Below are 115,343 nucleotides of genomic sequence, written 5' to 3'. Positions count from 1 at the left end.
TTGGCGGATTCATAAAGCTACGAGTAGCTCTTGGATCCTTACGCGCAATCATTTTATCTGCGATACTCTTACTTGCTGCAAGACCATCTCTAGACCACTGAAAATCAAATAAAGGATTCAGATTTGAAGCATCATAAATTTTAAACTTCGCTTCTTCTGCAGCGTTTTTAAACGACTTATCGACATCTGCAACGATCCCATTCAATACCTCTGCAGTAGCTCCTGTTTTATTTAACAGACGCATCGAATATCTGGCTTTCAATCCATAGGCAAACTTAGTCCAACTACCAATGTTACCCCCGAACAACAAATCCTGCGTTCCTACTGGACCTGATCCGTGGGTATCCCCTTTCGGTAGATTAACTACAGCTGCATCTAAATAGGCAAAGATCTGCTTATATAGTTCTTCTTGTTTATCCAATTTAGGAGCACGGACTTGCAAAGGATTAAATCCTTCAGAATATGGGACATCACCAAACAAGTCGGTCAATAGCGCTAAATTGTAAGCAGCCATCACCTGTCCTATACCTAAAGTAGTGTAGTTACCAGATTGAGATCCGCCTTCAGAACATTTTTCGATCACCAAACGGGAATCTCTCAAAGCTGTATAAACAGAACCCCACACGTTATTAAATGTAGAAGCTGCTGATACTGAGTTAAGTCTTTGTTCGGCATTCCAAAGTTGATTGTGCGTACCTGCTTCATGCTCTACATAGGCTGACAAGTACGTATTAAAATCCCCCCCTACGTTGTAAAATGCTGTACGCGTAATAATATCAGTAAGAATAAATTTTGCTTGTACATCTTTCGGCTTATCGATATTCTCATTGATCCCGTCCATAACATCCTCTGAACAAGAAGTGAAAAGTACTGGAGTCGCTAAAATTCCTATAGCGAGTAAGCCTACTATATTTAGTTTTAATTTCATTGTCGTAATTATTAGAATTTAATATTAACACCTAACCCATAACTCGACGTGCCTGGAAGTGAAAACCGTTCGAATGCGCCAGACATATTGGTATTACCTTGTGAAACCTCAGGATCAAATCCTTTAAGTTCCGACCAAAGAATGAGGTTACGTGCAAATGCATTAACGTCTACCTTTAGTTTAGATGTTTGATAAACTGGATAACCTAAGGCTACTTCCCGAAGTTTCACAAATGAAGTCCCGCGAATTGATGACTCGGAGATATCATTCATATTCGTAAAATATTCGAAAGCCCTAGATGGATCTATGACGATATCATTTTTCTCGTATTGTCCCGGAGCGACCTCTTTAACAGCATCTTGTTCAAACATAAATCCTGTTCCACTGCGGAAATCTGCTGACTTTTGAGTCACACCATAATAATCCAAAACACCTGCTGTACCGTGAAACATCTGACCGCCCTGCTTCCAATCAAAAACTGCAGACAAGCGAATTTTTTTGTATTCAAAATTCGTATTAAAGCCTAAATTAAAGTCTGGAGAAACAGAACCGATAACTTGCTCTGGACCTGCCTGTGGCATACCATCTGCATCTACGACAATCTGTCCTGCGTCATTTCTCAAGTAAGAAACACCGTAAATGACCGGAAACTTCTCACCGATACCTGCACGCACCTGAGGCTCGGTAAATCCTCCCATAAAAATGCTATTAACACCCTCCTTTAGCTCGTCAACATAGTTGTCAATCTTTGTAAAATTGAAGGCAAAATCCCATTTGAAATCTCCATCTCTGTAAGGTGCTACAGCCAGTGTCAACTCATGTGTATTGGTATGAATCTTACCTCCGTTGGTGACCAAGCTAGAATAACCTGTTGAGGCCGCTAAAGGAACCTGAAAGATCTGATCCTTTACATTCTGACGTGAGAAGGTATAGTTCAAATTCACCAAACCATTCCAGAATGTCAAATCTGTACCCACTTCGATCGCCTGCGTATTTTGAGGCCTTAGACTTGGATCGTAAATGATTGAATACGGTGTATATGAAGTAGTACCATTGATTGGATACAGAATAGGCGTACCCGAAGAAAATCCTCCTCCATAAACAGGCTTATCGTAGTAGCTCAAATAATAATCACCCGCTTGTCCCACTTCTGCATAAGACGCTCTTATCTTACCCATTGTTAAGATCGAGTTTCTCACAGACTCTAATTCTGTAAACACAAATGCCGTAGATACCGAAGGGTAAAAGAATGAACGATTGTTACGTGGCATAGAAGAAACAATATCGTTACGCCCTGTAGCATTCAAAAACAACATATTTTTGTAAGCTAACGCTAAACTCCCGAACGTACCAAACGTACGGCTATTACGCAAATTTTGTTCTGTGATTACAGTTGCCGCGTTATTAATGTTATTCCATTCCGGAAAGTTGAAATTCATACCGTAAGCATAATCTCTTCTACGCGTACGATTAACAATCTCATTACCGATCATCGCATCAAACACAAGATCCTCATTGATCTTCCAGTTGTAAGAAGCTGTCCCTAAAGAGTTCCATTCCGTAACAGAGATATGATAGTTTTCGACTTCACCGTTAGCATTGGCATGTCCGTATCCCCAAAGATCCGTATAATTAGTTGTGTAAGAATCAACACCTGCTTGATACTTAAGGATCAACTTTTGATTATCACCTAGATCTGTAGCATACTGCCCGAATCCGTTCCCAAAGAAACGCTGCGTGTTCTCAGAAAACTTGTTGTTATCTACGGCCCAATAAACACCATCGAAACCACCTGTACTACGGTATGTATTTTGTTGCGTAGGATTATTCAGGTAATAAGAAGGAATACCTTTAAGATCATAAGATGCCGGTGCTCCGTACAAGGTTGCTATAATACCGTTATTGGCTCCTGTCTGTTTTGTGATTTTAGAATTCACGTAGTTACCACTAAAACCTGTAGTCCATTTATCTGATAATTTTGCCTCGCCAGCTAGCTTTGCAGTATAGCGATCCATACCTGTTGAAGGCACAATACCATCAGCATTGGTAGCTCCTAATGACATCGCGTAGCTTCCTTTGTCAAAACCTTGAACAATATTAAACGAGTTATTATATGTGTTCCCGATCTCAAAGAATTCCTTTGCATTATTATAGGACTGTGGAGTCGCCCATGGATCTAATCCCGCATTAGCACGTTGCTGTACAAAGTATTTCCCCTCTTGTCTTCCGTATTTCTGCGTATAGGCATTATCCACACTTCCTCCATATACTGGATCTAAATGCAACTGATCTATACGTTGTCCCCAAGAAGTCGAGGACATTGGTGAATATTTACCTCCGATCCCTTGGGCATAAGTATCCTGAAAATCAGGCAACACAGACACTTTATCAAACGAAACATTAGAATTGTAAGAAATCTGAGGTTTCCCTTGCTTGCCTTTACCGCTTTTCGTAGTAATAATAATTACGCCATTAGAAGCACGCATACCGTACAACGCCGAAGCAGCCTGTCCTTTTAGGATATTAATACTCTCTATATCATTTGGGTCAATATCCAATCCTCTCGATGCATAGTCGGCACCGGAAACACTATTTCCAGTCGAAACGTCATTTCCGGAAGAAATCGGCATTCCGTCCACTACATACAAAGGAGAGTTATTACCTGTAAACGAACGTGCGCCACGGATGGTAATATTGGCAGAAGCTCCTGGCATACCCGACGAAGGCGTAACTTGTACCCCCGACACTTTACCTTGGATCGCCGTCGCTAAATTACTATTGGCAGCTTCCGTCAATTTATCGCCTTTCACTTCTTGTGTTGCATAACTTAAAGCTCTTTTTTGACGAGACTGTCCCATTGCCGTAACGACCACTTCCTCCAAAGCGTTCTCTTCGGATTCTAACACAATGTTAAGGGTGTTTTGTGTACCTACCGTAATACGTTGTGCAAGATAACCGATGTAAGAGACGTTCAAAGTCGACCCCTCGGCAACATTAATCTTAAAGACACCTGCATTGTCAGTCTGCGTAGCAGTGCTGGTACCTACTACAGAAATGGATGCACCTGCTACCGGAGCACCATCTACTGAAGAAGTAACCTTACCACTCACCTGACGATTTTGTGCAAACGAAACCCCGACAAGGAATGTAAACACAAAAATAAAACTGAGTAATTTTTGTTTCATGTTAAAGTATATGTGTATAAAAAATAATTTTCATGTCTAAACTTTGGTATATAACACAACCAATAGTTTAATGCAGACTTTAGACAGCAAATAGCAGGCTATAGAAAGCATTATAGTGCTTTCCATAATTAAAGAGAAGTACAAATAGTTAGTATGCCATCATCTAAAAGAATCAGGGTGACAAATATAAGGGACACAAGTTGTCATTGCAAGTTTTTTAAATCAAAACGTTTTTCATTAAAATAAACATAATCAAAATATTCTAGCAATGAAAATCAAGCAACCCCACTATTCGATTTAACATATTTTAAGAAAAATAAAATAATCAAAATATAATTTCAATCTATTCGATAAATCAAAATAAAATTTTAAGACAAACCGTTAAACTACTTAGATTTAATCCTATTATCATTTCGATATTATTTGTTCAAACATTAATATATAGTGTTAATTATTGTAACAATTTAATCCGTCAACCGCTCCCTAGCCGGATATATCACAAAGCCGCGCACCGTAAAAATTCGCGAATACAAAGCATTTTACTTATTTTTGCAGGATGAGATTTGACATCATTACCGTATTACCCTCCTTGCTGGATAGTCCATTTGCACATTCAATCTTACAGCGCGCACAAAAAAAAGGCTTGACGGAAATTCATGTTCACAACCTTAGAGACTACAGTACCCACAAACAAAAGTCTGTAGACGATTATCCTTATGGAGGAGGATCCGGTATGGTGATGCAAATCGAACCATTCGCTCGATGTATCGAGAAACTCCAGAACGAAAGAGAGTATGATGAAATCATATATATGACTCCGGACGGTACTACGCTTAACCAAGCTATCGCTAATGATCTCTCCACACGGGGCAATATCATTGTATTGTGTGGGCACTATAAAGGAATAGATCAACGCATACGCGATGTATTCGTGACACGCGAAATATCGATAGGTGACTATGTCCTTTCAGGAGGCGAACTTCCGGCAGCTATCCTCGTCGATGCTATAGTACGACTAATACCCGGTGTTCTATCCGATGAAACTTCCGCTTTATCCGATTCCTTCCAAGATGGTCTACTCGATGCTCCTATATATACAAGACCTGCTGAATGGCGTGGGCATAAGGTTCCTGATATCCTATTAAGTGGCAACGAAGCCAAAATCAATGCGTGGAGGGATGAACAACAACTCCAACGAACACAGGAAAGAAGGCCAGATTTATTGAAAGAAGAGTAGCAGTTGCTAAATAAGTAAGCATTTGCAACTTTATTTTTCTGAAAGAATCTATCTTCAAAGGGTATCAAGAACTTTCATGATTCTATTGATAATTCAATAAAATCATGAAAGTTTTATTTTTTTAACAAAAAGAGTTTGATTATTTAAAAATTATTCTAAATTTGCAGTGTAATGATGACACAAAGTACATATCAATTTTGGTGGTGGCCTGGAGCAAATAGCGTCGGGAGGCACCTCTATTGGTTTTCAGAATAAGGATTTTTTTAATCAACCAAAACCATAAATCAAAAGCCCGACGTATTTCGTCGGGCTTTTTTTGTTTAATATAGTTACAAAACCAGAACCTTCGAAAAAAAAGCGCTTTAAAAACTGAAAAAAAATAAATAAAGACTTACCAACAATTAAACATATATGACATACGCATTCAAAACAAACCACAAAAAAATACTAGCTGACACCACCACACCAGTTAGTATCTATCTTCGTATGCGGGATATCTTTCCAAACACTATTCTACTCGAAAGTTCGGAGTATCACAGCCGGGACAACAACATCAGCTATATCTGCTGCCAACCGATTGCCGGATTAGCACTCAATGAAAATGACTTAACGATTAGCTATCCAAACCAAGAAAAGATTGTCAAACCAGCCTCATCCATCGACTTACGAACTGAAGTATCCGCTTTTAGGCAATCGTTTCAGGAAGAATACCTAGCTGACACAAACGTCATTTCCAACGGATTATTTGGCTATTTCACCTTCGACACTGTAGCACATTTTGAGGATATAACCCTCACCGCCAAATTAGAAGACGCACGAAAAATTCCCTTTTTACAATACCATGTATACAAATATGTCATTGCTATCGATCATTTTCGCAATCAGCTTTACATCTTCGAGCATCTACTTGACGAGAAAGAAAGCGACCTGGAACGTATCGAATACTTGATTCAAAACAAAAATTTCCCAGAGTATTCTTTCTATACAACAGGAGAAGAGAAATCAAACATGACCGATGAATCGTTCAAAGCACTTGTTGACAAAATGAAAGCTCATATACGTAGAGGTGACGTCTTCCAAATCGTACCTTCTCGAGGGTTTTCAACATCATTTGCAGGCGATGAATTCAATGTATATCGAGCCCTGCGTGCCATCAACCCTTCCCCTTACCTATTCTACTTTGATTACGGAGACTTCAAGCTTTTTGGTTCTTCACCGGAAGCACAGCTCACCATCAAAAAGGGAGAGGCAACCATATACCCGATAGCGGGAACCTTCAAACGTACGGGCGACATGGAACAAGATGAAAAAATAGCCGAAGAACTAAAAAATGATCCAAAGGAATCGGCAGAACACGTCATGCTGGTTGATTTGGCCCGCAATGACCTTAGTCGTCACTGTACGAACGTTCAAGTCAAATCATACAAAGAAGCACAGTACTATTCCCATATCATCCATTTAGTCTCCAAGGTATCGGGAAAACTAACGCCTAGTGCCAATCCATTTGACGTCGTCGGCGACACCTATCCCGCTGGCACACTATCGGGTGCCCCAAAACATATGGCCATCACGTTGATAGATCGCTATGAAGGAATGCAACGTTCTTTCTACGCAGGGGCAATCGGCTTTATGGGCTTCAACGGAGATTTTAACCATGCCATCATGATACGTTCCTTCTTGAGTAAGAAGAATGTATTACACTACCAAGCTGGAGCAGGTATAGTATTGGATTCGGATCCAGAAAAAGAACTACAAGAAGTAAACAACAAAATAGCTGCACTGCGCAGAGCCCTTGAAATAGCACAAACCCTATGATACGTCCTCTTGAATACTGTGAGAATACGACACATCTCACATCAAGCATCGAAACTATTGATACCAGAATTTTGGAATTACTCCATTTACGCAAACAGTATATGGCAGAAAAACAAAAGAGAGGAAATACAAACGACACAGAGTTCGTAGATTTGATAGCGACGAATAAAGAAATACAGCAACTAGTGGAAACCAGTCAATTGTTACAAGATGAACAAAGATAAAATTTTAGTCATAGACAACTATGATTCTTTCACCTACAACCTAGTCCATTTGTTACAGGAATTAGGAGTAGACTACGAAGTCGTACGTAACGACAAATTCAATCTGGACTATATCGATCAATTTGAGAACATATTGCTATCTCCGGGCCCTGGTATACCCGAAGAAGCCGGACTACTGATGGACGTAATCCGAACCTACGCATCCAAAAAGCGTATCTTGGGGATATGTCTCGGCCAACAGGCGATTGCGGAAGTATTTGGCGGCAAACTTTTCAACATGTCAAGACCCCTACACGGTATAGCTTCATCCATCATTATAACCGACAAAGACGAAAAGCTTTTTCAAGGCTTTCCCGAAGAATCGAAAATAGGACGATACCACTCTTGGGCTGTCGATGAGAAAAGTTTACCGGACGTTCTAAAAATCACTGCTATCGATGAAAATGGAATTATCATGGCCATAGCACATAAACAGTACGATGTGCGCGGAATGCAATTCCACCCGGAGTCGATATTGACCGATAATGGAAAGAAATTAATTGAAAATTGGTTGAAATGAAGTTAAAAAGGTTATGAAGGTTACGGGGTAACAAGTGAACATGTTATCAAGTTAACTAGATAACTCGATAACAGCATAACAAGACAACTCAATAACAACATAACTTGATAACAATATAACTTCAGAACTTGATAACAACAAATATGACTATACTGGATAAAATCATCGAAAGAAAAAAAACAGAAGTTGCCGAAGCAAAGTCCAAAACATCCTTGCAACAGCTTGAAAAGTTCCCTTTATTTCCTAGATCCTGCTATTCCTTAAAAGAATCGGTAGAAAATCCACTCCGAACAGGCATCATTGCCGAATATAAACGCGCGTCGCCTTCTAAAGGGGTTATAAATAATAGTTCGACCGTCCAAGAAGTCGTACAAGGCTACCAGACAGCCGGAGCTTCCGCCATTTCTGTACTTACCGACAGGGACTTCTTTCAAGGTAGTCTTGCCGACCTTAGCAGTGCTAGGGAAGTACTACAGATCCCACTACTCCGCAAGGAATTTATCGTTGATAGCTATCAAATAACAGAAGCAAAAGCATATGGAGCAGACATTATCCTCCTAATTGCCGCATGCCTTACCTCAGAAGCCGTCCAATCCTTGTCCCTACACGCTAAATCACTAGGTCTTAACGTGTTATTGGAAGTACATAATGAAGAAGAACTTCAACATAACATTTTCGATAGCATCGATGCTATCGGTGTAAATAACCGGAATTTAAAGGATTTCAACGTTTCATTGAACCATTCCTACGACCTTGTCAACAAAATACCAGATCAGTATATCAAAGTTTCGGAAAGTGGAATCTCTGCCCCAAAAACCATCTTAGATTTAAGAAAACGCGGATTTCAGTCCTTCCTAATTGGTGAAAACTTTATGAAAACCACCAATCCAGGAGAAGCGATGCAAGACTTTGTTAAACAGTTAACTATTTAAATGAAGATTTGACCATTTGCAAATCCGCGCATTTGCAAATTCGCATATTTACGCAAAAAGCTTTAATTTTGCACCATGTCTGTAAAAATTGGTAACAACATTGATCTAGGTGAATTCCCATTACTTCTGGCTCCTATGGAGGATGTCAGCGACCCGCCATTTCGTTACGTTTGTAAGCAGAATGGCGTAGATATGATGTATACCGAATTTATATCTTCAGAGGGACTCATCCGCGACGCAGCAAAATCCGTTCAAAAATTGGACATCTTCGAATACGAGCGACCTATCGGTATCCAAATTTTTGGTGGTGACATCGATTCTATGCGGCAATCTGCCGAGATATGCACCAAAGCAAACCCCAATCTTATAGACATCAACTATGGCTGCCCTGTCAAGAAAGTGGTCTGCAAAGGTGCAGGTTCCTCCTTGTTGCAAGACATAGATAAAATGGTAGCGATGACCAAAGCTGTCGTAGAGGCAACACATCTCCCTGTCACCGTAAAAACGAGATTAGGATGGGATGATAATACCAAAAATGTCTACGAAGTGGCCGAACGCCTACAGGATGTAGGCATACAAGCGCTAGCCATACACGGAAGAACACGTGCGCAGCTGTACAAAGGGCAGGCAGACTGGTCTATGATACGAGATATCAAGCGAAATCCACGGATAAAGATTCCAATATTCGGTAATGGTGATGTCGATTCTGTCGAAAAAGCAGCCGCCTGGAGGCAGGAATATGAAGTAGACGGTATCATGATAGGTAGAGCCTCTATCGGTTATCCTTGGATCTTTAGAGAGATCAAACATTTTTTTCAAACAGGAGAACGTTTGGAAGGTCCGACCATAGCAGAACGCGTGGAAGTGTGTCGTAGCCACCTCACCAAATCCATTGAGTGGAAAGGTGATAAACTTGGGATATTCGAAATGCGCAGGCACTACGCAAACTATTTCAAAGGCATACCCAATTTTAAAGAATACCGTATGAAACTTGTAGGACTGAATCTCTATGACGAAATCATCGAGGTTTTAGATGAAATAAAAGATAGTTTTGTTGGTGAGCCGGTATAACCTTCCTTAACACTTTAATTTCTAAACTTTATCTTCTCCCTAACAACTTCAAAACAGCATTCTTTTCTAAGAAGAAAGTGCAAACGCTAAAAACAATTAATAATAAATTCCCTACCCATACATTACTGTCAAATACAAAACAACTTGCTAGAGAAATCACCAGTCCAATAAGCAGATAAAGGCTAATGCTACCAAAAGCGTAAGGTATAGAATAATATTTTTGCCCCCAAAACAGGGACAGTCCGATCATAACCAAATATACAAGACTGGTTGATAAAACGGCTCCCACATAAGAATACAAGGGAATTAACAGTACATTTAAAGCTATCGTAACCAAAGCACCTACACCCGATATATATATCGCATATTTGGTTTGATCAGTCAATTTATACCACACAGAAAGGTTCATATATACACCCAAAAGCACATAATTAAACAATAATACCGGCAATATCTTCAATCCAGACCAATACTCTTCAGGATTTTTCGCGTTTCCTTCTATAAATTCCTTTATCCAGCTGATATTTGCATTTAACCCGATCATTACCAACACCATCAGAATGACGAAATACTTCATGACAGCGGCATAGGTACGTGGTGCATTCGCATTGTTCGCATGCGAAAAGAAAAAAGGTTCGGCTCCCAATCGAAACGCTGTAACAAATAGATTTAAAAAAATAGCTATTTTAGCTACAGCACCATATACCCCTAATTCAGTGACCCCTAATTCTCCGGGTAAAAGCTTTCTAAAAAACATTTTATCCAAGTTCTCGTTGATGATAAAAGAAATATTTGCAATCAAAATAGGAAAGCTATACCTCAGCATATTTTTCAAAAGCACTTTATCAACTTTTAAACGTACTTTCAACAATTCGGGAGCTAACAAAACCAGCGTTAATACAGAAGCTACCAAATTAGAGATAAACACATACCCGAGCCACCCTTCTTGAAACCAACCCAACGAAAACGATGCCCAAAATGAAGATTCAACCCTCCACCTCGGTAGGAAAACGATAAAAAACAAATTCAGACCGACGGTAACGAAGATGTTGATAAATTTCAGATAGCTGTATCGAACAGGGCGTCCCTGGGCTCTTATTTTAGCAAAAGGAACAACTGCTAATGCATCCGCGACCAAAATAAAGGCAAAAAACTTTACATATTGAACATATAAGTCTATATCTCCTCCTTCGGAAAAAAATGAAGCTATCGGCCTTGTAAAAATAAAAACACTCCCTAGCAACAGGACCGACATAAACAAGGTCACAAAGAAACTGTTATTATAAACTTTGTCTTTGTCCGCAATCTCTTGCTTTTGCAGGTACCTAAAAAAAGTAGTCTCCATCCCAAATGCCAAAATAGCATTCAACATGGAGACCCAAGCGTAAAAACTAGTATATATACCATATGTGCCTGCATTCTGAAATTTCCGCAGGTAAATAGGCGTCATCAAAAAACTGATCATCCGTGATACAATGGTGGTCATACCATAAATCACCGTGTCGCTTAAGAACTTTTTAATAGAAGACACAACAGCTTATTTTCGTCTTTTCAATACAACAAAATCCGTAAAGCCCTGAAGCTCCAAACGCTCTTTATACACAACAGATTCTACCTCTGCCCTGTCCGGTCCCTCTTCACAATACTCAACCAACGAAGTTAAAGCAAAATCATCACCCTCTGCCTCGATATATACAGAACCATCTGCTTCATTCAGTACAAACCCCTTAACACCAAGCTGATCAGCGACCGCTTTTGCTGTAAGCCTAAAATATACGCCTTGAACTTTTCCTTTAACGGTAATATCCCAATGTTTCATATATAAATAATTATCTTAGATGAGCTCACAAGCTCGATCTGACTTTTAATGGTCATATGGAATATCCAAAGTATATTATGCACGAATTGTTGTAATTGCTGTGCATGCTGCTTCGCGGTCATTCGTGTTTTCGCGGCCTGCGCTACATGAATATTTCATCTGTAATATATAGTCATATACGGAACATCGGCGTATTCTCCTGCCTTACTCAGGTGAAGTATACGCCGACGCTTCTTAACTACAAAAGTAATAATTTTATTTAAGCAATACGTTCTATTTGAACTTTGTCCGTCATTTTGAAATGATTCATATTTTTAACAAGTAACAGACCGGGAGTCTTGCCCACTTCTAATGAGCCTAAACTCTCTTCCAAGGACAATGCCTTTGCTCCATTGATGGTCGCCCACTGTATCGTTTTGATAAAATCCAGGTCAGCAAAATGCTTGTGCAATGTTTTGAGCTCGTCCAATATATCTAGGGTATCATTAGACGCCAAACTATCCGTACCTATAGCAATCTCACATCCATTTTGTTCAAGAATACTTACTTTAGGAAGGGTGCCCTCAATATATAGATTAGCCTTTGGACAGAGACACATCACCACATCCCTTCCCATTCTGCGGATAAAGTCTAAATCTTTTAATGAAGTAAAAGTATTGTGTACGAGGATAATTTTATTGCCCGTCGGGAGATAAGACATGTAGGTCTGTACCGAATTTCTTGCCTGCGCTTTAAAATCATCTGCAGAAAAACCGATTTGCTTATAGAACTCTAAAAAATCCCCAGTTTTGTAACGGAAAAGCTTATTTTCCTCTTCACTCTCCTGATTGTGGATTGAAATGATATTGTCATCGGAAACTGACTTCTTAAAAGCTTTAAAAAGTGCCTTAGAACAAGAATAGGGAGAATGAAGTGTTATAGAAGCATGACTAGAATCAAAATGAAACTCAAGCTCCCGCGCTTCGTCAATCTTACGATTCACTTCTTCATCATTCAATCCCAATATTTCAACAAAAGTATGATAAGCAATCTTACTTGCTTCTTTCACGCTAGCGGAAATAGCCGAATTTACATGATCGCCCACCGCTTGTATACCGCTATCGTACATCGCTCGATCTGCAGCTATCATAGCCTCACGGACAACGTCATCGTCTGCACCCCGATTTGACATCACTTCGGTGATAAATTTAACCAAACCCTGCTCTTGAGAAATTTTGCCTATCAAATGAGACAACTCCAAATGACAATGTGCGTTAATAAAACCAGGAATCAAAACGCCCTTCAAGCGTTCTATTTCTACATTATTCGGCACCGAATCATTATCATATATTCCCAAAACCGTACCATTTTCGTCCATTGCAATCACCCCATTTTTGATAGGGCTGGACGTGACTGGCATCACATAATCAGCTGAATAATAATGAACCATTTATATACCAATAGTTAGTGTGTGTGTATTTTCTAAGGGGTAAAGAGCAACCCTGTTTAGAAAATGTAAATTTAACACAAAATATTGCTTTAAACCAATACTCTTGACAAATTAAGTAATTTATTTTACACAAAAAAAATGAACTTTTGTTTTGTAAAAAAAATATTCTATGTTTGCGCCATCGAAAAGGGGTGCCTCGTTCATCAGAACATAAAGTAAGGCTGAGATTATACCCGTCTCGAGTATTCTCGGGAGCACCTGATCTGGATAATGCCAGCGTAGGGAAAGGGCGGTTAAATGTATCGCTATTGTAACCCCTTGCAATAGTTTGGTTTAACTCAAATTATTTTACATTTATGATTAAGCATCTTATTGCTACTGGTTTGCTAGGATTACTTACCATTATCGTTGTGATAGCACAGGAAAATGTTAAGGTAACAGTGACAAACAGTCAAGCACAATTGTTACATGGCGCAACCGTGACTATGGACAACACCACCAAACAAACCGACAAATCCGGAATAGCTATATTCACGATAGGTCCGAAAAGCAATCGAACAATCAAAGTCCATTATTTGGGATACAAGTCTTTTACTGGCCCATTAACCACTGGGCAACGAAGCATCAATATCATGCTTCAAGCCGCTGTTATACAAGCTGATGAAGCCTTGGTCTATGCTACCCGTGCCAAGGAAAATTCGGCGACAACCTTCAAAAATCTAACAAAAGAAGACATTAAGAAGAAAAATCTAGGTCAGGACATTCCTTACCTACTCGATCAGACTCCTGGGGTAGTTATCGGATCTGATGCTGGCGCAGGGATTGGTTATACTAATATGACGATCCGAGGCTCTGACAACCAACGCATTAACGTGACTTTAAATGGTATCCCGCTAAATGATGCCGAAAGTATGGGCTCATTTTTTGTCAACTTACCTGACTTTGCCTCCAGTACAGAAAGCATACAGATACAACGGGGTATAGGTACTTCCACAAATGGCGCCGGTGCCTTCGGTGCCTCTTTAAACATCCAGACTGATGTACTAGAAGAAAAACCCTACGCCGAATTAAACAATTCCTTCGGCTCATACAATTCTTGGAAAAACACCATTAAAGGTGGAACTGGTCTGATGAGCAACAAGTTCGCTATAAACACCCGCTTATCACGGATCGTATCCGATGGATACGTTGATCGCGCATCGTCAAATCTAAGATCGCTCTATGTGGACGCGGGACTATACACCAACAAACATACCTTGAAGGCCACAGTCTTCACGGGTAAAGAGAAAACCTATCAGGCATGGTACGGAACCCCCGAACCCCTCCTGACTGGCGATAAAGATCTTCTTATCAAATATGCAAATGAAGCTTTTGGATTATATGATGGTCCAGAATACGACCGTCTGCTAAATGCAGATAGAAAGTACAACTACTACACATACGACAATCAAACCGACAACTACACGCAGACGCATAGCCATCTGCAGTACACCAACGTTATTAGTGAAAAGTTGAAATTCAACTCCGCTTTACACTACACCCGTGGTGCAGGCTATTACGAAGAGTATCGCACAAAAGATAAACTCATAAAATATGGGATACCTGATGTTACCGTCGGACAGGAAATCATCAAGAAATCAGACCTTATCCGTCAGCGTTGGCTGGACAACCATTTTTATGGACTCATTTACTCCTTTGACTATAGAGCTTCCGATAAATGGAACTTCATTTTTGGTGGGGGGTACAATCAGTACAAAGGAGATCATTACGGCAAGGTCATTTGGGACGAATTCAATGCCAATCCTAACCCCGGCAGCAAATACTACCTGAATGATGCACAAAAGTACGATTTTAATATGTACGTTAAAGCCGACTATAAAATAGACAAATGGCTTTTCAATTTTGATGTACAGTACCGCAACGTAAATTATACCGTAAAAGGCGATGACGACAAAATCAAAGATCTGGATTTCAACGACAAATTAAACTTTGTAAACCCTAAAGTAGGCGCCACCTATTTCCTTAACGGCAACTCAAACATTTATGCATCTTACGCATATGCAAGCAAGGAACCTGTACGTAAAGATTATGTAGAAAATCCTAGAAACGAGTTCCCGAAGCCGGAACGCATGCAAGATATCGAGCTAGGCTATCGCTTCCGTAGCGAAGGGTTTAACATAGGGACAAATGTGTATGCAATGCTGTACAAAGATCAGCTGATCCCAACCGGAACATTGAATGATACAGGAGCTGAGTTACGTATGAACATCCCTGAAAGTCACCGTATCGGATTAGAGCTTGATGCTTCATGGAGGGTCAGTAGCACACTCACCTGGTCAGCAACAGCTGCGCTGAGCGACAATAAAATATACGACTTTGTCGAATATTATCAGGTATATGATAACGACACCCACTGGAACTACCTAAGAGAAGACTCGCGCAATTTAGGAAGCACGAAAATTGCGAAATCTGCGTCGACTATTCTTTCTAATAGTTTTACGTACACTCCGGTTGACAGGCTTTCTTTCAGTTTATTGTCTAAATATGTATCACGTCTATACCTAGACAATACTTCAGCAGAGGAAAGATCCATTGACCCTTCTTTTGTAAACAATTTCTTGGCAAACTATACATTCTCGGCCTTAGGACTTAAAGAAATCGGATGCAACCTCATGATTAATAACATCTTCAACGCGAAGTATACAACAAATGGCTACACTTGGGGACAGAAATTTGAAAACAGAGCCGAAAGGGATTACTACAATTTCTACTACCCACAGGCAACCACTAATTTTATGCTAGGCTTAAACATTCGTTTTTAGAAAAACAGGTTTACTAACCTTCAACAAATTATATCCCGCTGTACACAGAATGATGTGCTACAGTGGGATCTTCTTTTCCAACAAGAATAATTTCCACTTTTCACTTTTTAATTTTTACTTTGAACCATGCGAGCAGTAATACAACGGGTGACACAAGCCTCGTGCACCGTAGACGAACAAGTGACCGGAGTGATAGGTAATGGCTTATTGGTATTGATAGGTATTGAAGATGAAGATAGTCAACAGGATATGGAATGGCTTTCGCAAAAATTGGTTAACCTACGTATATTCGGTGACGAGCAGGGACTGATGAATAAATCCATACAAGATATCGAAGGAAATATTCTTCTTGTATCTCAATTCACGCTATTTGCACAGACTAAGAAAGGAAACCGCCCGTCTTTTATACGGGCAGCAAAACCCGACAAAGCCAAACCGATGTACATCCAAATGGCTCAACATCTGTCCGTACTCCTAGGAAAAGAAGTCCAAGTGGGTATCTTTGGTGCTGATATGAAGATCGATCTTAGAAACGACGGTCCTGTCACCATTATGATGAACACTAAGGATAAAGATAATTATTAATGGTTAGTTTAATGACATTAACCATTTATCATTAACACTCAACAATTAAAAAAAATGACAATCAAAGAAGCACAAGAAATCGTCGACAAATGGATTACAACAACCGGGATCCGTTATTTCAATGAATTGACCAACACAGCAATGCTGATGGAAGAAGTCGGAGAGGTCGCACGTATTATGGCGCGTCAATATGGCGAACAATCTTTTAAAAAATCAGATAAAGAAGTTGATTTGTCGGACGAAATGGCGGATGTGCTTTTTGTACTCATTTGTTTAGCAAACCAAACCGGCATAGATTTAACACAGGCTTTGGAAAAAAATCTGAATAAAAAGAGTATTCGTGATGCCGAACGCCACCAGAACAATGAGAAACTCAAATAGAGTATACTATTTCAAAACGATTTCTGCCAACAAAGGCAAATGATCAGAAGGATAAGAAGCATCTATGACCTTATATTTCTTCCATTCAAACTTAGTGGGCTTTGAAACTAAAATATAATCTATTTCTTCTTTCGTGTTGATGTTAGGAAAAGTTGGTGCATTATCTTTTTTATTGCGTACAAACTTCTGTTCAAATAGCTGAATAGGCTCCGAAGCTGGAGCAGCGTTAAGATCGCCAACCAGAATCAAAGGATGCTTATACTCAGCAGCCAACTCATTAACAAATTTTGCCTGGGCGATTTTATTTTCTTCCTTAAGATCCAGATGCGTATTCGCTAGGGAGATTGTCTTTCCATTCGACAATGCAACATCAATAACTGCTAAAGAACGATTTTCACTCTTTACCGGCATAGGTAGATCATATCGTCTCTGCCCAAGAATCTTATGCTTGCTCAAGATCAGGATTCCATACTCCCCTTTTTCAAGATCGATACCTTTAGAGAAGTAATAGTTGGTATTCGTAAGTTCTGCAAGTCGCTTAGCCTGATCCATATGTGCCGAACGAGATACATTAACATCGACTTCTTGTATACCGATGACATCCGCATCGACCTTATTAATTACATCTGCTATTGCTTCTATGTCAATTACTCCCGGCTTGGAAGGTGGATTTGCATGATGGATATTATAAGTCAATACGCGAACAGTCTGTGCTGATACAGCAAAATTCGCAAAAAGGAATAGGATAAAAACAAAATAGCGCATATTCGATAATTTAGCTGAAGATAAGTATCTTTAACAAAAAAGACTAAACTAATTTCAAATTGAGTGGCGTATTGACGCTTATATCGCTCCGACATAACCACTCCCAATAAAAAAAAACGATGAAACACTTTTGGTTATTTATAGCCTTTTGTTATATCACGACAAGCTGTACTACGCAACAGCGGGCCAACAATCAAGATACCCATACCTACAAAAACGGCGCTGTAGTTACCGCTCATCCAATAGCTTCTGCCATCGGTATCGATATCTTGAAAAAAGGAGGAAACGCCATTGACGCTGCCATCGCTGTCAAATTCGCTCTTGCCGTAGTATATCCTAATGCTGGCAACATCGGGGGAGGAGGATTTATGGTCTATCGTAGCAAAGATGGAAAAGTTGTCGCTTTGGATTTTCGCGAAAAAGCACCTTCTACAGCTTCTCGCGACATGTATTTGGATAAAAAAGGAGATCCTATAACTGACCTTAGTCTATATGGACAGCTCGCGGCCGGTGTACCAGGATCTGTCGCAGGAATGGATGAGGCGTACAAAAAATACAGCAGTCTTCCTTGGAAAGAATTATTGGCCCCAGCTATTCAGTTAGCAGAGGAAGGTTTCCCTATTACGGCCCAACAAGCCCAAGAGTTTAATCACTACAAAAAAAGATTTCAAGCATATAATCTACAAGGCGCAGCTATTATCAAAGAGGATCTATGGCGCAAAAACGATCTTTTCCGACAAGCAGAATTAGCTGAAACGCTAGAACGGATTGCGCAAAAAGGACGTGATGGTTTTTACAAAGGAAAGACTGCCGATTATATCGTAGAGGAAATGAAACGAGGAAATGGAATTATTTCGCATCAAGACTTAGCAGATTATAACGCACAATGGCGCGCACCTATCATAGGCTACTATAAAGGGTATAAAATCATTTCAATGCCACCACCTTCCAGTGGAGGTATAGCATTGTTAGCTTTGCTACAATCAATTGAAAGATATCCTTTAAAACAATGGGGATTCCAGGCAGACAGCACAGTTCGTGCGATTGTTGAAGCCGAACGTAGAGTTTACGCAGATCGAGCTACATACCTTGGAGACCCAGACTTCTACAATGTGCCCGTGCCGCAGCTTACGGACTCCTCCTTTAATAACCTCCGTATGTCCAAGGTGTCCTTGGCAAAAGCGACCAATAGCGAAAGTATCAAAGCCAGCAAATTCCCCGGCTACGAATCCGAAGAGACAACTCACTTCAGTATCGTGGACAAGGAAGGCAATGCTGTCTCTCTTACGACAACCATAAATGGATCCTACGGTTCTTGTGTCTGGGTGGATGGCGCAGGCTTTCTGCTCAACAACGAAATGGACGACTTCTCTGTTAAACCGGGATCTCCCAATATGTATGGACTGCTAGGAGGGAAAGCCAATGCAATACAGCCAGGAAAACGGATGCTTTCGGCAATGACTCCGACTATTATCGAGAAGGAGGGAAAACTGAGCATGGTAGTGGGGACTCCCGGTGGATCGACAATAATCACCTCTGTCCTACAGACGATACTAAACGTGCTAGAATTCGACATGACTGCACAGGAATCGGTAACGGCCTCACGTTTTCACCATCAATGGAAACCCGATTATATTGATGTAGAGGAAAAAGCTATCGACCTAGAAACCCGAAAGAGTCTAGAAAAAGACGGGTACAAAATCAATAAGAGAGGACCTATAGGGCGGGTTGAAAATATCGTAATCCTTCCTGATGGCAGATTACAGACAGGTGCGGATCCCAGAGGAGATGACAAGGCAATGGGGTATTAAATTACCCCTCTAAAAAGCGGTCATCGATCTGCTTATTCGCTTTAGCCCCCAAAACCTTTAGGTTTTCGACCTTACGTACAATATTGCCAGCACCAGAAGTGAGCTTACGCATCGCCTCACCATGCTTTTCAGAAGCTTTGTCCAGATGACTTTGTATATGTTCCATATCGGTAAGGAAGCCTACAAATTTATCGTATAGCAGACCTGCTTCGCGTGCGATATCCAATACATTTCTATTTTGACGTTCCTGCTTCCAAACTGCCGCTATAGTACGCAGCGTAGCTAATAGTGTAGAAGGACTTACGATGACTACCTTTCGATCCCAAGCATCTGAAAAGAGTTCAGGCTTGTGCATTACAGCCACACTTAGAGCCGATTCAACCGGCATAAATAGCAAGACAAAGTCGGGCGAATGTATTCCATATAGACTATGGTAGTTCTTGACAGAAAGTTCCCTTACGTGGTTCTCCACAGACAGCACATGCTGTTTTAGGTGTATCGCTCTTTCTTCGTCCGTCACGGCATTCACAAACTTCTCATACGACACGAGTGAAACTTTGGAGTCGACAACCAACTGTTTATTATCGGGTAGATCTATGACAGCATCCGGTTGAAATCGACGCCCCTGATCATCAGCCAACGAAACCTGCATACGATATTCCTGATCCCGATTTAATCCAGACCGTTCCAGAACACGCTCCAATACAACCTCTCCCCAGTTACCTTGCTTTTTGGTATCCCCTTTCAAAGCACGCGCTAAATTGCCTGCCTCGTTTTTTATTTCCAGACTCTGCTGCATGAGCTGCTCCACTACACCTTTCAACACATTACGTTCGGCCGCCTCTTGATTATAGGTCTTTTCTACTCGCTCTTCAAAACTCTTTATCTTATCTTTCAATGGATCCAACAACTTACCCATTTGTTCCTGATTGTAGGCGGTAAATTTTTGTGTTTTCTCTTCAAGAATTCTATTGGCTAGCACCTGAAAATCTGCATTAAATTTCTCCTTTATATGGGATATTTCTTCCTTCTGCTCTACATACTTTTCCTGCTGCGCTTGCAAATAGGCATTAGTCCCTTCTAAAGTACGTTCTACCGCTTGTCTCTCCTGCCTTTCTCTTTCCAACACATCTTTGAGCGATTGTAGCTCTTCGGCCAACAGCTCAACATGATGATTTGACTTGGAAGCCGAAATTTCCAACTGCTGCTTTTCTGCCAGCGCAGCCGCATAGGCTTCTCTAGAAACAGAGCGCCCATTGCGCCAAAGCAAATAAGCACAGGCAACTATCAGAACAAAAAGTAAGGCTATATATATATATTCCATTGTTATCAGAGGCAATTATTGTAATTTTTGGTGTGTACGCCACCATAAATCAGGCATTTCGCCAGCTACAGCTAGCTGATAATCCTCGTATCGGCAAGGAACCAGATAAAATCTTTCGTTGACGGACTTTGTACCAAAATAAGGCACCTGCATCCACCAGCGATCCGACTTTTTGCTTTTTACGAAAACCAACTCGTGCGCTTCGTTTTCTAACGGTGTCCGATATATAATATAAGCTGATTTAGGAACCAACGGCGCATCGTTTTTACGGTTATAATAACCATCCACAAAACACCAGATCATCTGCGAGACCAACATCGCGGTCTGTTCCATCGGATCGTAAGTCGGATTAAATTCATAGAAGCCTATTGAGCTACATTTATCCGACATCCCCGCGTAGCGCGCCAGCTGGCAGGCCTCGTCACCGAACAAACCGTTAGGTACAGCGTTGGCATTCCCAGGGGCCTCAGATGCTCGGATAGCACCAATGTCAAAACTTACCATATCCGCAGCCCGAATAATCGGTTCAGCTTGATCCAACTTGCCCGCGATCATTCCTACACGCTGCGCATTAAAAAAAAGCTTATCGTACATATTTATCGACTCTTTACTTACGAGGTAGGTCTGATAAGCGACATTATTCAGATTAAACAGATAATCTGGCTGATGTAAGATAATGTGATTAAGGTAAGTATTTGAATTTAAAGGTGTATCTTGAGTGCTGGCTTGATCCAGATCAAACTTGGCATCCACAATAGCCACTTCGACACGTTGCTCCAAGTCTTCGTAACCCCGATATTGTGCATAAGTCAGGTCGTGTCCGCCTCCAATAATTATCGGAAGTATGTCGTATTTCACCAGCTCTTCAACGACCAAACGTAAAGCAGCATAAGTATCCTCTATCCGATTTCCAGGTTTAATATTACCGAGATCCACAAGGGAAACATTATAATCTCCTTGATACAACTCGTACAGATGTTTACGCACGGCATTAGGAGCCTTTGCCGCTCCTTTGTTGCCAATAGCACCACGATCTTCCTCTACACCGACAATCGCTAATTGAGGCTTATTATCTGGATCATTCAGAACCGGAAACTCATCGATGTAGGCCTCAACGATGTGACCAAACTGTGAGTTGAAGTAACCTTCTTTGGAGGAAAAATCTGTAATAACGATAGGTGAAAAAAAATCTGCTAATGACATAGACCGAAGTAAAAAGTATAAGAATCAAAAATATCCACAAATATTGAGAAAGCAAAGTAACCAATAAATTTATTGTATTGGAAGTGATGTTTACATTGTTTAATATAAAAGAAGGTTTTCTTTTTGTGCCTCTATGCCAGCTCAGGCATGTTACTTTTGGATCAAAAGTAACCAAAACTCCTCGCTCGAACATTTTGGCTGTAAGGGAAGGACCTCCTCTTGCTAATGCCACAATCTTCACAGGCGAGATTTAGCTAAAACGCACGGTCCATTAGCCACATCTACCTCATTAATACCAAATTGAAGAGTTTACAAGAGGATTTATTTCGTACACTTTAGATCATGCCACTTTAGCGGATCGGCAATAGCAGAAATAATGAACCATTGTGCCGATACGGTACAGCGACACGCTTTTGTATACTTTTAGTAAGACAAAAGTAGGAGCCCTCCCGCAGCTAGAGCGACAATAAATGTGTTCAACAAAAACCACCTTTCAATTTTCCTCTTCTAGCCCCACTATAATTTGCATTGCAAACAGCAATGGGTTATCTTTGAGTACATCAAGTATTTCAATAATAAGATAACAGTGATATTAGTAACAGGAGGAACAGGTTTTTTAGGCTCAACTGTAATTAAACGCCTCATCGAAAAAGGGAATGCGGTAATCGCCTTAAAAAGGACAACTTCCTGCATACCGGAAAGTCTAAAAGCATCTTCACTAATCGAATGGGTAGACGCTGATATTACAGATTACTTCGCTCTTTCGGATATTTTCGAACGGGTAACACAGGTATACCATTGTGCAGCCAAGATCTCTTACCAAAAAGACGATGCTGAGCAGATGCTACATGTCAATGTTGAAGGCACCCGTCATATTGTCAACCTTTCACTAGAACACGGTGCACGGCTAGTACATGTCAGTTCCATAGCTGCATTAGGCAGCAATAAACTAGGAAGACCTGTCGACGAAAAAGATAAATGGGAGTACGACATTCACATGTCCAATTATTCCTTATCAAAGTATAAAAGTGAACTTGAAGTGTGGCGCGGTATCACGGAAGGACTTGACGCAGTGATTATCAACCCATCGGTCATCATGGGAGCCAGTAATACCAAATCGGGATCGGCTGTTATTTTTGACCTCGTACAGAAGGGTATCAAAATCTATCCTCCCGGATCGATAGGCATTGTCGATGTAGATGATGTTGCAGAAATTATGCTACAGTTGATGGAAAAGAAAGAGATTACTGCTGAGCGTTATGTGCTCAATAGTGAGAACATTTCGAATAAAAAACTCTTAGAACAAATTGCCTCTCTCCTGGGTAAGAAAGCTCCAACAATTGCTGCGAGACCCTTTATGCTTCAAATTGCTTGGCGAGCTGCTAGACTCATAGCCTTGGTGAAAGGGGGACGCCCGGCATTAACAGAGGAATCGGCACGTGCTTCTGCAGAAAAACTTATGTATTCGAATGTCAAGATCAAAAAAGAATTGAACTATTCTTTCAAACCACTCAACAAAACACTTCAAGAAATAGCAGAAACATATTTATAAAAAGTGAAACACGAACTATTAACCTTTAGAACTTGTTCCACCCTCATAATACAAAACACACAACAACAATCTAAATACTATGCGTCTGATATGCACTTAGCATTTATATCTGGCTCATAACCTAAAACCATTTACAGCAATGAAACATTATTACATCATTGATTTTGACAGCACCTTCACCCAGGTAGAAGCGCTTGACGAACTCGCCCGGATATCACTTGAAGGCGACCCTGACCAAGAAAAAGTATATCAGGAGATAGAACGTTACACCAATCTGGCTATGGAAGGAAAGATTTCTTTCCGCGAGAGCCTAGCTGGCCGAGTAGCCTTATTGAAAGCGAACCGAGATCACTTAAAAAAACTTATATCACAACTCAAAAAAAAGGTTTCAAAATCATTTGATCGCAATAGAGAGTTTTTCAAAAACAATACCGATACCGCTTGGATTGTATCTGGTGGCTTCAAAGAATTTATCACTCCAGTAGTTTCTCCGTACGGCATAAAGACAGAAAACATCTACGCCAATACTTTTATTTTTGATGAAAACGATAATATCATTGGCTATGATGACACCAATCCGCTATCGGATGAAGGCGGTAAGGTCAAGCTTTTAAAAGAATTAAATATCCAAGGTCGTATTTTCGGCATAGGGGATGGTTATTCGGATTTTCAACTTAAGGAATCTGGTCTTATTGAGAAATTCTTTGCCTTCACAGAGAACATCTCTCGGCAGAGTGTTACTGAAAAAGCCGACCATGTGACACCAAGCTTTGATGAATTTCTATATGTAAATGACTTGCCACGTGCGATATCCTATCCCAAAAACAGGATTTTGTGCCTCATCGTAGGGGATGTACCGAAGATTTCCAGTCACATTCTAAAGAGAGATGGCTTTTCCATAAGAATTAAAGATACGTTTGAAGATAAATATACGAAAGACGTAGGCATGCTCTTACTCGGACCAGGCGTTTCAGTGTCCGATGAACAGCTCGAGAATGCATCCAAACTTAAAACTATCGGGTATCTAGGGGACATTAAAGGACGGATCAGTAAATCAATATGTAGTCAAAAAGGAATCGTTGTGTTTGATGATAAGAAGAATAAAAGCCATAATGCCGAATTTATTCCAAGACGTATGGCCGAGTTTATTAATAACGGTGATACCGATCAAAGTCGAAATTTCCCGAATCTACTTCTTCCTAAAAAAATAAAAGGACACAGGCTGCTCCACATCCATAAAAATACGCCGGGGATCATGGCTCAATTGAACAATGTATACGCAGCGAATGAAATTAATATTTTAGCCCAGTTCTTGATGACCCGTGGAGACATTGGCTATGCGGTGACGGATATTGATACCGACTATGACAGGAGCTTACTGAAGCAACTAAAACAGATCGACCATACGATAAAATTCCGTATATTATACAAATAAATAGTACTGCCTCATAGGTATTTGATGCTGAACTGCCATTCGCCAAGCGGCGGATCCAAAGCGAGTGTAACGAGATTACGAAGTAATTACATTCATTGGCGTTTGTACAGTGCCGCAACATGGATATTTCATTGGTCAAGTTCAGGGTGAGCCTATAAACAGGCTCACCCTGAACCTTTAAAAATCTCCTATATTCCTAAGTTTTTTTTCGTAAATTCACCTCAACAAAAAAACAAACAATATAGAAATGGAATGCTACTATTATACAAATTACAAACAAGTAAGAGTATTCCATATAACCATAAAAAACAAACCGATCCGCAGGCTAGCGGATCATAAAATAATTATACACATATGAACAAGATAATTCTTTCGATAGCGACAGCTACAGCATTTTTTCTCGGAACTGAGATCAGTAATGCCCAAATTAAATTGCCAGCGGCTAGTAGTACACAGAACATCACACAAGGACTAGGCATCAAAAACATAACTCTAAACTATCAACGTCCAAACATGAATAACCGTGTCATATTCGGACAACTTGTCCCTTACGGAGAGGTATGGCGTACAGGAGCAAATAATATCCCAAGCATTACATTTGAGGAAGAGGTAACCATCGAGGGCAACAAAGTACCTGCAGGAACCTATGGGCTATTTACTATTCCTAACAAGAATGAATGGACTATCATTCTAAGCAAAAATGTAAAGCAATGGGGCGCTTATCAATACAACAAAGCAGAGGATTTACTACGCTTTACTGTGAAACCCCAAATGTTAAATAGTAATGTGGAGACATTTACCATTGCTTTTGAGGATGTAAACACTAAATCTGCAAAAGTTACATTAGCCTGGGAGAAGACAAAAGTAGGATTTACGATTACAACAGATCAATCAAAAGAAATCTTAGCTGGTATAGAAAAAGCGATGGAGGGTGATAAAAAACCTTATTTCCAAGCAGCTCAATATTACTTCAACAACAACCTGGACATCAAAAAAGCAGCAGACTGGGTTAAGAAAGCGGATGAAGGCAACACTACAGCTCCGCACATCAAATACTGGAAAGCAAGAATCTTAACTAAGGCCGGGGATAAGGCAGCTGCTAAACAAGCAGCACAAGAAGGTATCGATATGGCTACAAAAGGAAACAATCCAGAGTATATAAAATTGAATACAGAAGCATTAAAGGCTATTAAATAGAAACTTCTATTATACGTCATTTTCGACCGAAACGCAGAAATTTAAAAACTAAAATTATTGCTGTATAGTTTATAGATTTCTCCACAAGGTCGAAATGACGTTATCGGTTATCTCCTTTAATATGCTTTCTAGATTCAATCGTTCTGCTGGCTAACATTCTACACAAAAAAAACTGGAAAACAGCGTTTATAGACTAAATCAACGATTCATACAGTACCTGAACAGGATGTATGGCCTTTACTCCTGTGCCGTCCTTTATTTGATGGCGACAACTTGTACCTGGAGCAACTACAATCTCTTCCGTGACCTTTTCCTTAACAGCAGGGAATAGAACCAGATTACCGATTTGCATAGACAATTGGTAATGTTCTTGTTCATAACCAAATGAACCAGCCATCCCACAGCACCCCGAAGGTATCACTTTTACCACAGCTCCTTTCATTATTTTTAACGCACTTTCTGTATAACCTTGTAGCTTCCAAGCTTTCTGTTGACAATGCGTATGCAACAAAAGTCGCCTTTCTGCCGAATCGAATAGATCGGAGGATATATTTCCCTTTTCAAACTCACGTACCAAAAACTCTTCCATAAGCATGGCATACGGAGCTATTCTTCTTGCTTCAGGTTCCAGTTCCACATCGACTAAGTCAACATATTCATCGCGAAATGTTAATATCGCAGAAGGCTCTACAGATATTAGTGGTGTCTCAGCTGTCAAACGGGAAGCAAACAATTTCACGTTTTTATTAGCTAGCTTTTTCGCATCCCGCAACAATCCTTTAGAAAGCAAGGCTCTTCCACTGGACATATGCGAAATCATCAAAACCTCGTAACCTAATCGCTCTAACAATAGAATGGATTGCTGCCCTATTTCTAAATCATTGTAGTTGGTAAACTCATCACAGAAGAAATACACAGTCCCTTTGATCTGTTCTCGTTTTCGAATTGGTTTATCTCTATTTGAGAACCATTTTTTCAAGGGGATATCCCCCAACAAAGGTAGACTCCGATGCGTAGCAAATCCTATCATACGCTTAGCTAACCTTCCTACAATCGGATTTTGCACGAACCAATTGTAGAAACTCGGTATATAAGACATCCAATACATAAGACGATCCACGTTTCCAATCAAACGGCTACGTAACGGTACGCCATGTGCATCGTAATATCCCTGTAAAAAATCAGCTTTCATTTTTGCCATATCAACACTAGAAGGACATTCTATTTTGCATCCCTTGCAGCTCAGGCAAAGCTCCATCACCTCCTTTATCTCGGGATGGTCAAAAGGATTCTCTCGGGGCGAGTGCGTCAAAAACTCCCGCAATATATTGGCTCTTGCACGTGTGGTATCCTTTTCATCACGGCTGGCCATATAGGAAGGACACATTGTCCCGCCAGAAAGGGATGACTTTCGACAATCTCCCGAACCATTACATTGTTCCGCATGTCCTAATATATCTTGGCCAGGATATCTAAAAACTGTTTCTATTTTCTTCTTCGTTCCTCCAGGGGCATAACGTAAAAATGTATTCATCGCTGGTGTGTCAACGATCTTCCCAGGATTGAAAATACAGTTAGGATCCCACTTTTTCTTGATATCTTTCAACAGCTGATAATTACGTTCGCCAATCATATAGGGTATAAACTCCCCACGTAGTCGCCCGTCGCCATGCTCCCCACTTAAAGAGCCTTGGTATTTCTTCACCAACTTTGCAATTTCGAAAGCTATCTTCCGAAAAAGAAGATTCCCTTCTTTTGTTTTGAGATTCAGAATAGGGCGTAGATGCAACTCACCTGTAGCAGCATGCGCGTAATGCACGGAATACAAACCATATTTATCAAGAATGGTATTAAAATCCGCGATATAATCAGGCAGATCCTCTACAGCCACAGCCGTATCTTCAATCACTGCAACGGGTTTTTCATCACCATGCATATTACTTAGCAGTCCTAACCCAGCTTTGCGTAAATCCCAGACCTTCTTTCTATCCTTCCCGAAAACTATAGGGAAATAATAACCTAGACCTTCTTTTCGCATTGCAGATTCCACTTTTGCAATCCTCTCTCGTATTGCAGCCTCGTCGGGACCATCATATTCGATAATTAAAATAGCTTCTGGCACTCCTTCTACAAAAAATCTGTTTTGGCGCTGCTCGAGATTACCAACCGTACATTCCAAAATATAGTGATCCATCAACTCGCTGACTAAGGGCTGATATGCCAAGGCAATAAGATTAGCACGGAGTGCATCGTCTAACCTGTGAAAATGTACGCAGAGCAAACCTGTTGGATTTTGCGGCAACTTGTCCACATGTAGCTTGATCTCGGTCATAAAGAATAGTGTTCCCTCTGATCCACAGATCAACTTACAGAAGTTAAACGGATCTCCTCCCGCCGTAAACGGATCTGCTGCTAACAACAGATCAATCGCATAACCTGTGTTACGTCGATGGATACTGCGTTTGGGAAACTGGGTACGGATTTCTTCCTGATTATGGTAATCGCCTAAAATAGTCCGAATCTGTCTATACACCTCCCCTTCCAAAGAAGGCAGGTCACATTTTGCGATAAAATCATCAAAAGATAATGCCTTAAAAGATGCTTTAGTACCATCAGAAAGAAATCCAGTGACCTCTAGTGTGTGCTCTCGAGTACTGCCATAAATCAATGAATTGGATCCACAGGAATTATTTCCAACCATGCCCCCTATCATCGCTCTGTTTGCTGTGGATGTCTCTGGCCCAAAATATAACCCCAAGGGCTTTAGAAACATGTTCAACTCGTCGCGAATAACACCAGGCTGCACCTTCACCCATTGCTGATCCGTATTGACTTCCAAAATTTGGGTAAAATACTTAGAAACATCTACTACAATACCTGCACCTACAACTTGACCCGCCAACGAAGTACCTGCAGTCCTAGGGATGAGCGATGTACTATTGGCTATTGCAAATTGAATCAGTTTCTCAATATCAGATTCCTGCTGGGGGAATGCTACCGCCAACGGCAATTCCCTATAAACCGAAGCATCTGTCGCATAGAGTGTACGCATCAGGTGATCGCTATACAACTCTCCTTCCATAGCGCGCGCTAATTCCTGTAACCTCTCTTCCACTGCCAATTTTTATTATGTGTATAATCTTATTTTTATCTGTCCTAAGGAGCATCCAAACTAAACTCATTCGTAATTGTGAAGCCATTGCTACATGGATCTTTCTTACGAACCTTTAATTTGCGCAGTATACGTACTTTCAAAAATTTTATCTGCATTATTGGCTTCAAAACCGTCCCTACGATGCTTGACACCAACTTCAGATTTATCTAAATGACTAAACTGGGGCAATACACTGCGCTCGGCAAACTCTACATAACTACCTGCTATCTCTAATACTTGACCATCTGCGAAAAGTGCTTTATACAATGCAGATACAGTACTACTCTGTCGTAACAAACCGTCATCACTGGTTTTGATCACCCCACCAGAATTATTAAGCTTCACTCCGATACTTTTTAAAAAGGAATTAAACTCTTCTAATGTATTAAAACCATCTTTCAATTCATGAATACTGATGGTATAGTGGTTTAAGTAGTATCGGTTGTAAATCACCCAGGCTGCATACTCGCTTTCTGCCAGTAACGATTTATAATCCGATGAAGTGGGCAGACCCCATAGTGGCTTTTGAAGGAAATCGGCAACTTCCTGACCATTTTTCAAATCAATAGAATCGACTGGATCGGCTACAATGGCAGAAGTATATTTGCGTATTATCTCTTGCACATTCGCACTTAGATCCTGTACGCGAAGTTCAGAAACGAATATACGTGGGTATCCTTCTTGAGGAGAAGAGAACCAGTATGCGTCCAATTTCTTACCTTCAAAATGATAATAATCCCGCTTTTCATAACCCAATGCTAGGAATATCTTCTCAAAAGATTTAATTCCTAGATGGGGAACTCCTAGTGTCCGAAATGCGATATGATCATTGACAATATCTTCTTGTGATCCAATCACCCCTTTTGCCAATAAAGCATCTGTAATCTTATTAACGTCCGAAACATTAGACCTGTAATGATCAAATAAATCATTCAAAACAATATCAAGTGGCTCATTTTCATCAAAATGCATACGATCAAATTTAAAGTTTATACTTCAGTAAATTTAAGAAATAGATTTTAATAAAACATGACAACAAAGGTTTTGCCGAATAAAAATCAGAATAATAAAGAGGTTAACGAAAAATATTCTAACAACACATAAAAGAACCGAACACTACAGCTCTTCTTTCAAGAGATCCTCCAGTTCTTCCGGACTAAGATTCATATTTACATTACCATCTTTGGCAAAGGAAATTTCACCTGTCTCTTCAGAAACAATAACGGCGACAGCCTCCGAGACCTCCGTGACACCTATAGCAGCGCGGTGTCTTAATCCAAACTGTGGCGGAAGATCTTCACTATCGGACAATGGCAACACCGAACTCGCTGTCATCACACGAAAATCCACAATGACGACAGCTCCGTCATGCAAGGGGCTATTTTTAAAGAAAATACTCTCCAGTAATCGCTTAGATACAGGAGCATCTATATACTCGCCACTGGATTGGTAATATTCTTCATCAAAATACTTAGAAAACACCAGTAAGGCTCCGGTACGTGACCTGGACATACTCCTACAAGCATCTATAATAGGTTTTATCTTTTCGGAATGATCCTGTTGTGCCGTCTTCTTAGCCCCCAAAAAAGTCCAAAAAAACTTCTTACGGCGCATGGAGATATTCTTACCGATATGCAACAAAAAACGCCTTATCTCTTGTTGGAAGACGACAATTAATGCTATTGAGCCTACAGAAATAAACACACCGAATATTTCCGTCAATAGGCGCATTTCCAGTTGCTTCACTACCAGATAAATTCCGTAAAATAATGCTACCCCCAACAGGATATTAACAGCAATAGTACCTTTTATTAAACTGTACACATAATACACGATGACAGCAACTAAAAAGATATCTATAATATCCAGTAACCGGAATCCTTCGAGTAGATTAAAGCTTAGTCCTTCCATTTGTAATGCAATTTAAAAAATTAATACCAAGATTTCTTCCTGTTCAATAGTTTTATAAAGATAATACCTCTCTTTGCGTCGTATGATCTTGGTATCGTGTAAATGTTAGGGAGTTTCTTAAAAAAAGAAACGATCTGTCGATATTAAAGGAAGGTTTTTATGTCGTCACTCAGGCCGTGACTGTCCCATATTTTTTTCCCGCAAAAAAGTATGCAAAAAACTCGTCACTGTGCCGGATTGCCACAAAGCCTTCCCATTCCTGCTATTGGCAATCCGCCAAGGTGACATAATTTAAAGTGTACGAAGTAGTACTTACGGCGATTCTTCAATTCTCGATGTATGGCACCAATACTGTCGATATAAAACGTACATTTTAGCTAAATCTCGCCTGTGAAGATTTTGGCATTAGTAGGAGAAAGCCCTACCCTTACAGCCAAAATGTTCGAGCGAGAAGTTTTGGTTACTTTTGCTCCAAAAGTAACATGCCCTGCGCCGGCAGAGAGGCGCATAAAAAACCTTCCATTTTAATAAAAACAATCTCCATAATTACGTCTAAAAGGTATTAACTTGATTTTAACTATCTTTACGTAATAATATGCTAAACATGACAAAACTATCTGTAAACATCAATAAAGTGGCTACCCTTCGTAATTCTCGCGGAGGCAACACCCCCAACGTTCTTGCTGCGGCACTTGCCGCCGAGCGATTCGGAGCTGAAGGCATCACGGTACATCCTCGTCCAGACGAAAGACATATACGCTATCAAGATGTATACGACCTTAAAGCTGAAATCCAAACTGAATTTAATATTGAAGGTAATTGTCAGGAACAGAAATTTATAGACTTGGTATTAGCCAACAATCCCACACAGGTCACCTTGGTACCTGATGCGCTTGAACAAATAACATCTAACCATGGCTGGGATACGATCAAGCATAGAGATTATCTTAAAAAGATGGTCAGCCTATTTCAAAAAGAGGGAATCCGTGTATCTATTTTTGTAGATCCGGTCGTCGAAATGATTGAAGGAGCTGCAGAAACCGGAACCGATCGCGTCGAGTTGTACACGGAAGCTTATGCCGCTGAATTTGGGTTTGACAGGGAAAAAGCGATCAAACCGTATTATCAAGCTGCGTTAAAAGCACGCGAACTCGGCTTGGGGTTAAATGCAGGTCATGATCTAGACTTAAATAACCTAGCTTACTTTAACCAACATATTCCTGATTTATTAGAGGTCAGCATCGGACACGCATTGATTGCAGATGCCCTTTATCTTGGTCTCGAAGAAACCATAAAACGTTATTTAGCTGCTTTAAAAGCCTAAATGATTATTTTAATCTTATAAAAAGCCCTAAGTAAATTGTTTTACTTAGGGCTTTTTATTGCACTTCGTTGGTTATTTTTATTTTATTCCTCTAAATATCCTGTTCCAACGAATCTTCGAGAAGAAAGTTCCATCTTTATCCCAGCTCAACCAAGTAAACAAGGCTTTCCCTACCACATGGTCCTCTGGAACGAATCCAAAATCACGAGAATCCAAAGAGTTATCACGGTTATCTCCCATCATCCAATAGTAATTCATTTTAATAGTATAAGTAGCCTGTTTGACTCCATTAACATAAAAACCATCAGCTCGCTTTTCAAGTGTATTTCCCTCATAAACTGTAATCAAGCGTTGATAAATCGGATAGGTACGATCATTTATCTGAACAACATCCCCTTTCTTGGGCACAGTTAATGGCCCAAAATTATGAAAGTTCCAGTTATACTGATTGTCTTTTGGAAAGGCTGCGCTGTCATTATTATACGGCATTACCTCTGTCACATTAGACCAACCTCTGACTTGCTGTATCTCTTCTTTGGTAACGTGTAGCAGGTAGGCAACAATACGTCCATTCTCATCAGGTAATTCCATGTATTCGAAACGTTTGTCCACTAAAATATCTGGATCAAGTCCACGCTCGTCGGTATACACAATATAGGCAGATTGTACATCATTAGAATCAAAGCCTGTATTACCATTAACAATCAAATTCCCTCCTTTCATCTCCACGACATCACCAGGCACCCCTACAGCACGTTTGATATAATTCTCCCGTTTGTCCACAGGCCTATTGTAAGGAGCATCTGCTTCCATAGGAAAATTGAAAACAACAACATCATTACGTTCGATATTCTCAAAGCCTGGCAACCTCTTATAAGGAATTTTAACTAATTCGGAATAAGCTTTACCTCCTGTAATAGGCATGGTATGATGGGCAAATGGAAATGCCAATGGCGTGTTAGGAATACGTGGCCCATAATTCAACTTGCTCACAAACAAAAAGTCACCCACTAAAAGGCTGCGCTCCATAGAACCTGTAGGAATCATGTAAGCTTCAATAAGAAAACCTCTAATTAAGGATGCTGCCACAGTCGCAAAAATGATTGCATCGGCCCATTCGCGGGCTACAGATTTCTTGTAAGGATATTTCTTCTTAAACTCCTCGGTATTAGGCTGTCCCAAATATTTGACAGCAGGATCCTTACCCCACATCGGAAGAACTATAAAAGGAACAAGAACTGCTGCCGCATTCTCCCAAAAACGACGCTTGCCAAAAGCTTTAATCAGATCCAGGTAAAAACCATAAAATATAAAAATATTTACGATAGGCACGAAAAGCCAAACGATCCACCATGTCGGTCTACCAACCAGCTGGGCCATGACATATTCTCTATAAAAAGGAATCACTGCTTCCCAACCTTGTTTACCAGCTTTTTTAAACAATAGCCAAAGCCCGTAGAGCGAGATAACAGTCAGTATTCCAAAAACGATATACCACATAATAGTAAAATTTAAAAGTCAGAAATTAAAAACACGACTAAAGTCAAAAGTTTTAATGATGACTTCTTATACGTCGACTGTTCAATTCAAATGTTACAGTACTTATTATTATTTATTAAAATCAAAAATCTCAGTAACCTGAAAAAAACCTGTACGTCCCTTTAACCACTCTGCTGCCACAACGGCACCTAAAGCAAAACCATCTCTGTTATGGGCTGTATGTTTAAATTCGATCTGATCTACTTCAGAGCTATACAGTACCGTATGCGTACCGGGAACCTCTTCGATGCGAAGGCTTTCGATCAATAACTCGTCCGGCTTATTAATCACATCGTTTTCCGCACCGACGACTTCATTCACCCACGAAGATTTTGACTCATAATTATCAAGAATTCCTTCAGCTATTGTAATGGCAGTCCCGCTAGGTGCATCTAATTTGTGAATATGATGAATTTCTTCAACCTGTACATCGTATTGTTTATAGGGATTCATAGCATGAGCCAGAAGTCTGTTGATATGGAAGAAAACATTTACACCTATACTAAAATTGGATCCATATAAAAGAGCTTGCTCAGCCTCAAGACAAGTTTCCTTAACCTCTTGCATATGCTCGTACCATCCGGTGGTACCCACTACGATAGGTAGGTTTGCTTCAAAACACAAACTTATATTGGACAATGCAGCCTCTGGTGTACTGAAATCGATAGCAACATCTGCTCCTTCAAGATCTTCGGCACCGATACTATCTCTATTACTGGCATCTACGATAAGTACGACTTCATGACCTCTCTTGAGTGCAAACTTCTCAATAAGTTGCCCCATTTTTCCATAACCAAGTAAAACGATTTTCATATCTTATAGTTTAATAATTGCCAAATTAACATTTATTATTTAATCGCAAATGTCAATTTGATGCCTGGGGTAAAATAATTTGCAAAATTACGTTGATAAGCCAATGTCGGGGTAGGCATAAATGTCGGATTGATTTTAACCGTTAGATCATCACCTATATTATACCGGTTGCGCAGCATGGAATCGGTATATGCTTCTATTACATTCCCCGCCCACCATACCGCGGTAATTAGGATCGTCATATCACGATTTCGCCTAAAGTTGTCTTTTTGCTGGATAATTCCTGTTGTACTAAGGTATTGGAGATCCAAATTTTGCTTATCTTCACCATTATCGATCCGATAAGCGGCCTCTTTGGCAAACATCTTATAATAATAATTCCAGTAATCAAACACGAAATAGGCTGTTATAAAACCACCATAAATAATAGGCAACTTGACCCACACCCAGCGACCACCATTCGTTATTTGCCCCCAACCAGGTGCTATAGCCGATCTCCGCCATGCCACTCGGGAGATCTCTTCGATGGCCAATCGTGTCGAATCTTTAAGAATATCCTTATAATAATATTTGGCGCGTTCCTTTTCAGCTTTTTCTCGCTCTTTACGCTCCTTCCGTGTTTCTTTTTTTACAGAAGTCTGTGGAGCAACGCTGTCTAAAGCTAGCTTTATCGAATCCTTAAGCACACGGGTAGAATCTACCTGGGCATAGGTGCCCTGTGCCAATAGTAAGAAAAATATAACTACGAATATCTTCGACATTACCAGTCAAGCAGTTCTAAGATACGACTCAAATCATCTTCAGAATCAAATGGTATTTCGATTGCTCCTTTGCCACGGCTATTTTTCAGGTTTAAACGAACCCGGGTAGAAAATCTAGATGCCAAATCATCTTCAATCTTCTGATATTGGAAATCCAATTGTTTGCCGACGTTTTGGTTTTTCTTTGGCTTTGATTGCTCTTGGATATTACGAACAAGAATTTCTGTCATACGCACAGAAAGCCCCTTCTCGATAATCTCCTGAAAGACGAACAACTGTTTATCAATTTCTCCAACGTTAATCAAGGCACGTGCATGTCCCATAGAAATCTGTCCGTCCCGGATACCAGCTTGTATAGCTGGGGGAAGCTTCAGTAATCTCAGGTAATTTGTCACGGTAGAACGGTTTTTAGAAACACGGTCTCCCAGTTCCTCCTGCTTTAAATTACATTCTTCGATCATCCGTTGAAAACTCAATGCGACTTCAATTGCATTTAGATTCTCCCGTTGAATATTTTCAATCAACGCCATTTCCAACATCTGTTGGTCATTGGCTGTACGCACATAGGCTGGAATATCAGTAATACCCGCTAGTTTGGAAGCACGTAAACGACGTTCTCCACTGATCAGCTGATACTGATTTTTGCTGACCTGACGTACCGTAATGGGCTGTATTAATCCCTGAAGTTGAATAGACTCCGATAACTCCTTTAATGCTTCCTCATCAAAATCAGTACGGGGCTGAAAAGGATTGACCGTAATTTGCTCGACCTTAATAAAATTGATACTTCCCGCCGCAGACCCCGACACTTCGCCGCTCTCTTTTGGGGGAGCAGCCGGTGAATCTTTCAAATCATCCTGCAACAAAGCACCTAAGCCTTTACCTAACCCTGTTTTACGTTGTAATGCTGCCATTCTTATACGATCGCTTTTTCTTTATTATGTTCAACCAAACCATTTTTCTGCAAGATCTCACGTGCTAGATTCAAGTAATTCACAGCTCCTTTACACGAAGCATCATGCATGATCACAGAAATCCCAAAACTAGGGGCTTCACTTAATCGTGTATTACGTTGTATAATAGTCTCGAAAACCAGATCCGTAAAATGTGTACGTACCTCTTCGACTACCTGATTGGATAGGCGTAAACGCACATCATACATCGTCAATAGGATTCCCTCGATTTCTAAGTCGGTATTTAATCTATTTTGAACAATTTTTATAGTATTTAATAATTTGCCAAGTCCTTCAAGCGCAAAATATTCACACTGTACCGGAATAATCACCGAATCAGATCCTGTCAATGCATTGATCGTAATCAAACCCAGGGACGGCGAACAATCTATGATGATAAAATCATAATCATCTTTGATTTCACCCAGCATTTTCTTCATTTTGTACTCACGCTCATGAAGATTAATCATCTCAATTTCCGCCCCTACTAAATCAATATGTGCTGGCAAAAGATCTAAATAGGGTGTATCTGTAGCCTGTATAGCCTCACGAGGATCCAGATCATTAACCAAACATTCGTAGACGCTAGCTTTGATATTTCGGGGATCAAAACCTATCCCTGAAGTAGAGTTTGCCTGTGGATCAGCATCCACTAAAAGCGTCTTGTACTCCAAAACAGCTAAACTCGCTGCCAAATTTATCGAAGTTGTTGTCTTCCCTACGCCACCTTTTTGATTTGCTATTGCAATTATTTTTCCCATGAGATACCGAACCTTTTACAATTTTTGTTTTCAAGAATTGTTCTCCATTCAAAAATACATTCCTATTACTAAAGAAATGTTTAAATGATGTTAAAATTACTAAATTTGAGAACTTCCTGGTACTATTACTCAGGATGCTAAGATACAAAAAATTGATTTACGATTTGAAAAACTCGTTGATTGATTATTATAAGTAGCAACATTACAATGAATTTAATTATTTCGGGAACAAATCGACTGGGTAGTAACTCGTTAAAAGTCGCAGAATATTACAAAAAAGAGTTGGGTAAGAAAGGAGAAGATTGGCAAATTCTATCATTAATAGATCTTCCACACGACATATTGTTTACAGATCTATACGGCAAACGTTCCACAGCTTTCGCTCCAATTCAAGAATTGGTATCGAAGGCACAGAAATTTGTCTTTATTATTCCAGAATACAACGGTAGCTACCCCGGAGTATTAAAAACTTTCATTGATGCCTGTGCTTACCCTGTTTCCTTCTACCACAAAAAAGCCGCTCTTGTAGGAGTATCAACCGGAAAATACGGAAATATCCGAGGTGTAGATCACTTTACCGGCGTTTGTAATTATATGCGGATGCATGTCATGCCCCTTAAGATCCATATCCCGAGCATCCAAAGCGAGCTAAGTCAAGGAGGAGACTTTGCTGAAGATAGTACCTATCAATTCGTACAGGAGCAGATTGAGGAGATTATTCGATTCTAGCAAATTAGAGCCCGACCTTTATCCTATCCAAAAGACCATCTAAAGTGTAGGATAAAGGAGACTCGTGCAGCGGGTACTTGCCCAAGGTATCTTTTTGCTCCTCATAGTGAAACATGGTCCATTCGTGGTTATTATATTCCAATGCAGAGAGATTTTCAATCCAATCACCGGAATTCATATAGACACATTTTCCCTTTTTTGTTTCGACGGTACGGATCTGTGGTTGGTGGATATGACCGCAGATTACATAATCATAGTGACCCTCTATAGCAAGCTCCGACGCTGTATGTTCAAAATCTCCAATAAATTTGACCGCTTTTTTTACAGAGTTTTTAATCCTTTTTGATAATGAATACTTCTCACGCCCCAGTCTATTCAAGCACCAATTAATAAGATTATTCAATCGAATAAGCATATCATAGCCCCACCCGCCCAATTTGGCTAGCCATTTGGAATGCTGTACAGACGCATCAAATACATCCCCATGAAATACCCAGGCTTTCTTATCTCCCAAATGCAACACCAGCTTGTCCACCAACTTGATATTCCCAAAACTGATATCCGAAAACTTACGAAGCATCTCATCATGATTACCCGTAACATAGATCAACTCTGTCCCTTGATAGGCCATATCAAAGAGATATTTAATGACACGAAGGTGCTGATCCGGAAAATAGCTTTTCTTAAACTGCCAAATATCTATTATATCGCCATTCAAGATCAGTTTGGATGGTTTTATGGAGTACAGATAATGCAGTACTTCCTTGGCTCTACAGCCATAGGTCCCTAAATGCAGGTCGGACAAAACGACCAAGTCTACTTCTCTCTTCATAGTTGATTAATACAAATAAAGAAAAGAAAGATTAACTTATCATTTTCAGATAGTTAAGAAAATTTTAATTCTTCATCTTCAAATTTTAATTCTTCATCTTCAAATTTTAATTCTTCATCTTCAAAAAAAACAAATAGGCTATTTTGTTGAAATAACACGAACTTCATGGTCATAAAAAAGGAGAAGGAACAGCACCACGCATGAAGAAGAGGAGAAGTATTCAAAAAAAAAGCATCAGATGACTGATGCTTTTGAATTTTGTGGGGATTACTGGGCTCGAACCAGTGACCCCTACCTTGTCGAGGTAGTGCTCTAAACCAACTGAGCTAAACCCCCAAAATTATTTTCTATTTAAAAAAAAAAGCACCAATTACTTGATGCTCAATATGTGGAGGATACTGGGTTCGAACCAGTGACCCCCTGCTTGTAAGGCAGGTGCTCTGAACCAGCTGAGCTAATCCTCCGAGACTCTATGTGGAGAATACTGGGTTCGAACCAGTGACCCCCTGCTTGTAAGGCAGGTGCTCTGAACCAGCTGAGCTAATTCTCCATATTTTTTATCTTTAAGAACTCACAATCTGTTTCCCTGATTGCGTGTGCAAATATAGGCCTAAATTTCTATTTTCAAAACATTTCATAAACATTTTTCACCATTAATATCACAAGATACTAAAAAACAATCAGATAATTTTAATCGTAAAACTTCCACGAAACCCCAAATCTAAAATTAGCGGGGTTCATTGGGTATCTCCTAACTGTATAATATCCTTTAGGCGCTATATATTGATTGGTAAAATTGTTGCTCACAAACAGATTAACACGTTGAATGTTTGCTGTAATCCAAAAGTCTACTATTGGATAAGTGGAAAACTCTATCCCAGTATTATCGTAATAAAACTGACCCGCATTAATAGCATAAGAAGGGCTTCTAAACGGTGTATTAAAGCGCACATCGGTACCGATTCTAAAATCTAGAACATTATACCAAAACCCGCTATAATAGAAGCTATGCCACGTATATAACTCTGGCGTCATCAACACATCCATCGCATCAGACTTCTGATAGACCACCTTATTGTCGAGACTCCAGGCGCCCAATTTGAAATTTTGAGCAACGGTAACTTTCAATAGGTTCAGATTGCCTGTTTGTGCAGGTGTGATAACCCGGTCTAAGCGCTCATCGTTATCAGGATTATCAACTTCTTTAAAGTAAAGGTATTTATTCATCAGAAAATATTCTGCTTTTCCACTAAAACCTAAAAGCTTGTTGCTATACATAAAGGAAACATTCTGTGTCTTGGTCTTGTCAAATTCATTCGACCATTGATGATACGTATAGTTCATTCGATCAAACACCATTTCAGGAGACTTATTCTGACTATAAGCACCAAGTGATACTTTACCTATTTTATCGCCTATTTCTATATCTGCGTTGGCCTCATAGAGAAAGTCTCCAAAGTTCTTTCCTACAACAATTTGGTCCCCTGCTATCCGTACATTCACACGGTCACTAAATTTATAAGTCAGTTCCCCTTTCACCGTACTATTCTGAAAAAAATCACTCGTGAGACTATCTTTATACCATATGAGATCATTTTGAAAACCGAGATTTAACTTAGCTTCATTTTTCAACAACGATTTATTGCGGAGATAGAAAGAGTATGTAAATTCATTGCTGATCGTAGTTATGCTGGTTGTGTCCCGCACCAATTCTGCTGTTCCAAAAGGGAACGCTCCCTCTCTATCCGATTCATTTTTGAAGAAGATATACTTTCGCTGACGGAATGAAGTATTATGTGCGATTGCATTAGTAGGATGGATCTCCATCTCCGGCTGTCCATTATGCAAGGTGTCTAACCGCCCCAAGTAATAAGACTGTCTTAAAAAAACACCATAATCATTCCACTTGTTATAGGGCCTATTGGCTTGTTGTCCCTTTAACCGAACTGGCACACTGTATAATGCTCCCACTTTAGGGTCCCTAAATACAGTATCATTAACAATAGATCCATTTTCTGTCGCATCCAACTTGTTGAATGTAAAATTTGTAATCATATTATAACGCCTACTGGGCGATTCGTACCAAGAAAAAACTGCCCCTTTACGATCTGAATACTTCTGATTCAAATAATAACCATCTGTATTTGTCGCATGGTATTCGGCTCCTATATTCCAGAGTGGATTTATATTTTGGGCCAACTTTGCTCTAAAAACCTGATCGTCAAAAAAGAATCCAACAGCATAAAGCTCCGAAAATCTTGCCCGAGCACGGTAGTAGGTTACAGAATCCGAGGTGAACAAATACCGCTCTAAAGCGTGAAACCCGGGCTGAAAGCCTATATTTTTATCGGGTGTAAACAGTAAATCACGAGTTGCTAAACCATATGAACCTAAGTTTATACTGGGATCCCATGGCAAGTTTTGTTTGTTAAAATATTGAAAATTATGATGCGTAGTATCGATTTGCTTGGTAGATGTGGCATACTTTAACATATTAAGCGTAGCATACCTGATATATCTTGCCGAAAACACCACAGAGTCCTTTTTATTATCTTCCAATGCACGGGCAGAATCCAAGGCACTACTAAAACCTTCATCTTCCTGCGCCCCCCCTTTAAAGAAAGACACCAAAAGTATTAAGATAACAAAGGCATTACGTAAGCAACTATTCATGAATCTGTTTTAAATATACCTGCAAAAATAAAGGATAAATTAGATTTTACTGCATGGCAATTAATTCTTTTAAAATAGCCGTCATTTTCGGCTCAGCCTCTGCAGCAACGCGTACAATCTCCTGAAGAGAAACAGGTTTTAGATCTGCATGAAATCCCTCATCTGTAATTACTGAGATAGCAAATACAGGCAATCGCATGTGATTAGCGACAATCACTTCGGGAACCGTACTCATGCCTACAATATCACCACCTATAGTACGCATATAGCGATACTCAGCTCGTGTTTCCAAGTTTGGACCTGGTGTCGAAACATACACCGCACGGTGTGCTTTTATATTTAGACGATCGGCAATAGCAAGCCCTTGCGCCGTCATTAATCGATCATAAGGTGCGCTCATATCCGGAAATCTAGGTCCAAAGCTATGATCATTCGCCCCTCTTAATGGGTTATCCGGCAATAGGTTAATATGGTCTTCAATTATACCGACATCTCCTTTTCTAATCTCTGGATTCAAGGAACCGGAGGCATTTGAAACAAACAGCTTCTGAATTCCAAGCACCTTCATCACACGCACAGGAAAAGTAACCTCCTGCATATTATACCCCTCATAAAAGTGTAACCTTCCCTGCATAGCGACGACATTTCGACCATTCAGGGTACCGAAAATAAGTTTACCCGAGTGGAATTCTACTGTCGAAATCGGAAAATTAGGGATATTTGCATACATGATCTGGTGGACTATTTCGATCTCATCAACAAGTTTTCCTAATCCCGTACCTAATATAATCCCAAATTCAGGCACAAAATCGCCTATTTTACGGCGAATTGCAGCGATAGTGTCTTCAACTAGATGATACATATTCTAATAATATTCAAAAAAACTGTACTCTGAGGGACTCATCCTTATAACGTCCACGATAAAGATACTGATAATATCAATTCTATGTGGGGAATCGCTGTTATTAAAGGTTAAAAAAGAAGAACTCCAAAACCTTTATAATACAAAAGACCTTCAAAACAGTTAAAAACCTGCTTTGAAGGTCTTCCTTCGTATCAACAAAAAAGTAGAACTACTTGTGCGATAGCGCCTTTTCTGTCGCCCTTCCTGGTGATGTTATAAGCAATAGCAAGAATGTGATCAATCCGTTATGGATTATCAAATCTAATCCTATTATATAGGGTGTGTAGACTGATATCACATAGGTATTAAGCAAAAATAAAATCAATGGCGACAATATACATATATAAGGAACAAGCTTATCATTAACTGCACGTTTGGTTAACATCCCAAAAGTAAACAATCCCAACAAAGGACCATAAGTATAACTCGCTGCCGTAAAAATAGCATTTACTACGGAATCATTATTGATCAGTCTGAATACTAAAATAACGATAAGCATCAATACCGAAAATCCAAAATGGACAAGATTTCTCCTTTTCACCAAGACTGGATCATTCGGATTTTCCTTTTTATTAAAATTCAAAAAGTCTACACAATAAGAAGTCGTTAATGCTGTCAACGCCGAATCTGTCGTTGCAAAGGTAGCCGCAGTCAATCCCATCATAAAGATGATCGCCGGTAAAATCGCCAAATGATTCAGCGCAATTTCGGGATACAGGTAATCTCTAGTAGCTAATGTGGATATATCAATTCCGTTTTTCTCTGCGTAGATATACAATAAAGCGCCTACTGCAAGAAAAAAAATGTTGATGACGACAAATACACTGGTGAAGGTGATCATGTTTTTTTGCGCCTCTTTTATCGTACCCATAGATAGGTTCTTCTGCATTAAATCTTGATCAAGTCCCGTCATAGCTATCGTAACAAATACCCCCCCCAAGAACTGCTTCCAAAAGTTAGCTTTACTTCCCACAAAATCATCCCAAAAGAAAATTTTGGAATAGGAGCTTTCTTTAACAGCCTCAAATGTATCCACCACACCAAAATCAAGGCCTTTGGCCATAAAATAGATCGAGAGGATTACTGCTGTAATCAAAAACGTCGTCTGCAACGTATCTGTAACAATAATGGTTTTCAAACCACCCTTATTCGTATACAACCAAATAAGGAGCAAACAAATAACAACTGTTATCGCAAAAGGAATATTCCAGGCATCGAAAATAAAATGCTGAAGCACAATCGCTACCAGATACAACCTAAAAGCCGACCCAATCGTACGTGACACTAAAAAAATAGCTGCTCCTGTCTTGTACGTCATATGTCCAAATCGTTCTTCGAGATAAGTATAGATGGAAGTCAGATTCATCCTGTAATAAAGCGGCAATAAGACATACGCAATAATGACGAAGCCGACAGCATTCCCCAGGACAAACTGAAAATAACTAAAATTGGATGCGCCTACTGCGCCCGGTACGGAAATAAAAGTCACTCCGGACAGCGCTGTACCGATCATACCGAAAGCCACCATGTACCATTTTGAGTTACGATTTGCAACAAAAAAAGTGGAATTGTCGGCCGATCCCCTTGAGGTAAAATGCGACACTGCCAGAAGTACGCCGAAATAGACAACTAAAAAAGACAATAAGATGATAGGTGACATATGTTTAGGTATTTGTTATAGCTGTTTTTCCGATCTAAAAGCTTCAATCGCTTTACGCACATTTCCAAACTCTTCCAATAGCGCTGTAGCAGTATCTTCATCAGCCCCGGTCTCTGCCATAACCATACGCACTCCTCTAGCAACGAGTTTATGATTTGACAACTGCATGTCAACCATTTTATTTCCTTTGACCCTACCTAGCTGTATCATCACCGAGGTACTTATCATATTAAGCACCAGTTTTTGTGCTGTTCCAGCCTTCATTCGGGTAGATCCTGTAACAAATTCTGGCCCTACAATAACCTCGACCGGATATTGAGCGCGAGCTGCTATCGGCGAATTGCCATTACACACAATACAGCCAGTGGCTATACCTTTTTCATTGGCTTTCTCTAAGCCACCGATTACATAAGGTGTCCCTCCAGACGCTGCAATTCCGATCACTACGTCATTAGAATTGACGGCATATTCTTCCAGATCTATCCAAGCCTGCTCCATGTCATCTTCCGCAAATTCTACAGCCTTGCGGATAGCAGTGTCGCCTCCAGCAATAAGACCAATAACCCAATCAAAAGGAACCCCGTAGGTTGGAGGACATTCCGAAGCATCTAATATACCTAGGCGTCCACTCGTACCCGCACCAATATAAAATAACCTTCCTCCATTTTTCATGCGTTCCACAGCCACCTTTACAAGCGATTCGATCTGTGGTATGGACTTCTCTACTGCCAAAGGAACAGTTTTATCTTCCTTATTTATATTATTAAGCAATTCAAGAACCGACATTTTGTCGAGATCTTGGTAATTAGAATCTTTCTCTGTTGTATTTATCATCGGTTCCGAAAATATAGTCATACCTGGTAACATTTCGTAAATATGCTACTTTTTTAAAAAACATGCAAAAAAACGCAGTTATAATTTTTACAGTGCCACGAATTTATAGTTTTTTGAGCGAATCTCCTCAATTAATTCCCCCAGTTTGTTGTATAATTTATCCTGACGGCGGCGATCCGTACCGAGGTGCACTAAAATGATGTAACCATTAATGCCTTTGCTTCTTTCGTACTTATATACCTGATTCAAAATCTGGTCTGTAGTCCAATACCGATCGCCCATTTCGGGATAAGTATAATCCGTAGCTGTTCTCAATCCGGGCGTAAAGTTATAAGTTCCCAACCCTAACTCCTTAGCCCATTTCACAATTACAGCATTATACCACTCATAAGGTGGAATAAACTTGTCTATATTTTTCCCTCCGAGCTCTTCTATCCGATCCATATTTCTTTTGATATCCTTCACAAATTCCCCCTTAGTCACTAATAGCTTGTTTCGATCCTCCCATGGCATATAGAGCAGATGTTGATCTGAATGCGGCCCTACATAGTGTCCCTGTCTAATGAGCTTCCTGATTATTCTCGCACTTTTTTTGTCTTCCAGAAATCGACCTGTAACAAAAAAAGATGCTTTTACCTTTTTGCTTTTAATCACTTTCGCAATAACAGGCAGCCCATCTCTAAATTCATCCCCTGTAAACACCAGACTGACCTCTCGGACTGTACTGTCTCCACGCACAGTTGCTCCGAATACATCAGTAGTTTTTACGTTTTCTATTTTCGACCCGATGGTCGTTTTTTTTTTGTTTCTGCTTCTTTTGCAGAAAGTAAATACACCAGAGATGCCGTGCCATCCATGGTCGGTTCATTGGTACTGTAATCTCCAAAATCATCGTGATAAACAGCCAGATCACTCTGAAAATCGGCATAATCATCCGGCTTAGTTAATTTTATACCAATCAGATTTTTATAGGTATTTGTATATACTGGACCATCTACCAGCCCCCCATCAATAGGATACTTATGTAAATACGTGAATGCAGAATGAGGATCTATTGGGGTATCACCATCTGCGGGCAAACCGTATACCATGCTGGTTCCCCAAGGATTCACACCAAATAACCAATCAAAATTAGCCTGTTCCAATTCTTCGTATTGGGTGTCGCCAGATAGCTCTTTATACCAAAGGCATTGAATAGTAAATGCCGTAGTCAGGTTATTACTACACCAGATAAAAGGTACACCTCTGTAAAACACATTCTCTTTTGCTCTATTCCACACCTCCTCAATCCCTTCTTTATAATAGCGCATTAGTTGTTTTTTCCCATTTTCACCAGCAGCCTTCGCCAACTCATAGTGCCCTAGATTTATAAATGGATAATACTGATAATGGTTTGCTGTATCTCTTTTCATCCATGGTGTCACATCCTCCTCTTTAGCGTACCCCAGTCCTAAATCAATATGCTTCTTGTCCGCACTCAATCGGTACATCCAAGCTTCCGCAAGCTCCATATCATCGACCCAATTATCCTCTGCATAGATGTAAGGCGACTTTACGGAAACAGTTTGAGTCACACCAGGTATAAGATGGGCGTATTCATAAGCTGTCTTAGCCTTCATCTTCAAGACAGCCGCATAATCACTTTCATCTTCCTTGAACAAGTCGTACCCCAGTCCAAACGCACTGACAAACTTCGCTGCAGTTGAACTTGTTCCAGTCGTATTATTGAAAAATTTGCCCCGCTGTTGAGGCTTCCCATCGATAAAATATACCGGCCGCTCATGTCCTCTACCATATAAGGAGTCCTGGCCTGGGAGCCTTAACGAAGTATGATCCCTATCATCCGCGATTTGATTAAACATGATATGCGGTTCCGGATGCATTTTAACTAACCAATCTAATCCCCATTTTGCTTCGTCCAATACATCAGCAATACCATTGCTACCATCCAATCCATTTGCCTGCTTCTCATCCGAAAAAGCTGCTGGGTAGTCGCGGTACGCAGCCAATAAGTGATAAGTGGCGTTCGCCGACGTAGTGGCATACTGTAAGTAATCGGATGCATCATGCCATCCCCCTCCCACATCGACACGTGTGCTATCAGGCATCCCTACCGAAGACGCATACATCGTAAATCCATCATGGGTGTGGCAACTGTCTTTTAAATATGGATTAAACAATGTACGTTGTTGTCGCATATAGCGTAGGGTAAAATCTGCGGTACCTTTATATACATCTGGGTCAATTTTGAAACGAGGAGACTCTGTCCCATCATCTGTACGGATATAATATTCGCCGTGACTTGTTAAACCGGAAAAATCTATCCGATGCCCTTTGGTAAAGGGACCATATGCACCGAAATTATCTTTAAGCTTCCCTTTGAGGGCTACTTTATTACTTTTAGCATTGACCACCTCAAACGAACGAATATCGCGGTCTCCCTTATTCACCCAAACAGCATTTTTCTTTCCATCAGGAAGATATCCCAATTGATTGATTCTTATCCAGCTCTGTCCTTGTCCTTTCGCAAGGATAGACAAGAGAATAAAATAAAAGGTTAAACAAAATAATCTCATTTGAATATCATTCACAATTAATAATCGACCATTAATACTTTAGCATCACGATCTTACCGTCCATGGTACTGGCTACAATTTTATCCTTGAGCAGCAGTGGTGGATTAATCATTCCATTTGAAATTTTATATTGCCACAATACTTGCCCCGAACTAGGTTCCACTGCCGATAGCAATCCCGAATGACTAGGGACAAATACTGCCTTTTTACTGCTATAAATCGCTGTTGGCGTTAGCTCGTAGGGCAAATCCAACTTCGATTTCCAATCTACACTCATATTATTTTTAAAGACCGAAACACCGATAAGTTCCCCGTCCATCGTTTTGGCATAAACGAACTTACCATCCGGCGATAATCCCATCGATTCCCGCACTTTGACGCCATCCTTCTTCTCTCGCCATACCTGCTGGCCCGTTTTCAAATCCAACGCAGTCATAAAGCGATCCGGTGCCACAATAAAAACCCTATTATTAGCCACGACAGGATAGCAAGCCGCTGCCGAAAACATCCGGTTCGTCGCGCCACTACTCCAATCCCATACCTTAGCTCCTGTTTTCAGATCCAGCGCATAGAAACCATTTTGCCAACTTCCGAAAATGACCTTACCATCAGCAATCGTTGGTTTAGTAGATACGTACCCTTTTACCTCATTAAACGTCCATAGGACTTTCCCATCGGATATACGAATGCAACGAAATTTCCCATCCGAGTCACCTAGGTAAGCATTTCCTTCCGCTATTGAGGCTGTTCCTAATACGGCCTTATTTGCTTGAACTGTCCATTTTTTTATTCCAGTTTTGGCATCTAATCCGTAGATATGGTGATCTGTAGACCCTACGACTACAATACCTTTATAGACTTCCGGTGTAGCATACACCTTCCCTCCCGTCTTAAATGACCATATCTTTTTACCGCTATTAAGATCCAACGCATACACCTCCCCAACCGTATTGGCCGTAAAAATACGCTGGCCTTCTGAACTAATACCTGCGCCAATATCACCGTGATCCTGATACTCCCAAACCAATTTAGCTTTTGTATTCGTATTCACAGCGTAAGATGGACGAGCGTATTGATTTTTAAAAACCACCTTTTGGAGCGGCAATTTCAACCAATAGTCCGCTGTACCAACATTCGGTTTGCGTACCTGAAAAAATACCGAGTCACCCGTAAGCGTAACAATATTATATCCGCCGACATCCTCTTTGGCCCGAAGATTGGAGCGAGCCATTACCCCCGGGATATCGTCCCAATTGTACAGTTTATTGGTATGCCCATGACCACACAAAGCCAATTGTACATTCCGTTGTTGTAAGCGGTCCGTAAGCTCAAACCAGTTATTCAACGAAGAGTCCAAAGGATAATGATTGATTGAAATTAAAGGTTTACTTGGGTCTACATTTGCTTTAAAAACCGAGTCAACCCACACCAAGTTTTCACGAGGTATCTGTCCGGGGCTCATCCGCATATTTGGTCCCGAGGTGGTACCCATAAATTGATAACCCTTATGTTCGAAAAAGAAAGTCTCTCCACCAAAAACTTTGCGAAAGGAATTTGCTCCACTTTCAGACCAGTTACTATCATGATTTCCTGGGATAATATATAACGGGAGCTGCAAACTATCTAATATTTGTTTAGCCAATGCCAGTTCCTCATCCGATCCAAACTCGGTAATATCTCCCGAGAGAATCACGAAATCTATACCCATTTGTTTATTAAGGTCGGCTACGGTACGCCGCAGGTCATCAGCGCCTGTATGCCCCCCAACATGGGTATCGGTCACTTGCGCAAATTTGAAAGGAGTCTGGGCATTTCCATCAAATAAGAAGGAAAATAGCAAAACTGCTAAAAAAGAAGTATATTTCATATGTGTATAATTTGACTTTTAATGGTCATATGGAATATCCAAACTATATTCATTTGTGTTTATGCAGTCTGCGCTACATAGATATTTCATAACAAATAACACTAAAAAAAGCCTGAGTCAGTCTACTGTATCAGGCTCTCTTAAAAAAAACTACTTCTTTTCTATTGTTGTAGTAGCCGTACTCTCCAGATTATCTACATTAATTGTAGTAACACAGTAAAATCCTTTCTCTGTCACATTCATTTTCGAGTTGCTAGTAACCCCGACAACCTTACCGGTTGCTTTAAGATCCGAGAAATGGTAAACTACGGTTTTCAGATTTGATCCTGTAACCGTCCAACTTAGCTCACTACCATTAAGCACCAAATTTGTTGGCACAGCCGGCTTAGGAGCCACCTCACGTCCTGCAAACGGTATTACTGCATCACTGTTGTACAACTCTTTCAGCTTATCTGCTACACCGATTTTATTGGCCATGACGTCACGTGCAGAATACATCCCAGAGCCTACCGTAAATTTATTCTTACGTACCAGGTCAATCTGCTTTACTAACTCGACTGTACTCTGAAAAGCGGCTGCCTGCTTGTTATCACCAAATTTATAAAGCCCATGCCCAATCACCAACTGTGCCTTACCTCTTACTGAGGCCCAATCAGAAAGGTTACCTTCAAAAGGGTTATACTGATTACCTATCTCTTGATACAGCTGCGGGATTAAAACATCGACCCAACCTGCCGCTGTCCATTTCGGGACGTCAGCAAACATGGTGTTAAAATTATAAGAACGGCTTGCCGCCGGAGATACAGAGAAAACAACCTGTGGCTTTGTTGCCAAAATAGTCTTATACACACCTTCAATAGCCTTATCTACGTTACCCCTTCTAAAGTCTTCTTTTCTTGGATAAGCCGCTCCATACTTAGCATAGTCTGCATCATCATTATATGAAAATCCAGATGGATAGAAATAATCATCAAAGTGTATACCGTCTACATCAAATTTCTGAATTAAATCTCTCACGATATTATTAAGCCGTTCTCTCACTTCGGGCATCGCAGGATTATAGATCCGAATTTTAGGAAGATCAATCACCCAAGAAGCAGGAATGGTATGAGGTAATGGAGCAAACGTATTCGTCTCCTCAGCCCGCGTAGCTATGCGATAGGGGTTCATCCAGGCATGAAACTCCATCCCTCGAGCATGCGTTTCATCGATTAAAAACTTCAATATGTCATAACCTGGGTCAACACCTCTTGTACCTGATATTGCTGCAGACCAAGGTTCGTAAGGCGAATTATAGAAGGCATCGGCCATTCCTTTTACCTGGAAAATAACCGTGTTAAACTTCAAAGTCTGCAAACTATCTAACATTCGGGTGTACTTCTGCTTCTGTGCTGCTTCACCCACCTCCTTTTGCGGCCAATCCAAAGACCATACTGATGCGAACCAAGCCGCACGCATTTCCTTTTTAGGGAACTTCAATCCTGTAGACACAGGAGGCTCTGGTTCAGGAGTAGGTGTACTCCCTGAATCTTTACCACAACTGTTTAAAAAGATAGCAAGGCCCAGAAACCAACAGCTATAAACTAATAATCTTCTCATAATTTCACTATATTAAACAACGAGAGGGCTCATAAATTTAACGTATATGAGCCCTCCAACATTATATCTAAACGTATTAAGTCAATTAATCCTCAACAACATTTACCGGAAACTCGATAATTGCAAATCCTGCATTCGCACTTGCTGCATAGATAACCAGCTTATTATCCTTACCTTCAGCATCCTTATGAACCTTATATCCAGATTGTGTACCTGGCGCTGCATTCGTACCATTAGCAATGACATACTCAAACAATACTTTCTTATCCCCTTGCTCAAATGCGGTCAAAGCATCTGCAAGATTAGCTCCCTTAGAAATGTCATAGATACGAATAGTAGAATTCACTCCATTCGGCGCTCCTCTAGGAACCGTTACAGTCATCAAATAACGCGTGCCGTTGAAATCGATAACACGGGCAACACCAGATCCCCCAGGCAAGGAAGTCTTATTTAACGTGTATGAAGCGGATGCTCCAGAATTCACCAACGACAAAGCCTGATCATGTCCTGATAACAAGTATTGATCATCCCCTACCTGGTTATAGGCAGCCCATTGTCCATACTTGTTTTTTGCTGTCAACACAGTAGTCTCCGTAACCTTAGAGTAGTTCTCGATCTTTAAACGCAATATCTGTACATCTGTAGTAGATAAAAATGCATATCCATTTCCCTGATTATCTAGATTAATAGAAAAGTTGTCACCATGCCGACTCCCGGCCCCTGGTACAGTTGAAACATCGATTGAAGCAATTTTTTCCGCAGCAGCTGTAGGGCTAGCCCAGTGATACAAGCTCACAGCTTGAGCCTGACTAGTTGACAGGTTAACTATATAAGAGTGTCCATTCACTTGTCCTCCAGCACTCACATCAAATGTTCCACCAGCGACTCCGGTCATATCTAAGAACATCTTTTTAATGACACCAGCTTTAAGATCAGACACCTTTAGAACATGAGGCGTACCTTTTGGAGAATCTCTCCGGACCACCAAAACGTACTCTCCATCAAAGCCAGAACCTCTAGTTAAAAGACCTGAGAAGGCTTCATAAACAGGATTACCCAATTCATTCTCGGAGTAATCGAATACCGTCGGAGTTGCAAAATTAGCTCCATATACAGGCACCTTAAAACGAATTGCCGCTCTGTATTCTTTAAATCTAGGATTATTGGTTACTTTCAGAATAACATCTGTCTCCGTATCACCACTCTCATAAGGTATAGTAAAAACACTTTTTTCCAAGGCTGCGCCTTCAGAAGTTACAGCTTCAAAACGAAGACTTGAAAAGTCCGAAAGTGTATCAACCCGAGGAAAACTGATCACCTTGGTATCTTCATTAATAACCCCCTCCAAAACCTCTGTACCGCTAGCACCTGCGTTCGTAATTTTAATAGATTTTAGATCTGTATACTTATCAGAGCTCACATTCTCAGGAAAATCATCCGAACAAGCGAACAAGGTTGTACCGACGAATGTCGCCAATACGGCCTTACCGATATATGATTTCAATTTCATTTTCATCTCTTTTTGGTTTATATTAATTTCCTCCCCAACCCTCGGTCTGCGACAGCACGTAACCTCGCGTTTTATACTCGTTGATCTGGTTTCTGCCGACAGGAGCCAAATATGGATTGACATTCGATTGATTCAAAAAAGGTTGTCTATCCGTATTCTCAACATAGCGATAAAAACCAATCATCTTATCTCCACTATTAGGGTCGGCGCTATTAAAGACCTCGATCTGGCCATTCAACTTCACTACCGACACCCCAGTCTTCAACTCGTTCGCAGGCATTTCCGTTTTAAAATTAACCCATCCGCCAGACAACAGGTCAGGGTTCTGCTTCGTGTCCATATAAGCCAACTTAGACCAACGTTTCAAATCTTCCAACCTAGAGTGCTCAAAAAGCATCTCCATACGGCGCTCTCTACGAATCTCCCATAATAATGGAGTTACTGTTACGTCACGCTGAGGATCTATTGGCAGAGTACCCAAAGTCAAATCCGCAGTTTTAGTCACCCCTTTAGCTACAGCTTCTGGTGCCAATGGACGGTCTCTTATCTTATTAATAGAATTATCCAAATCCGATTGAGACACTGCCGCCCCTCCCAATGTAGCAAGTTCAGCCTTTATTTCAATCCAGTTTAACAAAACCTCAGCATAGCGCAGTATTGGAGCATCCGTCGTATTATTAGTACCTGAATACTCAATACCAGGCGCGCCCCCAGCAGCTACACGTGCTTCGACTTCTCTAGGCAAGAACTTTGTAATATAAAGTAAGGATGCTTTATTACGAATTGTCGGCTTATCGTGAAATGAAGCCTCAAAACGGGAATCCCTCGTTTTGAAGAGGTTCGTTGTTGTAAAATCATCCGCATCAGCTACCGCAGAGTTCTGCCAAACTGTACCATCTGTACAAACATAAGACTTTACTAGATCTGTAGTCGGCCCATAATTCACACTCTCCGCGAGATTATGCAAAGAGATGATTGTATGACGGACATCCGCGACCTCGTCATATTGTCTATAAAGTAAAACATCCTTAACACCTCTTAGATCCTCAGAAGTAAACTGCGAGCGATAATCCATAGTAATATCATATCTACCGCTATTAATTACAAACTCTGCTGCTGTAAGTCCGAGTTCTAGAAACCTCTTCGCACGCTCATTATTGTTATAGTAATACTTTTGCCAAGTACCTTCCATTAATGCAATCCTACTAACAAAGCCTGCAACAATATATCTATTCACATTTTGTGCTCCATCATTCAGGCGTACATTGTCCATCGCATACTTCAGATCCTCATAAACACCATCCATTACTTCATTACGTGGCGTTCTGTCCTTATACAACTGATCGTAATCCTTATCACCAATTACCTGGTCATAATAAGGGATATCTCCAAACTTGAAAACAAGATCCGAATAACGCAACCCTCTAAAAAAACGACCTACACCAGTCCAGTGATTAAAAGATTCCTCGTTCAGCACATTTTTCATTTGTCCTTCAACACGGTTAATCATCACATTTAAGGACCTGATTGTACCATAATGCCAAATACTACTTACTGGTACAGCTCTTGTAAACTCTGTTTGTCGACCTAACTGAAGTACGTTGTCGTTAAAAATATTTCCCAACAACAACGTACTGTCATTATCAAAACCTTTTCCATACCCCTTAAACAACTGATCATAAAACTTTGTTGCATACAAGCGTACGTTCTCTTCGGTCGTCCAAGCCGTTTCATCATTAAGCTCCGTCAATTCAGGGCGATCCAAGAACTTTTGACAGCTCGTAAACATAAGTGCCCCTAAGGCGATATATAAACTATATAAGTATTTCATAATAATTGTATTTAAGATTATAAACCTATCTGAATACCCATTGATGCCGACTTGAAGGAAGGGTTACCTGTCCCTGTACGCCCCAAATTATACTCATTATTGCCTCTCAACATGCTATTCCCAGAAATTGTTTCAGGATCAATAGGTAATCCTCTAAGATTATCAAACGTAAAGAAGTTTTCCAAAGACACATAAATTCTAGCATTCTTCAGCTTTACATTCCGCAAAATATTTTCCGGCACCGCGTATCCAAATGTGATATTCTTAATTTTAAAATAGGACATATCAAGCAAATATCGAGTTTGAGGTCTCATCACATAGCCCTCGTCTGCTCCTCCCAAATGCCAAGCACGTGGATAAAAAGCATCTGTGCGATCTTCTTTCCAGAAATCTCCAGCTATGGCCTGAGGCATCGCGCCATCTTTCACATGGAATCCAGGTATTGCTAGCTGTCCAGAGCCCCATATTTGTCGCTGACCTACACCTTGTAAGAAAACTGAAAGATCAAACCCCTTATAGTCAGCACCTAACCGAAAACCATATTCGTAGCGCGGGGTTGAGTTACCGATTACAACCTTATCACCTGGATTTCCATTAGTCTTATCACCATCCGTGATATAACCATCTCCATTCACATCTACAAATTTCACATCCCCAGGACTCATAATCATAATACCGTTACCATCTTCAAAGAATGTCTGGTAAATCGGATTATCGCCAGCCATTAAATGCGTCTCTTTAGCTGTACCTTCATGGATTATGGTCGTTTTTATATGATTACCATCTGCATCATATACAAAATCCTCCTTTTGGTAGAGTCTGTCGGTCACATACCCATAAATATCTCCATAACGTCTACCTGTGGAGTATATCGTATTCAACAAACGCTCTTCCCAAGGCCGATTCCAATCTGTTCCCTTAGTAATGACGGTAACAGCATCGGCTAAGTTTGCATTCAAATTAATACCCAACCCATTTTCAAAGCGATGCTTATAATCAAAATTAAGCTCCCATCCACGCGTCCTAAGGTTACCATAGTTTCCTTTTGGAGCTACTGCACCAAAGGAATTAGGTAGAGACTCACCAGAGACAATCATATTCTTGGTTTTGCGTTCGAACCACTCAAAAACAACACCAAACTTATTAAACAAACGTAAATCCACACCTATATTTGAGTGTTCTATATCTTGCCAAGTCATACCTTGAGCCACAGCTCTAGGAGTACCTACTTGATAATAAGGCAAGCCTAATCCATCGAGCCAGTTACTCTTCACTACCTCGCCCAATGAAGGATTATAAAGTCCATTAGGGACTGACTGATCACCGATGTTACCCCATGAACCACGCAACTTAGCGAAAGTCAGCACATTCGAAACACCATCCATAAAGCTCTCATTAGACATCACCCAACCCGCAGATACGGAAGGGTACCAACGCCAACGCAAGTCCTTTGGAAAGATCGAAGTTCCATCATAGCGCAAGTTGGCTTCAAACAAATACCTATCTTTAAAAGAATAATTGGCCCGACCAAAAAAGCCCACCTGAGTGTTCCAGTCCGCTCCCCCTTTTATTTCCTGCTTACCATTTGCTAGGGTAAACTGAGGGTTATCGTCATTAATCAAATTGAACGCCTGAGCCGATTCAAATTTATTAGAATATGAAACCATATTGGTACCCAACATAAATTTCAAATCATGCCCACCATCCAAGGACTTGTTATATGTTGAAAAGGCATTAAAAGTATGTCTCTTCGAATTAAAAGATCTTCTGTAGATGTTACTCTTATCCTTACCTATGTAGGTTTCTACAGGAAATCTATAAGCCACATCTCCTGTACCATCCGTCGTAGGCACTCCGTTTTCATCCACTCGAACACGATTTCCTTCGGCATCATTCCACGCTACTGGTGCATACCAGTGCCATGCCCCTGTAAAGGTTGGCATAGAGGAAGAGTTTGTATTTGCTTCCGTACTATAAGCATAATCCATCTGCAGATCCCATCCCTCCATAACATCAACCGTAGTACCCAAGTTCAAATTAGTAAACCGGTTTATTTTATTTGCCGTATGTGCATTCTTGGTATCGAAGTACGGATCACGCACATCATTTCCATGCTCCTGTGCTCCAATCGGAAACAATCTAGACCAACGATATAGATACAACCATGGATCGGCACCAAAACCCGTTGCCGAATTTGCATAACGCTTGGTACCATCCGAATACATAGTTCCTCCCCTCAGGGTCAGGTAATCTGTAACTTTGGTGGACAAACTCAGTGTTGCATTATAACGGGTAAAGTCGTCATGATTAGCAGGCTTCATCATCCCCTGTTGTCCTAAAAATCCGACACCTAGGTTATAGTTTGTATTACCTGATTTACCATTTAACCCAAGATTGTGCAAGTGAGAAAAAGCATTATCCTTCACCATTACGCCAGCAGGATTATAAAGGCGCAAGCCATATTTTTCGCCTCCTTCATAATACCAGTCTCTACCGTAAACGATTGGGTCTTGATCACCGACAATTTCACCCCACTTTTGCTGCCACTCTTTGATTTTTTCAAAACTCTCTCTATTGAGACGCCAAAAACCGCCGGCAGGGCCCGAAGATTTCATATTCTCATGTGCCTCTAAAGTATATTCCAAACCATCTATCCCTGCGATATCGATATCTTTAAACGGGGATTGCAGAGACAAATTATTTGAATAAGTCACATTATGCGTATCTGTCTTCGATCCCTTTTTGGTCGTGATCAAGATGACACCAAAGGCAGCTTTTGCTCCATAAATAGAAGAAGAAGCCGCATCTTTCAGCACTGTTACACTTTCTATATCATTTGGATTTACCAAATTTATACTTGGTATCTCCACGTTATCCACCAAAATAAGCGGACTATTGCTACCTTCTATCGAAGCTACCTGTCCACGTATCTTCATAATAGGATCTGAACCAACTTCTCCAGAAGGCACTACCACAGACAATCCAGGAATAGTCCCCTGCATCCCTCGTCCCACATCCGACACCGGTCTACTTCCCATTACTTCTTCTACATTGATAGAAGATACAGCCCCTGTCAAATGCGCTTTCTTTTGCGTACCGTAACCGACAATAACAACTTCCTCCAGAGCATTATCCTCCTCTTTCAATTCTACGTTAAGGGTATTCCCTACAACCTTGATGTCCTGAGAAAGATATCCCACACTAGAAAACCGTAAAGTAGATCCTAATGCTGCACTAATCTTAAATTGACCATTAGCATCAGTTCGAGTCGATCCTGGTACTTCTACTACCGATACAGTTACTCCCGGCATCGGTCCATTTGCATCAGACACAGTACCCGTTACCGTATTTTGCACCAACCTATTGGACGAATAGGCTGTTGCTGCAGCAAGGTTGGATGGATTGGATACCTTCGAAGCTTTCGCTTCTACTGTCGTCACCGCCAGCCCTAATGCAAGAGAGAATAGTAAAGTATTTCTCATATTTAGCATATTAAAATAAACTTGTTTACGTAATTCATAATCTAGGAAGGCCTACTTTCTAAAAGCAGACCTAATCCTATAACCTTATTCAAAATCTTTGTATAGCAGATACTTCTTGCGCATCTCCTTATATTCGGTCAATTCCTGTTGCCAGGAAGCTTTTATTTCATCTTCTGTTTTGCCCGCTATAATCTGCTTCCGCAATTCATCCGTACCCGCAAGTTTATCAAAGAACTCTGCTCTTGTGAAGAACTTCGACTTATCGGACATCTTGTTATAAAAATCTAACACATACTTCAGGGTGAATGTTTGCTTGTCTGCATCCAATCCACGCAGATCAAGACCATACATAGTTTTACCTTTACCTTCTACGTGCTTTACCATACCTGCTTTTTCACCTGGTGTATATTTAAAATCGCCATACACAGGGTTATCATAACCTACCACCTGAAACGGCCACTCGGTACCACGACCTACCGATATTTCTGTCCCCTCGAACAAGCATAAAGAGGCGTATAATCGTACCGACAAGTGATTAGGCAAAGATGGCGAAGGAATAACAGGTAGATCATACATCTTGGAATGATCCCAGTTTTTCACAGGGATAACAGTCACCTTACATTGACGCCCCTGTTCGAGCCATTTCTCACCGTTGATCATATTAGCGAGTTCACCTACAGTAAGACCATGTACCATTGCTATCTTATGGTAGGATACATTAGACTTAAATTTATCATCCTTACGCACAGGCCCGTCCACCTGATCACCACAAGGATTGGGTCGATCCAATACAATGAGTTCCTTATTATGTTTAGCACACAATTCCATCACACGATGTAATGAAGTTATATACGTATAAAAGCGAGCTCCTACATCCTGCAAATCGAAAATCATGACATCTACAGACTCTACGATAGAATCCTGCTTTTCATTCCCTCCATATAGCGTATATAACGGAAGACCTGTCTTCGAGTCCTTATCATTACTTACTTTTTCACCACGTTCAATATCACCACGGAATCCATGCTCTGGAGCAAAGCCAAATTTGAGATCCACCTTCTCACGTAACAATACGTCTACGAGGTGTTCTTTTGCTGCTCCCACAATAGAAGTTTGATTGCCCATAAGGCCAACCTTTTTACCGTTCAACAAGGGTAAGTAAGCTGTCAGTTGATCTGCCGCAGGCAAAATGTTATTACTGGCACTGGAGTCTTCCACTGTTCTTGAATCACCCGACTTCTTGGTTTGATTCTGCGCATTACAAGAAAACAACACTGAACTAAGCAGCGTCAAGAATACCATAGGTAAAAACCTTATAACTAAAGATCTATTCATCTACAACTTGCGTTATTTATCAAAAATTCAGATTACTTCGCTAAAAATAAAACAAAAAACGCACAATACAGCATGCATTAAGCACAAACAAACAATTTACAGCGTTTTGAAAAACAAAAAACGCACAAAGCAGAAAAATAAGAAAGAGAGTGTGAAGCAACGAGAAAGCTATTATTTGTAGCGTTAAATAATGTTAAACCGATTTATCCGTTTTGCAAGCAAAGACACATAGTGTACGACATACACTTTTATGTAACAATAAGGATACAACAGGTAGCGCAATCGATTTCGTGTATCTTTTAAAAACAGAAAAGCCCTGCAGTAAAACTACAGGGCCGATCTTAAGAATCGAAGACTCTATTTTAATCTGTTGTATCCCACCAAACTGGATAAGACCAGATATCATCGCTTAACGCATTCGGGTGAGATGCCTTCAAACTTTCAGCATTATAGTTAATCTCATGTGAGACTTGCCTAACTCTTCTGAATTGCTTTCCTGCCGGTATCTTTGTTTGAGCAGCCGCCGTAACAGTATACTCATAGGGCACGGCCCATCCGAGATAAGAATTGATACTGTAATCATGTCTACGCATATCATTCCAATTCTGCTGAGAAAACGACATCGCAATAAACTTCTGTGTCATAATCTTCGCCATAGTAATATCATTAGCTGTCCCTATACCATTATTCAAAAAGTTGTCTATTTTCGATTGAGACATCGGAGACTTACTCGGATTAACGTTTCCATATGTGCTCAACTTTTGATTCATTAAATCGATATGAGCTTTAATCCCATCTTTATAAGCTGTAAATGCGCCTGATTTATCTCCTTTCCGCATCAAAACTTCCGCCTTTATAAAACACATCTCTGGATAAACGACCAAATAAGTAGGAGCATCTGGCCTGGTATAAAATGTACCTGTAGCCGCCACAACGCCATCCCCCCATTTATAGATATCAGAAACATCCTTATTATATCCAATAGAACTACTTTTTAAAGATACGTAAGCCGTATCAGCCCACCTCGCTTGATTAGCAGAATTGACGTACCATGAATGTGCAGATACAGACCTATTATTGCTTGTAATTACCGCATTAGTAGCATTATAGGAAGCCGTTATAGGCCCTGCATTCATACGAATAGTTGATTGCATATCAACGCCTTTAGAGCGTATAAATTTCTTTGGGGTCTCAAATTCCGCCCAAGGAATCAGCTTATCTGCACGAGGATCTTCAACTCCTAGATTATCGAAATTAGTAAGAATATCTGTATACCATTTTGTCACACGGAAATTCGTATTCATAGCTACATTATTAAATACTATTGATGTCTTTAAAGGATCACCAAACAATACGTCTCCGGTATTCTCAATGACGTCAGCATGAGTCACCACAGTACCATCGCCTATTGAAGTCGAGGCTTTCGATACCGCATCTAGAATCTGGTCTGGATTATATAAACTCGACTTCTTAGAGAGATTATTCAGCCATCTAGCTTTCAAGCCGTAACAAAGCTTCAACCATTTGCTTACATCTCCGTTATTCCAACTATCTCCCTCGCTTAGCGGAGTTGCTGTCGTCGGCTGCTGCTGTTGAAAATACCCTATTGCTAAATCTATATCGTTAAGACACCCTTCAAAAATGGTCTTCCCATCATCAAATTTTGGAGTGACGGCTGAACCCAACGCTTCTGTATATGGCATTTCCCCGTACCAGTCTGTCATCAACATGAATCCCATCGCTCGAATTACTTTAGCCGCCCCTAAGTAATGAAAAGCCTTTTCCGCCTCGGCTTTTTCTTCCAGGTCCTTAAGATTTGACGCAGAAGCAACGAAGAAAAACTGATAAGGAGTTGTAGACATCCCAGCTATTGGATTCCATCCAGCAGCCATACTTTGTTGAGCCGTGCTATTTACAAAAGTTAAATGTTGAGTTATGAGTGAAGCCCGAGCACCCGCGGTACCCTGCGCATACAAAAAGTGATGTTGGATCCATGGCAGCCTACTTTTCACCGAGGCCGTGGTATTGGACGGTGTATTCGGATTTTCATTAATATCCAACCAACTTTCCTTGCAGGAACCTAAAACCACGACCAATGTCAAAATCGCTATTATTTGTTTAAATCTGTTCATGACTCTCAACTTAGAATTTTAAATTAACACCAAATGCAACACCAGCAGTACTTGGCACACCGTTGTAATCGATACCGACAGAACTAGAGCCCACAACTCCAGAACCGGCAGCAGAAGTTTCGGGATCCATACCTTTATAATTTGTTAATAACCATAAATTTGTCCCCGTTAACGTCGCTGTAGCACCTTTAACAACTTTTGATAAACCTACGCTTCTTAACAACTCATTGGCAAAATTATACGATAATGAGACCGATCTTAAACGCAACCAGTTCGTATTTGTCATAAAGTTTGCACTTTCCCTAGTATAAAAATCCGACCAGTAATCTTGTATAATCTTTCTTCCGCTGGTTTGTACTCCTTTTACATCATAAGTTTGATCTGCTTCGAATGTAACAGATTTATCTTGATATACAGGTGCCGTGGCTGTACCTGTATTTACGACTCCATCCAACGTAATTGACTCGCGCTCCATAGATCGTTTACTCATACCGTTAACAGTCATAAAATAATCCGTTCCGTTGTAAATATCACCACCGATCCTAAAATCAAACAAGAATGAAAAATTAATATTTTTGTACTGTAAACTATTATTAAAACCTCCTGTCAATTTTGGCTCTCTGTTTCCGATATTATAAGTTGCTAAATTATCACTGGTCGGCATTCCTGTATTCGCATCCAATATCACCTTACCTTCAGGGGTTCTCGACCATTTGGAACCAGAAATAGCCATAAAATCACCTCCATTGAAAGATGCAGCCTTAGCATTACCAACTTGTACATCCGTAACATAAAGAATATCAACTCCTTTTAATAGATTATCGACAGTCCCTTTATTTTTAGACATATTGATCATAGACTCCCAAGTAAACCCTTCTTTTACGATTGGTTTACCCGTCAAAGACAATTCCATTCCCTTATTATAAATATCTCCCGCATTCACAGACACAAAAATATAACCAGTGGATTGCCCTAATCTAGGCGACAAAATCTGATTATAAGAGTTGTTCGTATAATATGCATAATCCAGACCTAAACGTCCATTAAAGAATCTTAGTTCAGCCCCCACCTCAAAGGATGTCGTATTTTCAGGCTTTAAGTAAGGATTACCTCTCTGCCAGTTGTTTCCCACACCGATTAATCCGCCTAACATCTCTTTAGGAGACCACAAATAAGTATTTGTTACATAAGGCTCCGCATCTTTCCCCACTCGAGCCCAAGAAGCCCGCAACTTACCGAAATTTAACCAGGAGACATCCTTCAGTAATTCAGTAAACACAAAACTTCCTCCCACAGATGGATAGAAGTAAGATCGATTAGCTACCGGTAATGTAGAAGTCCAATCATTACGTCCTGTAGCAGTCAAGAATAACATATTTTTGTAGCCAGCTCGTAACTCTCCATATAGGCCATACAGGCGTTTTTTGTAATTCGTGACGCTTAAAATCTCATTCGCATCAATAATATTTTCAAAACTATAGAAGTCTTCGACTAAAAAGTCATATCCCATTCTACGGTTGTTGGTTGTTTTAGTTTGTTCTGAAAAGAAACCGACCAAAGCTCCCAAATCAAAATCCCCAACCTTTTTTTCAAAGTTGGACATAAGATTAGAAGACCAGTAATTAAACTTATAATCACTTTCGGACATCATCCCATTCTGCCAAAGCTCTTTAACGGCACCTTCTCGTCCGATAACAGTAGAATTTTTAGTTAAATAGCTATCCATTCCAACTCGGTAAGTTAGATTCCACCAGTCGAATACCCTCACATTCGCATTAAGACTTCCAGTAATACGCTCAGTAGCATCCCCCAGCTTGTTTCTATTAATTGTCCAATATGGGTTCTCTATATCGTCTTGCAGATCCTGTAGCCCCTGAAAAATTCTATACTTTGACCCATCATCGTTAAGATATTTTGTCATATCATCATTTCGGGACCATCTATAAACCGAACTCATAGCGCCTGATCCGCCGGAATTGTATAAACCCGCAGACGTAAGAGTTTTATCTGTATTTGCCAAAGAGTACGCCACATTTGCTCCTAAAGTTAAGCGGCCATACTTCTGATCACCATTGAACCTGAAGGTAGATTTATCATATGCAGTCTGAGGTATAATACCTTTTTGATCAAACCTAGAAGCTGATAAATAAAACGTACTGTTCGCATTTCCTCCAGAAAGGCTTACGTTATTATCGTAAATTGTAGAATTTTGAAAAAAATCCTCAATATTATTGTACATTACATCATTACCGCCGAATTTTTCACCCCAAGACTGCGTAGTGTACGTATCTAATGCGCCAGCCGCATTATAGTATCCCCTTTTATATTTATCTTGCTGTTCAGGCAATCGATTCACCCAGTTATTCGACGCACGTGAGGAAAAACTTAACTCAGCACGCCCTTCTCGACCTTTCTTTGTTGTAATTAATATAGCACCGGCAGCAGCTCGAGATCCATAGAGGGCAGCGGCGGCAGGCCCTTTCAAGACAGACACATTCTCGATATCTTCCGGGTTAACGTCCATAATACGGTTGCTATTCGATGTCGATGTAGCCTGAGCTCCATCAAAAGCACTGTTTCCGCCTATAACCGTCGAGTTATCGTAAATAACCCCATCAACAACAAAAAGAGGCTGATTATCCCGTTCTAAAGAGGTACCACCACGTAAAATAATCTGAGCGCCGGCGCCTGCTGATCCAGACGTCTGCGTTACATTCACACCTGCAATTTTTCCTGCTAACGAATTGATAACATTGGCACTCTTATTCTTCATCAACTCATCCGCCTTGATATCTTGTACGGCATAGCCAAGAGCCTTTTTCTCTTTCTTAATACCCAGAGCCGTCACCACTACCTCATCGATCACTTCTTCTGAACCGCTCAATTTGATATTGTAGACATTGCCTGAACCTACAACTTGTGAGGTTTCTCCAGAGCCAACCGCTCTAAAGATCAATGTTTCGCCTGGCGCAGCTTGGATAGAGAAAGATCCGTCGGCATTCGTTTGTACCGAACGCATCGTACCTTTAACAATAACTGTCACGCTACCTAATCCGCTTCCATCGGATGAAGTAACCTTACCAGTAACTGCCTTTTGCTGAGCCATCAAACAGGATGCATAGAGACACATCCCGAAAAAAGTAAGTAAAAATCTTCTTTTCATGTGTTTGATAGTTTGTTTTAAAAATTGTGTTTAGTTCTAATAATGGCTATTGTACACCAATAATTTAGTTAAGACAAGTCTACGAAAAAAAAAAGGAGTTTGCGTTTTTTTGCACTATTATTTTTAAAACCAAACAAACAACAACTATATGGTCAAAGAAATCTATCCCATTTCAGATATTACACCTGCCTTCAACAGCTTATCCACCAAGGCGACCAACTCCGCTTGAAGAACTCTCTCAGTATTTTCACAGGCAACACTTTGCTCTTTCTAACCGATGTGTTTTAGAGTTAATACTCCTGAAGATTTTTCTACCCGAAGATTGGACTTATCCTGCGTCGTCAATATCTCGGCTATACCTTGTTCCGGATTGCTTCGCACCAGCTTCCCGCGAGGGACAAGAAATTCTTAAAAATCTTATCAATTTTTAAACAGAAAAACTGCTACACTTGATAAATCAAATGGTACAACCTATTTATCAAGTGAGACATACGATAATGTAACTGTAGCGCACGATGAATCAAAAAACACAAGATGTATCAAAAAGGCTAAACGATTAATCAAATGACTCACCAGTATAATCGTTCAGATCAAAAGGACATTCAAAAACCAAAAAAGAACAGCATATCACACCAATAAAAAGAAATTATTATCTTTATAACACCATGAATAATTCTTAATCACTAACGATGAACACGGCTGAAAATGGAAATTATGCCTATATCAATGGCATCAGCATGTACTACGAAGTATATGGTTCACCTACCGGCATCCCTCTGGTATTGCGGCATGGCGGAGGTTCTACCATACAAACCACTTTTGGCCACGTGATAAGTACTCTCAGCAAATCCAGAAAAGTTATCACTGTAGAACTCCAGGCCCGTGGCCATACTTCCGATCGGGAAGGACCGATTTCATTTGAACAGGATGCAGACGGTGTTGCCACTCTATTACAATATCTAAATATAACTAAAGCTGATATTTTCGGCTTTAGCAATGGGGCAAATACGGCTCTGCTACTTGCTACCCGTCATCCGCAATGCTGCAGTAAAATAATAGCCGGATCGCCCCTATTAAAACGCGATGGAGCATTTTCCCAATTCTGGGAATTCATTAATAATGGAACCTTCGAACAGATGCCCCAAGCCTATAAAGATGCCTTTTTAGCGGCTACACCCGATCCAAAAAAACTGATGAATCTATACGAAAAATGCGGAGAACGGATCAAGAGATTGAAGGATTTGCCTGATGAACAATTCAGAGCTATAGCCTGACCAGTGCTTCTTGTGAATGGCGATAGCGACGTTGCTACTCCCGAACATATCGTAGCTATGTCAAGGATTATCCAAGATTGCAGAATAGCTATTATTCCCGGTGGGCACGGCGAATATATTGGAGAGATCACGACAGTCCAAGCTGGTGATCAAGAAGATGTCTTTATCGCTTCTCTGCTGGAGAAATTTTTAAGTTAAATTGAGAAACAAAAAAGGAGGCACAATGCTGCACCTCCCAGTTATCTTACAAAAAGTTCCAATCTACAATGCCGTCCCCTGCTTGACCGATGCTATTGGTGTAGCCACTCTATTCCCAGCCAATGTATGCATATATACACGACCAATAGCTGCATTCCACCAATCTGAATAATCAACCATCTTTCCTGCACTATTCCGCACAATCAAACTGCCTTGATCGGAACCATCGGAACCAATCAAACGGATACGATAGTCGATACGCGCTGTACCTGATGATATTTCAACTGTTTTGTTCACAGTCACGGGTTCCCATCCCGTTACCTCACCAAAGGCTACCGGTTTACCTATATTCGCCCAGGGACTTTTTTCACCTGTTTCATTATCCACAACATACTGAAACTGATATTGCAGTTTCAGAGAAGTAGGAGCTCCAGCACTTTCGTAAAGAAAATTAGCAAACCTCACCCAAGCCGTTTTACCCGTAAACTCCGTAGTCACCGAAGGGTATGGTGTTTCATGCCTTATTAAAAACGGTGGTTTATTAAAATCGTGCACTATCAAATTGTATTTTAAGTGATCGGTTTAGCGCCATCCATAAGCATTTACTTTACATTCTCGCCAATGTCACCTTGACGGGTTGCCAATTGCAAGAATGGAGGCACATTGTGGCAAGCCGACACAGTGACACGCTTTTGTACACTTTTGGGAAGACAAAAGTGTAAGCCAGTCGCGGCTTGAGCGACCTTTTTAAAACTTAATAAAAAACAAAAACAATAACCAGGTAGTCTTATCTCCAAATCTAATTTTGAATCGCTTTAGGGCGGACGAGATTTGGTTACGCACAGTTTGTACAGAGATTCCGAGTTTGTCTGCTATCTGTTGGGCAGAGAGATTTTCAAAACGGCTTAACACAAATATTTCGCGCATCTTTTCCGGCATAGCGTCAATTTCCTGTTTTATCAATTGATTTTCTTCCGAAAAGTCATCGTGTTCGCCTTCGCGGAAACTATAATCCCAATATTCTTCCTGCTCGTTAAGAGGAACAAAAATAGGCAATCTATCCCGTCGCGCGTAAAAATCATATATTTTATGTCGCAACATAGACAATAGATAAGCCTCTATATTCGTCTTTACATGCCAATAACCACGATTCTTCCAGATGATATAAAACACGTCTTGAGTTATATCAGAGGCATCCTCTTCGCGGGGTAGTTTTTGAAGAGCTGTACGGTACACCTTTTTCCAATAACCGTCGAATAGCTTCTTAAAAGCATTGGGATCAGCATCGTTGATCGCCTGTACCATTTCAAGATCTTCCCTTTTCAAAATGCGATGGGTTTATCCGTATTTAGATGAGTTAGTGTAAATTCAGATGTCAAGTATAAGAAAAACCAAGGAGATCGAAAAATAATGAAAACAATTTTGCCATGAAGATCATTAAAAAATAAAAAAACCGCTGATGAAATCAATCATCAACGGTTTATACACACTAACTGTAAATACAGGTCTTTAACAGCTATAGCTGTAATTCTTCTTAGTTTCCAAACAGCTTCACCAAGTAAGATTCCAACTCTTTACCACGTAAGTTTTTTGCTACAATCTTTCCCTGGGGATCGATTAAAAATGTAGTAGGCAATGCCGTTACCGCAAATCTACTAACTGCGATAGCGCCATCTCCTGTGATATCGTGCATCTGTACCCAAGGCAATTCCTGATTCTTCAACGCATTCTTCCAAGCTGCTTCGCTCTTATCCGTCGATATACTGAGGATCTCAAAAGGCACCTTGCCTTTATATTTAGCGTATACTTCTTTTAACGTTTTAAATTCCTCGATGCAAGGTCCACACCAGGATGCCCAAAAATCTAAAAGCACATAATTACCTTTCAACGAAGAAAAGCTCAATTGCTGCCCTTTTTCATTCTGTAAGGTAAAGTCTTCGACCAAGGCGCCTTCCTTAGAAAGTAAAGCTCCTTTGATTTGGTTGCCAGCAGACTTACCATAATAGGTTTGTTTAACAGCAGAACTAAGTCCATCATACGCTTTTAGTGCATCTTCCGGAGTCATCGCCTTGCCATAACGACCCAACAAGAAAGCCGCCCCAAAAGAATCCGTATTCTTTGCCACCACCTCTGCAATTATGGCCGATTCGTTTCCACGCTCCTCTTTCAATCTAGAAAAGTACTGATTCAGTACATCATGCGCTTTAGAACCAGACACCTTCGACATGTAAAAAGACTCCAAATCGCCTTCGATTGTCACTAGCCCCGGCTCTTCGACCAATACTCCAAATGGCGCATAACCGCCATGCTTTTTGGATTCGGCTTCTGATGCCAGCATATGTCTAGTGGGCACAGTATAAGGAATCTCCATCCGCCAAGCACCATCCTTTACGACGCTGGTGTCTCCATCACCCGTGATATTATTGTACAAAAACACCTTAGTGCCGTTGAACTTAGGATCTACCTTACCAACAAAAATGGTCTTATCTGTTGTCTGCGAAACCACCGCAAAAGGTAACACAATAAATAAAATTACTAATCTTATACTCCTCATTTACTTATAAAACTTTAAAATAAACTGGCAGACACTATTTGCCTACCAGTCTTTATTTGTTATAGAAGATATTACTTTGCTCGGTATTTATTTCCTACGGCCTGGATATCCCAATTATAGTTCTGTTCAAAGTATGCCACAAACAGTTCATACTTTGCTTTACGCATGGCATTTCCCTCCAAATATCGAGCATTTATATTTTCAAATGATTCGGTAAGAAGTAATTTCAACCACGCTTTATACTCCGCTTGAAAAGAAAATGAAGAATATTGATCTAAATAACCTCCTTCATCTGCCAAAGCCTTCCAGTCTCTATTACGTTTTTGTAGATCTCTATCTACAAAAAACTGATCCCTTATCTTGCGGAAAGCTGTTCCTCCATCATAAGGTTTACCTAATTCCTCAAAACCTTCTATCTCCTCTGTCAATCGAGCCGCAACCAATTCACTTAACTTATCCCACACACCACTTGTCAAAGCCTCATCCGTATAATATAGCGTTTCTGGATTTGTAATCGGCATTTTAGAAATAGCATTAGGCCAAGTAACAACTAGACGATTACGACCTATGGTTGTAAACTTGGGTGTAAAGAATGGGTGCCCATAAGTTTTGACAAAAAAAACTTCGTTGGGCATCAATTTCCTAGAAAATTCCTTATTTACATTAGAGAGTAGTGTATTCATGTAAATATACGTACTTTCTCGAAGATTAGGGTCTACCTTTTCTGCAGGAAAACGAGCGCTCGTTTCATCCTGCCCTAAATAGGAATTGTATACCTCTCTTGAGTCCTTGTAATCTAATCTAGTCCATACACCATATTCTTGATACATACTCTTCTCTAAAGGATTTGCATCAGGAGCTGGCTGAAACAACTCCATAACCCCGACATCCGCTGTCGGTATAAGTTTGTCTTCTTTTGAACAACTTGTTAACTGCACTACCACAGCTAGTCCCAATAAATTATATAAATATCTTTTAGCTTTCATTTTATCTCGGGTTTTTAGGCATTTCTGGACTATTTTCTGTTTCCGAAGGCGGAATCTGTAAGATATACCGTGGATCATTCTTCTCCAGAGTATAAACTAACGCATCCTTATAAATGTGTTCAATTTTTGGTTTACCTAAACGTCTCAAATCCATGAAACGAAGACCTCCATCAAATGCTAGCTCCAAGCGCCTTTCTTCCAACACACGTTTAATCACGTCCTCGCGCTGCGCAAAATCTTGAGACTTTAATTCAACCAAAAAGTTCTTACGCATCCTACTTTTTAATATTTTGTTGATATCCGCTAACGCCAAATCTGTCTTATCCAATCGAGCATTAGCTTCAGCACGGATTAAATAAGCCTCTGATGCTTTAAACCCAACGTAATAACATAATAAGTCTTGAGAAGCATACATCTTGTAGACAGTCTTACCCGCTTTAAGAGCTTGCGAAGTCCCCTCTTCTTGAAAAGAATCATAAACAAGTTGGCGGTAGTCTGTCATTTCTCCATACCGTTTAGTTAAGTTTAATAATTCCACAGCAGGCTTAATAGGTCCTGTGGAAAAATAGTAAGGGTTCATATTGGCCTTGCCCGCTGTAAAAAACAGCAACTCACTATTAGCTTTCGTATCAACAAATCCAAATTTATAATTCAAAGCTTCACCCACACCATTAGTGATTAATCCTTCCATCTCGCTCAAATCTGCTAATGGATAGCTGCTTATCACCTCAGTCGAGTATTTGACGGCATCATCATGTTTTCCCATAAATAACGCAACCCGAGAGCGCAACAACTGTATTGTACTGTATGAAAACCTGTACCGATCAGAAATACGTTTACCTAACAATAGTCCACTGGCTTTCTCTAGATCAAGTACAATCTGATTCCATACAGACTCAATACTCGCACGTGTGTTATTAGAAGAGGTCTCTGTGACATCACTCGCATCAAGAGACAGAGGTACACCCGGCAAGTCTAAATTTTCAGGACTATAAACATCCGCGTATAGATTAATTAAATAAAAATAAGCAAAGGCACGAAGACCATATGCCTCACCCTTTATCTGCTCGTAAAGACTCCTTTCCCTCTCTTCAAAGTCGTAATCTTCAAGGTAGCTTAAAACGGTATTTGCATAGTAAATACTTTTATACAGCTGTCCCCAATAAGGATCGGATAGAACTCCAGGCTGTAGCATCGAGGGCGCAAAGGTATACCAAAGCTCTCGATCTCTGCTAAGCAAAGCATCTGTATTCAGATTTACATACACATTATCGGTTAGCATCTCTGTATTCACAAAAAAATCAGATCGTGGATATCCACCTAGCAACACCGCTTCAAAATCCTCCAAACTCTTTGGAATCATGCTATTTACAGGCTTAACACTCAGCATGTCGTTACACCCTGTAAAGAACGACAACACTAAACAAAGTAAACTATACTTAAAAAATATTTTCATCACTTCTTAAAATTTAAAATTGAACAGAAAGAGACAGTGAATATGAACGCGGAACAGGAAGGAACGTATTTCCAAAATTGATAGCAGCAGAACGACCATCTCTATAAGCCATAGGTGCCCCTTGGGACTCTGGATCCTGTCCTTTTAAGGCTTTATCTTTCCATACATAAAGATTATTACCTTGCAACGATAATCTAATGTTTTGAATACCTATTGCGCGCAAGCGTGGTGTAAAGTAATCGTAACTTACAGAAAGGTTTTGAAAACGGACAAAGTCACCAGAAACAGTACGCAAATCTGAATTATCATACATAGATCCATTACCAGGATTTAATGTTAATTGCGTCTCTTGTTTTGTTTCTAAAACAGGCACATTGGTTTTTAACTCATCACCTGGCTGTTGCCAGCGATTGACCCATTCCTTAGACATATTTTGCGTAGGATCAGGGAATCTAAAAAATGATCCCTCTGATAAGTTTCGCAAACGCATCACATTTCCAAAACTTCCTACAAACAAGGCAGACAATGTCACTCTCTTATAGGATATCGTATTGGTAAATCCTACTTGAGAAGTCGGGTTTATAACCCCGGAATAGGCCAAACCATCTGTATTCATCATACCACTTAACACCGTTTCGCCTTCTTTATTAGTATAAAAAGTAGCTCTTCCTTCCTCGTTTAACCCAGCAAAACGATAGGACCAAAGACCATCAATTGGAAGGTCAATCTTTGCTGTTGCATTGTAGTTTGAGCGTCGTGGATTTGTCATATTACTGACAGTCGGTTTTGAGTAGATATCGATTACCTTATTTTTATTAAAACCAAAGTTTACGTTAGTAGTCCAACGAAAATCTTTCGTATCTATGTTTATCGTATTCAAAGAGAACTCCCACCCCTGATTCAACATTGAGGCCCAGTTTACTTGAACCTGATTAAATCCCGTCACTTGAGAAACTTGACGGCTACCGAGCAAATCTACAGCCTTTTTATGATACCATTCCACATTAGCCATTAGCCTACGCTTAAAAAAACCCATTTCTAAAGCGACATTACCGGTGTATGTTTGTTCCCATTTTAAGTTCGGGTTTTTAGGGGCATCGATAATCAAATAGTTTGATGGGTTTATTGGGTCTACCAGACCTATTCTGGTTATCAAATCAGAGTAAGCTTGACTGGCAACGTTTCCTTGGCTACCATAAGACCCTCGAAGAGTCAGATAGGATACCCAACTTATATCTTTTAAAAACTGCTCTTGCTTCATCTGATAATTGGCTCCTAATGCCCAAAGTGGCTGGAAAAGTTCATTTGTTTTCAAGCCAAAACGATTGGACCCCTCTGTTCTCATGTTAAAGCTCAATGTATACCGATTATCATAAGTATAGTTCACCGCTCCAAAATAAGATAAATTAGCGCTTTCGCTCAAGTCTTCTCTCCAATAGGGCATAGTTCTCTTCTTAATAAAGTCGAACTGAGGTACCAATTGATGCCCTCTTGAATGGGAGTATCCATACAGTTCTGTACCTGTGCTATTCGTCTTACTCTTTCTTACCTCCTGCCCCGCCATCACATTCAAGTAATGAACCTGATCGAAAACAGGATTGTATATTAGCTGATTTCTGAAAGTAATAGATCCATTATAAGTATTTCTATCATTTCTATACCCACCATCTTTCCAAGGATAGACATAAGCCCCATCAACAATTTCTCTATTAGCTCTTTTCTCATTACGGACAAAATAACTATCATCCAAAGCAATGTCCACATCTGTGGTACTTTGCTTAGTATAAGAGAACAAAGAGCTAAATGTCAAATCCTTTAAAATGCGATATTCCAAATCAAGATTTCCTTTGACACTAAAGTTTCTGGAATCTCTCCAGCCTTTATCTCTGTTTTCCAAAAAGTTATATTCAACGCCATACAGATAAAAAGGGTTAAAAGAGCCATCTTCACGATAAGCAGGCATCGCCCTCGTTGTATAAATTGCATACTCATACGGGTTTTCCTTAGAATCCACTGCAAAAAAACTATTATTCTCACGAGCATTAAAATCAATTATAGCTCCAAGCCTTAGCTTATTAAAAATATGAGTATAGACTTTCACGGCCCCCGTATACGTCTTTTGAGCCACATCTTTTGCAGTAGCCTGATCGTCTAAATAGCTTCCTGATACATAAAAAGTTGTCTTCTCATCACCACCAGAAATATTTACAGCCTGACGATTTGAAAAGGAATTTCGGAACAAATGCTGAAACCAGTCTGTATTCACCGTTTCTAAATGATTAACCTTTCGATTAAACTCGTCCCAAGTCATACGTTTGTCTGTCACATCGATAAAATAACGTTCAAAATCTGATACCGTATTATATTCACCTGGTCGTGGCGAAGTCGCTCCAAACACCCCACGACGGATCATCTCTCGATTCACATCGATTCTATCTTTCGAGTTCATCATGTACGCATCCTCAATGCGAGGCCTTTCACCAACTGAAGCGTTACTCGTAAAGTTAATTCTCGTTTTTCCAGCTTTACCTTTTTTTGATGTAATAACAATCACACCATTAGCTGCTCGAGTACCATAGATAGCAGTCGCTGCCGCATCTTTTAATACGTTGATACTTTCTATATCTTCTACATTGACCCCTCCAATACCCGAAGCAATAAGGTTACGGTTGGTCATGATATCATCTACCGATACATTCACCGCGTCGTCCAAGATAATACCATCAACAACCCATAGTGGCTGGGCATTTCCACTCAAAGTCGCTGTACCCCGGATACGGATCTGCGGCATGGCTCCCGGAGCTCCTGAAGTACTCATCACGGTTAATCCCGGTACCTGACCTTGTAATAACTTGTCTATATTCGGTTGGAAGATGGTCTCCAACTGCTCCATATTGACCGTAGCAACCGAACCTGTCAACGATCTTTTTTGTAAATTTTGGTAACCTGTAACGACGACATCCTCCAATTGATTTTCAACAGGAGTCAAACGCACTTCTATCCAGGTTTTATTATGTAGTGCCACCTGCAAGGGTTCAAAAGCCATACTCTTGAACTGCAAGGATACTTTTGTATTTGGCACTGTAATAGTAAAGGTTCCATCGGCGTCGCTCCCCACAACATTCTTAGCATTGTCTTTTTGAATTATGGTTACGCCAGCCAATGGCTTACCCATATTATCCATTACTCGTCCTCGAACTTGTACTCTCTGCTGCTTTATGGATTCAACACGAGGAGTAATGACAATAGTCTTATTATCTATACTGTACTGTAATGGCTGATTCTTCAATACATGGTCCAAAACCTCCCTGACAGTAACATTCTGCATATCTACATCGACAACAGTATTCGATCGGACCAATGATTCATTGTAGAAAAAATCAGAATTACTCTGCTTTTTTATCTCGTTAAATACCTGAGAAAGTGTCATGCCTTTTCTCTTAATGGTAACACGCTGTGCGAAAGCAGCCATACTCAGCTGTGCACAAGCCAATGCAACTAATACAATTGCAGTACGTTTACCCAGAACCTTTCTATTCAGAAATGCCCTGGCATTAAATAAGTTCATTTAGTAATAATTTATTAGTTCAATATTTACGGTATACTGCCTATTCCCATCAAAGCAGTGGTTAGTTATATTAGGTTATCAAGTACAATTAAATCATCAATACTACCCTCCTTTCTCCTATTCCTATAGGAATAATATGATATCGAATCTGTCCTGTTCTGTTCAATATTTCCAGTACCTCTTCTAAGCTCCTTTCTTTAGAAATGACGCCTGTAAAGCCAAAACCTAACGCTCTTCCAACAACCTGTACTTCTACCCCATACCATCTCGAAAGCTCACGACCAATCTGATCCAAATTAGCATCATAAAAAGCAAATTCTTTGTTTCTCCAAGCATTTACGTTTTGCATATTTGCTGGTCCGACCTTGATATCCGCACCTCCCCAAGACACTATACTACTTTCTCCAGGTTTTAACATCCGAGCTCGTTCGTTCGTAGCGATTTCTACACTCCCCTCCATTAAGGTGGTTGTCGTTCTGTTTTCCTTATAGGCTTTCACATTAAAATGAGTTCCCAATACCCGAATACGTTGATCGCTAGAGGCAACCACAAATGGCTTTTTCTTGTCTTTTGCAACTTCAAAATAGGCCTCTCCTTCTAAATCTACTTTACGTACACCCCCAATAAAATTAACATCATAGGTCAACTTCGATCCAGCATTAAGCCATACTTTGGTACCATCAGTCAACAATAAAGCACCTATCTTACCTGCAGGAACATACACCTCTTGGATCATTGGCTCGTTCGCTTCATGCAGTTTCTTTATTTCAAAGAAGGAGTTGCCTTCTTGTTCCTCTGCACTCGCGTACCGAGATTCTGTGTCGTCAGAAAGTTCGATAACTTCTCCGTTCGGCAATGTCAAGATTACACCGTCTGATGCTTGCGACTTTTGTTCTGTCTTCGACGCTAGCTCCACCTTATCGGTAGCAGGTAATGATTCCATCGCTATCCGTTTGTAACCGATGTAGAATATTAATAATGCAGCAGCCGCCGCTACCCAACGCCAGTATGTTGCCAAAGAACGAACTTTACGATTCTGGTTCTCGCCAAAGATCAGAGATTCTACAATCGGATATTGATCTCGAGACTGTATATATAAATCTTCAATCTGATCTGCATTCTGCAGCTCGGCTTCGAACACTTCGTCGATATAGTTTTCTAACTCCGCACGAAAAGTCTCTTCCGAAAATGTAGAAACCAACCAAGCAGCCTGCTCCGGGGTACATTTCCCCGCTAAGTACTGTTCAAAAACATGTTTCTTATCGTACATAACTTTAGTTCTTTAGTGCTGCGCTCTTCGGCTATTTATCTATATACGGAGAGCGGTAGCAAAGTCTATGCTCTAAAAAATATTTTTTTTAGAAAAAAATCAAATAAATGCCATCTCTTATAAACGAGTAGGCTTACTGGATGGACGACAAAGGGATTGAGGGAGATACTACGTGTCGAAAAAACCTAAAAGCACAATTAACAGGGTAAATAGCTTTTCACCCAGTTCACTTTTCAAAAAGCGCATCGCTTTGGCCATGTGGTCCTTTACGGTGCCGATGGATACTCCGTAGGCCGCTGCAGCTTCTTCATAACTCTTGCCTTGAAATTTACAGAACAGAAAAATCTCCTTACGTTTGTCAGAAAGTTTGTCAATTGCAGTGGAAAGCGCTTCTGACATTTGCTCTATTGCATCATTGGAGTCTTCCATTTCATAATACAGTGTAGCCTGTGTCAATAAGGCTTTACGAACCGACTCATTAGTGGCAGATTTACGGAAATAATCGACAACAAGATTGCGAGCAATAGTGTGCAACAACGGCCAAACTCCCTGTTCTCGCTGTATCTTATGGCGAATATCCCATAAACGTACAAATGTTATCTGATGGATTTCTAAAACACTGTCCTCGTCAGGGAGCAAGTGATTCAATTTATGCAGTAAAGTAGGCGAATGTAATTCATAGAGCTTAGAAAAAGCTGTCTTATCCCCCTCAATCAAAAGGGGAATCCACTTGCCTTCACCAGTTTCTTCCTTTTCCAAGCTGCTTTACGTTTAAAGAAACAAAATTATAATTTTTTTATTAATACGGATTTTATAATTATAGTCAGTAGGAGTATTGGGGTGATCTGTTTAAAGAAGTTTTTTTATGCGCCTAAGTCACCGGCGCGGGTGATAAGGTTTTGCTTGATCAAAACCTTAAGAAAAATCAAGGCTGTATCTTATTTGTTGCTCCAGTAACGCTATGCTATAAAGCGCATCTCCTAGGTCATCCACTCTTAAGCCACCTCATGACTTGGATCTGCTGATCCACTGCTAGCTGAATGAAGCTACAAACATCATAGCTACTTTCGCTGCCAAATAAGCTAAGGCCATTTTTGGGGATAGTGAAAGGAACGATCATAAAGTCAGTAATATTCCTGCTTGTGCTAATATAGTAAACGTCTAGCTAGGATAGAGTGAAAAATAAACGGCCTAGGGTGTTGTAGCGTTAATAAAACAGAAGAAGTCCGACGAGAATGGATTTAAGAGGTGCAACGACTCAAATACATTCCGGACTTCGAACTGTTTTTAGCGTAACAATACCCAAGCCTTGACTTTTTTTGCTTCGTTTTTTTGGTCAAGCAAACCCACGAAGTGGCTCTTGAATACCTTATAAAACAGACAAAATATGAAAAACAATGAAGGTCCAGTCCTGACAAGGACAAATGTGACAATATTAAACCTTCTTTAAACACCGACACCAAATTACTGCGATGGCAACGGAATAATCTTAAGCTCGACAGGAAGCCCCAATTTTTTGCGGATAGCATGCATAAACATATCTACGGGGTCTCGCTTTTTGGTTATATACGTTGGGTTACTTTCTTTCCACCACAACGTTTTATTAAATGCTTTGTATTTGTCATGTCCAATCACATATTCGACAGGATATTTCTTACGGAGGTAGGCAATAAGTTTGGCATTGCCTGCAGTTGCTTCGCAGTCAATGGATTCTTGAATGCCCCAATATTTTCTATACCCATAGTGCAGTAATTAAGTCCTAACATATGTCGTGCAAACTGGCTTTTGCCCAATAATTGATAAATACTTCCATCATGACCTATAATAATTTGAGCATATATGTTAAGAGCGCTTATTCCTTGAAGATCTTTCCTACTAGGAAGAATGACAGGAGTGAAGTTTTTAAAAGTAGCATTGACACTCATTTCTGTAGAATGCACCACGATTATACGTGGTGCAATAAGTGCAGTATCAGGGTGAATACCCTGTCGCTTTAGGAGGTACCCTAATGAATGTCGTTCTCTATCAACATTCCATTGAATGGAACGCTGCATAATATAAGGTTTGGTCTGTGCTAATACTGTAAGGCTACTACAGACCAAACCCAGGAATGTTAAAGAAAACAGCCTATTTCCAATAACAGTAGCTGCTTTCCTATACATATACCCTCTATAAAAAGATACTTCTAGTTGTGCTGAACACTTTTCGCCATATATTCACTTTCGTTACCCAAGCGGTCTACAGCGCGGACCGCAACGTCATACAGTGTCTTACCATCCTTTTGTTTTGGTAATTCTAATGAAGTAAGCGATGCATGTAAGATGTCGGTAGTCCAAATGTCACCGTAGCGTGTATATACCACCCAATGTGCGATTTGATCAGGTTGTTTATGTAACCATTTTGCAAAAACTGTTGTTTTTTGGTTTGTTAATAACAAGCTTGGTTTTAACAATGGATTTGCGTTCAGCCAAGGTGACTTAGGAATTAAAGCCTTCTCTTTGTAAGGGCCGTTTTTCAATGCAGGCAACATCGTAGGATTTTTAGTCAGGCCAGCTATACTCCAGTGTACAGTCCCTGGACTATTCGGGACAATATCTCTAGCGACCTCCACCTGATTCACAATTTCTCTTGTTCTATCTGCTGCCCTTACCTCTACCGTGTTCAACCCTGGCCACAAATGTCTATTGTGTTTATTCTCGGACTGCCACCATTTTAACAGTGCTGTAAAACTTTGCTTTGGAGGGTCTATTGGCCAATAAAGCTGTGGCGTAAAATAATCGATCCATCCTTCGTTCAACCACAGCTTTGCATCCGCATACAACTCATCATATTGAGAAGACCCTGTCACACCTGATGGATAACCCGGCTTCCATATACCAAACGGGCTTAAGCCAAACTTAACAAAGTTTTTCTCTGCTTTAATTTCGGTGTAAATTCTTTGGATAAAACGGTTGACATTGCTTCTTCTCCAATCAGCACGAGACAAATCCCCGCCTGAATTACGATACGCATTCCAAGTCTTACTGTCTGGAAAATCGCTTCCACCATTGTAGCTTGCATACGGGTAAAAATAGTCGTCAAAATGCACTCCATCAATATCGTAACGCTTTACTATATCGTTAACAACACGGGATGCGTGATCTTGTGTACGTTGATCTGAAGGATCAAACCAATACATCCCGTTTTTGAGACGTACCACGTAATCTGAAGCCTTGTTAACCATAGACTCCGACGTAACCACACCACCATTAGAGTGATGTGCACGATATGGGTTCAACCATACATGCAATTCAAGACCACGCTTGTGCGCTTCTTGCACCCAAAAATCTAATGGGTCGTAGTAAGGCTCTGGGCGCTTACCGATCTCTCCCGTCAGGAAATATGACCACGGTTCGAATTTACTTTCATACAAGGCGTCCGATGACGGGCGAACCTGAAAGATAACAGCATTAAAATTATTTTGTTTTAGAATATCCAATAAAGCAATTGCTTCTTGCTTTTGCTGTTCGGTGGTAAGGTTACGCTTTGAAGGCCAATTGATGTTAGCAACTGTTGCCACCCAAGCGGCACGGAACTCGCGCGCTACTGGGGGTAAGTCTACAACTAACGATTCTTCTTTCTTCTCTACTGGAGCCATTTCTACAGATTTGGCAACCAATGCTCCTTTATTATCTTTTTTAGGAGATTCCTTTTGTACGACCGCTGGTGTTTGTACAACAGACACCTCGGTTTGTACCTCTTTTGTATCTTTAGCTTTCTTATTTTTGCGCGACGCACAGGAAAATGTAAAGACGGAAATTAACAATGCAGCGATAACTGCGCTTTTAATCTGATTTAAACTCATAGTATGCAAAACTACACTTTCTCTCCCTCAAAATAAACCTTTTTCACATTAAAGTCCTTATCAAAAACAAGCACATTAGCCTTTGCTCCTGCCCTCAAATGACCGAGATCTTTACGTTTGATCAATCGAACTGGATAGACAGTCGCCATACGAATAGCCTCATCCAATGGCAGTCCAACCTTTTCGACACAATTTCTGATGGAGCCTAGCATAGTCATCGCAGAACCACTCAGCGTGCCATCTGGCAACACATAATGATCGTCATTCAACACATGGTGATAAATATCTTTATTACAATCCGTGACCGCATCAGTAATTAAGAACAATCGCTCCCCCATAACCTTTTTAGCCAGTTTGACTGCTTCAAAGTCTACATGTATACCATCAACAATCACTGAGGCACAGGCCTTATCATGATTAAATACTGCTCCTGGCAATCCTACCTCCCGATGATGTAATGCGGACATCGCATTCCACAGATGTGTAACTGTCGCTATCCCTTTAGCAAAAGACGATGTGGCTTCTTCAAATGTAGCATCACTATGTCCAGCACTGACGAGTATATCTTTGGATGTGAGGTAAGCCAGACATTCCTCATTTAACAGTTCCGGTGCAACAGTAAGCATTCCTACCGTATCAGCCACGTCAGCCAACAAATCTTCTAATAATGTTACATTTGCCTTTAAGATAAGTTCTGCAGGATGTGCGCCACGTTTTTTTGGATTGAGAAACGGACCTTCGAGGTGTAACCCAAGTGTATTACGAGGTTTAGCTGTTTTGTACACACGTATCGCTTCTCTAAACACCTCTAGCGTATTGGTTGCCAACGTCAGATAAAATGACGTGCAACCTTGTGCAAGTAGAGTCTCTTCAATATGAATCAACGACTCGAGCGTGAGATCTGCAGAAAATAAACTTCCACCAGCACCATAGATCTGTAAATCAATCAACCCAGGACAAATATTATCACCCTCGACATCCACAGGTTCAAAACCAGCAGGAATTTGGTTGGCAGGCACTGTCCTTAATACTTTACCGTCCGAAATTAATAATGCACCATCATTTATAATATCATATTCGGAATAAATGGTTCCGTTGTATAAGGCTATCTCTTCTTTCATCTACATGATTTTCTTTTATATCCTGCAATATAAATATTTTTTATTACCAATATCGCGATTCTGAAACCTACAGGTTGTTGATTAAAATGAAGGTTTAAAATCAACATCTTCTTGTCTCTCAAGCCTCGACTGGCTTATACTTTTGTCTTGCCAAAAGTAGACAAAAGCGTGTCGCTATACCGTATCGGCCCAAAGGATTCCCATACCTGCTGTTGCCGATTCGCTAAGGCGACCTTGTCCAAAGTGGAAAGAAGTGCTTAATGTTTAAGTCGGCCTTTGACTCCATATGTTACAAGGTCGTTTTAAGGTACTGTCTATTGATCGCGGCTCCTCTATTCTATTCACAGGCTCCAAACCGGCCTTAGCTTATTTGGCAGTGAAAGTAGGTATGGTGTGTATGTAGTATCTTACTTCTAGTAGAGTTGTCAGCAGATCCCAGTCCTCGCATGGGATTGGAGCGTAAGAGACCTAGGGACTGCGCTTACACCATCGCGTTACTGGAGCAACAAATAAGATACAGCCTTGATTTTTCTTAAGGTTTTGATCAAGCAAAACCTTATCACCCGCGCCGGTGACTTAGCCGCAAAAGAAAACCTTCCTTAAATTTTGACCAGATCAATTTACTCCCCGTGTTTAGAAGAAAAATTAGAAATATTTCCTCTATAAAAGAATCTAAATGGATAAGGAGAGCTACAAAATTCGCTTTTATATTACGACGCAATTATATTGCGTGTAAAAGCAAATTTATGTAGGTTTGTAACTTCGTTGCACACACAAACCTCACACTATGGAGCAGCCAAAACAACATACCAACGGGAGCATAAAAGCCTTGCGCATCATCAACATTATTGCTATTTCCGTGTTTGTTTTGGGTATCCTTTATAAAATATTTATAGCTAAGTAATATGTCACAAAAAGAAATCTTCAACACAGACAAAGCGCCTGCAGCAATCGGGCCTTACAACCAAGCAATTAAAGCAGATAAAACGTTGTATGTATCTGGACAAGTCCCTTTCAACCCAGAGACCATGGAACTTGTGAATACGGGCATAGCTGATGAAGCTCATCAGGTACTGAAAAATGTGGGGGCCATCCTAAATCATGCGGGATATGATTTCAAAGATGTTTGCAAGGCCACTATATTCTTATCCAGTATGGATGATTTTGCTACCGTAAACGAAGTTTATGCCCAGTATTTTAATGAGAACCAACCTGCGCGTGAATGCGTAGCTGTAAGGACGTTACCGCGCAATGTGAATGTCGAGATATCTGTTATAGCCTGGAGAGGTTAAAAAAAATTATTAGAAGCGGGGGGTAACAATGCTACCTCCCTCTTTATATACCTATGAATCCAATTGAAGATTCCATCTTAACGATGAAAAACATTTATCAATTAAATTTTTATAGGTATGAAAACAACAACTACTTTCAGATTACCAGCACTTCTTTTATGTGCTACATTGCTTGTAACCGCCTGCAAGGACAATAGCGCCTTTGATGAAATTACAGGACCATCGGCCACAAATTTTAAGGATATACGCGCTAAGGCCATATCCGACCTGACGCAAAGAAAAGACTTTAAGATCGAAGATGGAATAACCTTTACCTCTGCTAAAGGAGCCAAACTACAGATTCAGTCAAACTGCCTTCGCCAGCAAGACGGTAGTCCCGCAACCGGCAACGCCACACTATCTTTTATTGAAATATATGATCGTGGAAACATGGTAATGGCCAATAAACCGGTCATGGGAGTACACGATTCAGGCAAGAAAGAGCCTTTGATCACTGGCGGACAGTACAATATCAAAATCATGCAGGGGGATCAAGAATTAAAATCCGGTTGTATGTTTAATGTATCGATCCCAGCTTCCAACACTGGAACTTTAGATGCAGCCATGAAGTTGTGGAATGGCAATATCGACCAGGATGGCAATCTTGCATGGGAAGAGGTGAAAGGTCAAGGCAAAGAGGCAGGTATGAATATCAATACCGACATGGCATCCTACAGCATATGGGGCACTGAATTTGGGTGGACTAATGTAGACCGATTCGCCTCATTCCCTGATCCTAAAACACAGATCAAAGTAAAAGTACCTGCCGGATACAACAAGGACAATGCCGCTATTTACCTCGCTTATCAGGACCAACCGAACCTCTTGGCACAATTGGACACCTATGATAAAGTAGATCATTTCTTTTCAGAACACTATGGCTTCGTGCCAGTAGGCATGACCTTGCACGTGATTTTTGTATCAGAGAGCAATGGAGCTGTAGCTTATAGCATCAAGCAGGTGACGGTAGCAGCCAATTCGGTGATCACCTTCACGGAGCAGGAGCTTTCTGTAGGTACTAAAGCTCAAGTACAGGATAAAATAAACAAATTAAAATAGACCATTCCACCCCTTATATATAATCTTTCGACTAACTTTTGTAAATTAGCCATTCTTAGGAATGGCTAATTTATCTTTAATAACTCCGATAGAATACCTCAAGGGGGTAGGACCGCAGAAAGCGGACATCCTGAAAAAAGAGCTACAGATCTTCACCATTGCAGATCTAGTTCAGACTTACCCCTTTCGCTATATCGACCGTACCCAATTCCACAAAGTACGTCAAGTGCATGCAGATCTGATTGGTGCACAAGTATTAGGCCGATTGATCTCCCTTCAAGAACTTGGTGAACGCAGAGGTAAACGGCTCGTAGGACAGTTTAAGGATGAAACAGGAACAATGGAACTGGTCTGGTTTCAAAGTATCCCCTTCCTCAAGAAGAGTCTTAAAGTAGGATCTCCTTACATTGCCTACGGTAAACCTTCGGAATTTAACGGAACAATCTCTATCACTCACCCTGAAATGGAGTTGTATAGTGCTACCGAAAAGAAAATAGGCAACATGACTATGCAGCCGGTATACTCTTCTACGGAAAAACTCAAAAAATTCAACTTGGATACCAAAGGGATCCAGCGTTTACAGCAAGTGGCGCTCGAAACTATATTTTCAAGTATCGAAGAAACCCTGCCCGACTACATACTTCGAGAGCAGAAGCTGATCGGGCGCAAAGAGGCACTCTTAAATATACATTTTCCGCAACAGGTGGCAGAGCTCAATGCCGCAACACGCAGGTTGAAATTTGAAGAACTCTTCTTTATACAATTGCGGCTGCTGCGCAACAAACAACTCAATACCCAAAAATTCAGGGGGCATCGTTTTGATAAGGTAGGTCATAAATTCAATCGATTTTTCAACGAGCGACTTCCTTTTCCGCTCACAAATGCCCAAAAGCGTGTCTTAAAAGAAATTCGTGTAGACAGTAATACGGGAGCCCAAATGAACCGACTTGTACAGGGAGATGTAGGATCGGGTAAGACTGTCGTTGCGCTGATGGCCATGTTACTTGCCATCGATAATGGTTATCAAGCCTGTATGATGGCCCCTACAGAAATATTGGCTACCCAACATTATAATGGACTCAAAGAGTTACTCGGTGAAGACATCTGTTCTGTCAAGCTCCTTACCGGATCCACGAGTACTAAAAACCGTAAGATCATCCACCAAGAGCTGGAAGATGGGACGTTGGACATACTGATTGGTACACATGCTTTGATTGAAGACAAAGTAAAATTTAAAAATATTGGTTTTGTAGTAATCGATGAGCAGCATCGCTTCGGTGTAGAACAGCGTGCCAAGTTATGGCGTAAGAATACCATACCGCCACATATGCTCGTGATGACAGCAACACCGATTCCGCGAACATTGGCCATGACATTATATGGCGATTTGGATATTTCCATCATCGACGAATTGCCTGCAGGGCGTAAACCGATCAAAACGGTACATTTCTTCGAAAACCAACGTTTACGTGTTTTTGGGTTTATCCGCGATGAAATCACCAAGGGTAGACAGGTCTACATTGTGTACCCACTCATCAAGGAGAGCGAAAAGATGGATTTGCTATATCTAGAGGCCGGACTAGAAGGCCTTTCGCGAGAATTTCCACTCCCTCAATACCGGATCAGTATTGTCCATGGAAAAATGCCTGTCAAGGACAAGGATTTTGAAATGCAGCGGTTCATCAAAGGAGAGACACAAATTATGGTTGCGACCACCGTTATTGAAGTGGGAGTCAACGTACCCAACGCCTCTGTCATGGTGATCGAAAACTCGGAACGATTCGGTCTATCGCAATTGCATCAGCTTCGCGGACGCGTAGGTAGAGGCGCCGAGCAGTCTTTCTGTATCCTGATGTCGGGCAGCAAACTGAGTAAAGAAGGGCGCAAACGACTAGACACGATGGTACGTACAAATGACGGTTTTGAAATCGCAGAAGTGGATCTTGAGCTACGTGGCCCTGGAGATCTCTCCGGCACACAACAGTCGGGCGTACTGGAAATGCGGATTGCAGATCTTGCCAAGGACCAAGCTTTGTTAACGAATGCCCGCAACATGGTGATCGCCCTATTCAAACAAGATCCGCAGCTGGCAGACCCTCGCAATCACCTCTTAGTTAACTACCTCAACCAACGGAGTCCTGGAATTTCTTGGGATAAGATTTCTTAAGCTTCTGCCTCGGGGTTTTAATTCAAAAACATTTATCTTTGTTTTCTTGTTCTCTACTATAGTAGTCCGTAGGACAAGTGATAAAAGACATATATGGGAAAAACTAAGATATACGACACCGCTATAAAACAAGAAACTGTTATTCTAGTATCAGTCATTACACCCGAAGTATCCGAAGCTACTGCGTTGGAGTACCTAGATGAGTTACGTTTTCTTGTAGAGACCGCAGGTGGCGACACCAAAAACGTATTTACACAAAAGATGGCTAAGCCGGAGCACGCTACTTTTGTAGGTACTGGAAAATTACAGGAAATTAAAGAATACGTAGAGGCAGAGGATATCGATATGATTGTTTTCGATGACGAACTTTCGCCATCCCAACTTCGTAATATCGAGAAAGAATTACAGCGCAAGGTCTTGGATCGTTCAAGTTTGATTTTGGATATATTTGCAAAGCATGCGCAAACCGCCCAAGCAAAGACACAGGTAGAGCTAGCGCAGCTACAGTACCTTCTACCTCGCCTTACCCGATTATGGACACACTTGGAGCGTCAGCGAGGTGGTATCGGTATGCGTGGTCCTGGGGAGTCGCAGATTGAGACGGATAGACGTATTATTTTGAATAAGATCTCCTTGCTCAAAGAACGGTTGAAAGTAATAGACAAACAGAACGAGACACAGCGCAAAAACCGCGGTGAAATGATCCGTGTGGCCTTGGTCGGATATACCAACGTGGGTAAATCGACTATCCTCAACATGATCTCCAAAGCTGATGTGCTTATCGAAAACAAACTATTCGCAACGCTCGATACCACAGTACGCAAGGTTGTTATCGACAACCTACCCTTTTTGTTGTCTGACACAGTAGGTTTTATCCGAAAATTGCCCCACCATCTCGTGGAGTCTTTTAAGTCGACATTGGATGAAGTACGCGAAGCTGATGTATTGATACATGTCGTAGACATCTCCCATCCGGATTTTGAGCGCCATATCATCGCTGTGAATGAAACGCTCAAGGATATCAATGCGCTGGACAAACCGACCATAACTGTATTCAATAAGATTGATCTGTTCAAGCCTGCAGTAGAGTTTGATGAAAACGGCGAGGAGATCAAGGTAACATTAGACGACTTTAGAAACTCCTGGATGGCAAAGAATTCAGATCCAGCGATTTTCCTGTCGGCGACCAACAAAACGAATATCGACGAATTCAAAGCTAAGCTTTATGAAGTGATATCGGACTTGCACAACAAGAGGTATCCGTATAATAATTTGTTGTATTAGGTGAAGGGAGTGAAGACGTTAACTTGTTATGTGTTATCCAGTTAACAAGTATCTATATAGTGCAGGGTTAAAGATAGTGAACTTGTTATCGAGTTATCTTGTTAACAAGTTCCGAATATAATTCAAATATAATTAGCTAGTTTAGTAAGATAGACTAATTATATTCATTATGATCAAATCCCACAAAGATCTGACAATATGGCAAAACAGTATTCTGTTCGTCAAGGATATCTACTCCATTACATCAAGTTTCCCTGCTGAAGAGCGATTTGGGTTAACAAACCAAATGCTTCGCGCAGCGGTATCAATCCCTTCCAACATCGCAGAAGGAGCTGGCAGAAACGGAAAGAAAGAATAGGTCAGATTTTTACATATTGCCTTAGGTTCTATATCAGAATTAGAGACTCAACTAGAAATAGCTAAGGTTTTAGGATTTATACATGACCCTACCAAAGAAATAGAACAGCTTATTTATTTTAGACGAATGATTCTTAAACTAATCTCAAGCTTAAATTCGTAACTTTGTAAGCAAAAATTTATTTCGATAACTCGATAACTCGATAACTCGATAACTCGATAACTCGATAACTCGATAACTCGATAACTCGATAACTCGATAACTCGATAACTCGATAACTCGATAACTCGATAACTCAAAATGCAAAATAAAACTGTTCAATTCACCGACTGGGGCTTGGTCGACTACCAAGAGGCTTGGGATAGGCAAGAAAAAATATTTGCAGAGACCTTGGTTGTTAAGCACGACAATAGGGTCAATGGGACTACTCTCCCTACCCCAAACCACCTTATATTCACCGAGCATCCTCATGTCTATACATTAGGCAAAAGCGGGCACCCGGAGTACCTATTATTGGACGAGGAGGGGCTAAAAGAAAAGGATGCGAAGTTTTATAAGATCAATCGAGGTGGCGACATCACTTACCACGGCCCTGGGCAGATTGTAGGCTATCCGATATTAGATCTCGACAATTTCTTTACCGACATCCACCTCTACCTGCGCACATTAGAAGAAGCCATCATATTGACCTTAGCCGATTACGGCATACAAGCTGGCCGTTATGATGGTTTTACAGGCGTATGGCTCGATGCTGACAACGACAAAGCCCGTAAAATATGTGCTATGGGCGTGCGCGCTTCCCGTTGGGTCACTATGCATGGTTTTGCATTCAATGTCAATGCTGACCTCAATTATTTTGGCAATATCATACCCTGTGGTATCGATGACAAAGATGTCACCTCCATGGAGCGCGAGCTGGGCTACAGACTAAACATGGACGAGGTCAAGAATAAGCTTAAAAAACATATTGCAGCACTGTTCCATATGGAACTGACAGACTAAAAGAAAATAAATAATAAAGGCACTTTAAGAGGTGCCTTTATTATTTAAGTACTTATTCCAAAGTCGGATTGAATGTACCTCCCCAATCTTTATTCTGCAACAATTTCGGATTTTTATCAATCGACGCCTGCGAAATAGGGAAAAATTAATACGTATCCGGTAGAATATTTACCTTTGCCCCCGTATTTGGCACCTGTCGTACGCCATACTTAAATTGGTTTTCTTTCAATTGATACGTCTTTGCCAGATTAGCAGCAGCAGTCAGCTCCATCTCAGAACCATCTGGATTAACAGCAATCGCCTCCACACCAAATTTCGTTTTATTATTCAACAGGTCCAAGCGTCTCATTCTTCTCAAGTCCCAAAAACGGTGACCTTCAAACGAGAATTCGATATTTCTTTCGGCTAATATAGCATCTCGAAGACTTGCTTTATCTGTCGCTTTGATACCATACTTATCATCGCCACCTGATCAACAGTCCCCTCTTCTTCTGCACGCAGCACAGTATGCACCTTTTCAGCAGTAGCTTCCCTTCGTTTATGATTTAGACATTGGTTTTTGACAGTACTATGCAAAAAACTTTTGATCACTTGTTCCGGACGAGCGAGGATATCGGTTCTGTCAATTAAGATTATAAAGGCCTCTTGGACTATATCTTTAGCTATTTCCGAATTGACAAAAGGATACGCATAAACCGTAAAAAATATTCTTTGAAAAGCGTTTCTATTCCTGTCATGCCCGCAATCAATTAAGAATCTCAAAATGAATCAAGAAGTGTCCTCAAGCACGACCAAAATATAAATTTTTTATCGGTTTCAGACACTTGATTATCAATTCGGTAACTAGATATTGAAAAAATATTAATCTAAGATAGATGTTTTAGCGGCTAATTATTGCTTAACAATAATAAACTGACTCAAAAGCAACAGGCACACCATTTTTGAAGGTGATGGCAAAGAAGCCTGCATCCCCATTGGCGATACGGTAACAGTGGGGGTTCGCAGCCCAATCTACCGTCAGGAGATGTCCAAATTTAGTAACGAAATCTTTCTCGCTATAGCTGCCATCTATAATTTCCTTTCCGAGCACCAGAGCATGCTGCTCCACAAAATTCATCGAATACACCGACCCCACCATTCTACTCTTTGCAGGATAATCCTCTTCAAATGCCAGAATTACATCTGCTGATCGGTAGAAGAACAAAGGTTCCCAACCGCATTCCGGTGAATCGGGAATATCTTTAACTTTTTTCAGATTCAGATCAGCCGCTTCCCTTTCAGCAATCTTACCATCCCAAAGTCTTCTGCCATGTATTAGGTAGTACATAGAAAGCTTACGCATTTCCTTCTCATAAACCTCATAGTCCAGATTCTGGAGCTTAGAAGCTAGAAGGAGCTCAAACTCCATATCCACTTTGGGATTGGTCTGTCCTGATCGATCCCAGGATTCTTTGTAATAACGTAGCGCCTGCAACATATCTGCTTTGTTACTCGACCACCCGATTTCACGCAGCCGGCTAGCCGCATTCAGTTCTTCTGTGATATCCTTATCTTTGACTTTCAGATACGCTTTCAAAAGTTCTGCATAGGTCAGTTCCATTCCCAGGTACTTGGCCTGTATATACTCCGGCTGTTCATGGAAATGATCACCTATATATACCCAGCCGTCATTATACAGTGGGTAATAGTCTAACGAAGTATGTTCATTAAGACGTGCACGACGAACCACTCCTCCATCTAAGGAGGGTTTACTACGGACGCGAAGCTCGGCCACCTGTACATATAAATGTGGTCCCTGCTGCCCTTCAGGCCCACGGTAGAAATATTGCACTGGCTCTCCTGGAGATTTCTTCGAAACCATATATTTTCCCAAAGGCTGTTTGGTTATATAACCTACATCTCCGTTGCTCACCCTGATTTTGTAATGTGTACGTGTAGAATCCAGCACTGTAATCGGAGCTTCGGTACAGAGAACACCTAATATTGAGCTTTTATTCTCCGGCGAAGACAGCAAATGCTCCCAACGTGAAGTATATAGCGGTCTCCACTCTTTAGTCTGCGCATTCACAAAAAAAACAGCAAACATGCAGGCAATAAATCCCACAACAAAAATTATTTTACGCATAGGTATTGCCAGATTCTCAGTACGCTCAGCACGCACTATTTTTTCTTTTTCTTCTTTTTCGTACCCTTGTCTTTCTTTTCGAGCGTTTCGATACGTTTTATCAGGGATTGAAGATGCAAGGCGTATCCTTCTATCAGCTGGCTAATGTTTTGAACTTTATCATATATAACCTGCGTAAGTTCGCATTCAGGATGAAGCTCATCTGATGGCTGCACAGTTAGCGATTTTTTTTCTGCTTCCGCCAAAGGAGTCGTTCTCAACATTTCCCCTTCACCTAGCAACAGCCATGAAGGGTTAATTCCAGGATATTTGGACAATACTTTTAAAAGTGCATCGGAACTTAATCCCGATTTTTTCTGTTCGCCTTTGAAATTGGCATATGACATACCAAGGTCTTTGAAAAACTCAATTTTACTTAGTTTAGCGTGGCCGGCAATTAGCAGGATACGCTCTTTTACGGTAAGTGATAAATTGTCCATATAACTTCGTTTTATAATTAGTCTTTTCTTAATAAAGCTATTTCGCGCTCCAATAGCGCCAATTGTTTCTCCAAGGTGACAATTGTCTTCTCTTGTGATTTAATCGTCACTTCTTGGGAAGATATAATGCGCTGCATCGAATGGATGACCGTATAACTCAGCCCTTCAAGCTCTGCATTTAAATAGGCATCTGCTCGTTCTTGCGTTTTACTATCATCCTGGAACATTTCCCCTTCTCCCAAGATAAGCCAAGCTGGGCTAATATCTTTATGAACAGATAAAATCATAGCCAAGGCATCTGAGCTCAAAGCGGACTTCTTTTGAACTCCCTTAAAATTGCCATAAGACAATCCCAACTCGTTGAAGAAATCCAACATATTAATTCCCTTTTCCTGTGCGATCTGAACTATCCTATCTTTGATATTATAAATTATTTTCTCTTTCATCTTGTTTAAGAAAAATATTTATCTTAAATCTGGCTAACAATTATAAAATAATATCCTTAAGCGGTATATGCGATCATTTGAACTTGTGAGTTCATTTATCCTACGCACAATTTACGATTACAAAATAGTGCAATGAAACCACTATCGCGCCATAATGGCTTACATTGTAAGGTTTGATGTCAATAATGAACTAACGTTTGTCCCAAATTTATTCGAGGTGAACCGTTTGCTTTATGCCAACGTGTTCAAGAGGAACCTATTGTCAAATCATTAAAAACTATTACGAAACCATAGGAGCATGTATTCAAAAAAAGACAAATAAATGCACCTATTGCTTATCACCTTTAAGTAATTATGATGAAAAATACGCAAAAGAAACTGAAATCGAAACATTTTAGGTATTTAAATAACCTGATCTGTCTTTTTTGAGAATTTCAAAATATGGTTTACCAACCAATTAAACATTAATAATATGGAAAAAATCAACACCAAATTATCTAAGCAGAACTTTCGATACCTTGACGAAACAGAGATTTCTTCGCCACTTAGTTATTTACTTGATTTCTATACGGATAAGATAGACTTTGCAACATAGAGGAGTCATGTCACGTATTTTCTTTGGCAGATCTAGATGGAAGACTGAGATGTAACTGATTAGAGTGTAACTAATCAAATCCAGCAAAAGAATCGCTTAGAAATAGAGTTTCCGTCTTACATCAGCGTAACTCCTATTTAGCCTACAATAGAGCAGGAGTTTTTCTTGTAGAACAAAAGAAAGGTAAACGAGCACTATTATAAACCACATACAACAATGGAAACAAAAACATACAAAATCCTCCGACTTCCGGATACTCTTCTACATATTCACAAAGACAATGTAGCATATTTTCACCCTTAATCCTATTGGACATGACAACCACACCGAAATCTAATTTTGAAATCATTTTCAAGCATCTCACTGTCAACGATATATTCTTATGCACCTACAGCCGCAATGGGATAACGCAAACAATTGTACAAAGACATATACACAATAAACAACGTAGTAGAACTCTTCGCGAACGAAGCCAACGTACGCTTCGTCCCATGAAAGGCCACTATTTCACCTTCCATAACACTAGAAATGTGCAATCCAGAATCGATGATGGACTTGGCCGATTACACCTCCATTGTCAGCTGGGGAACCACATCTATTTGAATCCCGAACATGTAAACGCATTACCCCTTACCTACCTTAATATCGAAGATCTCATGGAACAAACAAGAGAATATATAAAAAGAGAAAAGGACAAAATTATAGCCTTTATGGAAGGCTACCATCTTTATTATGATAAGGAAATATACTCGAATGCTGCGTTTATGCTCCATCAAGCTCTAGAAATAGCATTACGCAAAGCGCACAAATTGTTATTGGGAGTCGAGGAACGCACGTATTCACTAAAGCAAAATATAGATTTCTTCAAACCTTATGATCCCCGTTTGGGCAGTCTAGTCTACTTACTAGCAAAGAAGATAAACAGGCTATGAATAGGCTTACGGAATCTTATACGTTATCTCGTTACAAGCACCACTTTACAATGGATCTCCAGAAAATCGAATTTTGCAAGAATATTGCGGATCGCACATTTGGACGGATAGCGGACTATAAACAAGAACTACTGCAAGAAATAAAAAAGTTTTCATCTATCCTGAATATCCATCAACAAACCGACATTATCAAAACCAGAATCGATATGGAAAAGTCAACAAACATTAACAACAACCATCGCGACCTTATCCACAATGCACTGGAAACCTATGGTCAGTTACATGGACTCTACAGCAAGACAGCATGTGCAACCTACTGAATGTACAACAGTCGCACAATGAGGTACATCATTATTACCTCTTTGCTACCATGTCTAATCAGAATAGGCCTATTATGAACTTGCAAAACTGTGTTATGAAGTTACTACCGGAGAAGACTATGGTGACTTTAATACAAGAGATACCTGAACAGGTTGAATAGAAACTGAAAAAAGGAGATGTATTTCGCACCAACTTATCGCAATCGGCAGAGTGTTGAAATAGCGATAGGGAATATTTGAAAGAGGGAGAACTAATCGAAATGGAGAAAATAAATCTGGATTTATGTTACAAAATTTGGTATAACCATTCGAACTGGGCTTATGCACTGTGCTGTGCATATGATAAAACAACTGACTTAGTGTTACATACAGCGTCCATATCCTACGTTATTAGTTTGTCTTTTGAAAAAATTTGGTGGGGTTTAATTAAATATTTTCTTCATTACACACCAACAACTCATAACCTTAATTATCTGATAGATTTTGTGAAATAATCTGTATTGACTATACTTGAAGTATTTTACAGAAGAAACAGTGACGCTAAAGTAACTTTCGACCTACTAACCGAAATTCAACAGAAATTGATGTACTACGCAAGAAATTAGAAAATTTAATTGAGCACTTAAATCAAGTCGTAATTTTCGCCATTAACCGACAAAAAACTACAAGAGCTATCCCATACTGCTACACCCACTCTGTTCCTCCTTCTTGAGTAGATTTCTGCACAGGTGTTGATTCCCGGACCACATCTTTCATAAACTTTCCATCACGGATCCGAAAAACTTCTAGTATATCGGCTGCCATAAAAGCCTGACTGTTGGACAGATAATCTTCCTTACCATCGGCATGCCACAGGCGACAGCGAACCACCCCTGTCACGATAATCAAGCAATTGTCCCAATCTGGCACCGAAAACTTGGTTTCTTTTGCCGGCGGTTCTTTACCTGGTAACACCTGAAGTTCCTTGGAGTAGAGAAAGTCAATTTCATCATCCAATTCAAAGGGTACTTTCAAAGCATGATAACGAATGCATAGTGAACTTATCCGTTTATCAGTGCTTGAAACACTCCACAGCTTGTCTTTTAGAATTTTCACTAAAATATCTCTTTGACCCTCTTTATACTGGATCTCCGTTTGCCACGGAACAAGTCGCGAGAAGGTTCGTTTTTTATTCCAACGGAAGTCTTTTAAAGCAGAGCTATTACCAAAGCCTATACGCAACCCTCCTAACTCATGCTTCTCGTCCAACCGAACGAGCTCACCTACATTCTTCGTCAAGCGATTAAAAACAGATCGGTTGGCCATTTCAGGCCATATCTTTTTACCGTATTGATATATCTTAGAACTCACCTTGCTTGCGTAGGTAAAATCCACATTTGCGAGCTTACTATTTTCACTAAGATTATAGCTTGCACCATGCTTACGCAATTTTTGGGAAACAACTTCTTTGATAATTTCGTCCATAAAAGAGACAATTGGTTAAAGACTATAACAAACTTAAAACCTACAAGTTACCAAAAATCAAACAACAGAACAAATCCCACTCATAAAGTCCGTTCAAGTCGCCTTAAGTCTGCTCAAGTCCCCTCAACTCCGTTATAGCTTCGACTACACTCCGATACTCCTTCTTACCATCCTCGGGATTCCTTCGGGACTGCTTCGACTATCCTTCGGTAAGTCTTCGGCTACGCCTTGACTCGATGGCTAACCATCACCGAACAACAACCGAAAATCCCCCGAGCCAGTCTCGAACCACCCTCCTAGCTGTCTGCAAGAACTATCGAAGGGCATAGCGTGAACCAGTACATAAAAAAAAGGCCTTAGATAATACTGTAAAAGTTCTCTATGATTACTAAGTACATACCGTTGATACTTTTGCCTTAAGCCAGCCGTAGCAACACACAACCTCAAACCTTTACCACCTTAGGATCCTCTTTATAGGTATACACATTATAAGGGTATACCCACTTAGCAAAGATTTTAGCGATAATACTGGCGATCAGCAAAGGAATAAACAATTGCAGACCGTTAGGAACAACACTCATGATAATAAACAAAGCTGCAAAAGGTGCATGTATAGCGGCAGAAAGCATAGCCACGGCACCAAACAGCGCAAAATTAAGCAGGATCAGCTCTGTACCGAACCAATGATTGCACAGCTGAGCAAATAACAATCCCAGAAATGCTCCCGCAACGATACTTGGAGCAAAGACACCGCCGTCTCCACCAGCCCCCAGTGTCAATGATGCAGCTATCGGCTTAAGAAATAGCAATAGTACTAAAGGTAGCCATGTCAGTTGCCCCATCGGATTGAGCTGGCGCCAGGTGAGCAATTCATTCAGCCCAGCATAGCTGTCGCCATAAAGTTGGGGCAGGAAGAAGATTAAAGCACCTACCGTTATTGCACCTAGATTAACCCGAATAAAGTTGCTGTTGATTGTACCGAAATAATGTTTTGCATAGATGACCAACTTGGTAAAATAAAGCGCTAATACTCCTCCCAATATCGCCACCAGAAATATATAGGGCAAGGCTGATAAGTTCCAGTGTGTCACCTCAAAAGGTAAGATCGGCTTACTATCAAAAAAATAGACGAATGCATAGGCTAATATCATCGACACCATACCGCTGAATAAAAGTGTTTTGCTAAACCGGCGTGCGATGACTTCAAAAGCAAAGAGCAGACCGCCTATTCCACTTCCAAACAGTACGGTAACACCAACGGTAACCGCAGCACAGATCAGCTCGGTCTTAAACGCCCAAGCAGAATGTATACGTTTATAGGCCTGATTGCCTACTGTCGCTGTAGCGACCACCGTAGATACCTCTACTCCGGTCGATCCACCAAAAATGACGGTTAAAAATCCATTGATAAAATGGGAAGGGACCTTAAAGAAAGGCAGGTGATCTTTTCTCGTTTCTAACGTGGTATATATTTCCTTAATTCCTTTGTTTTTACGATTCTGAAAAACATACTTACGCAGAAAGTAGATACTTGTAATCCCGATTGACGGTAATAGAATAAATAGAGCAACCTGTTGCCCCTGAATATAATGATAGATATAGTGTTGAAAAAACTCGGTCAGATGCTTTAGACTAAAAGCTAATATACAGGACATTATACTAACAAGAACGACGGAAAGAAAAAGCTTGAAATAGTTGTAACGAATGACACGCTTCCGAAATATTTGCTGCTTTAACATATTGCGTTGAAATGACCGTTCAAAGTTAAAACTTATTAGGGACTTTTTTAAAACTGTGTCAAAGTAATCTGTTGCTCTTCATACACAAACCTCAATATAGTCTGCATTTCTGGCAAATATTCGTACAGAGGTGTTTCCTCCGTACGTAATGCAATAGATAATTCTATCCCATCACAATGCGACGCAAAGGTCTGCTCGACGATATCCACCGTATTATTTTCGCCGGATAGGTGGCCGAGTATTAAATGCTTAAGTCGTGGACTTCTATGCTCCAATAATAGTTCCAATGCCTCTCTGTTAGAGATATGGCCCCAACCTGAGCTGATCCGGTTTTTAAGATAATAAGAGTAACGCCCCGTACGAAGCATTTCCTCGTCATAATTGGACTCTAATAACAACACATCGGAATGTTGAATGACATGTTTCACGTTATCACAACCTCTGCCTAGATCGGTCAGAATAGATACATTAGTATCCCCATCGGTAACGACGAAGCTACAAGGCTCTTTGGCATCGTGATATTTAGGAATACCAATTACTGTCAGATCTCCAACTTTTATTCGGGCATCGGCATTGATGATATGCACCAAATGCTCTGGCAAGCGTAATTTGGTTCCTTTGTAGGTGCCTTTCGTGAGATATACAGGAATCTGGTACCGCTTACAGAATACAGAAAGTCCTTTGATATGGTCGGTATGTTCATGTGTAATGAAAATGGCCTTTACTGCAGCGGGAGAAAGCCCTAAATTCGCCATACGTAACAATATATGTTTGGTATTGATCCCTACGTCTATGAGAACGACATCCTCTCCCTTGGCTATGTAATAGCAGTTACCATTCGACCCTGAAGCTATTGCGGCGTATTTCATAGCTGTAAAAATAACGAAAAAAGCCTTAGCTTATTAAGGCTAGGGCTTACAAATATTTTACACTAACACTCCGGTAAGCTCAACGGTACTTTTACCGCTAGACCACCATCGGCTGTTTCTTTGTATTTGACATTCATATCCTGAGCGGTCTCCCACATAGCCGAAACGACCGCATCAAGACTAACTTTTGCTTTGTCTGGGTTGGACTGTAATGCCAATTGAGCTGCTGTAATAGCTTTGATCGCGCCCATGGTATTACGTTCGATACATGGTATCTGCACTAATCCTCCGATCGGGTCGCAGGTAAGTCCTAGATGGTGCTCCATAGCAATCTCTGCCGCCATCAGCACTTGCCGCTGCGACCCCCCAAGACATTCGGTCAGTGCGCCTGCAGCCATAGCCGAAGAGACTCCGATCTCTGCCTGACAGCCTCCCATTGCAGCAGAAATAGTAGCATTCTTTTTAAAGATAGAACCGATCTCAGAAGCTGCTGCTATAAACTGGATCACTTTATCATCATTAAAAGCATCGTAAAAGGCAATATAATATTGTAACACCGCAGGAATAACACCTGCAGCTCCATTTGTGGGAGCGGTAACGACCCTGCCAAATGATGCATTTTCCTCGTTGACCGCTAAAGCAAAACAGCTTACACAGTCCAAAATATATCCGAAATCACGTCCACCTTGACGTATAGCCTCAAGCCAGGTTTGGTAATCGCTGTATTCGCGGCCCTTTAGCATGCGCTTATTCATCTTTGCCGCCCGGCGCTCGACGTGCAGTCCTCCCGGCAGCACCCCATCAGTGTGACAACCTTTATAGATACACTCTTTTATGGTTTGAAAAATGCGCAGAATACCTGACTTGGTCTCTGCTTCCGGACGCCAGGAGCACTCATTTTCTAATACTATTTCCGATATTTTTAAACCTGTACGCATACAAGCACTCATCAATTGCTGCGCACTATCGACCGGAAACGGCATGTCTACCTCTGACAATACGGTCTCGGAATCATTTTCCTGAACAACAAAACCTCCACCTATAGAATAGTAGGTTTCCGAAATAGCTTTACCATTATTCAGAAAAGCCTGAAAAGTAACGGCATTGGGGTGAAAAGGCAAACTCTGATCAAATAAGAAAAGTAACTGATCTTGATAATTGAAGTCAATTTCGTGATTTCCCCCCAAAACCAGCTTTCCATTGCTTTTTATATCTTCTACCTTGGGCATGACCTGCGAGACATCAAATGTAACCGGATCATCGCCGCTAAGACCTAATAATACCGCTATGTCTGTACCGTGACCGACACCTGTCTTGGCTAAAGACCCATAGAGTAAAATATTGACCTGCTGCACATCCTCGAAAACAGAAAGTTCAACTAACTTCTGTACAAAACGCTGCGCTGCTCTCCAAGGCCCTAAAGTATGCGAACTGGAAGGTCCGATACCTATTTTAAACATATCAAACACGGAAATTTGCTCTTGTGCCATTATGATAACTTAAGTCTATTTTATAAATCAGGGTCAAAGTTATCATTAATATAAATGAAATAAAAAGAAGCGTCTACAAAAGAAGAAAATGTTTACATTCTCATGCTTTTGGAGAGTCTCTTTGGTAATTCTTTCGGTAGGGAGGGGAGTTATTGTGTTAACGAGTGATCATGTTATGATGTTACCCAGTTATGATAGTGATAGAGGTTCTAGAGTTTAAGCGTTTTAATAGGTTAGATTAGTCATCGGACAAAAAGGTAAAACCGTAAAACTGTTATCCTTTTAACAACTTTACGGTTTCACCAATTTACGTCTCACCCAGTCAGCTCCTTTAATTAAATTCCTTTTCCGTAGGCAAATTCTTTATTTATCGTCACCGGTAGTTTACCAGTAGCCTTAATCTGTTTTAGCAATACCTTTAATGCAGAACGTTGCATAAAGTCATCATTTTGATAAGCCAATATAATCGATGCACTACGCGCTACATCAACGGAGTTGATCGCATAGGGATTGGTAAACATCACTGTAACCGTACGTCTGCCTGCAATCCGATCGACAAATTTCTTTACAGGGTCTTTTATATCTAGTTCAGGACGTGGACGGGAACGGTTGTCATGTATCGCAAGTACGATCTGCTTGTGGTCTCTAATCACTTTCACCAAACTATCTAATTGTTCTACGGTCTCTGCCCCTGTTATATAATAGTTGGTTCCCGCTGTCAGCTGAACAGCCAATCCCTTTTCAAAATCCTGCGCTTGACTGATACCAACGCTTACGACAGCAGTCTCTTGCTTTGCGTCAAAGGACTGTATACGCTTGTTCGATTTTAGCACTGTCACAGCGGCATCTCCCATTCGCTGAATAAGGGATTTGGTGGCTGGTCGGTTTAAGTCTGTGATAAGACCGTTCCTATTCGTGGGACGATAGTTGTTCAGTCCCAACCAGTATTTGGAAGCCAAAACACGCTTTACGCGTGCATCAATCTCAACCTGATTTATTCTACCACTTTTTATAGCTTTTTCCACCAGATCGATAGCTCTACCGCTATTCTCGGATACCTCTAACAGATCGTGTCCAGCTTCAATAGCCATGATATCTGCCTCGCCATTTGGAAAGAACTTTTTAACGCCCTTCATATCCATAGCATCGGTTACTGTCAGTCCTTTGAAGCCTAACTCATTGCGGAGCAAATCGGTAACGACTTTGCGAGAAATAGAAGAAGGCATATTTGGTGTATTGTCTAACGCAGGGATATGCATGTGCGCCACCATAACTGCTGGTGCTCCCTGTTTTATCAATTCCTTAAATGGATACATTTCTAACTCTTCCAACCGCTTTTTAGAAAAGTTAAGTTGTGGCAAATCATAATGCGAGTCTACATCGGTATCGCCATGTCCTGGAAAGTGTTTCAACGAAGCAATAATTCCACCATCAACCATTCCTTCCATGTAAGCCTTGGCTTTGCGAGCGACATTCTCTTTATTCTCCCCAAAAGAACGGAAACCAATCACCGGATTTTTAGAATTGTTATTGACATCAACTACGGGAGCAAAATTAAAATGCATGCCCATTCGCAAAAAATCCTTGGCCACCTCTCGTCCCATGTCATAAATTAAACTATTGTCCTGTAAGGCTCCTAAAGTCATCTGATAAGGGAAAGACTGTGTAGAATCTGGCAAACGCATCCCTAATCCCCACTCTCCATCAAATGTAATCAACAGAGGTACCTTAGTGAGCTTTTGGTATTGATTGTACATATCCACATGACGTACCGGCCCTCCTTGAAAAACAACTAATCCACCGAGCTGCTCTGTCTTAACCACTGTAGCTACGGAGTCAATATATTTTTGTCCCAGATTGGTATGCGCACGTACCAAAAACAATTGTCCAATGCGCTCTTTGGGCGTTAAACTATTAAAAACCGAATCCACCCATTGATGCTGCTGATTGATAAAAGGAACAAAAGCAGGCTTCTTTTGCGCAAATCCCACTGTTGTCAAACCGCACAAAAATGCACTGACTATAATTGACTTTATCATACTGTTTGTTTTATAATTAAGGCTCTAAAATAATACTTATATATATAAATAGCGTATAATTTGCAAAAGTTTTAAAAAAAACGCACAAAAACGCATTAAATCAGATTATATTTATTTTCTAACATAATAGCCAGATCCACGGCATTCATTACATCTCCACAAGCTTCTTTTTTCCAGAGCATATCGATAATCAACAATAAAAACTGTGTTTCTAGTTCGGGTTCTTTATAATCCAATTCTTCGAAGGCACGTTGTATGATCGGATGTACCGGTTTCATAAACTGTTCATGTTGCTGCCTAGAGAATGGCGTATGGGACAAACGCTCCTGTAATTTCCAAAATAAAGGTTCGTCCGAAACTAGCTTACTGGGAAGGAAAATCATGTTTCGCAAAAAGTCCTTAGCATTCTTATACGTCATCATACCTCTATGATGTTGCAAAACCCGTCGATATCCTGATTTGATCAGGTGTGCTAACAACGTATCCTTATTCCCAAAATGCTTAAATATCAAAGCCTCCGACACACCAGCAATAGCCGCTATTTCTTTGGTTGAGGTCGCGGCATACCCATTCTCGGCAAACAGGGTCAATGCGGTCTGTAAAATTTTCTCCTTTCTACTTAACGAGCTTTCCTTCATACTACAGTTTAGAACAATACAAAATTAGACAAAATGCCTTGCATTCACGAATAGTGGCTTTAATTATTAATTTAGGTTTAATACAATGTAACAGTAATTAACAAATAAAAAACTTAATATTGCTGCGAAAAATCTAATACTAAACCTTGTGAAACCAAGTGTACTGAAATTTATATTTCCGATAATATGCTTTTTTATAGTACAGTATACTGTACTTGCCCAAAATAGAGTTACTGGCAATATTGTAGACAAAACTACCTCCAAACCCCTATCGGGTGTTACCCTACGAATAATAAGTCAAAAGGACTCTTCTATACTATCTGTAAGGACTAATACTAATGGCCTCTTTACACAGCACACACTAGAAGATGGAAGATATACGATCAGCACGAATTATGTTGGTTTTAAATCTGAATTGCAAACTTTTGTAATGTATGGCAAACCGACGTACTTCTTCTTTCGCTTAGAACCAGCCGAAATAGCTATTGAAGAAGTAGAGATCACAGCCCCTCAGTCCATCGTGATGAAAGGGGACACGTTAGAATTTGACGCTAAGAATTTTTCAACACGGGAATATGCGGATGCCGACGAACTGGTAGCTCAAATTCCCGGGGTAATGATTGATGAGGAGGGTAATGTGGAAGCACATGGTGAAAAGGTCACGCGTATTATTGTTGATGGAAAAGAGTTCTTCAGTTCGGACCCACGAATAGCTTTAAAGAACTTGCCTGCGGAGATCATTGCCAAAATACAACTAATTGATGAGAAATCGGAACAGGCTCGTTTTTCAGGCTTTGATGATGGGAAGCGTAATAAGGTAATCAACATTATCACTAAGCCGGACAAACGTCGTGGATACTTTGGAAAAGCAAATGCAGGCAAGGGTAACAGTGACAAGTTTGGAATCAACACTTCTATCAATTCCTTTGATGGGGATAAAAAGTACGCCATAAATCTTATGGCAAACAACATCAACGAAACCAACTTTGCTGAACAGGGGCGTGGAGGTGGACGAAGAGGAAACAACAACACGGAAAGAGGTCTGTCAGATACCTATGCAGGCGCCATCAATTTTACCAACACTTACCTAAACAAGAAAATGGAGGCCAGTGGAGACTACAACTTCAAATCTCTTTCTACGCGAACAAATACGCAGTCGAACATCGAATACCTCAATGACAAACAGGCGAATCAATTTAGAACACAAGAACAACTATCGAATAACTTAAGCAAAGAACACAAATTTAGTGGTCGCATAAAATGGGATATCGATTCTACTAACAGAATTGACTTTTCTCCAAACTTTAACTTCACTCAGGATTTTAGGCAGAGCAGTTCCACTAGTCAGACGAACAGAGAGCGTGTTGACCCTATCAATGAATCTGTACGCTCGAATGATAATGATGATAAAAATTTAAATTTTGGTGGCGCATTGACTTATATGCATCGATTCTCAAAAAAAGGGAGATCGATATCACTGAGGATTAATGGGAATAAAAGCACAAACGATGTACTGGGACTCAATCTCGCTATGACATCATATTATAAGGATTCACTATTGACCCGCAGAGACACAAATAACAACCAAAGTGTAACAAACGGTTACGGATCTAGTGCTAGTGCTCGACTCTCCATTACGGAGCAGCTTTCCAGCCGTAGTCGACTTCAGGCTAATTACAATTTCAGAAACACGGCCAACTATTCTAATCGGGAAACATTTGAATTTCTAGCGGAAACAGGGCAGTTGGGGGAATTAAAGGACAGGCTTTCGAACGAATTTAGAAATGACTATAACTATCATAGCGCAGGTATGTCTTATTCTTATAACATGAAAGATTCACTTCGGATTCAGATAGGATTAAATTATCAACATGGTATTCGTATTAATAACCGTACTGTACCGTTAAACCTTCATACTAAGGCCGACTTCAGCAGTTTACTGCCCGAATTTACTGCCATATATAAATTCTCTAAAGACAGAACTTTTGAATTCAACTATAATACACAAACGAACACACCAAACATTAATCAGCTCCAAGACTTTATCAACAATCAAAATGAGTTGCGCATCACCAACGGAAACCCTAATCTAGATCAGGAGTATGCACACACCTTGAAACTGCAATACAAAGACGTAAACAAGCGCTCGGGCCGGACATTAACGAGTAATGCAACTTTTGAATATCTGAACGATAAAATAATCAACTCGGTATTAATGACGGACACAACTACAACGTTATTTGACGATGTGATTTTGGGAGCGGGCGGGCAATATACCGTACCTACTAACGTAAATGGTGCGTACAATTTCAGGATCAACAACAGTTATGGTCTTCCGATTAAACCCCTTAAAATTAATCTACACACTAATACCAGAATATTCTACAACAATGATCTGACAAAAATAAATGGAGATCTTGTGAACAGCACTTCCTATGGCTTTGGACAAAGTATTGGTTTTAATTCGAATTTCAGCAAACAGTATGTAGTCGGATTAAACTATAAAATAGATGGGAGATTCACCCGAAACCCGATAGCCAGAGTACCACGTTATGAAGTGTTCACGCATAGAATAAACAACAATGTAACAGTAGAACTCTTTAAAAAACTGGTTCTTTCATCGCAATTTATGTATTTACTCAATGGTGGTATCATGGGAAGTCCAGGCATCGAAACATCCATTTGGAATGCATCTATCAGTTACAAATTATTGAAACGTAAAAACGGTGAATTGGCCTTTAAGGGGTTCGACCTACTAAACAATGCTCAAAATGTAAACCGGAGAGTAAATGAAAATAATATATCGGATGTGACATCCAACACCCTGAACCGTTATTTTCTATTATCATTTACATACAACCTGAGACAATTCGGTGGCAAAATGCCGATCGGAAGAAAAGGAAGTTAGATAAAGAGTCCGCCAGAATGTATAAAAGCTTGCTTTTTATCCATATAGTTTTCTTTGTCAATTGCTTTCGTTGCTTTGGATAAGATAAGTGTTCGATACCCTAAACTCAAAGCGTCCATAGCCGTAAAATAGACACAAAAATCTGCGGCTAGACCACAAATATGCACTTCGGTAACGTCACGATTCTGTAGGTAACCGTGCAACCCCGTATTCTTACGTCGACCATTATCATAAAAACCGCTGTAACTATCTATAGCAGGATCAATACCTTTTCTAAATATCGCTTCTATGCGTTCTTGCCGTAAAGTATCGGCCAACTCAGCTCCTCTAGACCCCTGCACACAATGGTTAGGCCACAAGACTTGTTCTAACCCGTTTAGATCAATAAGATCGAAGATATTATGATCGGGATGCTGTGAAGCAAAACTCTTATGGTTGCTTGGATGCCAATCTTGTGTCGCAACAACGAGATCATATCGAGACTGCAACATATTAACCGTGTCAATAATCTGATCACCGTTGGCCACCTCAAGAGCTCCACCCGGGAGAAAATCATTTTGAATATCTATAATTATCAGTGCTTTCATCCTCTTAAATTAATCAATATTCATAATATAGCCAATACCCCGGACGTTGGTTATTTTAACCCTTTCGTCATGTGCGAAATATTTTCGAATCCGACTGATAAATACATCCAGACTACGCCCAGTAAAATAGGTATCGTCTCCCCAATAGGTTTTAATAATATCTTCACGCGGAACTACGTTATCCTTGTTCTCGAACAGGCGACGTATCAATTCGGTCTCCCGATAAGAAAGCTTTGCTTCTCCGGAAACGTGTCGCAGTGCATTTTTACCGGTATCCAACAAATAATCTCCTATCTCATACAACGCACGTATACTTTTCTTTGCGCGTTTGGACAACGCTTCAATACGGACTATCAACTCTTCAATCTTGAAAGGCTTGCGGATGTAATCATTTGCCCCTAAATGAAAGCCTTTTACAACGTCTTCTGTCTGTGTCAACGCTGAGAGAAATAATATCGGCACATGTGGATTCACTTTACGGATCTCGGTGGCGGCGGTAAAACCATCCATCAATGGCATCATAACATCTAGTATAATAATATCTGCATTCTCACGCTTAAAATAATTTAGGGCTTCTTGCCCATTTTCGCGATGAACAACTTCAAAACCATGATCTTCAAGGCTATCTGCTACAATAAGAGCCAAACTCTGCTCATCCTCAACGTATAATATCTTCACTTTATTCATCCTATAGGTATTGATAGTGTAAATATAGTTCCTTTCCCCAAGATGCTTTCTACTTCGACATTTCCACCATGCTGTCTTACGACCTGTCTAACGTAGGCCAATCCTAACCCAAAACCTTTAATAGGATGTAGATTGCCGCTAGGCACCCTAAAAAACATCTCAAATATATCCTTTAAATAACTTCCATCAATTCCTAGTCCATCGTCGGAAATAGATATCCGCGCAAATTCAGCATCTCTTATTAGCTTAACCTTTATCTTGACGGACTCACCTGAATATTTGATGGCATTGTCCAACAGGTTACTTATCACGTTTTTTAAGTGTGCAGAATCTGCTTGAATTGAAAACTCATTAAGATCATTCTTAAAATCAATAACCACAGGCTTCCCGGCTCCCAATTGTGCTATTTCTACCCCCTCTTCAAGTAGCTGAACTAAATCGATACTCGTCTTTTGCATCATTATCCCCCTGACCTCATCAATATCAAGCTGCAATACCTTCTCAATCATATTAGAGAGATGTTGAAGTTCGCGATGCGAGATATTTAGGTATTTTTCCATCTTACTCTTATCGTCCTTGGCTCCATAACGCTGAATAGATTCTATCGCTGCCATTACTGTGGCAACAGGGGTCTTCAACTCGTGCGTCATATTATTAACAAAAGATTTGCGCAGAAGAGCCAATTTATTTTGTCTATTGATAGTCCACAATAAGTAAATAAAGGCACCTATTAGCGCTAAAATCAACAAGACAGAAACAATGAGTTGTATAGCCATTTTACCTAACAAGTAGAAAATGGGTTGCTCAAATTGGGCTAAGAGAAACTGATCCTGTGTGGAGTTGACCAATATAGGTCGAGTTGAAATTGTCCCATCGGCATCAATTTTTATCCGATGCGGACCGCGGGGCCGGTCTCCATCTGTTATAGTTTTGATATCTACCGCTATTGGAGTTGTGATCCCCTTTACCGCTAAGGATTCCCGCAGAAGAGTGTTTACTTCATTGAGCGTACTGTCATTGAAGTCTACATTTTGCAATAGGAAGGATGGCATAATTGCGACAGGCTCGCCATCTCCCTTTTTTTTAGCCTCCCGGCGCTCAGCATACCGGCGCATTCGTTCACGTGCAAGACTATCCCAAAGATTCTGTATTTTGAACTCATCGACATTGGAATACAGAGATTTGATACGCGAAACAAAAAGCTTACCTTCTTTAGCAATACTTTTATTTCTTTTTTCATTGAACACGCCCTCATGATCTATATAATAGGATTGAACAGCATTAAAAAGCCCCCTCTCCACCTCATTCACAAATATCTCACGTCTATTAACGTACCCTCCATAAAGCCAAACGCCCACAATACCGCCTATCCCAACAAGGGAAAGAACGATCATCACCATCAATATTTTATACTTTTTTAACATGATTAAAACAAATTTAAATTCTTAGATTTGCACCACGAATTGTTTAGGGTCATATTTAACAAATTATAACACATATTAACAATACGTATTACTTACATTTGCATGTCAACTAATATATATGAGGCAATTATTACGTTTTAAATACCTTTTATTTCTATTTTTACTTGCTACAACAGTTTCCTTTTCTAGCTGTGACAAAGAGATGAGTGTGTCTTTGGAAAATCCCAATGATAACATGGGTATTGTTGTTGTTGACTCCATGACTATAAATACGTCTACATTTCAATTGTTAAACATGCCATCCGCTGGTACAGGAACTTTGCTGGTGGGTAAATCGACTCAACCTAAAGTAGGCTCGTTAAAGTCCTCTTCGTATTTCTTGGTACAGTTGCAAACATTAATAAACGATATCCCAACGAATGCAGTCTTTGATTCTGTAAATTTAGTACTAAGACCAAACAGATCGAGATATTTTTATGGGGATACGACAAAAGTTCAAACAATCGCTGTGCACCGCGTTACAGAAGAAATCGTAACTAAAGATATCACTAATGCCATTGACAATTATAATACACCAATCTATGTCACTGGACCTACAATCTTCAACGATCAAAAATTTAATTTTGACGCAACCGCTTTAGGGGCGAAAACATTCAATCCCACGATCCGTTCTTTGGACAGCATAAGTGTACGATTGAATCAAGCTTTTGGACAGGAAATTTTCGATATGGTACGTGCTAATGATATCAACGTAACGTCGAATGAATCTTTTCAACAATACTTAAAAGGTCTTGTTCTTGTACCAGGTTCGCAAAATACGGTTATTTTAGGATTAAGTGATACCCTACAAATGAACGTCAACTATTCGTACGTGGGATCTGATGGTTTCCTAAAAAAAGGTGCTAAAGTAATCTCTGCCGGAGGCAAATCTTATCAGTTTAACAATATCGAGCATGACCGTACAGGGACTGCTTATGCAAGTCTAAATACGACAAACCGAGAAATTAGTAGTACAGCGACAAATGGCGAGGTATTTATCCAAGGGGGTGGTGGTCTTGTAGCGAAAATGACGATTCCTTCGTTAAATGAATTCATGTATGAGGAAGATCTAGCGGTGAATAAAGTAGAACTAATTATCGAGACGACAGGTAAGAATTATGGTTTTTACCCATCTCCCAATCAATTAATGTTATTGATTGCAAATAGTAACGGTGTGCCGATTTCTTATGTAAGGGTTCCATTCTCAAACAGTATCCAACAAGCGACTTTTATACCGGGTAACGACTCGGGTGTGAATGGACGTTACGTTTTTAATTTGATTGATTATATTAAAAATGTAAATCTTCCTGAATATAGGGGAACTTCTTTATTATTATCTACAGCTTCTCCGGCACTGTTCGGAACAGCTAATGGAACAATGATCGCCACGGAGAATGGCAAACCAAAAATTAAATTAAATATTGTATATACTAAATTCAAATAATCTTATGAATAAGAAAAATTGGCTTGTTGTAGTTTTGGCCTGCGTTTTTTCGTTAAGTGCTTTTAATTCATGTAAGAAAAGCGATGATACTGACTCTACAACCGATACAGGTCCTACGGAATGGGTCAAAGATTCTGCTTTTGATGGTGACCCAAGAAGTGCAGCAGCTTCTTTTCAAATCGGTGAGACTGGATATCTAGCAACAGGCATCTTGTCAACAAATGAACGTACAAAAGATGCTTGGACATTTAAAAATAACCTATGGTCTCGTATTGCTGACTTTAAAGGCGAGGCTCGTAATGGTGCTGTAGGCTTTAGCATCGGTGGCAAAGGTTATGTAGGTACTGGTTTTAATGGTACGGATGTATTGCGTGATTTTTGGATGTATGATCCTGCGGCAGACACATGGACAGAGATCGCACCTCTTCCTGCAGAAGCTGACGCACGCTATGGTGCTGTTGCCTTTACATTGAACGGTGCTGGATACGTAGGTACGGGTGCTACAAAAACACAAAAAACATTGAAGGATTTCTGGAAATATACGCCTGGAACAAACGAATGGACTCGTATTGAGAACCCTTTGAAAAACAAACGCGTTAACGCATTTGCTTTTGTGGTAGGTGGCAAAGCATATATCGGTGGTGGTATGGATAACAACCAATTCCCTGAGGATTTCTATTCTTTTGATGGTTCTAACTGGGCTGAATTATCACCTTTGAAAGATGCGTCTAATACATACGATCTAACCCGTCAATCAGCATCAACATTTGTAATCGGTAACTTCGGTTATGTAGTTGGTGGTAAAAAAGCTTCTGTATTAGGCAATGTATGGAAATATGATGTAGCTGGTAACAAATGGGAAAGTAAACACCAAGCTTTACCTCAGAATGCTAGAGAGGGAGCTGTTTCATTCTCTATCGGTGGAAAAGGTTACTTGACTACTGGTATGAACAGTGCAACAAAATTTGATGATACTTGGGTATTTACACAAGTACGTTAATCAAAACATTCTAATAAGTAAAAAAGGCGAATACATCAGTATTCGCCTTTTTTACTTATTAGAATTGGTATTTTATTGATTAACGCATGCTTTTTATGGAATCAATGAGCTCTCCCGATAACAGAGAATCGGGTTCATCTCCGGAGGTGAATCTGCCCAGCTGGAGTTTGATTTATTTGATTCACGAATTAATTTCAAATAATATGCTTTCTATTACAATGTCATTCATATTTACGTAATCGTCATCAATATATCACCAATATCCAGCTATTAGTCCTATTTTTTCTCTCCCACTAGTGTTGACAATTACGTTATATACCAAAAAAAACGCCCTCGAATGAGGGCATTTTTTTGGTATATATATGTTTACGGTTAGTTCACTAGATTAGTCCCTTTTTATTAAGCAATTCGGCAACCTGCACTGCATTTGTCGCAGCTCCTTTTCTCAAATTGTCGGCAACAATCCAAAGATTTACTGTATTTGCCTGTGATTCGTCTCTACGGATACGACCTACAAAGACTTCGTCCTTGCCGTGCGCGTCTTTAGGCATTGGATACTCCAGATTACCTGGATTATCTACAACGACTACCCCTTCTTGACTTTTCAAGGCCGAACGCAGTTCGTCTAAATCAAAATCGTTCTCGAACTCAATATTAACAGACTCAGAATGTCCTCCCACAACAGGAATACGCACTGTTGTAGCAGTAACCTTAATAGAATTATCTTGCATAATTTTATTGGTCTCCTGAATCATCTTCATTTCTTCTTTGGTGTAGCCGTTTTCTTGAAAAACGTCGATGTGCGGAATCACATTAAGGTCAATTTGATGCGGGTATGCTTTTTCGCCCTCTACACCTGCTCTTTCATCCTTCAATTGCTGCACTGCTTTCACTCCTGTGCCAGTAACAGACTGATACGTGGATACTACGACGCGCTTGATCTTATACTTTTCATGTAGAGGCTTTAATACGACCACCATCTGAATAGTTGAACAGTTCGGATTAGCGATAATCTTGTCCTCTGCGGTCAACACATCTCCATTTACTTCGGGTACCACTAATTTTTTTGATGGATCCATGCGCCATGCTGATGAGTTGTCCACCACGGTAATTCCAGCTGCGGCAAATAGAGGGGCATACTCCGTAGACACTCCTCCTCCTGCTGAAAACAGGGCCACTTGTGGCTTCAATGCAATAGCTTCATCGGGAGTCACCGTCTTAAACTTCTTACCGTTGAATTCAATTTCCTTACCCTTGCTTCTTTCGGAGGCAACTGGAATTAATTCTGTTACGGGGAAGTTCCTTTCCGCCAATACCGTCAAAATTTCTGACCCAACAAGTCCAGTTGCGCCAACTACTGCTACTTTCATTTTCTTATAATTTTTAGTACTTACGTGACTTCTATTCTAAATTCACGATGTCAAACATAGTAAATAAAGAGGAGTATTTTATACAAAAAATTACATTTTTCTCATTTTTAACGGAGGAATATTAACAGAAAATAGCTGTATAAAGCCCTAAAATTACTAATTTATCAAAATAATATGTCTGCTGACCGAATATTCAATGTATAAAAGATGTATTTGAGCAAAAATTATTCTTTATCTTGTACATTATAGAGAAACTGTATTTTTCTTATAACGAACCAATTATCAGTCATATGAAAAAGCTGCTTTTTACATTTTTTTGTATCTTTGTATCCATAACTTATCTATACGGCAAAGGGATCATTGTCAATGAGGTTATGGCAAATCCAAATGGAGGCCAACTTCCGGAATTTGAGTATATTGAACTTTTTAACAACGGAACGTCCGTACAGAACCTTTCTGAAATTAGCTTAAAAGTCAACAACAAAGTAATAGTTCTTCCATCTTATCTTCTAGCACCGCAGCAACTGGTGGTTTTATGCCCTAAAGAGGGTGAACCTTTTTTAGAAAACTACGGAAATGTCATTGCTTTATCCAGTTGGATTGTCTTAAGTAATACAGGTGCTACTATCACCGTTTATCAACAGAATTTGATAATTGATAAAGTATCCTACAAAGACAGCTGGCACGAAAGTCTATCAAAAAAGAACGGTGGTTGGAGTCTGGAACGTATCAACCCCAACTGGCTCTGTAATATGGCATCCAACTGGACCTCATCCGTTGCAATGCGCGGCGGCACCCCCGGCACTCCAAATTCTATATTTAATAGTAAACACACGCCAGACATTAAGATTACGGACGGAAAAATAAGGGATAACACTATCCGTATCACCTTCAATGTAGATAAAACCATCCTGCCTATTTTTACAAAAGAACAAATTCTTATAAATAACGCAGATGAAGTCCTTTCAAAAATCTCTTGGAATACGGGTCAGGACACACTTATCCTTATTTTTAACAAGTCTTTAGAGGAAAACAAACTGTATACGTTAACCATTAATGACTTCCAGACTTGTGGCAGTCAAATCTCAATGTCTCCTTACCCCCTTTTCAATCAACAACCCTCCGAACATAATGCTATTGTGATTAATGAAATCCTATTTAACCCTAAAGATGGAAGTTCCGACTTTATAGAGCTCTATAATAAAACGGAATACCCGATAAACCTGCAGGGGTGGAAACTGGGGAATCGGCCTATATCTAATCAGTTACTATTAATTTCGGCAGGCGACTTTTTAGTGTTAACAACAGAAAAAGAGACCTTGATGAAGGAGTACCCCAATTCAGTATATGACCATATCCGTGAAGTTCCTAGCTTACCGGCCTACCCAAATCAACAAGGAGTAGTAACCTTATTTTCAACGACATCTCTTATCGACTCGCTGTACTACCATAGCAATATGCATAACCCTTGGATCAATAATCCTAAAGGGGTGTCTTTAGAAAGGGCTTCCTATGAAGAAGAAACTAATCATCCCGGCAACTTCAAATCTGCGTCAACATTGGTCGGCGGCGCAACTCCTGGATACAAAAACTCACTAATTGTGGATAACTTTTTAATAAAAAACAATTTTTATTTGCGTGCAAAAACGGTGTCGCCAGATGGAGATAGCTTTGAGGATCAACTGGAGATTAACTACAAACTGAAGGCGACCAATTACATGTTGACAGTACATATATACAATGAAAAAGGCATACTAGTCAAACGTTTGATTCGTAACGAAAGTACCGCTTCTGAGGGCAAAATCACTTGGGACTGCAGGGGTGACAATGGGCATCAAGCACCTGCTGGTCACTACATTTATTGGGCTGAAATTTATGATGACACTGGCTCCAGAGAAGTTTTTAAAGGGTCTTTTGTCATGGTTTATAAATCGCAGTACTATTGACAAAAACGCGATAAAACACCTATCTTTGCAGCACCGAAAGTTAACGTATATGCCGCTTTTTAAATTAGCAAAACATCGGCCAACAGCTTTCATAGTTTTACATCGCATAACCGAGTGTATGGTCTTTGAATAAACAAACACTCGTAAAATATTTATTTTAATGAAAGAAACAATTATAATCCTTGGTTCAAACGGTCAGATCGGCACCGAACTAGCGGATGCACTAAGAACCAAATTTGGCGCTGAGAATGTAATTACGACGGATATCAGAGAACCACAAATCACAGCTCCTGATCATCACTTCGAAATTATCAATGTCCTTGATAAAGATGCTGTAAAAGCCCTTTTCGAAAAGCATAAACCTACTCAGGTATACCTTTTAGCGGCGATGCTATCGGCTACAGGAGAAAAATACCCACAGACTGCATGGGATTTGAACATGAACGGTTTATTAAATGTCTTGGATCTTGCTGTGGAATTAGGTGGTATTAAGAAAATATTTTGGCCTAGTTCAATCGCTGTTTTCGGACCTCACTCACCAAAAGTGGAGACCCCGCAATACTGCGTAATGGACCCAAATAGCATCTATGGTATCAGTAAGCTTTCTGGCGAACGTCTGTGTGAATACTATCATGCTAAATACGGTTTGGATATCCGTAGTATTCGTTATCCTGGAATAATTTCCTGGAAAACAGCTCCGGGCGGAGGAACCACGGATTATGCGGTACATATTTTCTTTGAAGCCCTGGCTAAAAGCAGTTATGAGAGCTTTCTATCAGCAGGTACCGCTCTGCCAATGATGTATATGGATGATGCCGTACGTGCTACTATACAGTTAATGGATGCCCCTTCGGAGAACTTAACCATCCGGTCCAGCTATAATCTTGCTGGTATTTCTTTCACTCCAGAAATGATCGCACAAGAAATTAAAAAAATTCTTCCTAATTTTGAGATGTCTTACAGCTCGGGAGATCCTCGCCAAGCTATTGCCGATTCTTGGCCGCAAAGTATCGACGATGTATATGCCCGTAAAGATTGGAACTGGGAAATAGCTTATGACCTGGAAGCCATGACAAAGGACATGATCGAAAATCTTAAAACAAACAAATAAAGAAATGGGTAGAGCTTTTGAATTTAGAAAAGAAAGAAAATTTAAGCGTTGGGCCAAAATGGCCGTACAATTTACACGCTTAGGAAAAGAAATAGCAATTTCTGTAAAAGAAGGAGGCCCTCACCCTGAAAATAACTCTCGCTTACGTACTGCAATCCAAAATGCGAAAGCGGTAAATATGCCTAAAGACCGTGTTGAAGCGGCAATCAAACGCGCCTCCGAAAAGGATTCGAAAGGTTACGAAGAGTTTGTGTATGAAGGCTACGGCCCTCACGGTGTCCCGGTATTAATTGAAACGGCAACTGATAATACGAATAGAACAGTAGCAAATATCCGTAGCTACTTTACAAAAGCAGGGGGTTCTTTAGGTAAAACAGGATCTTTAGACTTCATATTTCAACGTAAATCTATTTTCAGATTTCCAGCAACGGAAGAGTTGGATGTAGAAGAGCTAGAGCTGGAATTAATTGACGGAGGTCTCGAGGAACTATACGTAGAATCTGATGAAGAAGGAAATGATATCGTTGTGGTACAGACTTCTTTTGAAGATTTTGGGAATATGCAACGCTTATTGGAAGAAAAAAACATTGAAGTAACTTCTGCCAAATTAGAACGCATTTCATTATCTCATAGCACATTGACAGAGGAAGAAGCGGCTGATGTCTTAAAACTGATCGATAAAATCGAAGAGGATGACGATGTTCAGGCTGTTTACCACAATATGGACTAGTCAAGTCTAAGGAGACTATGCTAAAAGAAAAAAACCTTCACACTTCCAACGTGTGAAGGTTTTTGATTACGTAGGGTTAGTTTCTTTTTCTGAATGAACGTTTTAACAGTCTATTGGTGGTGAATTCAAAGCATTTTATTTAAGTTTGGGTATGCTCAGTTTTGAAGAATTTTTTATAAAAAAGAAAATAGATCTTTTTGCATTGAAATCTGCAAATCAGGAACTCTATCGGGAATTTGAGGTTCACTATAGGGCAATGGGCGAAAAAAGCTTTGATCATTCCAAAAAATTCTGGTTTAATAAGTTACGAAAAAGTTATTTATTGGCCGAAGAAGCAGATTTACCTAAAAATAGTAGTCCAAAAGAAACTGCTTCACCTGTGGATATCGAACCTGCTAAAACGAGCGCTAAACTTGGGTTTAAACCTAAATTTGGGTCGAAGCCAACGAGCAAAAGTGTTGAAAACACAAAAACCTCACAAGAAACGTCAAATGTTCCTCCATCGGGTTTCAAACCGAGATTTAAGCCGGACATCATAAAAATGACTCCACAGGAAGAACCAGCTCCTATAACTAATGTAGAACCACCTGTGGCAACCGAAGAAGAAGCAAAAGCAAGTGGTAGTAAACCGGCTGGATTCAAACCCAGATTTAAAGCTGGCGTGACTAAGGGCACCGCTCCAGTAGAAAAAGCCGAAGAACCAGCTCCTATCACTAATATAGAACCACCTGTGGCAACCGAAGAGGAAGCAAAAGCAAGTGGTAGTAAACCGGCTGGATTCAAACCCAGATTTAAAGCTGGCGTGACTAAGGGCACCGCTCCAGTAGAAAAAGCCGAAGAACCAGCTCCTATCACTAATATAGAACCACCTG

At 40.3% G+C, this 115,343-nt stretch carries 90 protein-coding genes, 3 tRNA genes, 1 pseudogene and 1 riboswitch (1 of these 95 running past the window's edge); of the genes and pseudogenes, 34 read left to right on the top strand and 60 right to left on the bottom strand.

Going from position 1 to position 115,343, the window contains the following annotated elements:
• A protein-coding gene (locus G7B20_RS10735) for a SusD/RagB family nutrient-binding outer membrane lipoprotein (RefSeq protein ID WP_164111084.1) crosses the window boundary here: on the bottom strand, window positions 1–928 show its 5' portion. It extends 671 nt beyond the left edge of the window; the window shows 928 of its 1,599 coding nt (coding positions 1–928); its start codon is at window positions 926–928; its stop codon lies off the left edge, out of view.
• An 11-nt stretch (window positions 929–939) separates the two neighbouring features.
• Window positions 940–4,113, bottom strand: coding sequence for a SusC/RagA family TonB-linked outer membrane protein (locus G7B20_RS10730; protein ID WP_164111082.1), 3,174 nt, complete (start codon window positions 4,111–4,113; stop codon window positions 940–942).
• Window positions 4,114–4,669: 556 nt separating this feature from the next.
• Between G7B20_RS10730 and trmD the strand changes: the two genes are divergently transcribed.
• The 6 genes from trmD (at window position 4,670) to dusB (ending at window position 9,951) form a co-directional block, all read left to right on the top strand.
• The gene (gene trmD, locus G7B20_RS10725) at window positions 4,670–5,350 is read left to right on the top strand and encodes a tRNA (guanosine(37)-N1)-methyltransferase TrmD (protein WP_164111080.1); all 681 of its coding nucleotides are present in this window, start codon (window positions 4,670–4,672) and stop codon (window positions 5,348–5,350) included.
• A 411-nt stretch (window positions 5,351–5,761) separates the two neighbouring features.
• The gene (locus G7B20_RS10720; RefSeq protein ID WP_164111078.1) at window positions 5,762–7,165 is read left to right on the top strand and encodes an anthranilate synthase component I family protein; all 1,404 of its coding nucleotides are present in this window, start codon (window positions 5,762–5,764) and stop codon (window positions 7,163–7,165) included.
• A complete protein-coding gene (locus G7B20_RS10715) occupies window positions 7,162–7,389 on the top strand; it encodes a hypothetical protein (RefSeq protein WP_164111075.1) in 228 nt (75 codons plus the stop codon). The genes G7B20_RS10720 and G7B20_RS10715 overlap by 4 nt, the downstream gene beginning before the upstream one ends.
• Window positions 7,376–7,948 (top strand): anthranilate synthase component II, encoded by a 573-nt coding sequence (locus G7B20_RS10710; protein ID WP_164111073.1) that lies wholly within the window; start codon window positions 7,376–7,378, stop codon window positions 7,946–7,948. The genes G7B20_RS10715 and G7B20_RS10710 overlap by 14 nt, the downstream gene beginning before the upstream one ends.
• 143 nt (window positions 7,949–8,091) lie before the next feature.
• Window positions 8,092–8,880 carry an indole-3-glycerol phosphate synthase TrpC gene (gene trpC, locus G7B20_RS10705; protein ID WP_164111380.1) on the top strand — a complete coding sequence of 263 codons (789 nt, stop codon included), beginning with the start codon at window positions 8,092–8,094 and terminating at the stop codon, window positions 8,878–8,880.
• Between the two features lie 75 nt (window positions 8,881–8,955).
• Window positions 8,956–9,951: a tRNA dihydrouridine synthase DusB gene (gene dusB / locus G7B20_RS10700; RefSeq protein WP_164111071.1), complete on the top strand. Its 996-nt coding sequence runs from the start codon at window positions 8,956–8,958 to the stop codon at window positions 9,949–9,951.
• A gap of 28 nt (window positions 9,952–9,979) precedes the next feature.
• Here dusB and G7B20_RS10695 read toward each other — a convergent pair whose 3' ends face one another.
• The 3 genes from G7B20_RS10695 to G7B20_RS10685 all read right to left on the bottom strand — a co-directional run bounded on the left by G7B20_RS10695 (window position 9,980) and on the right by G7B20_RS10685 (window position 13,199).
• On the bottom strand, window positions 9,980–11,482 hold the full coding sequence (locus G7B20_RS10695; RefSeq protein WP_317164276.1) for a polysaccharide biosynthesis C-terminal domain-containing protein: 1,503 nt from the start codon (window positions 11,480–11,482) through the stop codon (window positions 9,980–9,982).
• A 6-nt stretch (window positions 11,483–11,488) separates the two neighbouring features.
• On the bottom strand, window positions 11,489–11,770 hold the full coding sequence (locus G7B20_RS10690; protein WP_164111070.1) for an acylphosphatase: 282 nt from the start codon (window positions 11,768–11,770) through the stop codon (window positions 11,489–11,491).
• A 259-nt stretch (window positions 11,771–12,029) separates the two neighbouring features.
• Window positions 12,030–13,199, bottom strand: a complete 1,170-nt coding sequence (locus G7B20_RS10685; protein WP_164111068.1) for an amidohydrolase family protein — start codon at window positions 13,197–13,199, stop codon at window positions 12,030–12,032.
• Window positions 13,200–13,376: 177 nt separating this feature from the next.
• Window positions 13,377–13,501: riboswitch (TPP riboswitch) on the top strand.
• Between the two features lie 54 nt (window positions 13,502–13,555).
• Between G7B20_RS10685 and G7B20_RS10680 the strand changes: the two genes are divergently transcribed.
• The 3 genes from G7B20_RS10680 (at window position 13,556) to G7B20_RS10670 (ending at window position 16,987) form a co-directional block, all read left to right on the top strand.
• Window positions 13,556–16,021, top strand: a complete 2,466-nt coding sequence (locus G7B20_RS10680) for a TonB-dependent receptor (RefSeq protein ID WP_164111065.1) — start codon at window positions 13,556–13,558, stop codon at window positions 16,019–16,021.
• Between the two features lie 126 nt (window positions 16,022–16,147).
• Window positions 16,148–16,606, top strand: a complete 459-nt coding sequence (dtd, locus tag G7B20_RS10675) for a D-aminoacyl-tRNA deacylase (protein ID WP_164111064.1) — start codon at window positions 16,148–16,150, stop codon at window positions 16,604–16,606.
• A gap of 54 nt (window positions 16,607–16,660) precedes the next feature.
• The gene (locus G7B20_RS10670) at window positions 16,661–16,987 is read left to right on the top strand and encodes a nucleotide pyrophosphohydrolase (RefSeq protein ID WP_164111062.1); all 327 of its coding nucleotides are present in this window, start codon (window positions 16,661–16,663) and stop codon (window positions 16,985–16,987) included.
• A 6-nt stretch (window positions 16,988–16,993) separates the two neighbouring features.
• Here G7B20_RS10670 and G7B20_RS10665 read toward each other — a convergent pair whose 3' ends face one another.
• Entirely contained in the window at window positions 16,994–17,752 is a 759-nt protein-coding gene (locus tag G7B20_RS10665) for an endonuclease/exonuclease/phosphatase family protein (protein ID WP_164111060.1), read from the bottom strand.
• A 119-nt stretch (window positions 17,753–17,871) separates the two neighbouring features.
• On the opposite strand from G7B20_RS10665, the gene ggt reads away from it, so the two are divergent.
• The gene (gene ggt, locus G7B20_RS10660; protein ID WP_164111058.1) at window positions 17,872–19,563 is read left to right on the top strand and encodes a gamma-glutamyltransferase; all 1,692 of its coding nucleotides are present in this window, start codon (window positions 17,872–17,874) and stop codon (window positions 19,561–19,563) included.
• Window position 19,564: 1 nt separating this feature from the next.
• Here the strand turns inward: ggt and rmuC are convergent, their stop codons facing one another.
• Together rmuC and G7B20_RS10650 are read right to left on the bottom strand one after the other, a co-directional pair.
• The gene (gene rmuC / locus G7B20_RS10655) at window positions 19,565–20,887 is read right to left on the bottom strand and encodes a DNA recombination protein RmuC (protein WP_164111055.1); all 1,323 of its coding nucleotides are present in this window, start codon (window positions 20,885–20,887) and stop codon (window positions 19,565–19,567) included.
• 15 nt (window positions 20,888–20,902) lie between these two features.
• Window positions 20,903–22,090 (bottom strand): formimidoylglutamase, encoded by a 1,188-nt coding sequence (locus G7B20_RS10650; RefSeq protein WP_164111053.1) that lies wholly within the window; start codon window positions 22,088–22,090, stop codon window positions 20,903–20,905.
• Window positions 22,091–22,676: 586 nt separating this feature from the next.
• On the opposite strand from G7B20_RS10650, the gene G7B20_RS10645 reads away from it, so the two are divergent.
• The 3 genes from G7B20_RS10645 (at window position 22,677) to G7B20_RS10635 (ending at window position 26,274) form a co-directional block, all read left to right on the top strand.
• Window positions 22,677–23,642 (top strand): SDR family NAD(P)-dependent oxidoreductase, encoded by a 966-nt coding sequence (locus G7B20_RS10645; protein ID WP_164111051.1) that lies wholly within the window; start codon window positions 22,677–22,679, stop codon window positions 23,640–23,642.
• Between the two features lie 139 nt (window positions 23,643–23,781).
• Window positions 23,782–25,077, top strand: a complete 1,296-nt coding sequence (locus tag G7B20_RS10640) for an HAD-IB family phosphatase (RefSeq protein ID WP_164111049.1) — start codon at window positions 23,782–23,784, stop codon at window positions 25,075–25,077.
• A gap of 354 nt (window positions 25,078–25,431) precedes the next feature.
• Window positions 25,432–26,274 carry a DUF2911 domain-containing protein gene (locus tag G7B20_RS10635; protein WP_164111047.1) on the top strand — a complete coding sequence of 281 codons (843 nt, stop codon included), beginning with the start codon at window positions 25,432–25,434 and terminating at the stop codon, window positions 26,272–26,274.
• A 193-nt stretch (window positions 26,275–26,467) separates the two neighbouring features.
• Here the strand turns inward: G7B20_RS10635 and G7B20_RS10630 are convergent, their stop codons facing one another.
• The 3 genes from G7B20_RS10630 to cdaA form a co-directional block, all read right to left on the bottom strand.
• Entirely contained in the window at window positions 26,468–29,389 is a 2,922-nt protein-coding gene (locus tag G7B20_RS10630) for an FAD-binding and (Fe-S)-binding domain-containing protein (RefSeq protein ID WP_164111046.1), read from the bottom strand.
• Between the two features lie 102 nt (window positions 29,390–29,491).
• Window positions 29,492–30,400 (bottom strand): DUF1338 domain-containing protein, encoded by a 909-nt coding sequence (locus G7B20_RS10625; protein WP_164111044.1) that lies wholly within the window; start codon window positions 30,398–30,400, stop codon window positions 29,492–29,494.
• Window positions 30,401–30,544: 144 nt separating this feature from the next.
• Window positions 30,545–31,339, bottom strand: coding sequence for a diadenylate cyclase CdaA (gene cdaA, locus G7B20_RS10620; protein WP_164111042.1), 795 nt, complete (start codon window positions 31,337–31,339; stop codon window positions 30,545–30,547).
• A 604-nt stretch (window positions 31,340–31,943) separates the two neighbouring features.
• Between cdaA and G7B20_RS10615 the strand changes: the two genes are divergently transcribed.
• The gene (locus G7B20_RS10615; protein ID WP_164111040.1) at window positions 31,944–32,663 is read left to right on the top strand and encodes a pyridoxine 5'-phosphate synthase; all 720 of its coding nucleotides are present in this window, start codon (window positions 31,944–31,946) and stop codon (window positions 32,661–32,663) included.
• Between the two features lie 78 nt (window positions 32,664–32,741).
• Here the strand turns inward: G7B20_RS10615 and lepB are convergent, their stop codons facing one another.
• The 5 genes from lepB to G7B20_RS10590 form a co-directional block, all read right to left on the bottom strand.
• A complete protein-coding gene (lepB, locus tag G7B20_RS10610; RefSeq protein ID WP_164111038.1) occupies window positions 32,742–34,163 on the bottom strand; it encodes a signal peptidase I in 1,422 nt (473 codons plus the stop codon).
• 108 nt (window positions 34,164–34,271) lie between these two features.
• Window positions 34,272–35,015 carry a 4-hydroxy-tetrahydrodipicolinate reductase gene (dapB, locus tag G7B20_RS10605; protein ID WP_164111036.1) on the bottom strand — a complete coding sequence of 248 codons (744 nt, stop codon included), beginning with the start codon at window positions 35,013–35,015 and terminating at the stop codon, window positions 34,272–34,274.
• A 35-nt stretch (window positions 35,016–35,050) separates the two neighbouring features.
• Window positions 35,051–35,776, bottom strand: coding sequence for a DUF5683 domain-containing protein (locus G7B20_RS10600; RefSeq protein WP_164111035.1), 726 nt, complete (start codon window positions 35,774–35,776; stop codon window positions 35,051–35,053).
• Window positions 35,776–36,690 (bottom strand): ParB/RepB/Spo0J family partition protein, encoded by a 915-nt coding sequence (locus tag G7B20_RS10595; RefSeq protein WP_164111031.1) that lies wholly within the window; start codon window positions 36,688–36,690, stop codon window positions 35,776–35,778. The genes G7B20_RS10600 and G7B20_RS10595 overlap by 1 nt, the downstream gene beginning before the upstream one ends.
• 2 nt (window positions 36,691–36,692) lie before the next feature.
• Window positions 36,693–37,490, bottom strand: coding sequence for a ParA family protein (locus G7B20_RS10590; RefSeq protein WP_079642815.1), 798 nt, complete (start codon window positions 37,488–37,490; stop codon window positions 36,693–36,695).
• Window positions 37,491–37,697: 207 nt separating this feature from the next.
• On the opposite strand from G7B20_RS10590, the gene G7B20_RS10585 reads away from it, so the two are divergent.
• A complete protein-coding gene (locus tag G7B20_RS10585) occupies window positions 37,698–38,219 on the top strand; it encodes an NADPH-dependent FMN reductase (RefSeq protein WP_164111029.1) in 522 nt (173 codons plus the stop codon).
• A 4-nt stretch (window positions 38,220–38,223) separates the two neighbouring features.
• Here G7B20_RS10585 and G7B20_RS10580 read toward each other — a convergent pair whose 3' ends face one another.
• From G7B20_RS10580 to G7B20_RS10500, 18 genes are all read right to left on the bottom strand, one after another.
• A complete protein-coding gene (locus G7B20_RS10580; RefSeq protein WP_164111028.1) occupies window positions 38,224–39,051 on the bottom strand; it encodes a UDP-2,3-diacylglucosamine diphosphatase in 828 nt (275 codons plus the stop codon).
• A gap of 261 nt (window positions 39,052–39,312) precedes the next feature.
• Window positions 39,313–39,387: transfer RNA gene (locus tag G7B20_RS10575), tRNA-Val, on the bottom strand.
• A gap of 53 nt (window positions 39,388–39,440) precedes the next feature.
• Window positions 39,441–39,515: transfer RNA gene (locus tag G7B20_RS10570), tRNA-Val, on the bottom strand.
• Window positions 39,516–39,526: 11 nt separating this feature from the next.
• Window positions 39,527–39,601 (bottom strand) — tRNA-Val (locus G7B20_RS10565).
• Between the two features lie 140 nt (window positions 39,602–39,741).
• Complete coding sequence (locus G7B20_RS10560) at window positions 39,742–41,724, bottom strand: putative porin (RefSeq protein WP_164111025.1); 1,983 nt, start codon at window positions 41,722–41,724, stop codon at window positions 39,742–39,744.
• 46 nt (window positions 41,725–41,770) lie between these two features.
• Entirely contained in the window at window positions 41,771–42,586 is an 816-nt protein-coding gene (locus G7B20_RS10555; RefSeq protein ID WP_164111024.1) for a purine-nucleoside phosphorylase, read from the bottom strand.
• A 211-nt stretch (window positions 42,587–42,797) separates the two neighbouring features.
• Window positions 42,798–44,288, bottom strand: a complete 1,491-nt coding sequence (locus tag G7B20_RS10550; RefSeq protein WP_164111022.1) for a sodium:solute symporter — start codon at window positions 44,286–44,288, stop codon at window positions 42,798–42,800.
• Between the two features lie 15 nt (window positions 44,289–44,303).
• The gene (gene murQ / locus G7B20_RS10545; RefSeq protein ID WP_164111020.1) at window positions 44,304–45,122 is read right to left on the bottom strand and encodes an N-acetylmuramic acid 6-phosphate etherase; all 819 of its coding nucleotides are present in this window, start codon (window positions 45,120–45,122) and stop codon (window positions 44,304–44,306) included.
• A gap of 87 nt (window positions 45,123–45,209) precedes the next feature.
• Window positions 45,210–45,860: a polysaccharide deacetylase family protein gene (locus G7B20_RS19475; protein ID WP_240466003.1), complete on the bottom strand. Its 651-nt coding sequence runs from the start codon at window positions 45,858–45,860 to the stop codon at window positions 45,210–45,212.
• Between the two features lie 35 nt (window positions 45,861–45,895).
• Window positions 45,896–47,698 (bottom strand): glycoside hydrolase family 9 protein, encoded by a 1,803-nt coding sequence (locus G7B20_RS10540; RefSeq protein WP_240466002.1) that lies wholly within the window; start codon window positions 47,696–47,698, stop codon window positions 45,896–45,898.
• Between the two features lie 31 nt (window positions 47,699–47,729).
• Window positions 47,730–49,565: a PQQ-binding-like beta-propeller repeat protein gene (locus G7B20_RS10535; RefSeq protein ID WP_164111019.1), complete on the bottom strand. Its 1,836-nt coding sequence runs from the start codon at window positions 49,563–49,565 to the stop codon at window positions 47,730–47,732.
• Between the two features lie 150 nt (window positions 49,566–49,715).
• Window positions 49,716–51,164 carry a glycoside hydrolase family 10 protein gene (locus G7B20_RS10530; protein ID WP_164111016.1) on the bottom strand — a complete coding sequence of 483 codons (1,449 nt, stop codon included), beginning with the start codon at window positions 51,162–51,164 and terminating at the stop codon, window positions 49,716–49,718.
• 85 nt (window positions 51,165–51,249) lie between these two features.
• Entirely contained in the window at window positions 51,250–52,674 is a 1,425-nt protein-coding gene (locus G7B20_RS10525) for a DUF4623 domain-containing protein (RefSeq protein WP_164111014.1), read from the bottom strand.
• A gap of 22 nt (window positions 52,675–52,696) precedes the next feature.
• Window positions 52,697–54,505: a RagB/SusD family nutrient uptake outer membrane protein gene (locus tag G7B20_RS10520; RefSeq protein ID WP_164111011.1), complete on the bottom strand. Its 1,809-nt coding sequence runs from the start codon at window positions 54,503–54,505 to the stop codon at window positions 52,697–52,699.
• A 17-nt stretch (window positions 54,506–54,522) separates the two neighbouring features.
• On the bottom strand, window positions 54,523–57,987 hold the full coding sequence (locus tag G7B20_RS10515) for a SusC/RagA family TonB-linked outer membrane protein (protein ID WP_164111009.1): 3,465 nt from the start codon (window positions 57,985–57,987) through the stop codon (window positions 54,523–54,525).
• 84 nt (window positions 57,988–58,071) lie between these two features.
• Window positions 58,072–59,322 (bottom strand): exo-beta-N-acetylmuramidase NamZ domain-containing protein, encoded by a 1,251-nt coding sequence (locus tag G7B20_RS10510; RefSeq protein WP_205600211.1) that lies wholly within the window; start codon window positions 59,320–59,322, stop codon window positions 58,072–58,074.
• 362 nt (window positions 59,323–59,684) lie between these two features.
• Window positions 59,685–61,454, bottom strand: a complete 1,770-nt coding sequence (locus G7B20_RS10505; RefSeq protein ID WP_164111007.1) for a SusD/RagB family nutrient-binding outer membrane lipoprotein — start codon at window positions 61,452–61,454, stop codon at window positions 59,685–59,687.
• A gap of 10 nt (window positions 61,455–61,464) precedes the next feature.
• Window positions 61,465–64,617 carry a SusC/RagA family TonB-linked outer membrane protein gene (locus G7B20_RS10500; RefSeq protein ID WP_164111005.1) on the bottom strand — a complete coding sequence of 1,051 codons (3,153 nt, stop codon included), beginning with the start codon at window positions 64,615–64,617 and terminating at the stop codon, window positions 61,465–61,467.
• A gap of 689 nt (window positions 64,618–65,306) precedes the next feature.
• Here G7B20_RS10500 and G7B20_RS10495 point away from each other — a divergent pair.
• Window positions 65,307–65,891 (top strand): alpha/beta fold hydrolase, encoded by a 585-nt coding sequence (locus G7B20_RS10495; protein WP_205600212.1) that lies wholly within the window; start codon window positions 65,307–65,309, stop codon window positions 65,889–65,891.
• Between the two features lie 12 nt (window positions 65,892–65,903).
• Complete coding sequence (locus tag G7B20_RS19300; RefSeq protein WP_205600213.1) at window positions 65,904–66,089, top strand: hypothetical protein; 186 nt, start codon at window positions 65,904–65,906, stop codon at window positions 66,087–66,089.
• A 63-nt stretch (window positions 66,090–66,152) separates the two neighbouring features.
• Here G7B20_RS19300 and G7B20_RS10490 read toward each other — a convergent pair whose 3' ends face one another.
• The 11 genes from G7B20_RS10490 to nagA all read right to left on the bottom strand — a co-directional run bounded on the left by G7B20_RS10490 (window position 66,153) and on the right by nagA (window position 80,888).
• Window positions 66,153–66,644, bottom strand: a complete 492-nt coding sequence (locus G7B20_RS10490; RefSeq protein WP_164111003.1) for a hypothetical protein — start codon at window positions 66,642–66,644, stop codon at window positions 66,153–66,155.
• A gap of 192 nt (window positions 66,645–66,836) precedes the next feature.
• Window positions 66,837–67,415 carry an RNA polymerase sigma factor gene (locus G7B20_RS10485; RefSeq protein ID WP_164111001.1) on the bottom strand — a complete coding sequence of 193 codons (579 nt, stop codon included), beginning with the start codon at window positions 67,413–67,415 and terminating at the stop codon, window positions 66,837–66,839.
• A gap of 208 nt (window positions 67,416–67,623) precedes the next feature.
• Entirely contained in the window at window positions 67,624–68,643 is a 1,020-nt protein-coding gene (locus tag G7B20_RS10480) for a TlpA disulfide reductase family protein (protein WP_164110999.1), read from the bottom strand.
• Window positions 68,644–68,714: 71 nt separating this feature from the next.
• Window positions 68,715–69,629: a hypothetical protein gene (locus G7B20_RS10475; protein WP_164110997.1), complete on the bottom strand. Its 915-nt coding sequence runs from the start codon at window positions 69,627–69,629 to the stop codon at window positions 68,715–68,717.
• A 1-nt stretch (window position 69,630) separates the two neighbouring features.
• Window positions 69,631–71,085: a RagB/SusD family nutrient uptake outer membrane protein gene (locus tag G7B20_RS10470; RefSeq protein ID WP_164110996.1), complete on the bottom strand. Its 1,455-nt coding sequence runs from the start codon at window positions 71,083–71,085 to the stop codon at window positions 69,631–69,633.
• A gap of 13 nt (window positions 71,086–71,098) precedes the next feature.
• The gene (locus G7B20_RS10465; RefSeq protein ID WP_164110994.1) at window positions 71,099–74,653 is read right to left on the bottom strand and encodes a SusC/RagA family TonB-linked outer membrane protein; all 3,555 of its coding nucleotides are present in this window, start codon (window positions 74,651–74,653) and stop codon (window positions 71,099–71,101) included.
• 88 nt (window positions 74,654–74,741) lie between these two features.
• Window positions 74,742–75,923: a FecR family protein gene (locus tag G7B20_RS10460; RefSeq protein ID WP_164110992.1), complete on the bottom strand. Its 1,182-nt coding sequence runs from the start codon at window positions 75,921–75,923 to the stop codon at window positions 74,742–74,744.
• Between the two features lie 168 nt (window positions 75,924–76,091).
• The gene (locus G7B20_RS10455; RefSeq protein ID WP_164110990.1) at window positions 76,092–76,682 is read right to left on the bottom strand and encodes an RNA polymerase sigma factor; all 591 of its coding nucleotides are present in this window, start codon (window positions 76,680–76,682) and stop codon (window positions 76,092–76,094) included.
• Between the two features lie 872 nt (window positions 76,683–77,554).
• Window positions 77,555–78,085, bottom strand: coding sequence for an N-acetylmuramoyl-L-alanine amidase (locus G7B20_RS10450; protein WP_164110988.1), 531 nt, complete (start codon window positions 78,083–78,085; stop codon window positions 77,555–77,557).
• Window positions 78,086–78,108: 23 nt separating this feature from the next.
• Window positions 78,109–79,767, bottom strand: a complete 1,659-nt coding sequence (locus G7B20_RS10445; RefSeq protein WP_164110987.1) for a glycoside hydrolase family 10 protein — start codon at window positions 79,765–79,767, stop codon at window positions 78,109–78,111.
• 11 nt (window positions 79,768–79,778) lie between these two features.
• Complete coding sequence (gene nagA, locus G7B20_RS10440) at window positions 79,779–80,888, bottom strand: N-acetylglucosamine-6-phosphate deacetylase (protein ID WP_164110985.1); 1,110 nt, start codon at window positions 80,886–80,888, stop codon at window positions 79,779–79,781.
• Between the two features lie 905 nt (window positions 80,889–81,793).
• Between nagA and G7B20_RS10435 the strand changes: the two genes are divergently transcribed.
• The 6 genes and pseudogenes from G7B20_RS10435 to lipB all read left to right on the top strand — a co-directional run bounded on the left by G7B20_RS10435 (window position 81,794) and on the right by lipB (window position 88,089).
• Entirely contained in the window at window positions 81,794–82,180 is a 387-nt protein-coding gene (locus G7B20_RS10435; protein WP_164110983.1) for a RidA family protein, read from the top strand.
• A 117-nt stretch (window positions 82,181–82,297) separates the two neighbouring features.
• Complete coding sequence (locus G7B20_RS10430; protein WP_164110981.1) at window positions 82,298–83,278, top strand: hypothetical protein; 981 nt, start codon at window positions 82,298–82,300, stop codon at window positions 83,276–83,278.
• A gap of 61 nt (window positions 83,279–83,339) precedes the next feature.
• Window positions 83,340–85,445 (top strand): ATP-dependent DNA helicase RecG, encoded by a 2,106-nt coding sequence (gene recG, locus G7B20_RS10425; RefSeq protein ID WP_164110978.1) that lies wholly within the window; start codon window positions 83,340–83,342, stop codon window positions 85,443–85,445.
• A gap of 93 nt (window positions 85,446–85,538) precedes the next feature.
• Window positions 85,539–86,729, top strand: coding sequence for a GTPase HflX (gene hflX, locus G7B20_RS10420; RefSeq protein WP_164110976.1), 1,191 nt, complete (start codon window positions 85,539–85,541; stop codon window positions 86,727–86,729).
• 169 nt (window positions 86,730–86,898) lie between these two features.
• Window positions 86,899–87,249 (top strand): annotated as a pseudogene (locus tag G7B20_RS10415) (four helix bundle protein).
• 138 nt (window positions 87,250–87,387) lie between these two features.
• Window positions 87,388–88,089, top strand: a complete 702-nt coding sequence (lipB, locus tag G7B20_RS10410; RefSeq protein WP_164110974.1) for a lipoyl(octanoyl) transferase LipB — start codon at window positions 87,388–87,390, stop codon at window positions 88,087–88,089.
• A 145-nt stretch (window positions 88,090–88,234) separates the two neighbouring features.
• On the opposite strand, the gene G7B20_RS19470 is transcribed toward lipB, so the two are convergent.
• The 5 genes from G7B20_RS19470 to G7B20_RS10385 all read right to left on the bottom strand — a co-directional run bounded on the left by G7B20_RS19470 (window position 88,235) and on the right by G7B20_RS10385 (window position 91,139).
• Window positions 88,235–88,483 (bottom strand): RagB/SusD family nutrient uptake outer membrane protein, encoded by a 249-nt coding sequence (locus G7B20_RS19470; RefSeq protein WP_240452875.1) that lies wholly within the window; start codon window positions 88,481–88,483, stop codon window positions 88,235–88,237.
• An 11-nt stretch (window positions 88,484–88,494) separates the two neighbouring features.
• The gene (locus G7B20_RS10400) at window positions 88,495–88,851 is read right to left on the bottom strand and encodes a sigma factor (RefSeq protein WP_164110972.1); all 357 of its coding nucleotides are present in this window, start codon (window positions 88,849–88,851) and stop codon (window positions 88,495–88,497) included.
• Between the two features lie 136 nt (window positions 88,852–88,987).
• A complete protein-coding gene (locus tag G7B20_RS10395; RefSeq protein WP_164110970.1) occupies window positions 88,988–90,214 on the bottom strand; it encodes an SH3 domain-containing protein in 1,227 nt (408 codons plus the stop codon).
• Window positions 90,215–90,249: 35 nt separating this feature from the next.
• On the bottom strand, window positions 90,250–90,693 hold the full coding sequence (locus G7B20_RS10390; protein ID WP_164110968.1) for a hypothetical protein: 444 nt from the start codon (window positions 90,691–90,693) through the stop codon (window positions 90,250–90,252).
• A 17-nt stretch (window positions 90,694–90,710) separates the two neighbouring features.
• On the bottom strand, window positions 90,711–91,139 hold the full coding sequence (locus tag G7B20_RS10385; RefSeq protein WP_164110966.1) for a hypothetical protein: 429 nt from the start codon (window positions 91,137–91,139) through the stop codon (window positions 90,711–90,713).
• A 472-nt stretch (window positions 91,140–91,611) separates the two neighbouring features.
• Between G7B20_RS10385 and G7B20_RS19605 the strand changes: the two genes are divergently transcribed.
• The 4 genes from G7B20_RS19605 (at window position 91,612) to G7B20_RS10370 (ending at window position 93,147) form a co-directional block, all read left to right on the top strand.
• Window positions 91,612–91,734 (top strand): hypothetical protein, encoded by a 123-nt coding sequence (locus G7B20_RS19605; protein ID WP_262886564.1) that lies wholly within the window; start codon window positions 91,612–91,614, stop codon window positions 91,732–91,734.
• Between the two features lie 314 nt (window positions 91,735–92,048).
• Window positions 92,049–92,666: a hypothetical protein gene (locus G7B20_RS10380; RefSeq protein ID WP_164110963.1), complete on the top strand. Its 618-nt coding sequence runs from the start codon at window positions 92,049–92,051 to the stop codon at window positions 92,664–92,666.
• A complete protein-coding gene (locus G7B20_RS10375; protein ID WP_164110961.1) occupies window positions 92,663–92,986 on the top strand; it encodes a hypothetical protein in 324 nt (107 codons plus the stop codon). The genes G7B20_RS10380 and G7B20_RS10375 overlap by 4 nt, the downstream gene beginning before the upstream one ends.
• Window positions 92,971–93,147, top strand: coding sequence for a hypothetical protein (locus G7B20_RS10370; RefSeq protein ID WP_164110959.1), 177 nt, complete (start codon window positions 92,971–92,973; stop codon window positions 93,145–93,147). The genes G7B20_RS10375 and G7B20_RS10370 overlap by 16 nt, the downstream gene beginning before the upstream one ends.
• A 523-nt stretch (window positions 93,148–93,670) precedes the next feature.
• Here G7B20_RS10370 and G7B20_RS10365 read toward each other — a convergent pair.
• The 6 genes from G7B20_RS10365 to G7B20_RS10340 form a co-directional block, all read right to left on the bottom strand.
• On the bottom strand, window positions 93,671–94,450 hold the full coding sequence (locus G7B20_RS10365; protein ID WP_164110956.1) for a hypothetical protein: 780 nt from the start codon (window positions 94,448–94,450) through the stop codon (window positions 93,671–93,673).
• A 443-nt stretch (window positions 94,451–94,893) separates the two neighbouring features.
• A complete protein-coding gene (locus G7B20_RS10360) occupies window positions 94,894–96,105 on the bottom strand; it encodes a chloride channel protein (protein ID WP_240466001.1) in 1,212 nt (403 codons plus the stop codon).
• Between the two features lie 131 nt (window positions 96,106–96,236).
• A complete protein-coding gene (locus G7B20_RS10355) occupies window positions 96,237–97,058 on the bottom strand; it encodes an MBL fold metallo-hydrolase (protein WP_164110953.1) in 822 nt (273 codons plus the stop codon).
• 62 nt (window positions 97,059–97,120) lie between these two features.
• The gene (locus tag G7B20_RS10350; RefSeq protein ID WP_164110951.1) at window positions 97,121–98,548 is read right to left on the bottom strand and encodes an L-serine ammonia-lyase; all 1,428 of its coding nucleotides are present in this window, start codon (window positions 98,546–98,548) and stop codon (window positions 97,121–97,123) included.
• Window positions 98,549–98,883: 335 nt separating this feature from the next.
• Window positions 98,884–100,587, bottom strand: coding sequence for a glycoside hydrolase family 3 protein (locus tag G7B20_RS10345; protein WP_164110949.1), 1,704 nt, complete (start codon window positions 100,585–100,587; stop codon window positions 98,884–98,886).
• 95 nt (window positions 100,588–100,682) lie between these two features.
• Entirely contained in the window at window positions 100,683–101,225 is a 543-nt protein-coding gene (locus G7B20_RS10340; protein ID WP_164110947.1) for a TetR/AcrR family transcriptional regulator, read from the bottom strand.
• Window positions 101,226–101,373: 148 nt separating this feature from the next.
• Here G7B20_RS10340 and G7B20_RS10335 point away from each other — a divergent pair, with 148 nt between their 5' ends.
• A complete protein-coding gene (locus tag G7B20_RS10335; RefSeq protein ID WP_164110945.1) occupies window positions 101,374–104,133 on the top strand; it encodes an outer membrane beta-barrel protein in 2,760 nt (919 codons plus the stop codon).
• Here G7B20_RS10335 and pncA read toward each other — a convergent pair.
• From pncA to G7B20_RS10320, 3 genes are read right to left on the bottom strand one after another with little or no spacing between them, the layout of a single operon-like run.
• The gene (gene pncA / locus G7B20_RS10330; RefSeq protein WP_164110943.1) at window positions 104,130–104,720 is read right to left on the bottom strand and encodes a bifunctional nicotinamidase/pyrazinamidase; all 591 of its coding nucleotides are present in this window, start codon (window positions 104,718–104,720) and stop codon (window positions 104,130–104,132) included. The genes G7B20_RS10335 and pncA overlap by 4 nt on opposite strands.
• Window positions 104,721–104,729: 9 nt before the next feature.
• Window positions 104,730–105,407, bottom strand: coding sequence for a response regulator transcription factor (locus tag G7B20_RS10325; protein WP_164110941.1), 678 nt, complete (start codon window positions 105,405–105,407; stop codon window positions 104,730–104,732).
• Window positions 105,404–106,831, bottom strand: a complete 1,428-nt coding sequence (locus G7B20_RS10320) for a sensor histidine kinase (RefSeq protein ID WP_164110939.1) — start codon at window positions 106,829–106,831, stop codon at window positions 105,404–105,406. The genes G7B20_RS10325 and G7B20_RS10320 overlap by 4 nt, the downstream gene beginning before the upstream one ends.
• 118 nt (window positions 106,832–106,949) lie before the next feature.
• Between G7B20_RS10320 and G7B20_RS10315 the strand changes: the two genes are divergently transcribed.
• Both G7B20_RS10315 and G7B20_RS10310 read left to right on the top strand, forming a co-directional pair.
• Complete coding sequence (locus G7B20_RS10315) at window positions 106,950–108,314, top strand: DUF4270 family protein (RefSeq protein ID WP_164110938.1); 1,365 nt, start codon at window positions 106,950–106,952, stop codon at window positions 108,312–108,314.
• 4 nt (window positions 108,315–108,318) lie between these two features.
• Entirely contained in the window at window positions 108,319–109,314 is a 996-nt protein-coding gene (locus tag G7B20_RS10310) for a Kelch repeat-containing protein (RefSeq protein ID WP_164110937.1), read from the top strand.
• Window positions 109,315–109,694: 380 nt separating this feature from the next.
• Here the strand turns inward: G7B20_RS10310 and G7B20_RS10305 are convergent, their stop codons facing one another.
• Window positions 109,695–110,684 (bottom strand): aspartate-semialdehyde dehydrogenase, encoded by a 990-nt coding sequence (locus tag G7B20_RS10305; RefSeq protein WP_164110936.1) that lies wholly within the window; start codon window positions 110,682–110,684, stop codon window positions 109,695–109,697.
• Window positions 110,685–110,974: 290 nt separating this feature from the next.
• Between G7B20_RS10305 and G7B20_RS10300 the strand changes: the two genes are divergently transcribed.
• The 4 genes from G7B20_RS10300 to G7B20_RS10285 all read left to right on the top strand — a co-directional run.
• Window positions 110,975–112,630, top strand: a complete 1,656-nt coding sequence (locus G7B20_RS10300; protein WP_164110935.1) for a lamin tail domain-containing protein — start codon at window positions 110,975–110,977, stop codon at window positions 112,628–112,630.
• A 160-nt stretch (window positions 112,631–112,790) separates the two neighbouring features.
• Entirely contained in the window at window positions 112,791–113,741 is a 951-nt protein-coding gene (locus tag G7B20_RS10295; RefSeq protein ID WP_164110934.1) for an NAD-dependent epimerase/dehydratase family protein, read from the top strand.
• 4 nt (window positions 113,742–113,745) lie between these two features.
• Complete coding sequence (locus G7B20_RS10290) at window positions 113,746–114,471, top strand: YebC/PmpR family DNA-binding transcriptional regulator (protein ID WP_079642723.1); 726 nt, start codon at window positions 113,746–113,748, stop codon at window positions 114,469–114,471.
• 151 nt (window positions 114,472–114,622) lie between these two features.
• On the top strand, window positions 114,623–115,343 hold a 721-nt coding region (locus G7B20_RS10285), incomplete at its 3' end, for a hypothetical protein (RefSeq protein ID WP_205601934.1).

It is taken from the genome of Sphingobacterium sp. xlx-96 (assembly GCF_011007365.1).
Classification (GTDB): Bacteria; Bacteroidota; Bacteroidia; order Sphingobacteriales; family Sphingobacteriaceae; genus Sphingobacterium; species Sphingobacterium luzhongxinii.
The sequence above is the reverse complement of the archived record's forward strand: the minus strand, read 5'-3'. Positions and strand labels throughout refer to the sequence as shown.

Bases quoted from the DNA above. Each gene is read 5' to 3' on its own strand.
- G7B20_RS10380 (WP_164110963.1), top strand. From the start codon at position 92,049: ATGACAACCACACCGAAATCTAATTTTGAAATCATTTTCAAGCATCTC.
- G7B20_RS10590 (WP_079642815.1), bottom strand. From the start codon at position 37,490: ATGGGAAAAATAATTGCAATAGCAAATCAAAAAGGTGGCGTAGGGAAG.
- cdaA (WP_164111042.1), bottom strand. From the start codon at position 31,339: ATGGAAGGACTAAGCTTTAATCTACTCGAAGGATTCCGGTTACTGGAT.
- dusB (WP_164111071.1), top strand. From the start codon at position 8,956: ATGTCTGTAAAAATTGGTAACAACATTGATCTAGGTGAATTCCCATTA.
- G7B20_RS10305 (WP_164110936.1), bottom strand. From the start codon at position 110,684: ATGAAAGTAGCAGTAGTTGGCGCAACTGGACTTGTTGGGTCAGAAATT.
- G7B20_RS10470 (WP_164110996.1), bottom strand. From the start codon at position 71,085: ATGAAAATATTTTTTAAGTATAGTTTACTTTGTTTAGTGTTGTCGTTC.
- G7B20_RS10715 (WP_164111075.1), top strand. From the start codon at position 7,162: ATGATACGTCCTCTTGAATACTGTGAGAATACGACACATCTCACATCA.
- G7B20_RS10550 (WP_164111022.1), bottom strand. From the start codon at position 44,288: ATGTCACCTATCATCTTATTGTCTTTTTTAGTTGTCTATTTCGGCGTA.
- G7B20_RS10450 (WP_164110988.1), bottom strand. From the start codon at position 78,085: ATGTATAGGAAAGCAGCTACTGTTATTGGAAATAGGCTGTTTTCTTTA.
- G7B20_RS10530 (WP_164111016.1), bottom strand. From the start codon at position 51,164: ATGAGAAGATTATTAGTTTATAGCTGTTGGTTTCTGGGCCTTGCTATC.
- G7B20_RS10720 (WP_164111078.1), top strand. From the start codon at position 5,762: ATGACATACGCATTCAAAACAAACCACAAAAAAATACTAGCTGACACC.
- trmD (WP_164111080.1), top strand. From the start codon at position 4,670: ATGAGATTTGACATCATTACCGTATTACCCTCCTTGCTGGATAGTCCA.
- G7B20_RS10310 (WP_164110937.1), top strand. From the start codon at position 108,319: ATGAATAAGAAAAATTGGCTTGTTGTAGTTTTGGCCTGCGTTTTTTCG.
- G7B20_RS10600 (WP_164111035.1), bottom strand. From the start codon at position 35,776: ATGTCGAAGATATTCGTAGTTATATTTTTCTTACTATTGGCACAGGGC.
- dtd (WP_164111064.1), top strand. From the start codon at position 16,148: ATGCGAGCAGTAATACAACGGGTGACACAAGCCTCGTGCACCGTAGAC.
- G7B20_RS10505 (WP_164111007.1), bottom strand. From the start codon at position 61,454: ATGAACAGATTTAAACAAATAATAGCGATTTTGACATTGGTCGTGGTT.
- lipB (WP_164110974.1), top strand. From the start codon at position 87,388: ATGCAAAATAAAACTGTTCAATTCACCGACTGGGGCTTGGTCGACTAC.
- G7B20_RS10515 (WP_164111009.1), bottom strand. From the start codon at position 57,987: ATGAGAAATACTTTACTATTCTCTCTTGCATTAGGGCTGGCGGTGACG.
- murQ (WP_164111020.1), bottom strand. From the start codon at position 45,122: ATGATAAATACAACAGAGAAAGATTCTAATTACCAAGATCTCGACAAA.
- G7B20_RS10540 (WP_240466002.1), bottom strand. From the start codon at position 47,698: ATGAGATTATTTTGTTTAACCTTTTATTTTATTCTCTTGTCTATCCTT.
- G7B20_RS19605 (WP_262886564.1), top strand. From the start codon at position 91,612: ATGGAAAAAATCAACACCAAATTATCTAAGCAGAACTTTCGATACCTT.
- G7B20_RS10500 (WP_164111005.1), bottom strand. From the start codon at position 64,617: ATGAAAAGAAGATTTTTACTTACTTTTTTCGGGATGTGTCTCTATGCA.
- trpC (WP_164111380.1), top strand. From the start codon at position 8,092: ATGACTATACTGGATAAAATCATCGAAAGAAAAAAAACAGAAGTTGCC.
- G7B20_RS10295 (WP_164110934.1), top strand. From the start codon at position 112,791: ATGAAAGAAACAATTATAATCCTTGGTTCAAACGGTCAGATCGGCACC.
- G7B20_RS10670 (WP_164111062.1), top strand. From the start codon at position 16,661: ATGACAATCAAAGAAGCACAAGAAATCGTCGACAAATGGATTACAACA.
- G7B20_RS10580 (WP_164111028.1), bottom strand. From the start codon at position 39,051: ATGAAGAGAGAAGTAGACTTGGTCGTTTTGTCCGACCTGCATTTAGGG.
- G7B20_RS10355 (WP_164110953.1), bottom strand. From the start codon at position 97,058: ATGAAATACGCCGCAATAGCTTCAGGGTCGAATGGTAACTGCTATTAC.
- hflX (WP_164110976.1), top strand. From the start codon at position 85,539: ATGGGAAAAACTAAGATATACGACACCGCTATAAAACAAGAAACTGTT.
- G7B20_RS10365 (WP_164110956.1), bottom strand. From the start codon at position 94,450: ATGGACGAAATTATCAAAGAAGTTGTTTCCCAAAAATTGCGTAAGCAT.
- G7B20_RS10560 (WP_164111025.1), bottom strand. From the start codon at position 41,724: ATGAATAGTTGCTTACGTAATGCCTTTGTTATCTTAATACTTTTGGTG.
- G7B20_RS10525 (WP_164111014.1), bottom strand. From the start codon at position 52,674: ATGAAATTGAAATCATATATCGGTAAGGCCGTATTGGCGACATTCGTC.
- G7B20_RS10385 (WP_164110966.1), bottom strand. From the start codon at position 91,139: ATGAAAGAGAAAATAATTTATAATATCAAAGATAGGATAGTTCAGATC.
- G7B20_RS10690 (WP_164111070.1), bottom strand. From the start codon at position 11,770: ATGAAACATTGGGATATTACCGTTAAAGGAAAAGTTCAAGGCGTATAT.
- G7B20_RS10325 (WP_164110941.1), bottom strand. From the start codon at position 105,407: ATGAATAAAGTGAAGATATTATACGTTGAGGATGAGCAGAGTTTGGCT.
- G7B20_RS10360 (WP_240466001.1), bottom strand. From the start codon at position 96,105: ATGTCCTGTATATTAGCTTTTAGTCTAAAGCATCTGACCGAGTTTTTT.
- recG (WP_164110978.1), top strand. From the start codon at position 83,340: ATGGCTAATTTATCTTTAATAACTCCGATAGAATACCTCAAGGGGGTA.
- lepB (WP_164111038.1), bottom strand. From the start codon at position 34,163: ATGTGGTATATCGTTTTTGGAATACTGACTGTTATCTCGCTCTACGGG.
- G7B20_RS10650 (WP_164111053.1), bottom strand. From the start codon at position 22,090: ATGTCATTAGCAGATTTTTTTTCACCTATCGTTATTACAGATTTTTCC.
- G7B20_RS10320 (WP_164110939.1), bottom strand. From the start codon at position 106,831: ATGTTAAAAAAGTATAAAATATTGATGGTGATGATCGTTCTTTCCCTT.
- G7B20_RS10685 (WP_164111068.1), bottom strand. From the start codon at position 13,199: ATGGTTCATTATTATTCAGCTGATTATGTGATGCCAGTCACGTCCAGC.
- G7B20_RS10375 (WP_164110961.1), top strand. From the start codon at position 92,663: ATGAATAGGCTTACGGAATCTTATACGTTATCTCGTTACAAGCACCAC.
- G7B20_RS10615 (WP_164111040.1), top strand. From the start codon at position 31,944: ATGACAAAACTATCTGTAAACATCAATAAAGTGGCTACCCTTCGTAAT.
- rmuC (WP_164111055.1), bottom strand. From the start codon at position 20,887: ATGGAATATATATATATAGCCTTACTTTTTGTTCTGATAGTTGCCTGT.
- G7B20_RS10640 (WP_164111049.1), top strand. From the start codon at position 23,782: ATGAAACATTATTACATCATTGATTTTGACAGCACCTTCACCCAGGTA.
- G7B20_RS10595 (WP_164111031.1), bottom strand. From the start codon at position 36,690: ATGGCAGCATTACAACGTAAAACAGGGTTAGGTAAAGGCTTAGGTGCT.
- G7B20_RS10390 (WP_164110968.1), bottom strand. From the start codon at position 90,693: ATGGACAATTTATCACTTACCGTAAAAGAGCGTATCCTGCTAATTGCC.
- G7B20_RS10625 (WP_164111044.1), bottom strand. From the start codon at position 30,400: ATGCATTTTGATGAAAATGAGCCACTTGATATTGTTTTGAATGATTTA.
- G7B20_RS10395 (WP_164110970.1), bottom strand. From the start codon at position 90,214: ATGCGTAAAATAATTTTTGTTGTGGGATTTATTGCCTGCATGTTTGCT.
- G7B20_RS10510 (WP_205600211.1), bottom strand. From the start codon at position 59,322: ATGAATAGATCTTTAGTTATAAGGTTTTTACCTATGGTATTCTTGACG.
- G7B20_RS10585 (WP_164111029.1), top strand. From the start codon at position 37,698: ATGAATTTAATTATTTCGGGAACAAATCGACTGGGTAGTAACTCGTTA.
- G7B20_RS10730 (WP_164111082.1), bottom strand. From the start codon at position 4,113: ATGAAACAAAAATTACTCAGTTTTATTTTTGTGTTTACATTCCTTGTC.
- dapB (WP_164111036.1), bottom strand. From the start codon at position 35,015: ATGAAAATCGTTTTACTTGGTTATGGAAAAATGGGGCAACTTATTGAG.
- G7B20_RS10465 (WP_164110994.1), bottom strand. From the start codon at position 74,653: ATGAACTTATTTAATGCCAGGGCATTTCTGAATAGAAAGGTTCTGGGT.
- G7B20_RS10475 (WP_164110997.1), bottom strand. From the start codon at position 69,629: ATGAAAGCTAAAAGATATTTATATAATTTATTGGGACTAGCTGTGGTA.
- G7B20_RS10555 (WP_164111024.1), bottom strand. From the start codon at position 42,586: ATGTATCATCTAGTTGAAGACACTATCGCTGCAATTCGCCGTAAAATA.
- G7B20_RS10445 (WP_164110987.1), bottom strand. From the start codon at position 79,767: ATGAGTTTAAATCAGATTAAAAGCGCAGTTATCGCTGCATTGTTAATT.
- G7B20_RS10680 (WP_164111065.1), top strand. From the start codon at position 13,556: ATGATTAAGCATCTTATTGCTACTGGTTTGCTAGGATTACTTACCATT.
- G7B20_RS10430 (WP_164110981.1), top strand. From the start codon at position 82,298: ATGAAAACAACAACTACTTTCAGATTACCAGCACTTCTTTTATGTGCT.
- G7B20_RS10340 (WP_164110947.1), bottom strand. From the start codon at position 101,225: ATGAAGGAAAGCTCGTTAAGTAGAAAGGAGAAAATTTTACAGACCGCA.
- G7B20_RS10635 (WP_164111047.1), top strand. From the start codon at position 25,432: ATGAACAAGATAATTCTTTCGATAGCGACAGCTACAGCATTTTTTCTC.
- G7B20_RS10710 (WP_164111073.1), top strand. From the start codon at position 7,376: ATGAACAAAGATAAAATTTTAGTCATAGACAACTATGATTCTTTCACC.
- G7B20_RS10480 (WP_164110999.1), bottom strand. From the start codon at position 68,643: ATGAGGAGTATAAGATTAGTAATTTTATTTATTGTGTTACCTTTTGCG.
- G7B20_RS10345 (WP_164110949.1), bottom strand. From the start codon at position 100,587: ATGATAAAGTCAATTATAGTCAGTGCATTTTTGTGCGGTTTGACAACA.
- G7B20_RS10315 (WP_164110938.1), top strand. From the start codon at position 106,950: ATGAGGCAATTATTACGTTTTAAATACCTTTTATTTCTATTTTTACTT.
- G7B20_RS10495 (WP_205600212.1), top strand. From the start codon at position 65,307: ATGAACACGGCTGAAAATGGAAATTATGCCTATATCAATGGCATCAGC.
- ggt (WP_164111058.1), top strand. From the start codon at position 17,872: ATGAAACACTTTTGGTTATTTATAGCCTTTTGTTATATCACGACAAGC.
- pncA (WP_164110943.1), bottom strand. From the start codon at position 104,720: ATGAAAGCACTGATAATTATAGATATTCAAAATGATTTTCTCCCGGGT.
- G7B20_RS10460 (WP_164110992.1), bottom strand. From the start codon at position 75,923: ATGTACGATAAGAAACATGTTTTTGAACAGTACTTAGCGGGGAAATGT.
- G7B20_RS10665 (WP_164111060.1), bottom strand. From the start codon at position 17,752: ATGCGCTATTTTGTTTTTATCCTATTCCTTTTTGCGAATTTTGCTGTA.
- G7B20_RS10435 (WP_164110983.1), top strand. From the start codon at position 81,794: ATGTCACAAAAAGAAATCTTCAACACAGACAAAGCGCCTGCAGCAATC.
- G7B20_RS10290 (WP_079642723.1), top strand. From the start codon at position 113,746: ATGGGTAGAGCTTTTGAATTTAGAAAAGAAAGAAAATTTAAGCGTTGG.
- nagA (WP_164110985.1), bottom strand. From the start codon at position 80,888: ATGAAAGAAGAGATAGCCTTATACAACGGAACCATTTATTCCGAATAT.
- G7B20_RS10300 (WP_164110935.1), top strand. From the start codon at position 110,975: ATGAAAAAGCTGCTTTTTACATTTTTTTGTATCTTTGTATCCATAACT.
- G7B20_RS10350 (WP_164110951.1), bottom strand. From the start codon at position 98,548: ATGGCACAAGAGCAAATTTCCGTGTTTGATATGTTTAAAATAGGTATC.
- G7B20_RS10520 (WP_164111011.1), bottom strand. From the start codon at position 54,505: ATGAAATACTTATATAGTTTATATATCGCCTTAGGGGCACTTATGTTT.
- G7B20_RS10370 (WP_164110959.1), top strand. From the start codon at position 92,971: ATGTGCAACCTACTGAATGTACAACAGTCGCACAATGAGGTACATCAT.
- G7B20_RS10535 (WP_164111019.1), bottom strand. From the start codon at position 49,565: ATGAAATATACTTCTTTTTTAGCAGTTTTGCTATTTTCCTTCTTATTT.